Source organism: Nonomuraea sp. NPDC050227, assembly GCF_044459705.1.
GTDB lineage: Bacteria > Actinomycetota > Actinomycetes > Streptosporangiales > Streptosporangiaceae > Nonomuraea.
Window position 1 is genome coordinate 551,167 of the sequence record NZ_JBITJF010000005.1, and the last position, 109,732, is coordinate 660,898.

111 protein-coding genes and 1 pseudogene (2 of these 112 running past the window's edge) are annotated in these 109,732 nt (G+C 72.9%); 58 read left to right on the plus strand and 54 right to left on the minus strand.

Annotated features, from left to right (window positions below; genetic code table 11):
- The 8 genes from truB to rimP form a co-directional block, all read right to left on the minus strand.
- Nucleotides 1–187 carry the 5' portion of a tRNA pseudouridine(55) synthase TruB gene (truB, locus tag ACIBK9_RS22815; protein ID WP_397160880.1) on the minus strand. Its footprint begins 686 nt before the window's first position, so the window shows 187 of its 873 coding nt (coding positions 1–187); its start codon is at nucleotides 185–187; its stop codon lies beyond the left edge, outside the window.
- The gene (locus tag ACIBK9_RS22820; protein ID WP_364340294.1) at nucleotides 169–1,206 is read right to left on the minus strand and encodes a bifunctional oligoribonuclease/PAP phosphatase NrnA; all 1,038 of its coding nucleotides are present in this window, start codon (nucleotides 1,204–1,206) and stop codon (nucleotides 169–171) included. Before ACIBK9_RS22820 ends, truB begins: the two co-directional genes overlap by 19 nt.
- Entirely contained in the window at nucleotides 1,203–1,643 is a 441-nt protein-coding gene (gene rbfA, locus ACIBK9_RS22825; protein WP_358298430.1) for a 30S ribosome-binding factor RbfA, read from the minus strand. Before rbfA ends, ACIBK9_RS22820 begins: the two co-directional genes overlap by 4 nt.
- A gap of 39 nt (nucleotides 1,644–1,682) precedes the next feature.
- Complete coding sequence (locus ACIBK9_RS22830; protein WP_352320823.1) at nucleotides 1,683–1,979, minus strand: DUF503 domain-containing protein; 297 nt, start codon at nucleotides 1,977–1,979, stop codon at nucleotides 1,683–1,685.
- Between the two features lie 120 nt (nucleotides 1,980–2,099).
- Nucleotides 2,100–5,222, minus strand: coding sequence for a translation initiation factor IF-2 (infB, locus tag ACIBK9_RS22835; protein ID WP_397160883.1), 3,123 nt, complete (start codon nucleotides 5,220–5,222; stop codon nucleotides 2,100–2,102).
- Between the two features lie 125 nt (nucleotides 5,223–5,347).
- Nucleotides 5,348–5,647 (minus strand): YlxR family protein, encoded by a 300-nt coding sequence (locus ACIBK9_RS22840; protein WP_352365338.1) that lies wholly within the window; start codon nucleotides 5,645–5,647, stop codon nucleotides 5,348–5,350.
- A complete protein-coding gene (gene nusA / locus ACIBK9_RS22845; RefSeq protein ID WP_397160885.1) occupies nucleotides 5,631–6,635 on the minus strand; it encodes a transcription termination factor NusA in 1,005 nt (334 codons plus the stop codon). The genes ACIBK9_RS22840 and nusA overlap by 17 nt, the downstream gene beginning before the upstream one ends.
- 12 nt (nucleotides 6,636–6,647) lie before the next feature.
- Complete coding sequence (rimP, locus tag ACIBK9_RS22850; protein WP_358298436.1) at nucleotides 6,648–7,142, minus strand: ribosome maturation factor RimP; 495 nt, start codon at nucleotides 7,140–7,142, stop codon at nucleotides 6,648–6,650.
- A 284-nt stretch (nucleotides 7,143–7,426) separates the two neighbouring features.
- Between rimP and ACIBK9_RS22855 the strand changes: the two genes are divergently transcribed.
- Nucleotides 7,427–7,942 carry a hypothetical protein gene (locus tag ACIBK9_RS22855; RefSeq protein ID WP_397160887.1) on the plus strand — a complete coding sequence of 172 codons (516 nt, stop codon included), beginning with the start codon at nucleotides 7,427–7,429 and terminating at the stop codon, nucleotides 7,940–7,942.
- Nucleotides 7,943–7,982: 40 nt separating this feature from the next.
- Nucleotides 7,983–8,456, plus strand: coding sequence for a ferritin-like domain-containing protein (locus ACIBK9_RS22860; protein WP_397160889.1), 474 nt, complete (start codon nucleotides 7,983–7,985; stop codon nucleotides 8,454–8,456).
- A 104-nt stretch (nucleotides 8,457–8,560) separates the two neighbouring features.
- On the opposite strand, the gene ACIBK9_RS22865 is transcribed toward ACIBK9_RS22860, so the two are convergent.
- Both ACIBK9_RS22865 and ACIBK9_RS22870 read right to left on the minus strand, forming a co-directional pair.
- On the minus strand, nucleotides 8,561–10,303 hold the full coding sequence (locus ACIBK9_RS22865) for a proline--tRNA ligase (protein WP_397160891.1): 1,743 nt from the start codon (nucleotides 10,301–10,303) through the stop codon (nucleotides 8,561–8,563).
- A gap of 158 nt (nucleotides 10,304–10,461) precedes the next feature.
- A complete protein-coding gene (locus ACIBK9_RS22870; protein WP_397160893.1) occupies nucleotides 10,462–11,133 on the minus strand; it encodes a hypothetical protein in 672 nt (223 codons plus the stop codon).
- A 133-nt stretch (nucleotides 11,134–11,266) separates the two neighbouring features.
- Here ACIBK9_RS22870 and ACIBK9_RS22875 point away from each other — a divergent pair, with 133 nt between their 5' ends.
- A complete protein-coding gene (locus ACIBK9_RS22875) occupies nucleotides 11,267–12,235 on the plus strand; it encodes an acyl-CoA dehydrogenase family protein (RefSeq protein WP_397160895.1) in 969 nt (322 codons plus the stop codon).
- 6 nt (nucleotides 12,236–12,241) lie between these two features.
- On the opposite strand, the gene ACIBK9_RS22880 is transcribed toward ACIBK9_RS22875, so the two are convergent.
- Nucleotides 12,242–12,715, minus strand: a complete 474-nt coding sequence (locus ACIBK9_RS22880; protein ID WP_352365354.1) for a hypothetical protein — start codon at nucleotides 12,713–12,715, stop codon at nucleotides 12,242–12,244.
- Nucleotides 12,716–12,816: 101 nt separating this feature from the next.
- Between ACIBK9_RS22880 and ACIBK9_RS22885 the strand changes: the two genes are divergently transcribed.
- The 5 genes from ACIBK9_RS22885 to ACIBK9_RS22905 all read left to right on the plus strand — a co-directional run bounded on the left by ACIBK9_RS22885 (nucleotide 12,817) and on the right by ACIBK9_RS22905 (nucleotide 19,102).
- Nucleotides 12,817–13,884: an LLM class flavin-dependent oxidoreductase gene (locus tag ACIBK9_RS22885; RefSeq protein ID WP_397160897.1), complete on the plus strand. Its 1,068-nt coding sequence runs from the start codon at nucleotides 12,817–12,819 to the stop codon at nucleotides 13,882–13,884.
- A complete protein-coding gene (locus ACIBK9_RS22890) occupies nucleotides 13,881–14,957 on the plus strand; it encodes a hypothetical protein (RefSeq protein ID WP_397160899.1) in 1,077 nt (358 codons plus the stop codon). Before ACIBK9_RS22885 ends, ACIBK9_RS22890 begins: the two co-directional genes overlap by 4 nt.
- Nucleotides 14,958–14,973: 16 nt before the next feature.
- Nucleotides 14,974–16,491 (plus strand): AMP-binding protein, encoded by a 1,518-nt coding sequence (locus tag ACIBK9_RS22895; protein ID WP_397160901.1) that lies wholly within the window; start codon nucleotides 14,974–14,976, stop codon nucleotides 16,489–16,491.
- Nucleotides 16,492–16,664: 173 nt separating this feature from the next.
- Nucleotides 16,665–17,981, plus strand: a complete 1,317-nt coding sequence (locus ACIBK9_RS22900; RefSeq protein ID WP_387682017.1) for an FAD-dependent oxidoreductase — start codon at nucleotides 16,665–16,667, stop codon at nucleotides 17,979–17,981.
- 8 nt (nucleotides 17,982–17,989) lie between these two features.
- Complete coding sequence (locus ACIBK9_RS22905; protein WP_397160903.1) at nucleotides 17,990–19,102, plus strand: DUF6986 family protein; 1,113 nt, start codon at nucleotides 17,990–17,992, stop codon at nucleotides 19,100–19,102.
- Nucleotides 19,103–19,120: 18 nt separating this feature from the next.
- Here the strand turns inward: ACIBK9_RS22905 and ACIBK9_RS22910 are convergent, their stop codons facing one another.
- The 3 genes from ACIBK9_RS22910 to ACIBK9_RS22920 form a co-directional block, all read right to left on the minus strand.
- The gene (locus tag ACIBK9_RS22910; protein WP_358298459.1) at nucleotides 19,121–19,801 is read right to left on the minus strand and encodes a copper homeostasis protein CutC; all 681 of its coding nucleotides are present in this window, start codon (nucleotides 19,799–19,801) and stop codon (nucleotides 19,121–19,123) included.
- Between the two features lie 168 nt (nucleotides 19,802–19,969).
- Complete coding sequence (locus tag ACIBK9_RS22915; RefSeq protein WP_358298461.1) at nucleotides 19,970–20,506, minus strand: GNAT family N-acetyltransferase; 537 nt, start codon at nucleotides 20,504–20,506, stop codon at nucleotides 19,970–19,972.
- A 265-nt stretch (nucleotides 20,507–20,771) separates the two neighbouring features.
- Nucleotides 20,772–21,524, minus strand: coding sequence for a GntR family transcriptional regulator (locus tag ACIBK9_RS22920; RefSeq protein ID WP_352319883.1), 753 nt, complete (start codon nucleotides 21,522–21,524; stop codon nucleotides 20,772–20,774).
- Between the two features lie 138 nt (nucleotides 21,525–21,662).
- On the opposite strand from ACIBK9_RS22920, the gene ACIBK9_RS22925 reads away from it, so the two are divergent.
- Complete coding sequence (locus ACIBK9_RS22925; RefSeq protein WP_397160906.1) at nucleotides 21,663–21,986, plus strand: hypothetical protein; 324 nt, start codon at nucleotides 21,663–21,665, stop codon at nucleotides 21,984–21,986.
- Between the two features lie 376 nt (nucleotides 21,987–22,362).
- Here the strand turns inward: ACIBK9_RS22925 and ACIBK9_RS22930 are convergent, their stop codons facing one another.
- Both ACIBK9_RS22930 and ACIBK9_RS22935 read right to left on the minus strand, forming a co-directional pair.
- The gene (locus tag ACIBK9_RS22930; RefSeq protein WP_387682006.1) at nucleotides 22,363–22,806 is read right to left on the minus strand and encodes a Zn-ribbon domain-containing OB-fold protein; all 444 of its coding nucleotides are present in this window, start codon (nucleotides 22,804–22,806) and stop codon (nucleotides 22,363–22,365) included.
- A 3-nt stretch (nucleotides 22,807–22,809) separates the two neighbouring features.
- Nucleotides 22,810–23,970, minus strand: a complete 1,161-nt coding sequence (locus ACIBK9_RS22935; protein ID WP_397161079.1) for a thiolase C-terminal domain-containing protein — start codon at nucleotides 23,968–23,970, stop codon at nucleotides 22,810–22,812.
- Between the two features lie 283 nt (nucleotides 23,971–24,253).
- Between ACIBK9_RS22935 and ACIBK9_RS22940 the strand changes: the two genes are divergently transcribed.
- From ACIBK9_RS22940 to ACIBK9_RS22965, 6 genes are all read left to right on the plus strand, one after another.
- A complete protein-coding gene (locus ACIBK9_RS22940; protein ID WP_358298689.1) occupies nucleotides 24,254–24,775 on the plus strand; it encodes a flavin reductase family protein in 522 nt (173 codons plus the stop codon).
- Nucleotides 24,762–25,883 carry an acyl-CoA dehydrogenase family protein gene (locus ACIBK9_RS22945; RefSeq protein WP_397160908.1) on the plus strand — a complete coding sequence of 374 codons (1,122 nt, stop codon included), beginning with the start codon at nucleotides 24,762–24,764 and terminating at the stop codon, nucleotides 25,881–25,883. The genes ACIBK9_RS22940 and ACIBK9_RS22945 overlap by 14 nt, the downstream gene beginning before the upstream one ends.
- An 11-nt stretch (nucleotides 25,884–25,894) precedes the next feature.
- On the plus strand, nucleotides 25,895–26,668 hold the full coding sequence (locus ACIBK9_RS22950) for an SDR family oxidoreductase (protein ID WP_397160910.1): 774 nt from the start codon (nucleotides 25,895–25,897) through the stop codon (nucleotides 26,666–26,668).
- Between the two features lie 63 nt (nucleotides 26,669–26,731).
- On the plus strand, nucleotides 26,732–28,027 hold the full coding sequence (locus ACIBK9_RS22955; RefSeq protein ID WP_397160912.1) for a DUF2252 domain-containing protein: 1,296 nt from the start codon (nucleotides 26,732–26,734) through the stop codon (nucleotides 28,025–28,027).
- Between the two features lie 28 nt (nucleotides 28,028–28,055).
- On the plus strand, nucleotides 28,056–29,261 hold the full coding sequence (locus ACIBK9_RS22960; protein WP_397160914.1) for a hypothetical protein: 1,206 nt from the start codon (nucleotides 28,056–28,058) through the stop codon (nucleotides 29,259–29,261).
- A 34-nt stretch (nucleotides 29,262–29,295) separates the two neighbouring features.
- Complete coding sequence (locus ACIBK9_RS22965; protein WP_358298473.1) at nucleotides 29,296–30,042, plus strand: SDR family oxidoreductase; 747 nt, start codon at nucleotides 29,296–29,298, stop codon at nucleotides 30,040–30,042.
- On the opposite strand, the gene ACIBK9_RS22970 is transcribed toward ACIBK9_RS22965, so the two are convergent.
- The 3 genes from ACIBK9_RS22970 to ACIBK9_RS22980 form a co-directional block, all read right to left on the minus strand.
- Nucleotides 30,043–30,858, minus strand: a complete 816-nt coding sequence (locus tag ACIBK9_RS22970; RefSeq protein WP_397160916.1) for a RimK family alpha-L-glutamate ligase — start codon at nucleotides 30,856–30,858, stop codon at nucleotides 30,043–30,045. It abuts the gene before it with no gap.
- Nucleotides 30,859–30,948: 90 nt separating this feature from the next.
- On the minus strand, nucleotides 30,949–31,206 hold the full coding sequence (locus ACIBK9_RS22975) for a hypothetical protein (RefSeq protein ID WP_397160918.1): 258 nt from the start codon (nucleotides 31,204–31,206) through the stop codon (nucleotides 30,949–30,951).
- A gap of 32 nt (nucleotides 31,207–31,238) precedes the next feature.
- Entirely contained in the window at nucleotides 31,239–31,496 is a 258-nt protein-coding gene (locus ACIBK9_RS22980) for a hypothetical protein (RefSeq protein ID WP_397160920.1), read from the minus strand.
- Between the two features lie 215 nt (nucleotides 31,497–31,711).
- On the opposite strand from ACIBK9_RS22980, the gene ACIBK9_RS22985 reads away from it, so the two are divergent.
- The 3 genes from ACIBK9_RS22985 to ACIBK9_RS22995 are packed head-to-tail and all read left to right on the plus strand — an operon-like array spanning nucleotide 31,712 to nucleotide 33,966.
- Nucleotides 31,712–32,365 carry an NIPSNAP family protein gene (locus tag ACIBK9_RS22985; protein ID WP_397160922.1) on the plus strand — a complete coding sequence of 218 codons (654 nt, stop codon included), beginning with the start codon at nucleotides 31,712–31,714 and terminating at the stop codon, nucleotides 32,363–32,365.
- A gap of 45 nt (nucleotides 32,366–32,410) precedes the next feature.
- The gene (locus ACIBK9_RS22990) at nucleotides 32,411–32,899 is read left to right on the plus strand and encodes a SigE family RNA polymerase sigma factor (protein WP_397160924.1); all 489 of its coding nucleotides are present in this window, start codon (nucleotides 32,411–32,413) and stop codon (nucleotides 32,897–32,899) included.
- Nucleotides 32,896–33,966, plus strand: coding sequence for a hypothetical protein (locus ACIBK9_RS22995; protein ID WP_397160926.1), 1,071 nt, complete (start codon nucleotides 32,896–32,898; stop codon nucleotides 33,964–33,966). Before ACIBK9_RS22990 ends, ACIBK9_RS22995 begins: the two co-directional genes overlap by 4 nt.
- Before the next feature lie 10 nt (nucleotides 33,967–33,976).
- Here ACIBK9_RS22995 and ACIBK9_RS23000 read toward each other — a convergent pair whose 3' ends face one another.
- A complete protein-coding gene (locus ACIBK9_RS23000; protein WP_397160928.1) occupies nucleotides 33,977–34,906 on the minus strand; it encodes an SDR family oxidoreductase in 930 nt (309 codons plus the stop codon).
- Between the two features lie 9 nt (nucleotides 34,907–34,915).
- Nucleotides 34,916–35,644: an SDR family oxidoreductase gene (locus ACIBK9_RS23005; RefSeq protein ID WP_397160930.1), complete on the minus strand. Its 729-nt coding sequence runs from the start codon at nucleotides 35,642–35,644 to the stop codon at nucleotides 34,916–34,918.
- A gap of 46 nt (nucleotides 35,645–35,690) precedes the next feature.
- On the opposite strand from ACIBK9_RS23005, the gene ACIBK9_RS23010 reads away from it, so the two are divergent.
- The 4 genes from ACIBK9_RS23010 to ACIBK9_RS23025 are packed head-to-tail and all read left to right on the plus strand — an operon-like array spanning nucleotide 35,691 to nucleotide 38,932.
- On the plus strand, nucleotides 35,691–36,419 hold the full coding sequence (locus ACIBK9_RS23010; protein WP_397160932.1) for an enoyl-CoA hydratase family protein: 729 nt from the start codon (nucleotides 35,691–35,693) through the stop codon (nucleotides 36,417–36,419).
- The gene (locus ACIBK9_RS23015) at nucleotides 36,416–37,192 is read left to right on the plus strand and encodes a CoA transferase subunit A (protein ID WP_397160934.1); all 777 of its coding nucleotides are present in this window, start codon (nucleotides 36,416–36,418) and stop codon (nucleotides 37,190–37,192) included. Before ACIBK9_RS23010 ends, ACIBK9_RS23015 begins: the two co-directional genes overlap by 4 nt.
- The gene (locus tag ACIBK9_RS23020; protein WP_397160936.1) at nucleotides 37,179–37,913 is read left to right on the plus strand and encodes a CoA-transferase subunit beta; all 735 of its coding nucleotides are present in this window, start codon (nucleotides 37,179–37,181) and stop codon (nucleotides 37,911–37,913) included. Before ACIBK9_RS23015 ends, ACIBK9_RS23020 begins: the two co-directional genes overlap by 14 nt.
- Nucleotides 37,910–38,932, plus strand: coding sequence for a nitronate monooxygenase (locus ACIBK9_RS23025; protein WP_358298495.1), 1,023 nt, complete (start codon nucleotides 37,910–37,912; stop codon nucleotides 38,930–38,932). The genes ACIBK9_RS23020 and ACIBK9_RS23025 overlap by 4 nt, the downstream gene beginning before the upstream one ends.
- A 109-nt stretch (nucleotides 38,933–39,041) precedes the next feature.
- On the opposite strand, the gene ACIBK9_RS23030 is transcribed toward ACIBK9_RS23025, so the two are convergent.
- The 3 genes from ACIBK9_RS23030 to ACIBK9_RS23040 all read right to left on the minus strand — a co-directional run bounded on the left by ACIBK9_RS23030 (nucleotide 39,042) and on the right by ACIBK9_RS23040 (nucleotide 42,469).
- Nucleotides 39,042–39,707 carry a pentapeptide repeat-containing protein gene (locus ACIBK9_RS23030; protein ID WP_364340348.1) on the minus strand — a complete coding sequence of 222 codons (666 nt, stop codon included), beginning with the start codon at nucleotides 39,705–39,707 and terminating at the stop codon, nucleotides 39,042–39,044.
- A 4-nt stretch (nucleotides 39,708–39,711) separates the two neighbouring features.
- Nucleotides 39,712–41,190, minus strand: a complete 1,479-nt coding sequence (locus ACIBK9_RS23035) for a glycoside hydrolase family 3 protein (protein WP_397160939.1) — start codon at nucleotides 41,188–41,190, stop codon at nucleotides 39,712–39,714.
- Nucleotides 41,191–41,314: 124 nt separating this feature from the next.
- On the minus strand, nucleotides 41,315–42,469 hold the full coding sequence (locus tag ACIBK9_RS23040; protein WP_397160941.1) for an acetyl-CoA C-acetyltransferase: 1,155 nt from the start codon (nucleotides 42,467–42,469) through the stop codon (nucleotides 41,315–41,317).
- A 98-nt stretch (nucleotides 42,470–42,567) separates the two neighbouring features.
- Here ACIBK9_RS23040 and ACIBK9_RS23045 point away from each other — a divergent pair, with 98 nt between their 5' ends.
- Nucleotides 42,568–43,239, plus strand: a complete 672-nt coding sequence (locus ACIBK9_RS23045) for a TetR family transcriptional regulator (RefSeq protein WP_352363105.1) — start codon at nucleotides 42,568–42,570, stop codon at nucleotides 43,237–43,239.
- On the plus strand, nucleotides 43,236–43,916 hold the full coding sequence (locus ACIBK9_RS23050) for a DNA alkylation repair protein (RefSeq protein ID WP_352363103.1): 681 nt from the start codon (nucleotides 43,236–43,238) through the stop codon (nucleotides 43,914–43,916). The genes ACIBK9_RS23045 and ACIBK9_RS23050 overlap by 4 nt, the downstream gene beginning before the upstream one ends.
- A 6-nt stretch (nucleotides 43,917–43,922) precedes the next feature.
- Here ACIBK9_RS23050 and ACIBK9_RS23055 read toward each other — a convergent pair whose 3' ends face one another.
- Nucleotides 43,923–44,762, minus strand: coding sequence for a LysR family transcriptional regulator (locus tag ACIBK9_RS23055; protein ID WP_397161082.1), 840 nt, complete (start codon nucleotides 44,760–44,762; stop codon nucleotides 43,923–43,925).
- Between the two features lie 82 nt (nucleotides 44,763–44,844).
- Between ACIBK9_RS23055 and metE the strand changes: the two genes are divergently transcribed.
- On the plus strand, nucleotides 44,845–47,004 hold the full coding sequence (gene metE / locus ACIBK9_RS23060) for a 5-methyltetrahydropteroyltriglutamate--homocysteine S-methyltransferase (protein WP_397160944.1): 2,160 nt from the start codon (nucleotides 44,845–44,847) through the stop codon (nucleotides 47,002–47,004).
- Here metE and ACIBK9_RS23065 read toward each other — a convergent pair.
- The 3 genes from ACIBK9_RS23065 to ACIBK9_RS23075 all read right to left on the minus strand — a co-directional run bounded on the left by ACIBK9_RS23065 (nucleotide 46,995) and on the right by ACIBK9_RS23075 (nucleotide 49,455).
- A complete protein-coding gene (locus tag ACIBK9_RS23065; RefSeq protein WP_387681951.1) occupies nucleotides 46,995–47,546 on the minus strand; it encodes a GNAT family N-acetyltransferase in 552 nt (183 codons plus the stop codon). The genes metE and ACIBK9_RS23065 overlap by 10 nt on opposite strands.
- 52 nt (nucleotides 47,547–47,598) lie before the next feature.
- On the minus strand, nucleotides 47,599–48,513 hold the full coding sequence (locus tag ACIBK9_RS23070; RefSeq protein WP_397160946.1) for an ABC transporter permease: 915 nt from the start codon (nucleotides 48,511–48,513) through the stop codon (nucleotides 47,599–47,601).
- Between the two features lie 99 nt (nucleotides 48,514–48,612).
- Complete coding sequence (locus ACIBK9_RS23075; RefSeq protein WP_397160948.1) at nucleotides 48,613–49,455, minus strand: alpha/beta fold hydrolase; 843 nt, start codon at nucleotides 49,453–49,455, stop codon at nucleotides 48,613–48,615.
- 67 nt (nucleotides 49,456–49,522) lie between these two features.
- Here ACIBK9_RS23075 and ACIBK9_RS23080 point away from each other — a divergent pair, with 67 nt between their 5' ends.
- The 3 genes from ACIBK9_RS23080 to ACIBK9_RS23090 all read left to right on the plus strand — a co-directional run bounded on the left by ACIBK9_RS23080 (nucleotide 49,523) and on the right by ACIBK9_RS23090 (nucleotide 50,763).
- Nucleotides 49,523–49,999: a MarR family winged helix-turn-helix transcriptional regulator gene (locus ACIBK9_RS23080; RefSeq protein WP_397160950.1), complete on the plus strand. Its 477-nt coding sequence runs from the start codon at nucleotides 49,523–49,525 to the stop codon at nucleotides 49,997–49,999.
- A 144-nt stretch (nucleotides 50,000–50,143) separates the two neighbouring features.
- Nucleotides 50,144–50,350, plus strand: a complete 207-nt coding sequence (locus tag ACIBK9_RS23085; RefSeq protein WP_397160952.1) for a hypothetical protein — start codon at nucleotides 50,144–50,146, stop codon at nucleotides 50,348–50,350.
- On the plus strand, nucleotides 50,347–50,763 hold the full coding sequence (locus tag ACIBK9_RS23090) for a type II toxin-antitoxin system VapC family toxin (RefSeq protein WP_397160954.1): 417 nt from the start codon (nucleotides 50,347–50,349) through the stop codon (nucleotides 50,761–50,763). The genes ACIBK9_RS23085 and ACIBK9_RS23090 overlap by 4 nt, the downstream gene beginning before the upstream one ends.
- 59 nt (nucleotides 50,764–50,822) lie before the next feature.
- Here the strand turns inward: ACIBK9_RS23090 and ACIBK9_RS23095 are convergent, their stop codons facing one another.
- Entirely contained in the window at nucleotides 50,823–51,035 is a 213-nt protein-coding gene (locus tag ACIBK9_RS23095; protein WP_397160956.1) for a hypothetical protein, read from the minus strand.
- Nucleotides 51,036–51,322: 287 nt separating this feature from the next.
- On the opposite strand from ACIBK9_RS23095, the gene ACIBK9_RS23100 reads away from it, so the two are divergent.
- From ACIBK9_RS23100 to ACIBK9_RS23110, 3 genes and pseudogenes are all read left to right on the plus strand, one after another.
- Nucleotides 51,323–52,078, plus strand: a complete 756-nt coding sequence (locus ACIBK9_RS23100) for an XRE family transcriptional regulator (protein ID WP_397160958.1) — start codon at nucleotides 51,323–51,325, stop codon at nucleotides 52,076–52,078.
- Nucleotides 52,079–52,091: 13 nt separating this feature from the next.
- Nucleotides 52,092–52,559, plus strand: a complete 468-nt coding sequence (locus ACIBK9_RS23105) for an NUDIX domain-containing protein (protein ID WP_397160960.1) — start codon at nucleotides 52,092–52,094, stop codon at nucleotides 52,557–52,559.
- Between the two features lie 134 nt (nucleotides 52,560–52,693).
- Nucleotides 52,694–52,819: pseudogene (locus ACIBK9_RS23110) on the plus strand (IS630 family transposase); the annotation flags it as partial.
- 23 nt (nucleotides 52,820–52,842) lie between these two features.
- On the opposite strand, the gene ACIBK9_RS23115 reads toward ACIBK9_RS23110, so the two are convergent.
- The 6 genes from ACIBK9_RS23115 to ACIBK9_RS23140 form a co-directional block, all read right to left on the minus strand.
- A complete protein-coding gene (locus ACIBK9_RS23115; RefSeq protein WP_397160962.1) occupies nucleotides 52,843–53,382 on the minus strand; it encodes a GNAT family N-acetyltransferase in 540 nt (179 codons plus the stop codon).
- Nucleotides 53,383–53,660: 278 nt separating this feature from the next.
- Complete coding sequence (locus tag ACIBK9_RS23120) at nucleotides 53,661–54,578, minus strand: carbohydrate ABC transporter permease (RefSeq protein WP_397160964.1); 918 nt, start codon at nucleotides 54,576–54,578, stop codon at nucleotides 53,661–53,663.
- The gene (locus ACIBK9_RS23125; RefSeq protein ID WP_352319946.1) at nucleotides 54,579–55,490 is read right to left on the minus strand and encodes a sugar ABC transporter permease; all 912 of its coding nucleotides are present in this window, start codon (nucleotides 55,488–55,490) and stop codon (nucleotides 54,579–54,581) included.
- Nucleotides 55,490–56,902 (minus strand): N-acetylglucosamine/diacetylchitobiose ABC transporter substrate-binding protein, encoded by a 1,413-nt coding sequence (ngcE, locus tag ACIBK9_RS23130; RefSeq protein WP_397160967.1) that lies wholly within the window; start codon nucleotides 56,900–56,902, stop codon nucleotides 55,490–55,492. Before ngcE ends, ACIBK9_RS23125 begins: the two co-directional genes overlap by 1 nt.
- A gap of 17 nt (nucleotides 56,903–56,919) precedes the next feature.
- Nucleotides 56,920–57,654: an SIS domain-containing protein gene (locus ACIBK9_RS23135; protein ID WP_352363078.1), complete on the minus strand. Its 735-nt coding sequence runs from the start codon at nucleotides 57,652–57,654 to the stop codon at nucleotides 56,920–56,922.
- Nucleotide 57,655: 1 nt separating this feature from the next.
- Complete coding sequence (locus tag ACIBK9_RS23140; RefSeq protein WP_358298526.1) at nucleotides 57,656–58,525, minus strand: MurR/RpiR family transcriptional regulator; 870 nt, start codon at nucleotides 58,523–58,525, stop codon at nucleotides 57,656–57,658.
- Between the two features lie 79 nt (nucleotides 58,526–58,604).
- On the opposite strand from ACIBK9_RS23140, the gene ACIBK9_RS23145 reads away from it, so the two are divergent.
- Complete coding sequence (locus ACIBK9_RS23145) at nucleotides 58,605–59,555, plus strand: N-acetylglucosamine kinase (RefSeq protein WP_397160970.1); 951 nt, start codon at nucleotides 58,605–58,607, stop codon at nucleotides 59,553–59,555.
- Between the two features lie 31 nt (nucleotides 59,556–59,586).
- On the opposite strand, the gene ACIBK9_RS23150 is transcribed toward ACIBK9_RS23145, so the two are convergent.
- Entirely contained in the window at nucleotides 59,587–60,657 is a 1,071-nt protein-coding gene (locus tag ACIBK9_RS23150; RefSeq protein ID WP_397160972.1) for a thiolase C-terminal domain-containing protein, read from the minus strand.
- 257 nt (nucleotides 60,658–60,914) lie between these two features.
- Here ACIBK9_RS23150 and ACIBK9_RS23155 point away from each other — a divergent pair, with 257 nt between their 5' ends.
- Together ACIBK9_RS23155 and ACIBK9_RS23160 are read left to right on the plus strand one after the other, a co-directional pair.
- The gene (locus ACIBK9_RS23155; protein ID WP_397160974.1) at nucleotides 60,915–61,763 is read left to right on the plus strand and encodes a LysR substrate-binding domain-containing protein; all 849 of its coding nucleotides are present in this window, start codon (nucleotides 60,915–60,917) and stop codon (nucleotides 61,761–61,763) included.
- Between the two features lie 15 nt (nucleotides 61,764–61,778).
- Nucleotides 61,779–62,408 (plus strand): MerR family transcriptional regulator, encoded by a 630-nt coding sequence (locus ACIBK9_RS23160; RefSeq protein WP_397160976.1) that lies wholly within the window; start codon nucleotides 61,779–61,781, stop codon nucleotides 62,406–62,408.
- A gap of 17 nt (nucleotides 62,409–62,425) precedes the next feature.
- Here ACIBK9_RS23160 and ACIBK9_RS23165 read toward each other — a convergent pair whose 3' ends face one another.
- The gene (locus ACIBK9_RS23165; RefSeq protein WP_397160978.1) at nucleotides 62,426–63,313 is read right to left on the minus strand and encodes a hypothetical protein; all 888 of its coding nucleotides are present in this window, start codon (nucleotides 63,311–63,313) and stop codon (nucleotides 62,426–62,428) included.
- A gap of 51 nt (nucleotides 63,314–63,364) precedes the next feature.
- On the minus strand, nucleotides 63,365–64,042 hold the full coding sequence (locus tag ACIBK9_RS23170; RefSeq protein WP_397160980.1) for a ThuA domain-containing protein: 678 nt from the start codon (nucleotides 64,040–64,042) through the stop codon (nucleotides 63,365–63,367).
- 117 nt (nucleotides 64,043–64,159) lie between these two features.
- Here ACIBK9_RS23170 and ACIBK9_RS23175 point away from each other — a divergent pair, with 117 nt between their 5' ends.
- Nucleotides 64,160–65,014: an RNA polymerase sigma-70 factor gene (locus tag ACIBK9_RS23175; protein ID WP_397161084.1), complete on the plus strand. Its 855-nt coding sequence runs from the start codon at nucleotides 64,160–64,162 to the stop codon at nucleotides 65,012–65,014.
- Nucleotides 65,015–65,038: 24 nt separating this feature from the next.
- Nucleotides 65,039–65,800, plus strand: coding sequence for an SDR family oxidoreductase (locus ACIBK9_RS23180; protein ID WP_387681901.1), 762 nt, complete (start codon nucleotides 65,039–65,041; stop codon nucleotides 65,798–65,800).
- Here ACIBK9_RS23180 and ACIBK9_RS23185 read toward each other — a convergent pair.
- Nucleotides 65,790–66,362 (minus strand): TetR/AcrR family transcriptional regulator, encoded by a 573-nt coding sequence (locus ACIBK9_RS23185; RefSeq protein WP_397160983.1) that lies wholly within the window; start codon nucleotides 66,360–66,362, stop codon nucleotides 65,790–65,792. The two genes, ACIBK9_RS23180 and ACIBK9_RS23185, sit on opposite strands and share 11 nt — an antisense overlap.
- An 84-nt stretch (nucleotides 66,363–66,446) precedes the next feature.
- On the opposite strand from ACIBK9_RS23185, the gene ACIBK9_RS23190 reads away from it, so the two are divergent.
- Nucleotides 66,447–68,096, plus strand: a complete 1,650-nt coding sequence (locus ACIBK9_RS23190) for an FAD-dependent oxidoreductase (protein WP_352319969.1) — start codon at nucleotides 66,447–66,449, stop codon at nucleotides 68,094–68,096.
- Complete coding sequence (locus ACIBK9_RS23195; protein ID WP_387681895.1) at nucleotides 68,093–69,523, plus strand: ATP-binding protein; 1,431 nt, start codon at nucleotides 68,093–68,095, stop codon at nucleotides 69,521–69,523. The genes ACIBK9_RS23190 and ACIBK9_RS23195 overlap by 4 nt, the downstream gene beginning before the upstream one ends.
- A 39-nt stretch (nucleotides 69,524–69,562) precedes the next feature.
- Here ACIBK9_RS23195 and ACIBK9_RS23200 read toward each other — a convergent pair whose 3' ends face one another.
- Nucleotides 69,563–70,564, minus strand: coding sequence for an ROK family protein (locus ACIBK9_RS23200; RefSeq protein ID WP_397160986.1), 1,002 nt, complete (start codon nucleotides 70,562–70,564; stop codon nucleotides 69,563–69,565).
- A 74-nt stretch (nucleotides 70,565–70,638) separates the two neighbouring features.
- Here ACIBK9_RS23200 and ACIBK9_RS23205 point away from each other — a divergent pair, with 74 nt between their 5' ends.
- From ACIBK9_RS23205 to ACIBK9_RS23220, 4 genes are all read left to right on the plus strand, one after another.
- Nucleotides 70,639–71,802 carry an MFS transporter gene (locus ACIBK9_RS23205; protein ID WP_397160988.1) on the plus strand — a complete coding sequence of 388 codons (1,164 nt, stop codon included), beginning with the start codon at nucleotides 70,639–70,641 and terminating at the stop codon, nucleotides 71,800–71,802.
- A gap of 46 nt (nucleotides 71,803–71,848) precedes the next feature.
- A complete protein-coding gene (locus ACIBK9_RS23210) occupies nucleotides 71,849–72,916 on the plus strand; it encodes an LLM class flavin-dependent oxidoreductase (RefSeq protein WP_397160990.1) in 1,068 nt (355 codons plus the stop codon).
- A 2-nt stretch (nucleotides 72,917–72,918) separates the two neighbouring features.
- Complete coding sequence (locus ACIBK9_RS23215; RefSeq protein WP_397160991.1) at nucleotides 72,919–74,406, plus strand: AMP-binding protein; 1,488 nt, start codon at nucleotides 72,919–72,921, stop codon at nucleotides 74,404–74,406.
- Nucleotides 74,407–74,468: 62 nt separating this feature from the next.
- The gene (locus ACIBK9_RS23220; RefSeq protein WP_397160993.1) at nucleotides 74,469–75,530 is read left to right on the plus strand and encodes a cytochrome P450; all 1,062 of its coding nucleotides are present in this window, start codon (nucleotides 74,469–74,471) and stop codon (nucleotides 75,528–75,530) included.
- Between the two features lie 10 nt (nucleotides 75,531–75,540).
- Here ACIBK9_RS23220 and ACIBK9_RS23225 read toward each other — a convergent pair whose 3' ends face one another.
- The gene (locus ACIBK9_RS23225) at nucleotides 75,541–76,449 is read right to left on the minus strand and encodes a cyclase family protein (protein ID WP_358298551.1); all 909 of its coding nucleotides are present in this window, start codon (nucleotides 76,447–76,449) and stop codon (nucleotides 75,541–75,543) included.
- Nucleotides 76,450–76,478: 29 nt separating this feature from the next.
- Between ACIBK9_RS23225 and ACIBK9_RS23230 the strand changes: the two genes are divergently transcribed.
- Nucleotides 76,479–77,681 carry a serine hydrolase domain-containing protein gene (locus ACIBK9_RS23230; RefSeq protein ID WP_397160995.1) on the plus strand — a complete coding sequence of 401 codons (1,203 nt, stop codon included), beginning with the start codon at nucleotides 76,479–76,481 and terminating at the stop codon, nucleotides 77,679–77,681.
- Between the two features lie 14 nt (nucleotides 77,682–77,695).
- Here the strand turns inward: ACIBK9_RS23230 and ACIBK9_RS23235 are convergent, their stop codons facing one another.
- Both ACIBK9_RS23235 and ACIBK9_RS23240 read right to left on the minus strand, forming a co-directional pair.
- Nucleotides 77,696–78,433 carry an SDR family NAD(P)-dependent oxidoreductase gene (locus ACIBK9_RS23235; RefSeq protein ID WP_397161086.1) on the minus strand — a complete coding sequence of 246 codons (738 nt, stop codon included), beginning with the start codon at nucleotides 78,431–78,433 and terminating at the stop codon, nucleotides 77,696–77,698.
- Complete coding sequence (locus ACIBK9_RS23240; RefSeq protein WP_352363040.1) at nucleotides 78,433–79,023, minus strand: isochorismatase family cysteine hydrolase; 591 nt, start codon at nucleotides 79,021–79,023, stop codon at nucleotides 78,433–78,435. The genes ACIBK9_RS23235 and ACIBK9_RS23240 overlap by 1 nt, the downstream gene beginning before the upstream one ends.
- Nucleotides 79,024–79,201: 178 nt before the next feature.
- Between ACIBK9_RS23240 and ACIBK9_RS23245 the strand changes: the two genes are divergently transcribed.
- The 7 genes from ACIBK9_RS23245 to ACIBK9_RS23275 all read left to right on the plus strand — a co-directional run bounded on the left by ACIBK9_RS23245 (nucleotide 79,202) and on the right by ACIBK9_RS23275 (nucleotide 88,674).
- Complete coding sequence (locus ACIBK9_RS23245; RefSeq protein WP_397160997.1) at nucleotides 79,202–81,046, plus strand: protein kinase; 1,845 nt, start codon at nucleotides 79,202–79,204, stop codon at nucleotides 81,044–81,046.
- A 113-nt stretch (nucleotides 81,047–81,159) separates the two neighbouring features.
- The gene (locus tag ACIBK9_RS23250; RefSeq protein WP_397160999.1) at nucleotides 81,160–81,522 is read left to right on the plus strand and encodes a Zn-ribbon domain-containing OB-fold protein; all 363 of its coding nucleotides are present in this window, start codon (nucleotides 81,160–81,162) and stop codon (nucleotides 81,520–81,522) included.
- An 11-nt stretch (nucleotides 81,523–81,533) separates the two neighbouring features.
- Entirely contained in the window at nucleotides 81,534–81,842 is a 309-nt protein-coding gene (locus ACIBK9_RS23255; protein WP_358298560.1) for a VOC family protein, read from the plus strand.
- Nucleotides 81,843–81,858: 16 nt separating this feature from the next.
- Nucleotides 81,859–83,373, plus strand: a complete 1,515-nt coding sequence (locus tag ACIBK9_RS23260) for a class I adenylate-forming enzyme family protein (protein WP_397161001.1) — start codon at nucleotides 81,859–81,861, stop codon at nucleotides 83,371–83,373.
- Nucleotides 83,370–85,505: an acetate--CoA ligase family protein gene (locus tag ACIBK9_RS23265; RefSeq protein WP_397161003.1), complete on the plus strand. Its 2,136-nt coding sequence runs from the start codon at nucleotides 83,370–83,372 to the stop codon at nucleotides 85,503–85,505. Before ACIBK9_RS23260 ends, ACIBK9_RS23265 begins: the two co-directional genes overlap by 4 nt.
- Nucleotides 85,492–86,241, plus strand: coding sequence for a glucose 1-dehydrogenase (locus tag ACIBK9_RS23270; protein WP_364340411.1), 750 nt, complete (start codon nucleotides 85,492–85,494; stop codon nucleotides 86,239–86,241). The genes ACIBK9_RS23265 and ACIBK9_RS23270 overlap by 14 nt, the downstream gene beginning before the upstream one ends.
- 267 nt (nucleotides 86,242–86,508) lie before the next feature.
- Nucleotides 86,509–88,674, plus strand: a complete 2,166-nt coding sequence (locus ACIBK9_RS23275; protein ID WP_397161005.1) for a CHAP domain-containing protein — start codon at nucleotides 86,509–86,511, stop codon at nucleotides 88,672–88,674.
- A 64-nt stretch (nucleotides 88,675–88,738) separates the two neighbouring features.
- On the opposite strand, the gene ACIBK9_RS23280 is transcribed toward ACIBK9_RS23275, so the two are convergent.
- Genes ACIBK9_RS23280 through ACIBK9_RS23290 form a run of 3 tightly spaced genes read right to left on the minus strand, consistent with a single transcriptional unit; the run spans nucleotide 88,739 to nucleotide 91,654 of the window.
- Nucleotides 88,739–89,551: a TIGR03619 family F420-dependent LLM class oxidoreductase gene (locus tag ACIBK9_RS23280; protein WP_397161006.1), complete on the minus strand. Its 813-nt coding sequence runs from the start codon at nucleotides 89,549–89,551 to the stop codon at nucleotides 88,739–88,741.
- Nucleotides 89,548–90,534: an acyl-CoA dehydrogenase family protein gene (locus tag ACIBK9_RS23285; RefSeq protein ID WP_387681849.1), complete on the minus strand. Its 987-nt coding sequence runs from the start codon at nucleotides 90,532–90,534 to the stop codon at nucleotides 89,548–89,550. The genes ACIBK9_RS23280 and ACIBK9_RS23285 overlap by 4 nt, the downstream gene beginning before the upstream one ends.
- 19 nt (nucleotides 90,535–90,553) lie before the next feature.
- Complete coding sequence (locus ACIBK9_RS23290) at nucleotides 90,554–91,654, minus strand: acyl-CoA dehydrogenase family protein (protein ID WP_397161008.1); 1,101 nt, start codon at nucleotides 91,652–91,654, stop codon at nucleotides 90,554–90,556.
- 66 nt (nucleotides 91,655–91,720) lie between these two features.
- Here ACIBK9_RS23290 and ACIBK9_RS23295 point away from each other — a divergent pair, with 66 nt between their 5' ends.
- Nucleotides 91,721–92,893 (plus strand): helix-turn-helix domain-containing protein, encoded by a 1,173-nt coding sequence (locus ACIBK9_RS23295; protein WP_397161010.1) that lies wholly within the window; start codon nucleotides 91,721–91,723, stop codon nucleotides 92,891–92,893.
- Here ACIBK9_RS23295 and ACIBK9_RS23300 read toward each other — a convergent pair.
- Nucleotides 92,871–93,836, minus strand: a complete 966-nt coding sequence (locus ACIBK9_RS23300; RefSeq protein ID WP_358298575.1) for an alpha/beta hydrolase — start codon at nucleotides 93,834–93,836, stop codon at nucleotides 92,871–92,873. The two genes, ACIBK9_RS23295 and ACIBK9_RS23300, sit on opposite strands and share 23 nt — an antisense overlap.
- Before the next feature lie 157 nt (nucleotides 93,837–93,993).
- On the minus strand, nucleotides 93,994–94,650 hold the full coding sequence (locus ACIBK9_RS23305; RefSeq protein WP_387681840.1) for a type 1 glutamine amidotransferase domain-containing protein: 657 nt from the start codon (nucleotides 94,648–94,650) through the stop codon (nucleotides 93,994–93,996).
- Between the two features lie 73 nt (nucleotides 94,651–94,723).
- On the opposite strand from ACIBK9_RS23305, the gene ACIBK9_RS23310 reads away from it, so the two are divergent.
- Entirely contained in the window at nucleotides 94,724–95,617 is an 894-nt protein-coding gene (locus ACIBK9_RS23310; protein WP_397161011.1) for a LysR family transcriptional regulator, read from the plus strand.
- 45 nt (nucleotides 95,618–95,662) lie between these two features.
- A complete protein-coding gene (locus ACIBK9_RS23315) occupies nucleotides 95,663–96,391 on the plus strand; it encodes a dienelactone hydrolase family protein (RefSeq protein ID WP_397161013.1) in 729 nt (242 codons plus the stop codon).
- Here the strand turns inward: ACIBK9_RS23315 and ACIBK9_RS23320 are convergent.
- The 3 genes from ACIBK9_RS23320 to ACIBK9_RS23330 are packed head-to-tail and all read right to left on the minus strand — an operon-like array spanning nucleotide 96,383 to nucleotide 101,052.
- The gene (locus ACIBK9_RS23320; RefSeq protein WP_397161015.1) at nucleotides 96,383–97,123 is read right to left on the minus strand and encodes an ABC transporter ATP-binding protein; all 741 of its coding nucleotides are present in this window, start codon (nucleotides 97,121–97,123) and stop codon (nucleotides 96,383–96,385) included. The genes ACIBK9_RS23315 and ACIBK9_RS23320 overlap by 9 nt on opposite strands.
- The gene (locus tag ACIBK9_RS23325; protein WP_397161017.1) at nucleotides 97,124–99,823 is read right to left on the minus strand and encodes an ATP-binding cassette domain-containing protein; all 2,700 of its coding nucleotides are present in this window, start codon (nucleotides 99,821–99,823) and stop codon (nucleotides 97,124–97,126) included.
- Nucleotides 99,820–101,052 carry an ABC transporter substrate-binding protein gene (locus ACIBK9_RS23330; protein ID WP_358298587.1) on the minus strand — a complete coding sequence of 411 codons (1,233 nt, stop codon included), beginning with the start codon at nucleotides 101,050–101,052 and terminating at the stop codon, nucleotides 99,820–99,822. The genes ACIBK9_RS23325 and ACIBK9_RS23330 overlap by 4 nt, the downstream gene beginning before the upstream one ends.
- Nucleotides 101,053–101,181: 129 nt before the next feature.
- On the opposite strand from ACIBK9_RS23330, the gene ACIBK9_RS23335 reads away from it, so the two are divergent.
- The 4 genes from ACIBK9_RS23335 to ACIBK9_RS23350 are packed head-to-tail and all read left to right on the plus strand — an operon-like array spanning nucleotide 101,182 to nucleotide 103,804.
- Nucleotides 101,182–102,270, plus strand: a complete 1,089-nt coding sequence (locus ACIBK9_RS23335; protein WP_397161019.1) for an alcohol dehydrogenase catalytic domain-containing protein — start codon at nucleotides 101,182–101,184, stop codon at nucleotides 102,268–102,270.
- A gap of 41 nt (nucleotides 102,271–102,311) precedes the next feature.
- Complete coding sequence (locus tag ACIBK9_RS23340; protein WP_358298591.1) at nucleotides 102,312–102,803, plus strand: cupin domain-containing protein; 492 nt, start codon at nucleotides 102,312–102,314, stop codon at nucleotides 102,801–102,803.
- Nucleotides 102,803–103,468: an ArsR/SmtB family transcription factor gene (locus ACIBK9_RS23345; protein ID WP_397161021.1), complete on the plus strand. Its 666-nt coding sequence runs from the start codon at nucleotides 102,803–102,805 to the stop codon at nucleotides 103,466–103,468. Before ACIBK9_RS23340 ends, ACIBK9_RS23345 begins: the two co-directional genes overlap by 1 nt.
- A 24-nt stretch (nucleotides 103,469–103,492) precedes the next feature.
- Nucleotides 103,493–103,804 carry a hypothetical protein gene (locus tag ACIBK9_RS23350; protein ID WP_397161022.1) on the plus strand — a complete coding sequence of 104 codons (312 nt, stop codon included), beginning with the start codon at nucleotides 103,493–103,495 and terminating at the stop codon, nucleotides 103,802–103,804.
- 45 nt (nucleotides 103,805–103,849) lie between these two features.
- On the opposite strand, the gene ACIBK9_RS23355 is transcribed toward ACIBK9_RS23350, so the two are convergent.
- The gene (locus ACIBK9_RS23355; RefSeq protein WP_397161024.1) at nucleotides 103,850–106,081 is read right to left on the minus strand and encodes an MMPL family transporter; all 2,232 of its coding nucleotides are present in this window, start codon (nucleotides 106,079–106,081) and stop codon (nucleotides 103,850–103,852) included.
- A gap of 97 nt (nucleotides 106,082–106,178) precedes the next feature.
- Between ACIBK9_RS23355 and ACIBK9_RS23360 the strand changes: the two genes are divergently transcribed.
- The gene (locus ACIBK9_RS23360; RefSeq protein WP_352362996.1) at nucleotides 106,179–106,700 is read left to right on the plus strand and encodes a TetR family transcriptional regulator; all 522 of its coding nucleotides are present in this window, start codon (nucleotides 106,179–106,181) and stop codon (nucleotides 106,698–106,700) included.
- Nucleotides 106,701–106,780: 80 nt separating this feature from the next.
- Here ACIBK9_RS23360 and ACIBK9_RS23365 read toward each other — a convergent pair whose 3' ends face one another.
- On the minus strand, nucleotides 106,781–108,868 hold the full coding sequence (locus ACIBK9_RS23365) for a PASTA domain-containing protein (protein ID WP_397161026.1): 2,088 nt from the start codon (nucleotides 108,866–108,868) through the stop codon (nucleotides 106,781–106,783).
- Nucleotides 108,869–108,976: 108 nt separating this feature from the next.
- Nucleotides 108,977–109,732 carry the 3' end of a protein kinase gene (locus tag ACIBK9_RS23370; protein ID WP_397161028.1) on the minus strand. Its footprint extends 873 nt past the window's final position, so only the last 756 of its 1,629 coding nucleotides appear in the window; its start codon lies off the right edge, out of view; its stop codon occupies nucleotides 108,977–108,979.

A 109,732-nucleotide genomic window follows, 5' to 3' on the forward strand; every position in this document is an offset into this window, starting at 1 on the left:
GCGCCAGGTGCCCGAGCAGCCTGGTCGCCTTCTCCACCCCGATCACCAGCACGCCCGTGGCCATCGGGTCGAGCGTGCCGGCGTGCCCGACGCGGCGGGTGCCCGCGATGCGCCGCATCTTGGCCACCACGTCGTGCGAGGTCCACTCGCCCGGCTTGTCGACGATGATCAGACCGCTCTCGGCCATCCAGCCTTCCCCAGCTCTCGTCTGAACTTGGCCATGGTCTCCTCCACGCTGTCGTAGGAGGTGAACCCGGCCGCGTTGTGATGCCCGCCGCCGCCCAGCGCGGCGCACACGGCCGCCACGTCGACCCCGCCCTTGGACCTGGTCGACACCTGCCAGTCGCCGTGGTCGTCCTCCTTGAGCACGACCGCGATCTCGGCCTCGTCGGTACGGCGGACGATGTCGATCATGCCCTCGATCTCCGAGTACGGCAGCCCGTACGCGGCCCGGTCGACCCGCGGCACGTACGTCCAGACCATCGAGCCCTCCAGCTGCACCCGGTCGAGCGCCCTGGCCAGCACCTTGAGGTAGCCGAACGGCGAGCGGTCCCACAGCTCGCGGGCGATCTCGTCGGTGTGCAGGCCCGTGGCCACCAGCCGGGACGCCATCCGGTGCACGGCCGGCGTGGTGGAGGCGTAGCGGAAGGAGCCCGTGTCGGTCACCAGGCCGGTGTACAGGCAGGTGGCGATGTCCCGGTCGAGGCTGCCGCCGAGCCGGTAGATGAGCTGCTCGGCCAGCATGGCCGTGGCCGCCGCCCGCGGGTCGATGAGGCTGTGCGTGCCGAACCCGGCGTTGGACGGGTGGTGGTCGATCACGATGACCTCCTCCGCCCTGGCCGCGTTGGGGCTGAGCAGGCCCAGCCGCTCGAACGTGGAGGAGTCGAAGGTGATCATCAACGCCGGGGCCTCGGGATAGTCGGCCGGCGGGCACAACATCTCCTGCCCCGGCAGGAACCGCAGGATCCGCGGCACCGCGAAGTACTGGTCACCGAAGGAGGCCACGACCCGCTTGCCGATCGAGCGCAGCACGTAACCGACGGCCAGCATCGAGCCGAGCGCGTCGCCGTCGGGCGACACGTGACAGGCCAGGGCGACCTCGTCGACCTGGCCGATGAGCTGGACCGCGCGCTCCCAGGCGGCCTCGGGGATGTCCGTGGCCTCCTGGGAGGGCTGCTCGGCTCGGGCGCGCACGTGCGACGTCACGCCTGGTCGTCCTCACCCTCATCGGGCTTCTTGTAGGGGTCGGCCTCGCCGGCGTAGGCCGCGCCCTCGGCCCGGCGCGCCACCTCGGCGTCCCGCGCCCTGGCGGCGTTGATCAGGTCGTCGAGCTGGCGGGCGCTGTCGGGCAGCGGGTCGTGCCGGAACGTCAGCGTCGGGGTGAAGCGCACGCCGGTCTGGCGGCCCACCTCGGCGCGGATGATGCCCTTGGCACTCTCCAGGGCGGCCGCGGTGTCGGACCGCTCCGCGTCGGAGCCGAACACTGTGTAGAACACCGTCGCGTCACGCAGGTCAGCCGTGATCCGCGTGTCGGTCACGGTGACGAAGCCCAGGCGCGGGTCCTTGATCCGGCGCTCCAGCATCTCGGCGACGATCTGCTGGATGCGGTCGGCGAGCTTGCTCGCTCGTGCGGCATCCACCATGTTCGCTCCCCCTCACGCACGACCTGGCCGTGCTGTCGTTCAATCTTCGTCGTTGTAGAGGCGCTGTCTGGCTGACAGCAACTCGATCTCAGGGCGGAAGGCCACCATCCGCTCGCAGGCGTCCATCACCTCTTTGCAGTTACCCGCGGAGGCGGAGATCACCGCGACGCCCACCTCGCACCTGCGATGCAGGTCAAGATGGCCGGTCTCGGCCACCGCGATGGACGGGTAACGTCGCTGCAGCTCGGCGATCAGAGGCCGGACGACAGAGCGCTTCTGCTTCAGCGAACGCACGTCGCCGAGCAGGATGTCCAGGGTCAGAGCACCCACATACATCGTGTGAAACCACCGCTTGGCCTGGTGGGGTGGAAGCACGCCCGGCCCGCTGCGGTGGGAAGGGGGCCCGGGCGTGCGAGAGGCGCCCGGCGGAGGTTCCGCCGGGCGCCCGGCCGCGGGTCAGACCCGCGGCTTCTCCCGCATCTCGAACGTCTCGATCGTGTCGTCGATCCGGATGTCGTTGTAACCGACACCGATGCCGCACTCGAAGCCCTCGCGGACCTCGGTGGCGTCATCCTTGAAGCGACGCAGGGACGAGACGGTCAGGTTGTCGGCGATGACGACGCCATCGCGGATCACCCTGGCCTTGCTGTTGCGGACGATCGTGCCGGAGCGGACCAGCGAACCGGCGACGTTGCCGATCTTCGGCACCTTGAAGACCTCGCGGACTTCTGCGGTGCCCATCTGGACCTCTTCGAACTCGGGCTTGAGCATGCCCTTGAGCGCCGCTTCGATCTCCTCGATCGCCTGGTAGATGACCGAGTAGTAGCGGATGTCGACGCCCTCGCGCTCGGCCAGGTCGCGCGCCCGAGGCTCGGGGCGGACGTTGAAGCCGATGATGACCGCGTTGTCGTCGGCGACGGCCAGGTTGACGTCGTACTCGGTGATGGCGCCGACCGCGCGGTGCAGGACACGGAGCCTGACCTCGTCGCCGACGTCGATCTTGAGCAGGGCGTCTTCCAGGGCCTCCACCGAACCGGACACGTCACCCTTGATGATGAGCTTGAGCTCGTCGACGCGACCCTTCTCAAGGTCGCTGAACAGCTCTTCGAGGGTGCGGCGACGGCTCGACTTCGCCATGTCGGCGCTGCGCTTGCGCGCCGCGCGCTGCTGGGCGATCTGGCGGGCCATCCGGTCGTCGGTGACGACGATGAAGTTGTCACCGGCGCTCGGCACGGCCGTCAGACCCATGACCAGGACCGGACGGGACGGCGTGGCCTCCTCGACCGGGTCGCCGTTGTCGTCGAGCATCGCGCGGACGCGGCCGAAGGCCTCGCCACACACGATCGAGTCGCCCACGCGCAGCGTGCCGCGCTGGACCAGGACGGTCGCGACGGGGCCGCGGCCCTTGTCGAGGTGCGCCTCGATCGCGATGCCCTGGGCGTCCATCGTCGGGTTGGCCCGCAGGTCGAGCTCGGCGTCGGCGGTGAGCAGGATCGCCTCGAGGAGGTTGTCGATGCCCGTGCCGTTCTTCGCCGAGATGTCGACGAACAGGGTCGAGCCGCCGTACTCCTCGGCGACCAGGCCGTACTCGGTGAGCTGGGCGCGGACCTTGTTGGGGTCGGCGCCCTCCTTGTCGACCTTGTTCACCGCGACCACGACCGGAACGTCGGCCGCCTGGGCGTGGTTGAGCGCCTCGATCGTCTGCGGCTTCACGCCGTCGTCGGCCGCGACCACCAGCACCGCGATGTCGGTGGACTTGGCGCCTCGGGCACGCATGGCGGTGAACGCCTCGTGACCCGGGGTGTCGATGAAGGTGACCTTGCGGTCTTCGCCCTCGTGCGTCGTGGCGACCTGGTAGGCACCGATGTGCTGGGTGATGCCACCGGCCTCGCGCGCCACCACGTTGGTCTTGCGGATGGCGTCGAGCAGCTTGGTCTTACCGTGGTCGACGTGACCCATGACGGTCACGACCGGCGGACGCGCGGCGAGGTCGCCCTCGTCGCCCTCGTCCTCGCCGAACTCGATGTCGAAGGCCTCGAGAAGCTCGCGGTCCTCCTCCTCCGGGCTGACGACCTGGATGTTGTAGTCGAGCTCCGCGCCGAGGAGCTGCAACGTCTCCTCGTTGACCGACTGGGTCGCGGTCACCATCTCGCCGAGGTGCAGCATGATCTGCACGAGCGAGGCGGGGTTCGCGCCGATACGGTCGGCGAAGTCGGACAGCGACGCACCGCGCGGCAGGCGGATCGTCGCGCCGTTGCCGCGAGCGACCTGCACACCGCCGATCGCCGGCGCCGACATGTTGTCGAACTCCTGGCGCCTCTGACGCTTGCTCTTACGACCACGCGCGGGACGGCCGCCGGGACGCCCGAACGCGCCCGCCGTGCCACCGCCGCGACCACGGCCGCCGCCACCCGGACGACCGCCGAAGCCACCGCCGCCGCCACCGGGACCACCGGTGCCGGTACGGGGACCTGCGCCGCCGCCACCGGGACGACCGGCGAAGCCGCCGCCGCCACCGGGACGACCGCCGCCACCGCCGGGACGGCCACCGCCGCCACCGCCGCCGGGACGACCGCCACCGCCGCCGCCACCGGGACGTGGGCCACCGCCCGGACCGGCAGGACGACCCTGCGGCATCATCATCGGGTTGGGACGCGGCCCACCCGGACGCGGACCACCGGCGCCGGGACCCGGACGCGGACCGGCCGCACCGGGCGGACCGGGACGCGGACCCGCGGGACGCGGACCGGCCTCGCCGCCGCCACCGGGACGCGGCGGACGCGGCATCGCGCCGTCACGCGGCGGACCCTCACGACGCTCGCGCTGGCCGGGGCCACCGCCGTCGCGGTTGCCGCCGGGACGCGGCGGACGCGACTGGCCCATGCCGCTGGCGTTGGACGAGAACGGGTTGTTACCCGGACGCGGGCCACGCGGACCCGGCTTGGGACCGGGACCAGGACGCGGGCCGCCGCCTGCGGGCGCACCCGGACGCGGGGCCTGCTGCTGACCGCCGCCGCCACCACCGGAAGGCTGCCCGGGACGAGGCGCCGGACCGGGCTTGGGACCCGGACGGGCGGCGGGACCCGGACGCGGCCCCGGAGTCGGACGGGCGGGCGCGCCGGAACCGGCCGCGCTCTCGAAGCGGGCCTGCGGAGCCCCGGAGGTCTCGCCGCGCGCAGCCTCGGGCTGCTGCTGCGGCTGGTGGGGCATCGGCACCGGCGGACGCGGCTGCGCGCCGCCCGCGGGACCCGCGGGGCCGGGACGCGGCCCTGGCCGCGGAGCCGGACCCGGACGCGGAGGAGTAGGGGTCGGCGCCTCCGCGGCGCCGTTGCCGGCCTGGTGTTCTGCCGGACGGGGCGCAGCCTTGGGCGGCTGCGGCCTGTTGGACGACGAACCGCCGCCCCTGGAGGGCCCACCCTTCGATGCGCCCAGAGCTTCGGTGAGCCTGCGGACCACCGGCGCCTCGATGGTCGAGGACGCCGAACGGACGAACTCCCCCATCTCTTGGAGCTTGGCCATGACGACCTTGCTCTCTACGCCGAACTCCTTAGCGAGCTCGTATACCCGGACCTTCGCCACTGCACTCCCTTACTCGGCCCGGGAGGCTGGCTGTGCCGTCCGGACCGTCGTTAACTTGACGTCTTCATCGCCGCGTGCTCATCAGGCGCTCATAGCAATCTGACTCCGCCCATCAACTCGGCGTCCTACATGACATTTCGTGATTCCTCCTCCAGGTGTGCCCGCACTCGCGAGACGTCAAGCGGTCCCGGCACGCGGAACGCGCGCGGGAACGCTCGGCGACGCTCGGCGAGCTCCAGACAGCTCAAGGACGGATGCAGCGATGCACCGCGGCCAGAAAGCCGTCCTCGCAGATCAGGGACCAGATGGTCCTCGATCCGCACCAGGCGGAGCAGCTCGGACTTAGCCGTGCGAACCCTGCAGCCCACACAGGTGCGCTGTGGGGCCGCGTGGCCACCATATTCCAGCTTACCGTGTTGACGCATCTACGGAACCGGCAGCATCCTCGGCTTGTGTGTCAGGCCGGATGTCAATGCGCCATCCGGTGAGCCTGGCGGCAAGCCGGGCGTTCTGCCCTTCCTTGCCGATGGCCAGCGAAAGCTGGTAGTCGGGGACCGTCACCCGTGCGACCCGTCCTTCGAGATCGAGAACCTCGACATGGGAAACACGGGCCGGCGACAGCGCATTCCCGACGAACTCGCCCGGATCCTCGGACCAGTCGATGATGTCGATCTTCTCGCCGTGCAGCTCGGCCATCACGCTGCGGACGCGCGAGCCCATCGGGCCGATGCAGGCGCCCTTGGCGTTGACGCCCGGCTTGCGCGACCGGACCGCGATCTTCGTGCGGTGGCCGGCCTCGCGGGCCACCGCGGTGATCTCCACGGTGCCGTCGGCGATCTCGGGCACCTCCAGCGCGAAGAGCTTCTTGACCAGGCCGGGGTGGGTGCGCGACAGCGTCACCGACGGCCCCTTGTGGCCCTTCTTCACCTGCACCACGTAGGCGCGGATGCGCTCGCCGTGCACGTAGTCCTCGCCCGGGACCTGCTCGGCGTGCGGCAGCACGGCCTCGATCTTGCCGAGGTCGACCAGCACCACGCGCGGGTCCTTGCCCTGCTGGATCACGCCCGAGACCAGCTCGCCCTCGCGGCTGGCGAACTCGCCGAAGTTGATCTCGTCCTCGGCGTCGCGGAGCTGCTGCAGGATGACCTGCTTGGCGGTGGTCGCGGCGATCCGGCTGAAGTTGCCCGGAGTGTCGTCGAACTCCCTGACGACGTCGCCCTCGTCGTCGAGCTCGGCCGCCCAGATCGTGACGTGGCCGCTGCCGCGGTCGAGCTGGGCGCGCGCCTTGGGCGCCGCGCCCTCGGTGCGGAAGTAGGCGATCAGCAGCGCGTCCTCGATCGCCTTGACGACCAGGTCGAAGGAGATGTCCTTCTCCCGCTCCAGGCTGCGCAGGACGCTCATGTCGATGTCCACGAGGCTTCCCCCTTAGCCTTCGTCGCCGTCGACGTCGTCGGTGTCGTCGATCCGGCGGAACTCCACCTGCACCCGGCCTCGGGTCAGGTCCTGGTAATCGAGCCGGCGGGCGGAGCCGGCGACGTCGAGGTCGACGCCGCTCTCGTCCGCCGCCAGAACGCGGCCCTCCACCACGGTGCCGTCTCTCATCTCGGCCTTCACCAGCCGCTTGGCGGCACGGCGCCAGTGGCGCGGCTCGGTGAGCGGGCGGTCGACGCCCGGAGAGGAGACCTCAAGGGTGTACGCGGCCTGCCCCATCACGTCGTCCTCGTCGAGCGCCGTGGAGACGGCCTGGCTCACGTCGGCGATGTCGTCGAGGCTCACGCCGCCGTCGCGATCGACGATCACGCGCAGCAACCGCCTCTTGCCCGCCTGGGTGACGGTGACGTCCTCCAGATCGAGGCCCTCCGCGCCGACCACGGGCTCCAGGAGCTTCATCAGGTGGTCGCGGGATGATGCGCTGCCCATATCGACCTCCCCTATTGTCATGTCTCAGCCGGGCGGACCTCGCCACTGGCTCTCCGCCGTCTGGCTGCGCAGCCAGCGACGACAGTTGACACCCTATCTGTACGGAGGCACGGAGAGAGCGCCACTCGTCGTGGTCGAGTGGCGGAGCGTCGCCTGACGGCGTTCCCGGGCACCAGCCCGTACGATGCTATCTGCGTCCGCAGTCACCTGGAGCCGTCGCCGTCGGCGCCCCGGTCACTGAGGTCCCTCGTCACCGGGTCCGTAGTCACCGGAGGTCCAAGCCCGTGCGCCCGCGTCACCTCTCCAGGCGAGCCGTGCTGGCGGGCGGAGCGGCCGCCCTGACGGCCTGCAGCGCCTCGGGTCCCGCCGGGCCCGCGACCCCGGCGCCCGACTCGCCCGAGACCGTCCTGCTGCGGCAGGTGGTCGCCGACAAGGAGCGCACGGTCGCCCTCTACTCGGCGCTGATCGCGGGCGGCGCCGACTCCCTGGAGCCCTTCCGCGCCCGGCACCAGGCGCACCTGGCGGAGCTGCGCAAATACCTGCCCGCGGGCCCGCCGCCCGCCTCCCCGCCCGTCTCCTCGCCCGCCGGGTCCGCGCCCGCCTCGCCGGGCGCGGCGCCCAGTGCCACGCCGTCGAAGTCTCCCAAGCCCACGCTGTCACGGCTGCGGGACGTGGAGCGCCGGGCGGCGGCGCAGCGGCCCCGTCAGCTCGCCGGCCTGTCCCCCGGCGTGGCCCAGCTCCTCGCCAGCATCGGGGCGTGCGAGGCGGTCCACGCCGTGTCGCTGCCCAAGTCGTCGTGAACGGGATCGTGATGAACAGGATCGTGGTGGCAGCGTCGTGATGGCCGGGGACGACGTCGAGAAGCTGCGCAAGGCTCTGGCCGCCGAGCACGCCGCCGTGTTCGCCTACGGGCTCCTGGGGGCGCGTACGACCGGCTCCCTGCGGGACCTGACCGGCGCCGCGTACGAGGCCCACCGGGCCCGCCGCGACCAGCTCCGCAATCTGATCATCGGCCGTGGGGGCCGCCCGAACGAGTCGGAGCCCTCCTACGCGCTGCCGTACGTGCCCACGGGCGCCGCGCAGGCCGCCCGGCTGGCCGTGCAGCTGGAGAACGGCATCACGGCCGCCTATCTGGAGCTGGCCGCCGCCGCGGACCCGGCGCTGCGCAAGTACGCCGCCCTGGCCATGCAGGAGTCGGCGACCCGCGCCTACACCTTCCAACCGGCACCGCCCGCGGCCTTCCCCGGCATGCCGGGCAGCACCCTGCCCGCGACGCCGCCTCCCACGCCGGCACCGTCCCGCTCCGGCAGCTGACGACACCACGGACGGACCGGAACGACGGCCCCCATCACGGGCCCGGGCAGCGGACCGGCCCCATCACCGGAGCCGGGACAGCTACCCGGCCCGTGGGGTGTGGGTCAGCGGCAGGCGGCCAGGATGCGGGTGGCGGCCTCGGCGAGGGGGATCTCCTCCTTGACGCCGGTCACCCGGTCGCGCAGCTCGATGACGCCCTGCGACAACCCGCGCCCGATCACCACGATCGTGGGCACGCCCAGCAGCTCGGCGTCCTTGAACTTGACGCCCGGCGAGACCTGGGCGCGGTCGTCGACGAGCACCCGCAGCCCCTGCGCCTCCAGCTCGCCGGCCAGCTCAAGGGCGGCCTCGACCTGGTTCTCCTTGCCGGTGCCGACGATGTGCACGTCGGCGGGCGCGACCTCGCGCGGCCACACCAGGCCGAGCTGGTCGTGGGCCTGCTCGGCGATGACGGCCACGGCCCGCGAGACGCCGATGCCGTAGGAGCCCATGGTGATGCGGACGGGCTTGCCGTCGGGGCCGAGGGCGTCGAGGCCGGCGGCGTCGGCGTACTTGCGGCCGAGCTGGAAGATGTGGCCGATCTCGATGCCGCGGTCGATGGACAGCGGGGAGCCGCAGCGGGGGCAGGGGTCGCCGGCGCGCACCTCGGCGGCCTCGATCGTGCCGTCGGGGACGAAGTCGCGCCCGGCGACCACGTCGGCGGCGTGCTTGCCGGGCTCGTTGGCGCCGGTGACCCAGGAGCTGCCGGTGACGACGCGGGGGTCGACGAGGTACCGGATGCCGAGCTCGCGCAGGATCTGCGGGCCGATGTAGCCGCGGACGAGCCCGGGGTGGGCGGCGAAGTCGGCGGCCTCGAAGATGGCGGGCTCGCCGGGCGCGAGCGCGGCCTCCAGGCGCTTGAAGTCGACCTCGCGGTCGCCGGGCACGCCGATGATCAGCGTCTCGACCTTGTCGGAGCCGGGGGTGGTGACCTTGACGACGACGTTCTTCAGCGTGTCGGCGGCGGTGACGGACAGGCCGTGGCGCTCGTTGACGTAGGACACCAGGGACTCGATGGTCGGGGTGTCGGGCGTGTCGAGGACCCGCATCGGCGCGGCGCCGTCGAGGTCGCGGGCGGGCGGCGCGCTGGTGGTGACGGCCTCGGCGTTGGCCGCGTAGCCGCAGGAGTGGCAGGCCACGAACGTGTCCTCGCCGGTGGGGGTGGAGGCCAGGAACTCCTCGGAGGCCGAGCCGCCCATCGCGCCCGAGGTGGCGAACACGATCTTGTACTCGATGCCGAGCCGCTCGAACGTGCGGATGTAGGTCTCGCGGTGCTGCTCGTAGGAGCGCTTGAGACCGTCGTCGTCGAGGTCGAAGGAGTAGGAGTCCTTCATGAGGAACTCGCGGCCGCGCAGGATGCCGGCCCTGGGCCTGGCTTCGTCGCGGTACTTGGTCTGGATCTGGTAGAGCGTGACCGGGTAGTCCTTGTACGAGGAGTATTCGCCCTTGACCATGTCGGTGAAGAGCTCCTCGTGCGTGGGGCCGAGGAGGTAGTCGGCGCCCTTGCGGTCCTGGAGCCGGAACAGGGTGTCGCCGTATTCGGTCCAGCGGCCGGTGGCCTCGTAGTACTCGCGGGGCAGCAGGGCGGGGAAGAGCACCTCCTGGCCGCCCATCCGGTTCATCTCCTCGCGGACGATCCTGGTGACGTTCTCCAGCACCAGCTTGCCGAGGGGCAGCCACGAGTAGATGCCGGGGGCCACGCGGCGGACGTAGCCGGCGCGGACGAGGAGCTTGTGGCTCGGCACTTCCGCGTCTGCCGGGTCGTCCCGCAGGGTGCGAAGAAACAACGACGACATGCGCAGCAACACGGCTACTCCTTGCTCGGGCCTGGATCTGAAGGATTACAGGCTATCGACTCGGGGAGCCGCGCCGCGCGAGGTTAATCGGGCGCGAGTCCGGATCGGCCCGGATCGCCGGGCTCGCGGCCGGTACGCCCGCTCAGACCGAGAGGGGCCGGTACGCGGGCTCAGGCCGAGAGGGGCAGCCAGCCGCCCACGAAGACGCCCAGACAGACGGTGAACAGTCCGGCGAAGACGGCCGAGACCGCCAGGGCGCGCACGCGGGCCCGCCGGTTCCTGCGCAGCACCACGACCAGGGCCACGGCCAGCAGCGCGACCACCGTGGCGGGTCCGGGCCAGAACGACTGCTCGCTGTCGATGAAGCCGGGGGTCGCCCGGTCGACGACGTCGGCGATCAGCAGCGCGCCGATCGCGCCCGCGGCCAGGTCGCCCCAGCGGTCCCGCCTGCGGGTGACGTAGGCGAGCAGGCCGAGGCCGACGAGCAGGCCGACCGTCCAGTTCAGCCCGGCGACGCCGCCGCCGATGACGTCGAAGCCGTCCACTCCGCGCAGCGCGCTCGCGCCCATGGCCGCGACCACGGTGGACACGGCCGCGAGGAACGTGGTCAGCAGCGCCCAGCCGAACCCCGACGCGGTGGCGCCCACGACCAGCGCGAGGGTCAGGTAGGCGTACGGGTCGTAGAGCTGGCCGAACCATTCGGGGCCCTTGCCGGCGGTGAGCATGCCGACGAGGCCGACGGCCAGTCCTGCCAGGAAGGCCGCCAGCACATGGCGTTCCATGCGGCGCAGACGCCGGTCGCATTCGGCGAAGTCGGCGTACTCGATTGCGGTGTGGTTCATCTTCATTCCCTGGTCAATCCCTCCCCCGGAAATGTCTAGGGATGACCGCATCCAGATTATGTATCCATCCAAAAAAGGCAAATTTCGGTCATCCGTATCTAAGGCAAGCAATCGCTTGGTTTACCATGCTCGGGTGACCCTCTCCGATGAGCTCGGCGCCGTCGTCCGTGCCTACCTCGCCGACCGACCGGACGCGACCTGGCAGGCGTTCGCGCGGGACGTGGGCGCGGCGGGGCTGCTCGTGCCCGAGCGGTACGGCGGCGCGGGCTGCGGCCCGGCCGAGGCGGCGGCCGTGGCCGAGGAGCTGGGACGCGCGCTGTCACCCCACCCGTTCCTGCAGTCGGCCGTGCTGGCCGTCGGCGCGCTCATGGCCGACGGGGACGAGGACGCACGGGCCCGGCTGCTGCCGGAGCTGGCCTCGGGGGCGGCGACGGCGACCGTCGTGCTGCCGGGCGACGGGGACCTGGCGCTGGCGGACGACCGGCTCTCGGGCTCGGCGCCGTACGCGCTGGACGGCGAGATCGTGCTCGTCTACACCGGCGGGCACCTGGTCGAGGCCGAGCCGACGCGGCGGACGGCGTACCCGACCATGGACGAGACCCGCCCCCTGGTCTCCCTGACCTTCGACCGCGCACCCGTACGAAGGCTGGGCCCGGGGACGTCGTGGGCCCGCGTACGCGACCTAGGGATCGCGGCCCTGGCGGCCGAGCAGACCGGCGGCGCGGCGCGCTGCCTGGAGATGGCCACCGAGTACGCCCGCTCGCGCCGGCAGTTCGACCGGCCGATCGGCTCCTTCCAGGCGATCAAACACAAGCTGGCCGACGTCCTGCTGCTCGTGGAGTCCGCCCGCTCGGCGGCACGGGCGGCGGCGGAGGCGGCGGACACAGAGGCGGAGGTCTTCGCGGCCGTCGCGGGGTCGTACTGCGCGGAGGCCTACCTGACGGCGGCGGGCGAGAACATCCAGGTGCACGGCGGGATCGGGGTGACCTGGGAGCATCCGGCGCACCGGTATCTCAAGCGGGCCACGTCCGACGCCCAGCTCCTGTGCCCGCCGCGGACGCATCGCGCCCGCCTGGCCGCGCACGTCTTCGGCGAGGCGTGAGGCGGCTCAGCCGCCGAGCAGCTCCTCCCACGGATGGCGGGTGTTGGTGCGGCGGGTGGTGTCGAGCGCCTCGGCCAGCCGCCACAACCCCGGCCGCGCGCGCACCCGCGCCCGGCCCATGGGGTCGATCGCGCGCAGCTCGAAGCGCACCCCCAGCACCTCCAGCACCGCCGAGCCCGCGCCCGCGGGGCCGGCGGCCGTGAGCGGCGCGCCGCCGGCGTCGCCGACCTGGCCGGCGAGCAGCGCGGCCACCTCCGAGGCGTACGGCCCGTCGCGCCACTCGATGTGCCAGCTCCGGTCGGCGCCGCGCCACCACGTCAGGTCGCGGCACGACTCGATGACGTCGGCCTCGGTCGCGAGAGCGGCCATGACCCGGCCGAATGCCTCGTAACCGCGCGCGTCGGGGAGCGAGGGATCGTCGTCGCCATGGTCGTGGAACGTGCCGTCCTTCGACCGCCGCAGCGCGTGCTTTCGCCTCACGAGCAACCACTCTGATCGGCGGCGCGCCCTTCCCGCAAGTGTTCGGCCCTGATACGCTCTACCAAGCGAGCGCTTGGTTTACTACTTTCGCCGGAGGCGCGATGACGTCCCTACGGATCAGCCTGGGGTACGAACTGGAGGTCCGCGGCCGCACCCGCGGGGTCGAACGACAGGCGTTCCAGAACGTGATCGAGCAGGTCGTCCTCGGCGATCGGCTGGGGTTCGACACGGCCTGGTTCGTCGAGCACCACTTCACCAGGGGCTTCTCCCACTCCTCCGCCCCCGACCTGGTCCTCGCGGCCATCTCGCAGCGCACCGAGCGCATCCACCTCGGGCTCGGCGTGGTGCTGCTGCCGTTCCAGTCGCCCATCCGCACCGCCGAGCGGGTCGCCACCCTCGACGTGCTGAGCGGCGGCAGGGTCGAGTTCGGCACCGGACGCGGCGCCTCCCCCCTGGAGTACCAGGCCTTCCAGCGGCCGTTCGAGAAGTCGCGGCAGATCTGGGAGGACTCGCTGGAGGCCACCCTCGCCATCTGGCGCGCCGACGGCGAGCCGATCAGCAGGTCGAACGAGTTCTTCGAGATCCCCGACGTGGCCGTCTACCCCCGTCCGGTCCAGGAGCCGCACCCGCCCGTGTGGGTGGCCTCCACCTCGCTGGAGGGCTACCTGGCCGCCGCCCGGCACGGCTACAACCTGCTGGGCATGACGATGCTCAAGGGCATCGACGACGTCGCCGCCGACATCGCGAAATACCGGGAGTGCCTGGCCGAGAGCGGTTTCGACCCCGCCTCCCGGCGCGTGGCGCTGATGATCCCCTGGTTCGCCGCCCCCACCCGGGACGAGGCCACCGCCACCGCCGCCGACGCCGTCCTGTGGTACATCCGCCGCCAGGTCAACCTGGTCACCCCGCCCGACTACTACGACGCCCGGCACGCCACCCACCGCGTGCTGGGCCAGCTCGCCGCCGGGATGCCGCCGGAGGAGGCGATGGCCACCCTGCGCGAGCACCTCATGGTCGTGGTGGACGACGTCGAGGGCTCGCGCAAGGCCCTGGCCAGGATCGCCGAGGCCGGCGCCACGGACCTGATCATCCAGGCGCAGGTCGGCGGGCTGGCCCACGAGAAGGTGTGCGAGTCGATGACGCTGTTCATGAACGAGGTGGCCCGTTGACCGCCGCCCGCTGGCTGACCCGCGACGACCTCGCCTCGTCCGCACGCACCGCCGAAGGGCTGCTGCTCGTCGCGCCCGACCTGTCCAGCGTGTTCCCGCTCGGCCCCGAGGACGCCGCCGCCGCGACCGGGCTCACCGCGGCGGCGCTGCGCGCGGCCGGCGTCGGCGGGCGCGACCGGGTCGTGGTGGCGCTCGCCGAGCCCGCGGGCGCGCTGTGGACCGCCGCCGCCGCGCAGGTCACGCGGGCCGCCGCCGCCGTCGGGCCGCGCGGCCGCCTGCGCCTGCACCACGCGCTGACCGCGCTCGGCGCGACCACGCTGGTCAGCACCCCGACGGGCGCGATGGACCTGCTGGCCCGCCTGCACCTGGAGTTCCTGCTCGACCCGCTCGACCTCGGGCTCGACCACATCGTCCTGACCGGCGAGATCGCCTCCAGACGGACGATGGGACATCTGGCCGGCGAGTTCGGCTGCGCGGTCACCGACGTGCTCGCCAGCCCGTTCGGCGGGGCCGCGCTCGCGTTCAGGGCCGCCGAGGACGCGCCGCTCACCCCGCTCGCGGACGGCGTGCTGGGCCTCGCCTCGCTGACCAAGGACGACCTGGCCGGCCCGCAGGACGCGCTCGCCGAGCTGGTCCTCACGCCGTCCGGGCACTCCACGCTGGGCGACGCCGTGCTCAGGACCGGCCTGGTGTCCAGGGCCGACGGCTCCGGCGGCTCCGGGCTGCCCGCGCCCGCGCACACCGTCGGCGACCACGTGCTGGTCAGGGGCGTGTGGCTGGCGTTGCCGCGAGTCGAGAAGGCGCTGTCGAAGATCGACGGCGTGACCGGCTGGGAGCTGTCGGTCGAACGCCAGGGCACCCTGGACGCCGCCGCCCTGACCGTCTCCTTCGGCCGGGAGAGCCTGGTCAGGAGCCCGATGTGGCGGTCGAGGATCGAGCAGGCCGTGCGCGCCCTGACCCCGATCTCGATCGACGTCCGCATCGCCCAGGACGTCCTGGAGACCCCCGTGCCCGGCACGGTGGACGACCGGCGCGGCCACCATCTCGGCCGGGACAGGGCCCTCGTCAGCTAGCGCGACGGAGTAGCCGATGGCATCGATGCCCGACTGGGGGACGCTCCCCCGCATGCTGCGCGACCAGGCCGCACGCCATCCGGACGCCGTCGCGGTCGTCGAGGGCGGCGCGCGCGTCACGCTGTCGGAGCTCAGGACGGGAGCCGCCGAGGTGGCCCGCGGGCTGATCGCCCTCGGCGTGGAGCCCGGCGACCGGGTGGCGATCTGGGGCCCGAACTCGGCGTCCTGGGTGCGGCACGCGTTCGGCGTCTGGGACGCGGGGGCCGTCCTCGTGCCGTTGTCGTCGCGGTACAAGGGCATCGAGGCGGCCGGGCTGATCGGCCGGACCGGGGTGAAGGTCGTCATCGTCGGCGATCCGCCGCTCGCCGGCCTGCTGCCGCCCATGGACGCCCGGGTGGCCGTGCGCGCGGCCGGCGACCTGGAGGCGGGCGGGGTGAGCGCACGGGCGGTCGAGGAACGGGCGCTGGCGGTCGGGCCCGGCGACCTGTGCGAGATCATGGCCACGTCCGGCACCACGGGCACGCCGAAGGGCGTGATGCTCGACCACGCCCAGGTCCTGCGCGGCTACTGGGACTGGGCGGAGATCGTCACGCTGGACGAGCACGACCGCTATCCGGTGATCGCGCCGTTCAACCACGGGTTCGGGCTGAACGCCGGGCTCGTCGCGTGCGTGCTGCGGCGGGCCACGATGTTGCCGATCCCGGTGTTCTCGCCGGACGCCCTGATGTCGCTGATCTCCTCCGAGAAGGTGACGATCCTGGCCGGGCCGCCCACCCTGTTCGCCCGGATCCTGGACGAGCTGGACCGCGCCGACTGGGACGTCTCCTCGCTGCGGGTGGCCATCTGCGGGGCCGCCTCCGTGCCCGCCACGCTGATCACCCGGCTGGCCGAGCGGGTCGGCCTGGAACGGATGATCAACGCGTACGGGCTGATGGAGGGCACGGTCGTGTCCATGACCCGGGCCGGCGACCCCATCGACGTGATCGCGAACACCACCGGCAGGGCCGTCCCGGGCATCGAGGTCAGGATCGTGGACGACGACGGCAAGGAGGTCGCGCCCGGCCGGCGCGGCGAGATCCTGCAACGCGGCTACGGCGTCATGCGCGGCTACTGGGACGAGCCCGCCAGGACGGCCGAGGTGATCGACGCCGACGGCTGGCTGCACACCGGCGACGTCGGCGTGCTGGACGAGGCGGGCAACCTCGCCATCGTGGACAGGAAGAAGGAGCTCTACATCGTCAACGGGTTCAACGTCTCCCCCGCCGAGGTCGAGTCGCTCCTGCTGCGCGAGGGCTCGCTGGCCCAGGCCGCCGTGGTCGGCGTGCCCGACCCGGTCTCCGGCGAGGCCGGCGTGGCGTACGTGGTGCCCCGGCCGGACGCCCGCGTCACCGCCGACGCGCTGCTGGCCTGGGCGAAGGCCAACATGTCCAACTACAAGGTGCCCAAGCGCGTCGAGGTGGTGGACGCGCTGCCCGTCAACGTCAACGGCAAGGTCGACAAGCTCGCCCTGCGCTCGCGGGCCGTCCCCGGATAGCGGCGTTTCAGGGGCTGCCATGAGGGGCCCCGTGAGCGAGAATCCGGTTGGACGGGTATTCACGGGAGACGGGTTCACCTGCGGGCGACCGGGGATACATCGAGCACACGGGCCGGTTGCACCTCTTGGGACGCGTCCTCCGCGTCGCACCTTCACCGGCATGAGGAGGCAGCGTGGCGTTGCACGTGGCGGTCATCGGGTCCGGCCCGGCCGGGATCTACACGGCCGAGGCGCTGGTCAAGCAGTCGGCGGAGCCTGTGCTGGTCGACGTCCTGGAACGGCTGCCCACGCCGTACGGGCTGGTCAGGTACGGCGTGGCGCCCGACCACACCTCGATCAAGTCGATCGCGAACTACCTGCGCAGGGTCCTCGAACTGCCCCAGGTGCGCTTCCTCGGCGGCGTCACGCTGGGCGCCCATGTCTCGGTCGCGGACCTGCTTCGCGTCTACGACGCGGTCGTCTACTGCACGGGCGCGATGGTCGACCGGCGGCTCGGCATCCCCGGCGAGGACCTGCCGGGGAGCGTCGCGGCCACCGACTTCGTCAACTGGTACTGCGGCCACCCCGACGTCGATCCCGGCCGCTTCACGCTGGACAGCTCCGAGGTCGCGGTGATCGGGGTCGGCAACGTGGCCGTCGACGTCGTCCGCGTGCTGGCCAAGACCGCCGACGAGCTGCGGCACACCGACGTGCCCCACGACGTCCTCGACCGGCTGAGCCAGAGCCAGGTCAAGGCGATCCACATGGTCGGCAGGCGGGGGCCCGAGCACGCCAAGTTCACCCTGAAGGAGCTGCGCGAGCTCGGCGAGCTGGCCAACGCCGACGTCTGCGTGCGCCCCGACGAGGCGGCCGTTCTCGGCGCCGACTTCCCGCGCCAGGTCCAGGGCAACATCAAGGTCCTGCAGTCGTGGGCCGGCCGCGAGCCCGTGGGCCGGCCGCGCCGCCTCGACGTGCGCTTCTGGCTGCGGCCGGTGGAGATCCTGGGCGCCGACCGGGTCGAGGGGCTCCGGCTCGAACGCACCCGCCTGTCGGAGGAGGGCCGCGTCGTCGGCACCGGCGAGTACGAGACGCTGCCCGTCGGCATGGTGCTGCGCTCGGTCGGCTACCAGAGCGTCCCGCTGCCCGGCGTGCCGTTCTCCGAGCGGACCATGACCGTGCCCAACGAGGCGGGCCGGGTGCGTCCGCGCGAGTACGTGGCGGGCTGGCTCAAACGCGGGCCGACCGGCGTCATCGGCACCAACAAGTCCGACGCCGCCGAGACGGTCCGCACGCTGCTGGCCGACCTGGAGGGCGAGTCCGGCGGCGCGCGGGCGTCGCGGCCGACGGTCGAGTCGCTGCTGGCCGAGCGGGGCGTGCGGCCGGTGACCTACGACGACTGGCTGGCCATCGAACGGGCCGAGGGCGAGCTGGCCAGGTCGCTCGGCCGGGGCGAACGCGTCAAGCTGGTCGGCGTCGACACCATGCTCCGCGCCTGCGCCCATCCGGAATGAGCCCGTACGTGCACGACGAGCCCGTGCCCGGCTTCGCCGAGGTTTACGCGGCGCAGCAGGCCCGCTACCCCATGGCCGAGCCGGGCCGGCAGCCGGTCCACACCGTCTACGTGCCGGCCGACCGTTTCTCCGCCTCGACCGTCGCCGAGTGGGGAGGGCGGGCGCTGTCGCTGGCCGAGGCGCATCTGGAGGCGTTCGCACCCGGCGTGCGCGACCGGGTGCTCGGCAAGCTGGCCCGCGAGCCGGTCGAGGACCTGCGGATCGACTTCGAGGACGGCTACGGCGTGCGCCCGCACGAGGAGGAGGACGGGCACGCCGAACAGGCCGCGCGGGCCGTGGCCGGCCTGCACGCCGCCGGGACCCTGCCGCGGCGGTGGGGGCTGCGGGTGAAGTCGTTCGCCGACGGCGACCCGGCGAGGTCGGTGCGCACGCTCGGCGGCTTTCTGACCGGGGTGCTGGAGCGGGCGGGCGAGCTGCCGTCGGGGTTCACGGTGACGTTCCCGAAGGTGCTGATGGAGGCGTACCTCGGGCAGTTCGCGGGCGTGCTGGAACGGCTGGAGGCGCGGCTCGGCCTGTCCGGGCTGCGCTTCGAGATGCAGGTGGAGGCTCCCCAGACGCTGCCCTTCCTGCGGGCCGACCTGCCCGGGACGCTCGGCGGGCGGCTGGCCGCGGCGCACTTCGGCGTGTTCGACTACACCGCCGCCATCGGCCTGCCGCCGCACGAGCAGCGGCTCGACCATCCGGCCTGCGACCACGCCAGGCACGTGATGCAGACCGCGTTCGCGGGCACGGGCGTCGAGCTGTCCGACGGCTCGCTGGCCGCCGGGCCCGCCTCCGACCGGGCGGACGACGTCCACGCCCTGTGGGGCAGGCATGCACAGCTGGTGGGCCATTCCCTGGCCCACGGCTTCCACCAGGGCTGGGACATGCATCCGGCGCAGCTCGTCAGCAGGTTCGCCACCGTCTACGCCTTCCACCTCGCCCACTACGACTCCTACCGGGAGCGCGTACGGGCCTGGGAGGAGCGGCGGGCGGCCGGGGGCGGCGTCATGGACGAGCCGGCCACCGTCAGGACGCTGGCCGCCGCCCTCCGCCGCGCCGACGCGGTCCTGGGCCCCTGAGGGCCCTGGAAGGAGGGTTCAGTCGCGCTCGACCAGGGAGCGCCACTGCCGGACCAGCCGCCACTCGACGGGGTCCGTCCAGCTCGCCCGCACGGCCGAGCCCACGTGGAAGGCGCGGATGCCGTAGTCCAGCAGGTCGGGCACGTGCGCGGGCTTGAGCCCGCCGCCGGCCAGGATGATCGACCCGTCGCCGGCCTCGGCCCTGGACCTGAGCGTGGACAGCCCCGCGCCGACGCCCTGGGGGGAGCCGGAGGTGAGCACGGTGGCCAGGTTGGGCAGCAGCCGCACGGCCCGCCAGGACGCCTGCACGTCGGCGGCGTGGTCGACCGCGCGGTGGAAGGTCCACGGGAGCGGCGAGACGGCGTGGATGAGCGCCTCGGTGGCCGCCAGGTCGACCACGCCCGCGTCGTCGAGGAAGCCGAACACGAACCCGGCCGCGCCGGCCTGCGCGAGCGCCTTGGCGTCGCGGCGCAGCCGGTCCAGGACGTCGGGGTCGGCGGTGAAGTTGGCCTCGCAGCGCAGCATCACCATCTGGGGAAGGGGGCACTCCGCGGCGATCGCGGCGACCGTCTCCGGTGCAGGGGTGAGCCCGTCGGCCGCCATGTCGGCGACGACCTCCAGGCGGTCGGCGCCGCCCTGCTCGGCGGCCACGGCGTCGCGCACATTGAGCGCGATCACCTCAAGGAGGGATCCGGTCATGGCAAAGAGGTTATATGGCGCTCTGTCCACTTGCGCCGGAAACGCACGTGCCCATCGGGGCCGCTGCGGTACATGCCGACGAGGTGACCTGCCGCCTGACGTGAGGTGGCGCGCGACCACCGGCCGGGCCCGGCCTCCTTCCGGACCGGGTCCGGCCAGAGGGGTTCGCTAGGCGCTGATCAGCTCCGCGACCGTCAGGTCACGGAAGGCCGTCGTGGACAGGTCGCGCGACGGCCGCTGGAACAGGGCCCCGGACGAGCGGTGCGGCAGGTCCACCGTACGGACGTGCCGGAAGCCGCGCATGCGGTAGTACTCCTGCAGCCGCGGGTTGGCCTTGGCGCAGTCGAGCCGGAGCCAGGGCAGCCCGGCGGAACGGGCCGCCGAGCAGGCCCAGTCGAGGAGCGCGTCGCCGAGGCCGCTGCCGGACCACGGCCTGGCCACGGCCAGCTTGTGGACGTAGAGCGCGGCCCCCGGGTCGTCGGCCGGGGTCCAGAACTCCGGGTCGGCGTTGCCGTCGAGGGCGATGGTCGCCACGGGCGGAGCCTGGACGTCGGGGTCGAGATAGCGCAGCTCGTCGTCGAGCAGGTACAGGACCCGCTCCTCGATGAGCGGCTCGATCCGCTCGGGGCCGAATCCCTGCCGCGGCCACTGCCGCACTCCCTGGGTGTGCAGCCACTCGGCGGTGTCCGCGAGAAGCCTGAGCACGCCGGGAAGGTCCGCGGGCTCCGCGCGCCGGAGTGCGAGCGGGTGAAGGAGGGTGTTTGTGTGCATAATACAGCCCTTCGATGCGTTGGGTGCCCATGCCGACACACAGCGTGATGACGCAATGTCGCGCAGGGGCGATATGGGTCCTCAACCCGATATATATGGATAAATGGCGATTTAGGGGAGTATGCACGACTCCCCTAGGCCAGCGAGGCGGCTTTCTCGCTGCGCCCGGCCGGCGGGATCACCCCTTCAACCGAGCCCGTCAGCGGCGACGATCGAGCTCGTATCTGATCAGATGTTTGTCGGCGGGCAGCACCGACACAGCGACACGCACTGGCATGTCGGCCCCGTCGTATCCGACTCGGACGTAGACCATGACTGGCGTGCCGAGTTCGAGTTGGAGGCGCTCGGCCTCCTCCTGGTTGGGCATACGGGCCCAGATGTCGTCGACGACGCGTATCTGCGCGTGCCCGAGTTCTTCCAGAACCCTGTTCGCCCCGCGCGCGATGTCTCCGGGCCTGGCGATCTCGGAGTCGGCGACCAGATCACGGGGGAAGTAGGAGTCGTTGGTGTTGTACGGCTGGCCGTCGACGAACCGCAGGCGGCGACGCACGACCGCCAGCTCTCCGTCGGCCAGTTCCAGCCTGCTGGCGATCTCCTCGACGGGAGAAACCGTCAGCACTTCAATGTACTGGCTCGGGGCCCGGCCTTCCTGCGCAACGGCGTAGGCGAAGGCCTCCTTCAGTTCTCCGGTGGGCTGCGGCTCCAGCTCGCGCTGCGGGTAGATGAGCAGCGGCCTGCGGTCGCGGACCACCGTGCCGCGCCTCGGCGTGCGCGTGACCAGCCCCTCGTTGACGAGCTCCCCGAGAGCCAGCCTGACGGTGTTCCTGCTCACCCCGTGGTCTTCCATGAGCTGTGCCTCGGTCGGCAGCTGCGCCCCGGGGCCGAGGACACCCGAGTAGATGGCCCGACGCAATTCCGCCGCCACCTGCTGATACAGCACCGACCTTGCCACTTTCACCCCTTTTGTTCCAACAATTTAGACGATCTGGTTCTAGCAGGCCACAACCCCTTGACCGAAGCCCCTCGACCGGCCCATCATCCATTCGTTGGTACAAATCCATCTAAAGGCCGGTGAGGGGGTGGAGGCCAAGTGTTGCCGGTTCACTCGGACACGCCGTTCCTGCCCTGGCAGGACCCCCGCGAAGCAACTCGTTTACTGCGTTACGCGTTGCGGCGCGACGGGTTCTCCCACAAGCACCAGAGCAAGGAAAAGGCGATGTCCGTGCTCTCGGTGTCGACCGAACCGACCGTGTGGTGCATAGACGGATCCTTTGTCTGGAACGAGGAGGGTGGCGCCCCCGTCACGCACCCCATCGATGACCCTGTCGGCGCGGCTCGACGCAGCACCGTTCGTCACCGGCGGCACGTGCCTTCGCACACCCCCACCGACTCCGTGCGCGAACTCGCGGCCTAGGACTCCATCCCTCGCCGGAGTCCTGGCGTCGCCGCGCACGGGGCAGGAAGCGCGTCCTGGCGGGTCCCCCACGCCCGCCAGGACGCGCCTTCCTCCGAGAGGGACCCTCTTGCGCCGCCGTACCGCCCCCGTGCCCGGAGGGCTGCGCGCCGTCCGAGCCAGGCCCGGGCCGGCGGCAGGAGTCAGCGGTCGTGACCTCGGTGTCACGTCTGTCGCCGAGTCGCTACCGCACACGTACGCCGCCACGTCCGGGTCGCCTCCATGGTTGACGCCTCAGCTTCATCATCAACCCTCACGGGCCAACCTGTAGGCACCTTCGCAATGGTGGGACTGGTGGGAATTTCCGGTACGAATCGAATGTCCGGTTCTGGACCGATCAGCGGGAGGATGTGCGCTCGGGCGAATGGGCATCCGCGTCCCCGTCCAGGGGCTCCCAGTCGAGCAGGGTCAGCCGGTCGTCGATGCGCGTGCGCACCCCTCGTACGCGCTGGCCGGGCAGCGGCTCGGGAGCGGCGCCGCGCCAGTTCCCGTGCACCAGGCAGCCGGGGACGGCGTCCAGCCGGACCATCACCACGACGTACGGCTCCTCCGAGCCCGGCAGGAAGGCCCGGCGGTTGACGATCCAGCTCTCGACCACGCCCTCGGCCGGCACCGGGAGCCACCGCCACGCCTCGCCCCGGCAGGACGGGCAGAAGGCCCGCGCCGGGAAGCGCGCGGTGCCGCAGCCGTCGCAGCGCTGCACCGCGAACCCCTCCCGCGCCAGGCGCTCCCACCACTCGGCGGAGTCGCGGTCGGGCTCGGGACGGGGACCGTGGGTCATGGGTCACGACCTCCTGAGGATCAGCGCGGAGGTGGCGGGCAGGATGTAGCCGGGCTGGGCCGTCGAGAGCGCCACCTCGGCGCCGGGCACCTGGCGGTCGCCGGCCTCGCCCCGGAGCTGGGCGACCGCCTCGGCGACGTGGTTGAGGCCGTGCACGTACCCCTCCGACAGGAAACCGCCGTGGGTGTTCACGGGCAGCTCTCCGTCCGGAGCCGTGGCGCCCGACTCCACGTACGGGCCGCCCTCGCCCTTGGCGCAGAAGCCGTAGTCCTCCAGTTGCACGATCACCGAGTACGTGAAGCAGTCGTAGATCTCGGCCACGTCCACGTCGCCGGGGCCGAGGCCGGCCTGCGCGTACAGGCGCGGGGCCAGGGCGGCGGCCGCGGTCACCGTGGGATCGGCCGGACCCGTGCCCGACAGGTGGGACGTGCCGCCGCCCCAGGCCGCCGCCGAGATCAGGACGGGGTGGCGGCGCAGGTCGCGGGCTCGTTCCGCGGTGGTGACGACGAGGGCGCAGGCGCCGTCGGTCTCCAGGCAGCAGTCCAGCAGGCGGAACGGCTCGGCGATCCACCTGCCGGCCAGGTAGTCCGCCAGCGTGATCGGGGTGCGCATGAGGGCCCGCGGGTTCTTGACCGCGTTGGCGCGCTGGGTGACGGCGACGCGGCCGAAGTGCTCGGGCCTGGTGCCGTACCGGAGCATGTGGGCGCGGGCGTACATGGCGTACTGCTGCGGCGGGGCGAAGTAGCCGTACGGGGCCTGGTACTGGACCTCGGGGCTGACCGGCACGCCGCGCCCGGTGCCGCCCATGCGGAACTCGGAACGGGCGTTGATCGCGCGGTAGCAGACGACGGTCTCGGCCATCCCCGTCGCCACGGCCAGGGCGGCCTGGCCGACGACGGCGTGCGAGACGCTGCCGCCGCCGAACTGGTCGAGGTGCCAGGCGAGGTCGGGCAGGCCGAGGGCGGGGGCCACCAGGGAGGGCGCGGCCGAGTCGCCGACGCGGTGGGTGGCCAGTCCGTCCACGGCGTCCGGGGGCAGGCCGGCGTCGTCGAGGGCGGCCAGGACGGCACGGCAGGCCAGGGTGAGGGTGCTGACGCCCGAGTTCTTGGTGAAGGGGGTGTAGCCGATCCCCGCTATGGCGGTCACATCCCGGAAATCAAGCAAGCGCTTGGGCACACCGAGCACGCTATGCCGACCTTTTTCACCATGTCAACCGGCGACCCGGCCACCGGACCGCGAGCGGCAACCGTGGCGGGCTCCGGGCGGGTTGACAGGGTCTCCGGAACGAGCCTAGTGTCCAAGCAAGCGCTTGGTATGTATGATGGGCGCAGTCGGTGACGAGGAGGCGGACCCCATGAGCACACACGCTGCCCGGCTCATCGCGCCGGACGGCTGTCGCGGCCTTCCGACGCCCTACCAGCGCAGCAGGACTCGTAACGGAGCCGCCATGCCGCCCGGCCCTACACAGCACAACGGCAACGGCCGCATCGACGGCCGCCGGTTCCGTCAGGTCCTCGGCAGGTTCGCGACCGGCGTGGTGGCGATCACCGCCCTCGACCCGGCGAACGACCAGCCGTGCGGCCTGGCGGCCAACTCCTTCACCTCCGTCTCGCTCGACCCGCCGCTGGTGGCCTTCTGCGTGGCCCACACCAGCACGAGCTGGCCCCGGGTGCGCGGCGCGAAGGTCGTCACCGTGAACGTGCTGGCCGAGCACCAGCAGCCGGTCTGCGCGCAGATGGCGGCCAAGGGCGGCGACAAGTTCGCCGGCCTGGCCTGGACCGGCTCCCCCGGCGGCAACCCGGTGCTCGAAGGCGCGCTGGCCTGGCTCGACTGCGTGATCGAGGCCGAGCACCCGGCCGGCGACCACATGATCGTGGTGGCCCGGGTGCTGCAGCTCGACACGCACGCCGACGGCGGCCCCCTGGTCTTCTTCCAGGGCGGCTACGGGGGATTTGTTGAGCCTTCGTGAGCAGGCCCGCGCCTGGCTGGAGGAGAGCCTGTCCGGCGAGTTCGCGCACGTCCGCGGTCTCGGCGGCCCCGGCAGGGAGCACGAGGGGCACGACCTGCGCCTGGCCTGGGAACGCCGGCTCGGCCAGGCGGGCTGGACCTGCCTGAGCTGGCCCGAGCGGTACGGCGGCCGGGCCGCCTCCCTCGACGACCAGGTCGCCTTCTACGAGGAGTACGCCAGGGCCGACGCCCCCGCCCGGGTCGGCCTGATCGGCGAGGGGCTGATCGGCCCGACCATCCTGGAGTTCGGCACCGAGGAGCAGAAGGACCGGTTCCTGCCGCCGATCCAGCGCGGCGAGGAGCTGTGGTGCCAGGGCTACTCCGAGCCCGAGGCCGGGTCCGACCTGGCGAACGTCCGGACCAGGGCGCGGCTCGAAGGCGACGAGTGGGTGATCACCGGGCAGAAGGTGTGGACGTCGCTGGCCCACGTCGCCGACTGGTGTTTCGTCCTGTGCCGTACCGAGGAGGGCTCGCAGCGGCATCGCGGGCTGTCGTACCTGCTGGTGCCGATGGGCGGGCCGGGCGTCACCGTACGCCCGATCAGGCAGCTCACCGGCACCTCCGAGTTCAACGAGGTGTTCTTCGACGGCGCGCGCACGGCTGCGGGGAACCTGCTGGGGGCGCCGGGCGAGGGCTGGCGGGTGGCCATGGCCACGCTGGGCCACGAGCGCGGCGCGTCCACGCTGGGGCAGCAGATCGGGTTCCGGCGGGAGCTGGCCGAGGTGATCGCGACCGCCCGGCGGACCGGGGCGGCCGAGGACCCGGTGCTGCGCGACCGGCTCGTCCGGTCGTGGCTGGAGCTGGAGATCATGCGGCTGAACGCGCTGCGGATGCTGGGGCCCGACCCGGGCCCGGAGGTGTCGATCGCCAAGCTCTACTGGTCGGAGTGGCATCGCCGGCTGGGCGAGCTGGCGCAGGAGGTGCAGGGCAAGGCCGGGCTCGTGGCGGCGGACGGCCTGAACGACCTGCAGCGCTTGTATTTGTTCAGCCGGGCGGACACGATCTATGCCGGGTCGAGTGAGATCCAGCGGAACATCATCGCCGAGCGCACTCTTGGTCTCCCCCGCTGATTGGAGCACGGATGGCACCGCCCTATCCGAAGTCGCACGGTCTGCTCGACGGCAAGGTCACGCTGGTGACCGCCGCCGCGGGCGCGGGCATCGGCTACGCCACCGCCAGGCGCTGCGCGGAGGAGGGGGCGACGATCGTCCTGTCCGACCGGCACGAGCGCCGCCTGGCCGCCGCCGCCGAGGCGCTGACCGAGCTGACCGGCGTCAAGCCGCTGGCGGTCCCGTGCGACGTGACGTCGGAGCCGCAGGTGCTGGCGCTGTTCGACGCGGTGGTGGAGGCGCACGGCCGGCTCGACGTGGTGATCAACAACGCCGGGCTCGGCGGTACGGCCCCGCTGGCCGAGATGACCGACGAGCAGTGGCACGCGGTGCTCGACGTCACCCTCAACGGCACCATGCGCTGCACCAGGGCGGCGGTCCGGCACATGATCGGCCAGGGCTCCGGCGTGATCGTGAACAACGCCTCGGTGGCCGGCTGGCGGGCGCAGCGCGGGCAGGCGCACTACGCGGCGGCCAAGGCCGGGGTGATGGCGCTGACGAGGTGCGTCGCGCTGGAGGTCGCCGAGCACGGCGTCCGGGTGAACGCGGTGGCGCCGTCACTGGCCGTGCACTTCTTCCTGGCGAAGGTGACGAGCGAGGAGCTGCTGGCGGAGCTGGCCGCCAAGGAGGCGTTCGGGCGGTCGGCCGAGCCGTGGGAGGTGGCCAACGTGATCGTCTTCCTGGCCAGCGACTACTCCTCGTACATGACGGGCGAGACCGTCTCGGTGTCCTCGCAACATCCCTGACCTGGCCCTGTCAGGGAGAATTCGGGGTAGGCGGCGGGCATCGGGCGGGCTACCGTCCGTTGCATGGGCACACGCTCCTCCTTCCTGCTCGACGTCCTGATCAGCGAGTTCGGCGAGTCGATCAAACGGGACCCGGCCGCCTTCCGGCGCAAGTTCCGCAAGATGGCTGCCTCCCCCTTCGCCTTCTACCGGGGCAGCGCCGGCCTGTTCTACGCCGACCTGACCGGCGACTTCGCCGACGGCTCCTACCTCGACGAGCCCACGGGCCGGGTCTGGATCCACGGCGACCTGCACGCCGAGAACTTCGGCACGTACATGAACGCCTCCGGGGTGCTGGTCTTCAACGTCAACGACTTCGACGAGGCCTACGTCGGCCCCTACGTCTGGGACCTCAAGCGCTTCGCCGCCAGCGTGGCGCTGATCGGCTACGCCAAGGCGCTGTCGGACGAGACGATCAGCGCGCTGGTGACCGAGTTCGCGCGGGCGTACCTGGCCGAGCTGCACGGCATCGCGACCGGCGGCGACGACGCCATCGGCTCGCTCACCCTGGAGACCACCGGCGGCGTGCTGCACCGGGTGCTGCAGACGGCGCGGCTCAGCACGCGGGTGGCGATGCTCGACGTGGAGACCGTGATCGAGGACTACGACCGGCGCTTCGCCCTCATGGACGGCCGGGAGGCGGTCGACGCGGCGACCCGGGAGCGGGTGCTGGCGGCGTTCGAGGGCTACCTGGGGACGCTGCCCACGCCGTCCAGCCCGGTCGAGCACGTCGTCAAGGACGTGGCGCTCCGCAAGGGCGTGGGCATCGGGTCGGCGGGGCTGCCGTCGTACAACCTGCTGCTGGAGGGGCGTTCGCAGGCGCTGGAGAACGATGTCATCCTCTACATGAAGCAGGCCCAGGCGCCGGCCGTGGCCCGGTACGTCGACAACGAGAAGGCTGCCTCCTACTTCCTGCACCAGGGCCACCGCACGGCCGAGTCGCAGCGGGCGCTGCAGGCCTACGCCGACCCCTGGCTCGGGTACGCCTCGCTCGACGGGGTGGGCCAGCTCGTGGCCGAGGTGTCGCCGTACTCGGCCGACCTCGACTGGGACGACGTCAACGAGCCCGACGAGCTGCGTTCCATCATGCGCGACCTGGGACGGGCGGTGGCGCGCATGCACTCGGTGGCCGACGACGAGTCCAGCCACGACCTGGTGGACTTCTCGACGGAGGAGGCGATCGTCGCGGTCATCAACGGCGATCAATCCGGATTCATCGGCATGTTGGTGGATTTCGCCCACCGATATGGGGCACAGGCTCGTGAAGACCATCAACGGTTCGTCGACCTGTTCAGGAACGGTCGCCTGCCCGGCCTGTGAGCCCTCGCGGCGGCCGCGGAGGAGCATCGTGCGTCATCTCATTGGGCTGCTGCTGGGGACCGAGGAGGACTGGCCGGCGGCGTTCGAGACCGTGTTACGCCGGTTGGGGCCGATCAAGGGGGTGGGCGAGTTCGACGTCGAGCGCATCACGATCGAGCCGTTCGACCTGCGCGCCAAGCCACGTCACGAGCTGGTGATCGACCGGCTGGCGTACTGGTACTACCACCCCCGCGAGTGGCTGAAGAAGATCGCCATGATGGACGACGTCTATCTGCTGAACAGCCCGTTCACGTTCCAGTCGATGGAGAAGCACGCGGCCTACTGCGCGATGATGCGGCTCGGGCTCAAGGTGCCGGAGACGGTGCTGGTGCCGTACAAGAACCCGCTGGACAACTCCCGCTACGCCTACACCGCCGAGCGCTACAACCGGGCCTTCGACCTCGACGCGGTCGCCGAGCGCATCGGCTATCCGCTGTTCATGAAGCCGTACGACGGCGGCGCCTGGCGGGGCGTCTCCCGCGTCCGCGACCGCGACGAGCTGCACCGCGCCTACGACCAGAGCGGCGAGATGCTCATGCACCTCCAGCAGTCCGTCGAGGGGTACGACGCCTTCGCCAGGTCGTTGTCGATCGGCGCGGAGACCATGGTCATGCGCTTCCGCCCCGACGAGCCGATGCACGCCCGGTACGCCGTGGACCACGAGTTCCTCTCGCCGTCCGTGGGCGAGGAGGTCGTCACCGTCGGGCGGCTGGTGAACGCGTTCTTCCGCTGGGAGTTCAACTCCTGCGAGACGCTGGTCAAGGGCGCCGACGTGCACCCGATCGACTACGCCAACGCCTGCCCCGACGTGGCCCTGACCAGCCTGCACTACTACTTCCCCTGGGCGATCAAGGCGCTGGTGAAGTGGAGCGTGTTCTGCGTGGCCACCCGCCGCCGGCCGCGCATCGACCTGGAGACGCACGACTACTTCGAGGTCACCGGCGACTACGGGGAACGGCTGGCCCAGTACCGGAAGCTGGCCGACCGGTACTTCGAGGTGGACCGGTACGAGGAGTTCTGCCGTACGCATCTGGGGCACATCGACGAGATCGTGCTGGATTGGGTGGCCGGGCCGGAGTTCGACCGGTTACTGGTCGACACGGTCGCCGCCACGTACCCGGCGGCCGAGCGCGAGCGGTTCACCGAGCACTTCCGGGGGCTGCTGCGACTCTGGGTGAAGGACGAGGGCAGCTAGTAACCGACCAGTCGGTATGGCATGCTTCCGGAACATGAGTCTGTTCTCGGTGGAAGGCAAGACGGTCGTCGTCACCGGCGGTTCGCGCGGCATCGGCCGCATGATCGCCGCCGGGTTCGTGGCGGCCGGCGCGACCGTCGTCATATCGGCACGCAAGGCGGCGGAGGTCGACAAGACCGCCGCCGAGCTGGGCTGCACGGCCGTCCAGGCCGACCTGTCCACGCCCGAGGGGGTGGACACGCTGGTCACGGCGGTGGGCGGCCCGCTGCACGTGCTGGTCAACAACGCCGGCGCCACCTGGGGCGCGCCTCTGGAGGAGTATCCGGAGCACGCCTTCGACAAGCTCTGGGACATCAACGTCAAGGGCGTCTTCTACCTGACCCAGAAGTTCCTGCCGAACCTGCGCCAGGCGGCCGGCCCGGACGACCCGGCCCGGGTGATCAACGTGGGCTCGATCGACGGCATCCGGGTGCCCGCCCTGGAGAGCTACGCCTACTCCTCCACCAAGGCGGCCGTGCACATGCTGACCCGCCACCTGGCCAGGCAGCTGGCCAAGGAGCACATCACGGTCAACGCCATCGCCCCCGGCCCGTTCGACTCCAAGATGATGGCCTTCGCCCTGGACGACCCCTCCACCCGCGCCGCCATCGCCTCGACCGTGCCCCTGGGACGGATCGGCCGGCCCGACGACATGGCGGGCGCGGCCGTCTTCCTGTCCTCGCGGGCGGGGTCGTACCTGACGGGCACGGTCATCCCGGTGGACGGCGGGATCTCCTGCTGATCAGACCAGCTCCCCCAGGGCCCTGGCGAAGTTCGCCGGGGCGTCCGGCGCGTAGCGCAGGAACAGGTACGGCTCGGTCAGCTCCAGCTCGATGACCACCGGCGTGCCGTCGGACAGCCGGACCAGGTCGATCCTGGCGTAGAGAAGGGCGTGGGGAATGGCTGCTAGCACCTTCTCGGCCAGGTCGACCTGGTCCGGGGCCGGGGTGCGGAGCTCGGCCCGCGCGTTGTGGTCGAGGGTGGCCCCCGCCGCCAGCATCGGATGGCGGCGGACGGCGTGGCTGAGGCGGCCGTTGAAGTACAGCAGGGAGGTCTCGCCCTCCGACTCCACCATGTCGAGGTAGGGCTGGACCATCGGCTGCCGCCCCGCGGCCTGGAGCGCGGCGGCCAGCTCCGCCGCCTTGTCACGGTCGGTGGTCCTGGTCGTGTCGCGGGCTCCGGCGGAGATCGCGGGCTTGACGACGTACTCGGGCCAGTCGGGCAGGTCGTGGGCGGACCAATGGGTCGGCACGGTCGGCACGCCCAGGTCTCTCAGGTACGTCTTGTCGGTGTTGCCCTCCAGGACGACGGCCGGGTTGAGCAGCTTGGTGACGGACTCGACGCGGCGGGCCCAGGCCAGGAACTCCGCGCGCCGGTCGATGTAGTCCCAGGCCGATCGCACCACGACGGCGTCGTAGGCGCTCCAGTCGGCCGCGGGGTCGTCCCAGCGTTCGGCGCGGCCCTCGATGCCGTTGGCGTGCCAGTGGGAGAGCGCGAGGTCACGCTCGTCGTCCTGGCCGGTTGGGTCATCAAAGGTGACATATGCACAGTTCGTCATCCAGGGATGGTAGTGGGGGCGGGCCGGGCCGCCTCGACCCGGCCCGCACGGGGACGCCCTCTCCGCGCCGGAGGGCGCCCCCGGGCCTGGCTAGGAGTCGACGCTGGTGCCGGCGTGGCTGGCGTCGGTGGCGGTCGTGGCGTTGCCGTTGACGTTGTTGACGCTGGTGGCGTCGGTGCCGCTCACGTTGACGTTCACGACGTTGCCGAAGTTGTTGCCCGACTGGGAGGTGTCGTGGTTGGAGCTGGAGTTGCCCGCGGTGACGTCGGCGTGGGCCGGGGCGGACAGGAGCGTCAGGGCGGCGGCCGCGGCGACGGCGCCGGTGGTCACGCAGAGCTTCTTCATCATGTCGATGTCCCTTCCTCGGAGCTGTACGGAGGTCAGTAGAAGATGTAGGTCACCGCGATGCCGCCGTCGGTGGCGGTGGTCGCGACGCCGTTGATGTTGTTGACGTTGGTCGAGTCCCAGCCACCACGGTTGGCCGCGGAGACGTCGCCGAAGTTGTTGCCCGACTGCGACGAGTCGCTGTTGCTGCTCCAGTTGTCGGACCAGGTGTCAGCGTGGGCGGGAACGGCCGCCAGGGCGACGCCGGCGGCCGCGGCCAGCACGGCACCTGCGGCGCACAGCCTTTTGATCACTTCTGCTCCTTCACCGGTGTGGACCCCTGCGAGGCGGCGGACGCCAGGGCCCTGGGCAGCCGCCGCCCCCTTTTTGACCTTCTGTGACCCATTGGGATCAAGGTCAATGCGACTATATAACTCTGCGTTGCCATTCGGTAGCACAGAGTTATCAGAACATTGTTCGCCGCCGACGCTGACATGAGGTGGCAGTGATCCAGCCCTAACGTCCGGCCATGATCTACGAGCTACGGCGGTACACCCTTCACCCCGGACGGCGCGACACCCTGATCACGCTGTTCGAGCGCGAGTTCGTCGAGCCGCAGGAGGCGCTCGGCATGCGCGTCGCGGGCACCTTCCGCGATCCCGACGCGCCCGACACCTTCACCTGGCTGCGCGCCTTCCCCGACATGGAGGCGCGCCGGGCGGCGCTGGAGGGCTTCTACGACGGCCCCGTCTGGCGGGCGCACCGCGACGCCGCCAACGCCACGATGATCGACTCCGACGACGTGCTGCTGCTCCGCCCGTCCGGTCCGGAGCTGCCCTCCTGGGAACGGCCGCCCGCGGGCGCCGCCGAGCCGCCCGCCGCCCTGTACGTCGCGACGATCTGCCACGTCGGGGAGGGCTTCGCCGAGTTCTTCGCAGGTCAGGTCGCGCCCGCGCTGGCCGAGGCCGGGACGCCGCCGGTCGGCTGCCTGGACAGCGAGCACGCCGAGAACACCTTCCCCCGCCTGCCGGTCCGGACCGGGGAGAACGTGTTCGTGTGGTTCACCCGGTTCGCCCGGCCCGAGGACGAGCGCCCGGCGGACCTCTCCATGCTGGACCCCCTCCTGACCGCGCCGCCGGTGCGGCTGCGCCTGCGTCCCACCGCCCGGTCGTCGATGCGCTGACGACCATTTCCAACTTTCGGGCCCGCGGCGGAGTTGATGTCCTACATGGACCGCTACGAGGGGTTCCACGAGTTCGTACGCGCCCGTCAGCAGTCGCTGATGCGGACCGCGTACCTGCTCACCGGAGACCCCCATCTCGCCGAGGACCTGTTGCAGACGGTCCTCACCCGTGTCGCCTCGCATTGGGGCAAGCTCGCCGGGGACGGCAACCCCGAGGCGTACGCGCGCCGGGCCCTGGTGAACCAGACCATCTCCTGGCGCCGGCGCAGGCGGCCCGAGGTGCCCGCCGCCGAGCTGCCGGAGACCGGCGGGCACGCGCACGACGAGGCGACCGTGCGCCGCCTGACCCTGCTCAAGGCGCTGGCCCGGCTCACCCCGAAACAGCGCGCGGTGATCGTGCTGCGCTTCTACGAGGACCGCACCGAGCACGAGACCGCCCGGCTCATGGGCGTCTCGCTCGGCACGGTCAAGAGCCAGACGCACTACGCGCTGTCCAAGCTGCGCGCCCTCACCCCCGCGGAGGTGTACCGATGAAGACGCTGCGCGAGGACCTGCACGCGCTGGCCGAGCAGGCGCCGGTCGTCGACCTGGGGGCGCGGGCCGTCCTGCGCGCCCGGCGCAGGCGCGCGACCCGCCTGGCCGTGGGCGTCGCGGCGGCGGTCTGCGTGATCGGGGGCGGCGGCGCCGTGCTCCTGCAGCAGGCGCGTCCGGCGCCGCCGATCGTGCTCACCCCGCCGGCGGCCACCGCCCTTCCGCTGCCCGCCAAGGGGGTCGCGCCGGTCGAGCAGTTCTACCGGCCGATGTGCCGCACCGACGGCCCGGCGTGCCCGTGGCGGCTGGTGACCCGGGACGGCGCCACGTACGAGCTGACCGACGGGCCGCGGAACGGGCCGGTCGAGGCGACGGCCGACGGGCGCCGGATCGCCTACTACAGCCCCGGCAGGCGCGCGATCGTCGTCCGGGACCTGGCCGGCGGCCAGCTGTGGACGTCGCCGCTGCGGCAGGACGACCTGGACTTCGCCGCCGAGTACGCGCTGCGGCTCTCCCCCGGCGGCCTGCGGTTCGTGGTGTCGGCGACGGGCGCGCCCCGGCTCGTGGACGTGCTGGGCGGCACGTCGGCCTCCCTGCCGAAGGGCTCGTGGCCGGTGAGCGTGGCCGACGGGACGGGCCCGGTCGTGCTGGCCAGGGCCAAGGGGGACACCACGGCGTTGTGGGTGCTCGGCCGCGACCCGGTGACGGTCCCGGAGCACACCTACGACTTCAGCGCCCTGGCCCCGGACGGGCGCACGATCGCCCGCGTCGGCACGACCCTCGACCGGAACCGCGAGCCCATGGTGCAGCGTGACGGCACGATCGTCGTCTTCGACGTCAAGGGAGGCGCGGAGCGCCGGGTCAGGCCGTCCGGGCTCGCCGAGGGGCTGCGGCCGGCCAAGCTGGGCGGCTGGACGTCCCCCCGCGAGGTGACGTTGCTGGCCTATCCGGACGACGACCCCCGCGCCGTCGCCGTGGTCTATGCGGTGGACGTGACCTCGGGGCGCGCCACCGAGCTGTTCGCGCTGCGGGGGGACGGCCAGACGTCCGTGCCCGGGCTGGTCCGCTAGTGGGCGGGGGTCAGGGGGCCGCGCCGTAGACGGGCTCGGGGGCGGGCGCGGCCTCCAGGAGCGTGGCGACGGCCTCGCCCACCTCCTCCGGCGACCAGCGGCCGCCCCGGTCCGCGGCGGGGCCGTGCCGCCAGCCGGTGGCCAGCGCGATCGTGCCGCCCTCGACCTCGAAGACCCGGCCCGTCACGTGCGCGGAGGCCGCCGAGCCGAGCCAGACCACGAGCGGGGCGACGTTCGCCGGGTCCATGGGGTCGAACCCGGCCTGCGGCCTGGCCATGGTCGCCGCGAACACCTCCTCGGTCATCCGGGTGCGGGCGGCCGGCGCGATGGCGTTGACGGTGACGCCGTAGCGGGCCAGCTCGGCGGCGGCGACCTGGGTGAGCGCGGCGATCCCGGCCTTGGCCGCCGAATAGCCGGCCTGGCCGACGCTGCCCAGCAGGCCCGCGCCCGAGGAGGTGTTGACCACCCTGCCGGACACCTCCTCGCCCGCCTTCGACCGCTCCCGCCAGTACGCGGCCGCGTGCCGCAGCGGCAGGAAGTGGCCTTTGAGGTGCACGCGGACGACGTCGTCCCAGTCCTGCTCGGTCATCGAGACCAGCATGCGGTCGCGCAGGAAGCCGGCGTTGTTGACCAGGACATCCAGCCGGCCGTACGCGCTGACGGCGGTCTTCACCAGGCGGGCGGCGCCGGCCCAGTCGGACACGTCGTCGCAGTTGGCCACCGCCCGGCCGCCGAGGGCCTCGATCTCGGCGACGACCTCGTGGGCCGGGCCGGACGACGCGCCGCCGCCGTCGCGGGCGGTGCCGAGGTCGTTCACCACGACGCGGGCGCCCTGCCGGGCGAACTCCAGGGCGTGCTGCCTGCCGATGCCGCGTCCGGCGCCTGTCACGATCACCACGCGGCCAGCGCAAATGCCCACAAGACCTCCCAAGGGGATCATGCACAGATATCAAGAAATATCGCCAGAAGCTAGGTGTTGCCAGGCGGGGATCTCGCCGCCGCCGTCCACCCGCACCTCGGCGCCGGTCACGTAGCCGGGGGCGGCCAGCCACAGGCAGGCCGCGGCCACGTCGGCGGGCGTGGCCGGGCGGCCCGCGGGGATGGTGGCATCCGCCCGGCCCTGGCCGGTGTACCGCTCGGCCGCCGTGGTGTCGGCCAGGCCGACCACGACCGAGTTGACCCTGACCTCGGGGGCCCATTCGGCGGCCAGGCAGCGGGCCAGGTGGTGCAGGCCCGCCTTGGCGGCGCCGTACGCGGCGGTGCCGGGCGAGGGACGGGCGCCGCTGACGCTGCCGATCATCACGATCGCCCCGCGGACGGCGGCCAGCAGCGGGTGGGCCCGCTGGGAGACCAGCAAGGGGGCGGTCAGGTTGAGCTCGATGACGCGGGCGTGCAGGCGCGGCGAGGTGCCCGACACGGGGGCGGGCGGCGAGCCGCCGGCGTTGTTGACCAGCACGTCCAGCCGGTCGAACCCGGCGACCAGCCGTTCGACGTCCGCCGGGACGCGCACGTCGGCCTGGACGAAGCGCAGGCCGTCCAGGGGGCCGGGGTCCTTCCTGGCGCAGACCGTCACGTCGGCGCCGGCCGCGCGGAAGGCCCTGGCGATGCCCGCGCCGATGCCCTGGGTGCCGCCCGTCACCAGCACGGACCTGCCCGTGTAGTCGTAAGTGACCGTCACGGGTGCTACCGTACCAAGCAAGCGTTAGGTGCGACCAGGGAGCGCGATGGGGATCACACTGCGGGACGGGCCGGTCGCCGAGGTCGTGGTGGACGTGCCGCCGGTGAACGCGTTGACCGTCCAGGGCTGGGCCGACCTGGCGGCGGCGGTGCGCGCGGCCGGGCGTGACCCGGCGACCAGGGTGGTGGTGCTGCGGGCCGAGGGCCGCGGGTTCAACGCCGGCGTGGACATCAAGGAGATGCAGGCCGATCCCGGGCACACGGCGCTCGTCGGCGCGAACCGGCAGTGTTTCGAGGCGTTCGCGGCCGTCTACGAGTGCGAGGTGCCGGTGCTCGCCGCCGTGCACGGACACTGCCTGGGCGGCGGCGTCGGCCTGGCCGGCAACGCGGACGTGGTGGTGGCCAGCGAGGACGCCTACTTCGGGCTGCCCGAGGTGGACCGCGGCGCGCTCGGGGCGGCCACGCACCTGGCCCGGCTGGTGCCCCAGCACCTCATGCGGGCCATGGTCTACACGTGCCGGAACGTCACGGCGGCCGAGCTGCACGTGTTCGGGTCGGTGCTGGAGGTGGTGCCGCGCGACAAGCTGCGCGCGGCGGCGATGGAGGTGGCCGGGCAGATCGCGGCCAAGGACCCGTACGTCATCCGCCGCGCCAAGGAGTCGCTGAACGGCATCGACCCGGTGGACGTGCGGCGCAGCTACCGCTTCGAGCAGGGCTTCACCTTCGAGCTGAACCTCATGGGCATGGGCGACGAGCACAGGGAGCGGTTCCGATGAGCAAGGTGATGTCCGTCGAGGAGGTCGCGGCCTCGGTGGAGAGCGGGATGACGGTCGGGATCGGCGGCTGGGGCTCGCGGCGCAAGCCCATGGCCCTGGTGGGCGGCCTGTTGCGGACGTCCGTCCGGGATCTGACGGTCGTCTCCTACGGCGGCCCGGACGTCGGCATGTTGTGCGCGGCGGGCAAGGTGCGCCGGGTCGTGGCGCCGTTCGTCACGCTCGACTCCATCCCCCTCGAACCGCACTTCCGGGCGGCCAGGCAGGCCGGCACGGTCGAGTTCACCGAGTACGACGAGGGCATGTTCATGTTCGGGCTGCTGGCGGCGGCGCACCGGCTGCCGTTCCTGCCGACGCGGGCGGGGCTGGGGTCCGGCGTGCTGCGGGTGAACCCGGAGCTGCGGACCGTGCGCTCGCCGTACGGGGACGGGGAGGAACTGGTCGCGGTGCCCGCCCTGACCATGGACGTGGCGCTGGTGCACCTGAACCGGGCCGACGCCCGCGGGAACGCCCAGTATCTGGGCCCTGACCCGTACTTCGACGACCTGTACGCCAAGGCGGCCGGGCGCTGCTACGTGTCCTGCGAGCGGCTGGTGGACACCGCCGACCTGCTGAAGGAGGGGCCGGTGCAGTCGTTGCTGATCAGCCGGTCGATGGTGACCGGCGTGGTCGAGGCGCCCGGCGGGGCCGGGTTCACCTCGTGCGAGCCGGACTACGGGCGCGACGAGGAGCGGCAGCGGCGGTACGTGGAGGGCGGCGTCGATGAGTGGAAGTGAGACGAGCAGGGCTGACGTGTGCGTGCTGGCCTGCGCGGAGGCGTTCAGGGGCGACGGGGAGATCCTGGCGGCCGGGATCGGCGGGGCCATCACGGTGCTGGCCGCGCGGCTGGCCCGGCTGACGTTCGAGCCCGATCTGCTCACCTCCGACGGCGTCTGCCTGCTCACCGGCGACGTGCCCGCGCTGGGGGCGGCGCCCGGGGTGGTGGAGGGGTGGCTGCCGTTCCGGGAGCACCTGTGGCTGGTGCTGAACGGCCGCCGGCACGTGATGCTCGGCGCGAGCCAGATCGACCGGCACGGGAACAGCAACATCTCCTGCATCGGCGACTGGGCCCGTCCCAAGGCGCAGCTCCTCGGGGTGCGCGGGGCGCCGGGGAACACGCGGTGCGACCCGACGAGCTACTGGATCCCGCGGCACTCGCGGCGGGTGTTCGTGCCCGAGGTGGACATGGTGAGCGGGCTGGGCACCGACCGGGGGGCGTACGAGCTGCGGCGGGTGGTGACGGACCTGGCGGTGCTCGACTTCGGCACGCCCGACGGCTCGATGCGCCTGGTGTCCACGCATCCGGGGGTGAGCGTGGCCGACGTGCTGGCCGCCACCGGCTTCGACCTGGTCGTCCCGCCGGAGGTGCCCACGACGCGGGAGCCGGACGCCGGGGAGCTGGCCGTCCTGGACCGGCTGGACCCCGGCCGGGCGCGCGACCGCGAGGTGGCCCGGTGAGGACGGCGCTGACCGAGCTCACCGGCTGCCGCCATCCCGTCGTCCAGACCGGCATGGGGTACGTCGCGGGCGCCCGGCTGGCCGCGGCCGTCTCGGCGGCGGGCGGGCTGGGCGTGATCGGCGCCGCCACCATGTCGGTGCCCGAGATGACGGCGGCGGTCAGGCGGGTCAAGGAGCGGACCGACGCCCCCTTCGGGGTGAACATCCGCTCCGACGCCGACGACGCGGCCGAGCGGGTGGCGGTGATGATCAGGGAGGGCGTGCGGGTGGCGTCGTTCGCCCAGGCGCCCCGGCGCGAGCTGATCGCCCGGCTCAAGGACGCGGGGGTCGTCACCATCCCGTCGGTGGGGGCGCGCAGGCACGCCGAGAAGGTGGCCGCGTGGGGTGTGGACGCGGTGATCGTGCAGGGCGGCGAGGGCGGCGGGCACACCGGCCCGCTGGCCACCACGCTGCTGCTGCCGCAGGTCGTGGACGCGGTGGACATCCCGGTGATCGCGGCGGGCGGCTTCTTCGACGGCCGGGGCCTGGTCGCCGCGCTGGCCTACGGCGCGTGCGGGATCGCCATGGGCACCCGGTTCCTGCTGACCCGCGAGTCCCCGGTGCCCGGCGCGGTCAAGGACGTCTACCTGGCCGCCCGCGAGACCGTCGTGACGACCAGGGTGGACGGCGTGCCGCACCGCGTGCTCAGCACCCCGTTCGTGGCCTCGCTGGAACGGTCGCGGCTGCTGCGCGCGGTGCTGAACGGCGCCCGGTTCCGGCGGCTGTCCGGCCTGTCGTGGGGCGCGCTGGTCCGCGAGGGACGGCGGATGCGCCGCGGCCGGGAGCTGACCTGGGCGCAGGTGCTCCAGGCGGCCAACACGCCGGTGCTGCTGCGCGCGGCGATGGTGGACGGCCGGGCCGATCTCGGGGTGATGGCCTCGGGGCAGGTGGTGGGCGTGATCGAGGACCTGCCGTCGTGCGCCGAGCTGATCGGCCGGGTGATGGCCGAGGCCGAGGAGGCGCGCAAACGCCTGGCCTGACCCACGCGGCGCCCGACCCGTGACGCCTGACCCACTCGGAGCCCCACCCGCGACGCCTGACCCACGCGACGCGTGACCCGCACGACGCCTGGCTCGCGCGGAGCCTGGCTCACAGGACGGTGATGCCGCGGGCCAGCAGGATGGCGTTGGCCTGGGTCTGGTTGATGATCGCGCCGGCGAAGGCGCGCAGCTTGGCGTCGTCGGGCTGCCCGAGGTCGGCGCCGCGCAGGTCGGCCTTGGCGAACGTGGTGTTGAGCAGCCGCGTGCCGATGAGCCGGCAGTCGCTGAAGGTGGCCTCGGTGAAGTCGCAGCCCGACAGGTCGGCGTCGTCGAAGCGCACGCCCTCGATGAACTCGCCGCGCAGCGAGCAGCCGCCGAGGTTGGCCAGCGTCAGGTTGCACCGCGCGACCTTGAAGCCGGTGCCGCGCGAGGCCGTGAGCGCGGCGCCGATCATGCGGCAGCCCTGGAAGGAGGCGTCGGTGAGCAGGGCGCCGCCGAACTGGGCCGAGGACAGGTCGACGTCGGTGAACGTGGCGTCGATCAGGTCGGCGTCGTTGAACCTCGGGCGCATGCCTCCGCCGCCCGCGAAGACCGCGCCGTCGAGGTCGGCCTTGCGCAGGTCGGCGCCGTCGAGCACGCAGGACTCGAAGCGGGCGCCGGCCAGCGCGGCTCCGGACAGGTCGGCCTCGGTCAGGTCGCAGCCGCGGAAGACGTGCGGCCCGTCGTCGTGGAGGGCGGGGCGGCTGTGGGAGAGGTCTTCGCCGTCGAGGATCACGGTGTCACAGCGTACCGGTGAGCACCTCCGCCGCCGCCTGGCCGCAGACCCGCGCCGACCCGTACGTGGCGATGTGCACGGCGCCGAGGTCGGAGCGGGCGGGCAGGCCCATCTCCACGACGACGGCGTCCGGCCGGGCGCTGAGCAGGTGCCGCAGCGCCTCGCCCTGCCAGGCGTAGCGGTGGGCGTCGCGGACCACGATCACCAGCGGGCGCTGCGCCGCCTCGCCGATCAGCCGCTCCAGCCTGGCCCCGGTGGTGTCCCCGGCCGCCAGCCGGGTGACGGCGGTGCCGGGCAGCAGCCGTCCGAGCGGCTCGCCGACGCCCCACGGGGTGCCCTTGTCGATGGCCAGGTTCATCTCGGGCGTCAGCTCGACCACGTGCGCCGCCCCGGTGAGCGGCAGCACGGGGGCCGTGGACCTGCGGGTGACGCGGACGGCCCGGCGGGCGGCGGAGAGCCCTAGGTAGCCGTCCTCCGGTACGGGGCTGCCCGAGGAGGTGGTCCAGGCGGCCAGCTCGCGGACCCTGCGTGCGGCGTCGGCCAGTCGCTCCTCGGGCAGCAGTCCTTCGGTCACGGCGGCGGCGATGGCGTCGCGGACCTCGACGGCGGTGGCCTCGTCGGCCCGCTCGCCGCCCACGCAGATCGCGTCGGCCCCCGCGGCTATGGCGCGGGCGGAGGCGCCCCCGATCCCGTACGCCCCCGACACCGCGGCCATTTCTATGCCGTCCGTGATGATCATTCCCTGGAAGCCCAGCTCCTCGCGCAGCAGGCCCGTGAGGACCTTGGGGCTGAGCGTGGCGGGCAGCTCGGCGTCGTAGGAGGGCACCAGCAGGTGGCCGGTCATGATCGACCTGACCCCCTCCTTGATCGCCTCCCGGAACGGGAAGAGCGCCTCCTCGATGCCGGCGTCGGCCACCACGGGCACGCCGTGGTGGGAGTCGACGGTGGTGTCCCCGTGGCCGGGGAAGTGCTTGGCGCAGGCGGCCACCCCGGCCGACTGCATGCCGCGGACGAACGCCCTGGTGTGCCGGGCGACGAGCGCGGGGTCGGCTCCGAAGGAGCGCAGGCCGATGACCGGGTTGTCGGGGTTGGAGTTGACGTCGGCGGACGGGGCGAAGTCGATCGTGATGCCCGCGGCCGCCAGTTCGCCGCCCATGTCCCTGGCCAGCGCCTCGGTGAGGCCGACGTCGTCCACGACGCCGAGCGCGTACCCGCCGGGACGGCTGCTGCCGGTGCTCACCTCCAGCCGGGTGACCTCGCCGGACTCCTCGTCGGTGCCGACGAGCACCGCGGGGTTCTCCGCGCGCAGCGCGGCGGTGAGCCGGGCGACCTGCGCGGGGTCGGCGATGTTGCGGGAGAACAGCACCACGCCGGCCAGTCCCTCGCCGAGTCGGCGGCGGATCCAGTCCGGAGGCATCTGTCCCGCGAAACCAGGGAGGAGGACGGCGTCGGCGAGGCGAAGAAGGTCACCGCTGAGGGGCATGACCCGAAATCTAATAGGAAAGTTTCCTATTTGCTAGAGGCATTTTCTGATGTCAGCCCGGCTCCTTCCGTGTCTTATTCAACCATTGCTGCAAATGCTCACTTCAGTTGCGCGGCGCGGCCTTTCAGCCGAGGCGTTCGATGACGGTGACGTTCGCCTGTCCCCCGCCTTCGCACATCGTCTGCAGGCCGTACCGGCCGCCGGTGCGTTCGAGTTCGTGCAGCAGCTTCACGGTCAGGACCGCGCCGGTCGCGCCGAGCGGATGGCCGAGCGCGATGGCGCCGCCGTTGGGGTTCACCCGGGCCGGGTCGGCGCCGGTCTCCTTGGTCCAGGCCAGCACGACGGAGGCGAACGCCTCGTTGATCTCGATCGCGTCGAAGTCGTCGATGGCCAGACCGGTCCGGGACAGGGCGTGGGCCGTGGCGGGGATGGGCGCGGAGAGCATCATGATCGGGTCCGCGCCGCGCGCCGAGAGGTGGTGCACGCGGGCGCGCGGGGTCAGCCCGTGGTCGCGTACGGCCCGGGGCGAGGCGACCAGCAGCGCCGCCGCGCCGTCGGAGATCTGGGACGCCAGCGCCGCCGTGAGCCGCCCCCCTTCGGTCAGCGGCCGGAGCGCGGCCATCTTCTCCGGCGTGGTGTCCCGGCGGGGCGCCTCGTCGTCGGCGACGTCCTCATAGGGGACGATCTCGCGCCGGAAGCGCCCCTCGTCCACGGCCCGCAGCGCGCGGCGGTGGGACTCGTAGGCATAACGCTCCATGTCCTCGCGCGACAGGTCCCAGGCCACCGCCATCTGCTCGGCACCGGCGAACTGGGAGACCTCCGCCGTGCCGTAGCGGGCGGACCAGCCCTTGGACCCGGCGTACGGGGTCTCGTGCCCGAGCGGCCGGCCCGCCAGCATGGCCGAGGAGATCGGGATCATGCTCATGTTCTGCACGCCGCCCGCCACCACCAGGTCGCTGGTGCCCGACAGCACGGCCTGGGCGGCGAAGTGCAGTGCCTGCTGCGAGGAGCCGCACTGGCGGTCGACGGTGACGCCCGGCACCTCCTCGGGCAGCCCGGCGGCCAGCCAGCAGGTACGCGCGACGTCCCCGGCCTGCGGCCCGATCGTGTCCACGCAGCCGAAGATCACGTCCTCGACGGCGGCGGGATCGGCGTCCGCGCGGTCCATCAGCTCGCGGAGCACGTGCGCGCCGAGGTCGGCGGGGTGGGCCGCGGCCAGCCCGCCGTTCCTGCGCCCGACGGGGGTACGGACGGCGGCGACGATGTAAGCCTCGTTCATCCCCGCATCCTAACAAGCGCTTGGTAAGCAAGATAATGCCCCACGAGCTGGGCCTGACGTGTGAACAAGCGATTGTCTGAGGGCTCATAATGGGAAACGTGACCACGCGAAAGAACTCCGGCACCACCACGTCACCGGCGAAGCGCCAGCGCGCCTCCTCCACTGGGGCGGCCTCAGAGCGGCGCGACCACCTCGTCAAACTCGCCGCGGAGCTCTTCGCGCGCAAGGGCTTCCAGGCCACGACCGTACGCGAGATCGCCGACGAGGCGGGCATCCTGTCCGGCAGCCTCTACCACCACTTCGACTCCAAGGAGACGATCGTCGACGAGGTGCTGTCCACCTTCCTCGACGACCTCATCGCCCGCTACCGCGCCGCCGTCGACACCAGCTCCGACGCCCGCACGGTCCTGTCGGAGATGGTCCGCATCGGCTTCGGCACGCTGGAGCCCCACCGCGCCGCGATCACCGTCATGCAGAACGACTGGAACTACCTGCGCCAGTTCGAGCGCTTCAACTACCTGGTCAAGGCCGAGGACGAGGTCGAGCAGATCTGGGTGACCCAGATCAAGGCCGGTCAGGCGGCCGGGCTGTTCAGGGCCGACGTCGATCCCAAGCTGACCTACCGGATGATCCGCGACACCATCTGGGTGGCCGTGCGCTGGTTCCGTCCCGGCGGCAGGCTCAACACCACCGCGCTGGCCGAGCACTACATCACGGTGCTGTTCGACGGGCTCGCCACCGGCGAGCGCACGACCCAGCGTCAGGGATGAGCCTGGGCAAGGCGGTGCGGCTGGCCCTTGAGGAGGTCGCCGAGCCGGACAAGGCCGAGCCGATGCGCGCGTACATGAAGTCGGAGATGCCCTTCCTCGGCGTGCAGGCCACGCCGAGGCGGGCGGCGCTGCGGCGGGTGTTCGCCCGCCACCGCATCGACTCCGCGCCCGAGTGGCGGCGCGCGGTGCTCTCGCTGTGGCGGGAGGCCGAATACCGCGAGGAGCGTTACGCCGCCGTCGAGCTGACCGGCCACCACTACTACCGCGACTTCCAGACCCTCTACACCGTGCCGATGTACGAGGAGATGATCGTCACCGGCGCCTGGTGGGACCTGGTCGACGAGCTGGCCACCCACCGCGTCGGCGACCTGCTGGCGGCCTTCCCCGACACCATGCGCCCGCTCATGCTGGAGTGGGCGGCCGACGCCGACCTGTGGAAGCGCCGCACGGCGATCCTGTGCCAGAACCGCTTCAAGTCCCGTACCGACACGGCCCTGTTGTACGCCTGCATCGAGCCCAGCCTGTCCGACACCGACTTCTTCGCCCGCAAGGCCATCGGCTGGTCCTTACGCGAGTACGCCAAGACCAACCCCGACGAGGTCATCCGGTACGTCCGCGCCAAGGGCATCTCCGGCCTGAGCCGCCGCGAGGCCCTGAAGAACCTGCCTGTGAGTTAGCCGTCCTCATCTGGTCCAGAGCGCGTCCTGCACCGCCTGCACCAGCGCCATCAGCTCCGGCGTCACCCGCTCCCGCGCCCAGGCCAGCGCGTAGGTGATGCGCAGCTCCCCCGCCTCCAGCGGCACGAACCGCACGTCGTCCCGTCTGACGGACCTGACCAGGAGCTGCGGGATCGGCAGCACCCCCGCCCCGGCGGCCACGAGATCGAGCGCGGCGGCGAAGTCGTCGTCGGCCACCATCCGCGCACGCCCCGGCAGCCCCGCCCACGGCCGGTTCCCCGGCGTCAGCAGCACCTGGCCGCCCAGGTCGTCCGGCGTGACCCTGCCGTGCCCGGCCAGCCGGTGCCCGAGCGGGACGGCCAGATGGTCCACGGACACGTGGAAGCGGGCCGCCGTGACGAACTGCGCGGGCGCCGGCGTGGCCAGGATCGCGGCCGAGACCTCCCCGCTGCCCAGGGCCTGGGCCGCGACGCCCCGTCCGGCCACGACGAGTTCCACGCCGATCGCCGGGGCGCGCCCGGCCAGCCGTCTGGCGATGCGCGCGGCGAGCGCGCCCACCAGCGGTGGATAAGCCAGGTGAATGGTCGGCCGGGCCAGTCTGGCGGCTTCCGCGGTGAACGCCTGGGCCGATTCGAGCACCTGCCGGGCGTACGGCAGCAGCCCCTTCCCTTCGGCGGTCAACCGCACCTCGCGGGCGTTGCGCTCGAAGAGCCTGACCCCGGCGGCGCGTTCGAGCCGGGTGATGGCCTGGCTCACGGCGGGCTGCGACATGCCCAGGTCGGCGGCGGCGGCCGAGAAGCCGAGCCGCTCGGCGACCAGGAGGAAGCAGTGGATCTCCTTGAGCATAAGCAGCACTTATCGATGATGCACCACCTAGGCCCCGCCGGACACGATTCCCGCATCTGACCGACGTGATCGAGGAGCTGAGATGTCGCCATTCCCCACGTCCACGGTGCTCGGGTACCCGAGGATCGGGCCGCGACGGGAGCTGAAGCGGGCCCTGGAGTCGTACTGGGACGGGCGGTCCGGCCGCGCGGAGCTGGAGCGGACGGGCGCGGAGATCAGGGAGCGGACCTGGCGGCGGCTGGCCGAGCTGGGCCTGGGCGGGCTGCCGTCCAACACCTTCTCCCTGTACGACCACGTGCTGGACACGGCGGTGCTGCTGGGCGCGGTGCCCGAGCGTTACCGCGCGGCCGAGGACCCCTACTTCGCGATGGCCAGGGGCACCGAGGGGCTGGCGCCGCTGCGGATGACGAAGTGGTTCGACACCAACTACCACTACATCGTGCCGGAGATCGGCCCGGAGACCGTCTTCAAGCTGGACGCCGCCAAGCCGCTCGCCGAGGTGCGCGAGGCCCGCGCGCTCGGCTACGAGACGCGGCCCGTCGTGGTCGGGCCGGTGACCTTCCTGCTGCTGGCCGGGGCGCCCGAGCGGCTGGAGGACGTGCTCGGCTGCTACGAGGAGCTGCTCGCGGCGCTGGCCGCCGAGGGCGTCGAGTGGGTGCAGCTCGACGAGCCGGCGCTGGTCGGCGACCGCACGCCCGAGGAGCTGGCGGCCGTGCGGCTCGCCTACGACCGGCTGGGGTCGGCGGCCGTCCGCCCGGCGCTGTTCGTGGCCTCCTACTTCGGCGACCTCGGGCCCGCGCTGCCGGTGCTGGCCGGCACGCCCGTCGAGGCGGTCGGCGTGGACCTGGTGCGCGGCGGCGCCGTGCCCGACCTGCCGGGCAAGACCGTGGTCGCGGGCGTGGTGTCGGGCCGCGACGTGTGGCGCACCTCGCCGGAACGCGCCCTGGCCGCCCTCGGCGGCGTGCGCGCGGACCGGGTGACGGTGAGCACGTCCTGCTCGCTGCTGCACGTGCCCTACGACGTGGACGCCGAGCCCGACCTCGATCCGGCGCTGCGGGAACGGCTGGCGTTCGCCGAGCAGAAGGTGGCCGAGGTGGTGGCACTGGCCCTCACCCTCGCCGAGGGGCCGGACTTCCGGGGGCCGGTCCCGGCCGCGCCCTCGGTGCCGCTGACCGCGCCGGCCGCGCCGCAGGAGCGGGCGCCGTACCCGGTGCGGGCCGCCGCCCAGGCCGCCCACCTGGGCCTGCCCGTGCTGCCGATCACCACCATCGGCTCGTTCCCGCAGACCGGCGAGCTGCGCGCGGCGCGGGCGGCCGTGGCGGCCGGGACGCTGCCGGAGGAGGACTACGAGCGGCGCGTCGAGGCCGAGATCGAGCACGTCGTCAGGGTGCAGGAACGCCTCGGCCTGGACGTGCTCGTGCACGGCGAGCCCGAGCGCAACGACATGGTGCAGTACTTCGCCGAGCACCTGGACGGGTTCACGGTCACCAGGAACGGCTGGGTCCAGTCGTACGGGTCGCGCTGCACCCGGCCGCCGATCCTGCACGGCGACGTCGGCCGTCCCGGGCCCGTCACCGTGCGCTGGGCCTCCTACGCGCAGTCGCTCACCGCCAAGCCGGTCAAGGGCATGCTCACCGGGCCGGTGACGATCGTGGCCTGGTCGTTCGTCCGCGACGACCTGCCGCTGCGGGACGTGGTGTTCCAGGTGGCCGACGCGGTGCGCGAGGAGGTGCGCGACCTGGAGGCGGCCGGGGTGTCGATCATCCAGGTGGACGAGCCCGCCCTGCGCGAGCTGCTGCCGCTGCGGCGGGCCGCGCAGGCCGACTACCTGGAGTGGGCGGTGGCGGCGTACCGGCGGGCCACCTCGGGCGCGGCCGACCGCACCCAGATCCACACCCACCTGTGCTATTCGGACGCCGACCAGATCCTGGCCGCCATCGACGGCCTGGACGCCGACGTCACCACGATCGAGTCGGCCCGTTCGGGGGCGCGCATCCTGGGCGCGGTGCGCGCGTTCGGCCGCGGCCTCGGCCCCGGCGTGTACGACATCCACTCCCCGCGCGTGCCCGGCGCGGACGAGGTCGAGGACCTGCTGCGCAGGACGCTGGCGGCGCTGCCGGCCGAGCGGGTCTGGGTCAACCCCGACTGCGGGCTGAAGACGCGCACGTACGAGCAGGTGGAAGCCTCGCTGGCGCACGTCGTCGAGGCCACCGGGCGGCTGCGGGCCGAGCTTCAGCCGTAGCGCTCGGTGAACTCCTCGACCGTCATCCCGAACAGGATCCCGTCGTCGTAACGCCCGGCGGCGAAGCGGCTCCTGCGCCGGCGGCCCTCCTCGACGAAGCCGAGCCGCCGGTGCAGGGCCTGCGACGGTTCGTTGGAGCTGTAGACCCACGCCTCGGCCTTCTGGAAGCGGCGCTCGGCGAACATGTAGCGCAGCAGCAGGACGATCGCCTCGCTGGCGTAGCCCTTGCGATGGTGGGGCGTGCCGATGGAGATGCCGTAGCAGAACGTGCCGTGCACGCGCTCGACCTCGTGCGTGTTGAGCATGCCGACCGGGCGGCCGTCGGCCGCGTCGGCGATCACCAGGCGGAGCTCGTCCATGTCGGGCTCCTGCTCGGCCAGCTCCCTGGCCCACTTCTGGGCCTGGGCGGCCGAGCGGGGCGGAGGCAGCCGCCAGCCGTTCCTGGCCGCGTCGGTGTCCTCCTCGAAGGCGAAGAGCGCCGCCCAGTCCTCCGGTTCGATGGCCCTCAGGCGCACGCGCTCGCCGACCCACGCAGACGTCATGACGTGGAGCAAACCAGAGCACGCCCCCCGCGCGCGAACCCTTTTCCGGCCCTCACCCGCGCCCGTACGCGTCCTCGGCCCGCCAGAAGTACCAGAGCCCGAGGGCCAGTCCGGCGACCGCCCAGAACCCGCAGCTCAGCCAGACGAGCGGGCGAGGGCTGGCGGCGTGGATCAGGATGTCGCGCATGAACTCGATGGTGGAGGCGGCGGGGTTGAGATACATGACGTCGGCCACCCACTGCGGCAGCCCGACCCCGCCGACCGGCTCGCCGGTGACCGGGTCCGGATATCCCACGATCTTGTACTGGATCGAGAAGAAGACCCCGGAGGCGTACAGCCAGGTCCGCAGGACGAACGGCAGGAGCTGGTTCACGTCGCGCAGCGAGGCCCCCAGCCGCGCCAGGACCAGGCTCAGCCCGATGTTGAACATCGTCTGCAGGAGCAGGGCGACCGGGACCAGCAGCCAGAACCAGGTGGGGAACTCCCCCATGACGACCACGAGGACGAGCAGCACGCCCATGGAGACGGCCGCCTGCCGCAGTTCCTGAAGGGTGTAGGCCAGGGGCAGCGCGGCGCGGGGGAAGTGCAGGGCGCGGATGAGCGAGAGGTTCCCCGAGACGGACTTGGCCCCCGCCGAGGCCGACCGCTGGCTGTAGGTGAAGACGAACATCCCCGTGACGAGGAAGGCCGCATAGTTCTCGATGTGCTCGTGTCCGCCCAGGACGAGGCCGAACATGACCCAGTAGATGCCGGCGTTCAGCAGCGGCGTCACCACTTGCCACAGTTGACCGAGCGCGGAGGCGGAGTACTTCGAGGCGGTGCGCGAGGTCGCGTACACCAGGATGAAGTGCCGGCGTTCCCATAATCGGCGCAGGTAGACGTGCATGTCCGGGCGGGCCATGGATCGCCGCAACCCGTGCCGGGTCGCGAGGGCGGCGAGTGATTCCTGTTCGGGCGCGGATGGCATGGGAGTCTCCTCACGGCCTGCTGCGTCGCGGAATGCCCAGGAGTCTAGGTTCCCGGGCGGCGAGACGGGCGTCCTGGCGCGCCTTCGAGGGGCGTCGGGTCAGGTGGCTCGTCCGTCGAGGAAGTCGACGACGCGGGCGTTGAGGTCGGCGGGCTCGTGCCATGGCATCGCGTGATGGGACAGGCGCGGCAGCACCGCGGTCCGCGCGCCCGGCAGCAGGCGGGCGGCGGCCGACGCGACGCGGTGCGGGGAGTGCGCCTTGCCGCGCCCGGCGACGAGCACGAGAGCGGGCGTGGTGAGCGCGCGCAGCGATCCGGGCTCGGGCCGTTTCCCGGTGACGACCTTCGTGTCCGGGAACTCCGCGGCCAGGCCGTAGAGCCGCAGCCAGGCGGGGTCGGCGGGCGCGCCGCCGGTCTCCCACTCCAGGAAGGCCCGCGCGCGCGAGGCCGTCGGCCGCAGCAGGGTGGGCAGCGCGCGGGCCAGGTATCCGGCCCGGAACCCGCCGAAGCACTGCGTCGGGTCGAGCAGGACGAGCCGCTCGACCCGCCGGGGTGCGTGGAGTGCGTACGTCAGGGCGATCCACCCGCCGTAGGAGTGTCCGCACACCGCGGCGCCGTCGATGCCGAGGCCGTCTAGCACGCCGTCCAGCCAGTCGAGCAGGTCGCGAGCGCTGCGCGGGGGGCGTTCGCCGCGGACGCTCCGTCCCGGCTCGCCGATGCGGTCGACGGCGTACACGCGATGACGGCGGGCGAACGCGGCGACGTTGGCGTACCACATCGCCGCCGTGGTGCCGCCGCCGTGCAGCAGGACCAGCGGCGGGCCGTCGGCGGGGCCGCACGCGTTCACCCGGGTCGTGCCGTACGCCGAGACCAGGTCGATGGGCTCGACAGGAACCGGCCAGCGTTCGAGGACCGCGTCGTAGGCGGAGAGGAAGTCCGACATGCCGCACCTCACTGAATAGCTTGCTGAGCAATAATCTCGCCGAGCGAGATAATGCCATACTGGTGGCATGACGACGCCGCCGGAGCATGCCGGGAACGTGCACGATCAGGACGCCGGGATGCGGCTGGTCCATCTGCTGCGCGCCGTCACAGTGGAACTCGACCGCATGGGCGAGCGGTTCGCCGCCGCGCACGCCCTGCACCCGACCGACGTACGCGCCCTCATCTGCCTCCTCGACGCCGCCCGCACCGGCACCCCCGCCACCCCCGGAACGCTGGGCACACACCTCGGCCTCAACTCCGCGGGCACCACGGCGGTGGTGGACCGTCTGGAACGGCTCGGTCACGTCCGCCGGGAACGCGACACCCGGGACCGGCGGCGGGTGCTGCTGAAGGTCGACGAGAGCGCCGTCACGCTCGGCTGGAGCTTCTTCGGCCCGCTCATCCAGGAGATCGTCACCCTCATGGGCCGGTACGACACCACGGAACAGGCCACCATCGAACGCTTCCTCAGCGACGTCCACAAGGCCGTCACCCGGGGTTAGGCCGGCGGCGCAGGCGAGTCTCGCTGTTGCCGCCTGCCCGGTCGGCCTCACCTCCAGCGAGCCCGAGCTCGACGGGACGACCTTCCCCTGCCAGGACAAGGGTGTCCCAGGCTCAGGACGCTCATGTCTCGTAGACTGGATGGCATGAGCGTGATGCGCGATGAACTTCATCACCTGGTGGACCGGCTGCCCGAAGAGAAGGTCGCGCCTCTGCTCCGTCTGGTCCGGGATCAGCTCGACGAGCAGCAGGCGGTAAGGGACTTGCCGTTCATCGGAATGCTCGATGCGGAGCCGGATTTCGCGGAACGCGCCGAGGAGATCCTGCGGGCGGAGGACGATCACCCTTTGTGATCGTCCTTGACACAGGCCCGTTGGTCGCGGCGCTCAACAGCAAAGACAGGCACCATGAGGTGTGTGCACGCCTTCTGCGTACGCATCCGGGTCCGTTGCTCGTCCCGTCCACGGTGGTCCCCGAGGTGTGTCAGCTGGTGGAGAGGCGGCAGGGCAGTGCAGCGGAGGCTTCGTTCTTGCGAACCTTCGGGGCAGGTCTGAACCTGGTCGATCTCACTGAGCAGGACCTTCGGCGTATGAGCAGGTTGGTCGCCGCCTATGCGAGCCTGCCTCTGGGCGCGGTCGACGCCTCCGTCATAGCGATCGCCGAACGGCTCAACACTCCAGAGGTGGCCACGCTCGATCGCCGGCACTTCACGGTGGTGCGCCCGCACCACACCCATTCACTGCTCCTCCTGCCAGAAAGACTCTGAGAACGACTGCTTCGGGGGCGGCGGGACAGGCATGGCGTGCCCAGTCGGCCTCCGTCTGATCAGTTGCTCGTCGTGGGTGAGCGCGACTCGTGGAGGCTGCTCTCGGCCTGGAGGTTCCCGACCAGTTCCGCCAGGGTCGCCCCGCAGCGGACGTTGGAGAGCCCGCTGTCCCTGGACACGAGGGGGACGCGGAACGCGACCCAGCCGCCGGTCACGTCGATGATCCGCCACCCGGGAAACCTGCCGAGAACTTCCTGGACTGTCAGGCTCATGCCCGTGCTCCCACGGCGAGCGCGCCGCTCTGATGCGACCTGCACGGTTCCGCGCAGCGGAGAGCGACTCGCCGTGCCGCTCTTCCCGGCCCCGGAAGTGGGTGCCTCGACTCCTGCTGTGGGTTCATCCACCTGCCTCCAGTGATGCCGGTCCCGGTACGCCAAGTGAAGCCAGATGGAGGGGACCTTTGAACCTCGCCGCAGCCCGTTGCCGGGACGTGTCGCGGCGCTGGGAAACGTCCCGGGACGGCCTTGAAACGTCCCGGACGTTCGCGTCCACTGGATGCGTGAACGAGCGCCTACGCACAGCGATGCTCCGTCATGGTGTGGCCCTGGAGGACCTGGCCGAGACCTGCGGCGTCGAACCCAAGACAGTCGAACGCTGGATCAACACCGGCCGTGTTCCGCACCGTCGGCACAGGTGGGCGGCGGCGAGACTGCTGACAGCTGACGAGACCTACCTGTGGCCCGACGTGCTGGAAAGCAGCGGGGCTCGCCGGGGCAGGGCGAACCGGTCGGAGCTCGTGGAGGTCTTTCCCGACCGTGTCAGCGTGCCTCGTGAGCTCTGGCTACGGCTTCTCACCGATGTTCAGGAGCGGGTGGACGTCCTCGTCTTCTCAGGGACGTTCTACGCCCAGACGCAACCCAGGATCGCCCGCCTGCTCACCGAGAGCGCAAAGCGCGGCGTCACAATCAGGTTGTGCTTCGGCGATCCCGACGCGCAGTCGGTGGAGACGCGCGACCGCGAGGAAGGGCTGGGCGGAACGCTGCAGGCCAAGATCCGCTCATCCTTGACCTACTACCGGACGCTGCCGGACCTGGATGGCTGCGAGATTCGTCTGCACGCGACCACCCTGTACGCGTCGCTGTTCCGTTACGACGACGACATCTTGGTCAACCCGCACGCGTACGGAGAACCAGCCTCCGCCAACCCGACCTTCCACTTCCATCGCCTCGACGGAGGGACCATGGCCGAGCACTACATGTCATCGTTCGAGCGCGTCTGGGCCGAAGCCGTTCCGTGGTCCGGCGCGGAAGTCTGAGGAGGCATTGCTCATGGGACGAGTCGAGTACTGGAACGACCCGGACGCCCCGAAGGCGAACACCCTGGTGCCGGCCTGCGGCACGGTGACCGTGGACGACGCCGGCCGCATCCTCATGCAGCGCCGGCGCGACACCGGCCAGTGGGCGTTGCCGATGGGCAAGATGGAGATCGGCGAGACCCCCTCACAGTGCGCCGTACGGGAGACGGAGGAGGAGACCGGCGTCCGCGTCGAGCCCACCGGCCTCCTCGGCGTCTACTCCGACCCGAGCCACATCGTCGCCTACACCGACGGCGAGGTCCGCCAGGAGTACGAGGTGATGTTGATCGCCCGCCCGGTCGGCGGCCGTCCGGAAGCCAACGACGAGGCGAGCGACGTGCGTTGGGTTGAGCCGGGCGAACTGCACACGCTCGACATCCATCCGACCCAGTGGCGACAGCTCAACGACTATCTGGGGCAGAGGCATCCGCACGTCGATTGAGGTCGGCGGGTTACGGCGGCAGCGTCTAGTGGATCATTCCTGACGGATGGTGCAGGCGCCGGAGGTCGGCGTAGCGGGAGGCAATCCGGCGCGCGGCCAGTGATGGCTCGACGGCCGGATGGCGGGCGTACAACATGCGCCGGCGCAGCGCCGACACCCGTCACCCCGACGTACTCACCGCCCAACGCAAGGAACGCATCCGCATCCGCAGCGAGAAGGGCATCCGATGGGGCGGACGCCCCGTCTCCGCCGCAGCCTGATCAAACGACCCTGGTGGAGAACGTCAGATGCTCGCACTACGGGCGATGCGGTACAGCACGTTCGGACGCAGTGGCCCTTCGGGCTCGGTGGGGTCGTCGAAGTCGTCGGCCGGGTCCCGGGTCATGCCGATCCGGCGCATCACCGCCTGGGAACGAAGGTTGGTGGCCGTTGTGACAGCGAGGATCTCAGGAAGCTCAAGAGCGTCGAAGCCGTGGGCCAGGATTGTCAGCGCAGCCTCGGTGGCGTAGCCCTGGCCCCAGGCCGAGCGGGCGAGCCGCCAGCCGATCTCCACTCCTGTGAACGGCATGTGGTCGTCCACTTCGTCCAAGCCTGCGAAGCCGATGAACTGGCCCGTGGCCTCCACCTCAACCGCCCACCACCCGTAGCCTCGCTGGTCGAACTCGGCCTGAAAGAGCGACACGGAGGCGTCGCTCTGTTCGCGGGTAAGCAGGTCGCCCAAGTGCTCCCGGACCTCGGGATCGGCGTTCATGGCCGCCCACGGTTCAAGGTCGGAGTCACGCCATCGGCGCAGGATGAGGCGCTCGGTACGCAGTTCAGCCATGCTGACCAGCCAACATGAGCCTTGGCCCCCAGGCAATCAGTTTTCTTGCGTGACACCGCCTCCCAGAAACACGGGCCGCTCCTAGGGCCAACGAAGCGACCACCGATCCGGCGAACGTATCCGGTCAGAGCACTGGCGCCTGGCGGCGCCATGGCGCCGCCAGGCGCGGGGGTTGCGCCGCCAGGCGCCCCAAGAAGGACCGCCTGAGTCTCCAGGCGCGAAGCGCCCCCGGCGAAGCCCGCTGTGCTCTGGGGCGAAGCCCCCTTAGGCGAAGCTGTTCATTTGAGAGCTCCCGAGGTCAGCCCCGACTGGATCTGGCGCTGGAACACCGTGTAGACCACCAGCATCGGCAGGATCGCCAACGTCAGCGCGGCGAACAGCGCCGACCAGTCCTGGTCGTACCCCGCGGACGTGGAGATGTCAGCGATCCCCTGCGTGAGCACCCATTTGTCCCGGTCCTGGAGCAACACCAGCGGCAGCTGGTACTGGTTCCACTGCCCGAGCACGTTGAAGATCGTGATGCTGATGATGCCCGGCCTGGCCATCGGCAACATGATCTGGAAGAACACGCGGGTGTGCGAGGCGCCGTCCACCATGGCCGCCTCCCCCACCGCCGTGGGCAGCGTACGGAAGAACGCGGTCAGGAAGAACACCGTGAACGGCATCGAGTACGCGATGTAGACCAGCACCAGCCCCGCATGCGTGTTCAACCCGATGTACGGCCCCACCAGCGGCACCGCCCCCATGTTCTGCACGACGAAGAACAGCGGCGTCAGCTTCAGGTACACCGGAAAGGCCAGCCCGGACACGAACAGGAAGTAGATCGGCCGGTTGGCGCGGAAGGGGTACCGGGCCAGCACGTACGCGGCCATCGAGCCGAGCAGCATCGTCCCGGTCACGCTGAAGGTGACGACGATGACGCTGTTGAGCATGTACTGCCCGATGTGCGCCTGCTCCCAGGCGCGGGCGAAGTTGTCCCAGTTGAGCTTGGCCGGCAGCCCCCACGCCTCGCCGAAGATCTCGTCCTCGCTCTTCACCGAGGCCAGGAAGGTCCACAGGATCGGCACCACGACGAGCACCGTCCACACCAGGAGCGCGACGTGGGAGAGCACGGCCATCGGCCCGAGCCGCCGCCGGCGCTCCTGACGGGCCAGTTTGCGGGAGTTCGCCACCGTCCACGTGGTCGTCGTTGTCATCTAGTACTCGATTCGTTCGCGGCGTGACAGGCGCAGCGAGAGGATGGCGAAGCCGACGGTGAAGAAGAACATCATGACGCCGAGGGCCGAGGCGTAGCCGAAGCGGAAGTACTGGAAGGCGTTGCGGTAGATCTCGGCGGCCATGACGGTGGTCGACCAGTCGGGGCCGCCGTGCTGGTCGGTCATCACCCACACGATCGCGAACGCGTCGAGCGCCAGGATCCCGAGGTAGACCCAGGCCACCTGGATCGTGTCCCACAGCAGCGGCAGCGTGATGCGGAAGAACAGGCTGAACCGGCCCGCGCCGTCGATCTGCGCCGCCTCGAACATGTCGCGCGGGATGGAGGCCAGCCCGGCCGAGAACAGCACGACGTAGAAGCCGACCGCCTGCCAGACCAGCACGCCGAGCACCGACCAGAAGGCCACGCCGGGGTCGGACAGGAAGCCGACCGGCTTGGCGCCGAGCGCGATCAGCGGCCCGTTCAGCATGCCGCTGCCGTCGGGCCGGAACACCTGCTGGAACAGCACGCCCACCACGGCCACGGCCAGGACCTGCGGGAAGAAGAACACCACCCGGTAGAACTTCGAGCCCGCGATGCCCGAGGAGCCCTTGCGCCCGCCCACGTTGAGCAGGAAGGCGAAGAACAGCGCGATGACGATCGTGAGCAGCGGCAGCAGCACGAGCAGCATGGCGTTGTGGCTGACGGCCTTCCAGAAGACGCCGTCCTTGAACAGCCGGACGAAGTTGTCCAGCCCGATGAAGTCCGGCGTGGCCGTCACGCCGCGCCAGTCGGTCATCGCGATGCGGAACGCCTGGATCAGCGGCGAGATGACGTAGGCGAGGTAGAGGATCACCGGGGCTGCCAGGAACGCGGTGATGAACAGCCCGCGGCGATACCTGTTGAACAACATCAGCGCTTGTACTTCTTGATCGAGGAGTCGTTCTTGATCTCGTCGGCCTTCTTCTGCATGCGCTCCAGGTACTTCTCCGGCGTCAGACCGCCGGACATCAGCTCGCCGGTGGCGGCGATGCCCTCGTCCTTGAGCTGGCCGTACCAGGTGTACCAGCGGTAGTAGACGGTGTTGGCGCCCGCGTCGGCGACGGCCTTGGAGGCGCTGGTGACGCCGGGCGAGATCGTGCGGCCCTCGGTCGCGCCCTTGACCGCGGTCACCGTCTTGACCATCTCGCTGAAGTCGCCGGCCGCCTTCTTCGACAACATGCCGCGCAGGTACTCGATGCCGCCCTGCGGGTTGGCGCTCCTGGCCGCGACCATGAAGTTCTCGCCGGGCTGGGTGTGCAGGGTGCCGTACGGCATCTTGTCGGAGCCGGTGACGTCGGGGATGGGGAACATGCCGTACTCGAAGTCGGGCGGGGTGGTGCTCTTCTGCTCGTTCTCCAGCCACGACCCGGACGGCAGCATCGCCACCTTGTACTTGTTCTGGGCCGTCTGGGTCTGCACGTGGTCGAGGCCGGTCGTGCCCTCCATAAGGTACTTGGCGCCCACCTCGGCCCAGGCCGCGGCGGCGGTCTTCATGGCCTCGGTGGTCCAGGCGCCGTCCTCCAGGTTGTCGATGTTGACCAGCACCTCGTTGCCGCCGATCTTGGCGGCCATGGTCAGCAGCGGCTCGTACAGGTACTGGGGGAACTTGCCGGCGTACGTGAAGGGCGCCATCTTGCCGGACTTCTTGATCGTCTCGCAGAGCTTGACGAACTCGTCCCAGGTCTTGGGGATCTCCCAGCCGTTGTCCCTGAACACCTTCTGTGAGTACCAGATGCCGTGGATGTAGTTCACGTAACCGAGCACGCTGAACTTGCCGTCGTAGGTGCCGATGTCGATGACCGACTGGTCGATGGTGTCCCTGACCTTGACGGCGGGGTCGTCCCAGCTCGGCGCGTCGAGCAGGGCGGTGAGGTCCTGGAGCTGGCCGTCCTGGGACAGGGCGCCGAAGTCCATGAAGTTGGCGCCGGAGTTGTCGATCACCTCCGGCGGGTTGCCGCCGGCGAACCGCGGCTGGAGGACCTTGGTGATCTCCTTGGTGGCGTTGTGCTTGATCTCGCTCTTCGGGTACTTCGTCGTGAACAGCGGCTCGTGGATGTTCTTGGCGTAGTCCTGGCCGAAGCCGCCGTCGAAGATCCACACCTCCAGCGGCTTGCCGTCCGCGACGCCGAACGGGTTGGCCGCGCTGGTCGCCACCGGCGCGGACGAGGCGGTGGCCGTGGGCTTGGCGGCCGGGGTGGCGCAGGCGGCCAGCGCCCCCGCGACGGGGACGAGGGCCGCGCCGCGCAGGAGTTGACGACGGCTGATATGGGGGGTGTCAGGCATTGATGGCTCCTAGCTGTTCATGATCCTCGTCGTATTCGCCCTGCGTACCGGCTCTCCAGGGCCTTGTTGTGCTCGTCGCCGCCGGTCACGTTGACCGACAGGTAGACGGGGGGCCGCTCGCCCAGGGCGACGAGCTCCTCCACCGCCTCGGTGACCACCATCTGCGCGAGCAGCGCCGAGGTGATCGTGGAGACCGCGCCGTACGTGCCGCCGTCCGGCAGATCGAGGACGGCGTCCCCGTACGGGGAGCCGTTGTCGAGCACGACGTCGGCCAGGTCCATGAGCTTGCCGCCCGAGGGATGGCGCGAGGTCATGCGCGTGCTGTGCGCGACCGAGGTGATCGCGACGAGCGGGTGGCCGCGCTCCTTGACCAGCGTGGCCAGCTCCACGACCGTGCCGTTCACGCCGGAGCTGGAGACCAGGACGAACACGTCCTGCGGCGCTACGGGGGCCAGGTCGTAGATCTCGTGGGCGACGGCCGGGTCGCGTTCCAGCTCCGGGGTGAGCACGCTCGGCGGCCGGCCGCCGTACAGGACGAGGTCGCGCGGGGAGAGGCGGTTGCTGGGCACCAGTCCGCCGGCCCGTCCGGCGATCTCCATGGCGATGGCCTCGGAGTGCCCGGACCCGAACGCGTTGACCACCCCGCCGGCGCGCAGCGCGGCGACGATCAGGGCGGCGGCCCGGCGCACCGGCTCCGCCTGGCTCTCGGCGACCTGTCCGGCGAGGGCGAGGGCCTTGGACGCGTACCGCATGTCAGCCTCTCTCCACGCGGTGGCTCTCCACCGCGCTGATCGTCAGCTCGAACGCCTCGTTGGTGCGCTCGTACGTGCGCTGCGCGACCGCCACGTAGACGGCGTCGAGCACGAAGATCTGCGAGTGCACGGCCGCCAGCCCGCCCAGCCGGAACGTGGTCTCCCTGCTGGCCGTCGTCAGCACCAGGCCGGCCAGCTCGGCCAGCGGCGAGCGGGCGAAGGAGGTGACGGCGACCGTGGTCGCGCCGTGGCTGCCCGCCTCGGCCAGCGCCTCCATGACCTCGCGGGTGCGGCCCCGGTGGCTGATGCCGATGGCGACGTCGTCCGCGCCGAGCAGCGCCGCCTCCGACAGCGCCACGTGCGCGTCGCCGGCGCTCCAGCACGGGATGCCGATGCGGCGCAGCCTGCCTTCGAGCATGGTGGCGACGTTCCCGCTGGTGGAGACGCCGATCAGGAGCACCCGGCGGGCCCTGACGACGGCGTCGGCGACCTGGGCGACCATCGCGAGGTCGAGCTGGGCGGCGGTGTCCTGGATGAGCCTGGCGTCGGCGGCGGCCATCACCTCGATGGCCGAGTCGAGCGGGTCGTCGGGGCCGATCTCGTGCCCGACGCCCGCGCCCCAGCCGGCCTGCGCGGCCCTGCCGGTCTCCGTGGCGAGGGCGACCCGCAGCTCGGCGTAGCCGGAGAAGCCGAACGCCCGGCAGAACCTCGTCACGGTGGCGGGCGAGCTGCCCGCCCGTTCGGCCAGCGCGATGATGGTCGACCGCGCGGCCTCGGCGGGGTCGCCGAGGATCACCTCGCCGACCCGGCGCAACGCCTCCGGCAGGCCGGGCAGTTCTGTCTCGACGCGCCCGAGGGCTCCTGAAGTCACGAATATTCCTTCCGAATACTCGGTCTTCTGGCGAAAATTATTCTTGCTTCCCGGTCACGTCAACCCCCAGAATTCGACCGTGACCAAATCGCTGGTGGTCGGTGTCGACGCGGGAGCCACCTCGACGCGCGTCTCCGTCCACACCCTCGACGGCACCCGGGTCGGCTACGCGCGGGCGGGCGCCGGCAACCCCTCGGCACACGGCCTGGACAAGGCGGTGGCGGCGATCGGCACGGCGCTCGGGCAGGCGCTGGGGTCGCACGATGGCGGCCGGGTCGTGGCCTCGCTGGCCGGGGTCGCGGGCCAGGTCGACACGCTGGTTCCGGAGCTGGCCCGGGTGTGGGCCGGCCACGGCATCGAGGCGGGCCCGCTGATCGAGCGCGACGTGGCGGTGGCCTACGCCGCCGGCACCGCCGAGCCCGACGGCTCGCTGCTGCTGTCGGGCACGGGCGCGGTCGCGGCCAGGGTCGCCGGCCACCGCATCGACACGATCGCCGACGGGCTCGGCTGGCTGCTGGGCGACGAGGGCTCGGGCTTCTGGATCGGCCGCGCCGCCGCCAAGGCCGTGGTCTCCGCCCTCGACCGGGGTGCGACGGGCGAGCCGGGCAGCCTGGTCGCGCTCGTCGTCGAGCAGATCCTGGGCGAGGAGCGTCCGGGGTCGCCGCGGGCGGTCGCCGACCGGTTCGTCCGGCTCGCGCAGGCCGACCACATGCGCCTGGCCGCGCTGTCCGCCCTAGTCAGCCGGGCGGCCGAGGCCGGTGACCCGATGGCGCTCAAGGTCGCCGAGGAGGCCGCCGACCGTCTGGTGGCCACCCTGCGCAGGGTGCACGTCTCGGGCGACATCGTGCTCGCGGGCAGCGTGCTGACCAGCGAGGGGCCGGTGCGCCGGGCCGTGCTGGCGCGGCTGTCAGGCGAGCGGGTGCGCACGGCGCGCGACGCGGCGGGCGCGGCGGCCTGGCTGGCGGCCCGCGGCGTGCTGCCCGGCGACGACGGCCGGAGCTCGCACGCCGCGTTCACGCTCACTCCCTGACGTTCACTCCCTGACGCTTACTCTCTGACGTTCACCGGGTGAGGAGGGCCGCGCTGCCGTAGCTGCCGCCGAACCCGGTCACCAGGGCGGTCTCGCGCCCGGCGCGCAGTTCCCGCACCGCCTGGGCCACGTTGTTGAGCCCGTGCACGTACCCCTCCGACAGCAGGCCGCCGTGCGGGTTCACCCACGCGTGCCGCCGCTCCAGCAGGTACGCCCCCAGGTCCTCCCGCGCCACCAGCCCGAAGTCCTCCAGTTGCCGGGGCACCAGCCAGGAGTAGGCGTCGTAGAGCAGCGCCGCCCGGACGTCCGCGGGCCGCATCCCGGAGGCCGCCCACAACAGCGGCGCGACGTGCGCGGAGAAGACGGCCGTCACGTCCGGCGAGCGGTCCATGGAGGAGCAGCCGGGCCCGCCGCCGCGGACGACCGCCCGGATGCGCGGGCCGTCCAGGACGCCGCTCACCAGCAGCGCGCACGCGCCGTCGGTCTCCAGGCAGCAGTCGGCGGTGCGCAGCGGCGTGCAGACGTACGGTTTGGCCAGGTAGGCGGCCAGGTCGAGGGGCTCGCGGCGCAGGGCGCGCGGGTTGGCGGCGGCGTTGCGCCTGGACTGGGCGACCACGGCGTGCAGGTGCTCGGCGGTGAGCCCGGTGTCGTGCAGGTAGCGGGTCGCGGCCATGGCGAACAGCGGGATCGGCCCCGCCAGGCCGTAGGTGTGGCGTTCCAGGGGGCCGGTGGAGGCGGTGTTCATCCGCGTGCCGGACCGCCCGTTGAGCGCCCGGAAGACCAGGACGTTCCTGGCCACGCCGGCGTGGATCAGCATGGCCGCGTCCCCCAGCATCGACGCCGCCTGTGTCCCGCCGCCGGCGATGTCGTTGTGCCAGCGCAGCCGCTCGATCCCCAGCGCGCGGGCCACCTGGACGACCGGCGCGGAGTCGTTCATGTGGTAGCTGAGCAGCCCGTCGACCTCGCCGGGGACGATCCCGGCGTCCGCGCAGGCGGCCCGGCACGCCTCGGTGGCCAACTCCAGCTCGGTGCGCCCGGACTGCCTGCTCAGCGCGGTCATCCCGATCCCGGCCACGGCCGCGCACCCGGCGAAGGACTGCATCCCGCACGATAACACGTACAGACAAGCGCTTGCTTGGCAGGCGGACGGCCGAGGCGCCAGAGGTGCCGTACGCGGAGTTTCCGGGTGGCCACAACGGCGGCGTCCCGCGTCCGAAGGCCGTCGCCGCCAGGTTGGGCGAGGTTCTGAGCAGCGGGAAGGCACAAGCCGTGACTGGATGTCTTCACGCGGGCTGCCCCGTCTTGTAATACGGAGATGTGATCAGCCGATAGCCCATCATCATCACCCCGAGGTGAGAGATGGATCTGCGCTACGTCAGATACGCGATGGCGATCGCGCGCGCCGGCAGCCTCCGCCGCGCCGCGACCGCGCTGCACATCGCGCAGCCCACGCTGTCGGAGCAGCTCAGGGCGCTGGAGAAGGAGATAGGCGTCGAGCTGTTCAGCCGTTCGTCCAGCGGCGTGCGGCTCACCGAGGCGGGCGAGGCGTTCCTGGCCCAGGCCACGGTCGCGCTCGACGCCTACGAACGGGCCGTGGCCGCCGCGCGCGGCACGGGCCGCACCGCCCGGCTGGGCGTGGCCGACGGGCTGGCCGACGTGGCCGCCCGGCTGCTCGCGCAGCTCCAGAACGTGCCGGTGCGGATCGCGCCGATGAGCACGGCCGAGCAGTTGGTCTCCATCGCCGACGGCACGTTGCAGGCCGGCCTCGGCTACGCCCCCGGCTCTTTGCCGAGGGGCGTGGCCCGGATGCTCGTCCACCGCTTCCCGGTCCGCGCGCTGCTCCCCCGCGACCACCCCCTGGCCGGGCAGGAGGCGCTGTCGCTGGCGGACCTGGCCGGCGAGCCGCTGATCATGCCCGAGTCGGACGCGGTCGCCGGGGCCCGGCGGTTCCTGGAGGGGTTCGTCCGGCATCGGCTGCATCCCCGGCTGGGCCCGGCCGCCGCCACCCATGACCTGGTGATCGACATGGTGGGCGCGGGGGCCGGCTACAGCCTGTGCGTCCACGAGGGCAGCGCGGTGCCCGACGCGCTCACCTTCGTGCCCATCAAGGAGGACGTGCCGCCGCTGGAGGCGGTCTTCCTGTGGAACCGGCAGGCCGACGTCCACGAGGTGGTGAGCGCGGCCCGCCACGTCGCCCGCTCTGGATAGCGCTATTATCTATCGATGCGCATCTCAGAACTGAGCGCCCGATCCGGTGTCGCCATCCCCACGATCAAGTACTACCTGCGTGAGGGCATGCTGCACCAGGGCGAGCAGACCGCCGCGACCCGCGCGGAGTACGACGACTCCCACCTGCGCAGGCTGCGCCTGATCCGGGCCCTGCTGGAGGTGGGCAGGCTCCCCGTGGCCGCCATCAAGCAGGTCATCGCCGCCGTCGACGACGAGACGCTGCCCATCCACCACATGCTGGGGATCGCGCACTACGCGCTCGGCCCGGTCGTCGAGCCCGAGCAGGACGAGGAGTGGCGAACCGCCAGGGCCGACGTCGACCGGCTGATCGACGAGCTCGGCTGGACCGTCGTCGAGGACGCCCCCACCCGCGACGAGCTGGCGCAGACGATGGTCCGCATGCGCCAGCTCGGCCTGCGCGTCGACCTCGCGCCGTACGTCGAGGCCGCCAGGAAGCTGGTGACCGAGGTCGAGATGGACACCATCCCCTTCGACGGGCCGCGCGACGCCGCCGTGGAGGCCCTGGTGCTGGGCACCGTCCTGTACGGCAAGGCGTTCGACACGCTGCGCCGCATGGCCCAGGAGTCGGAGTCGGCCCGCCGGGTGGGGCAGCGCCAGCGGTAGGAGCCTGTCGGGGCCGGTCAGAGCACGCCGTTGCGGCGCAGGATCTCGACAGCCCGCACGGTGGCCGCGCCCCGCCATTCGAGCGCGCCGGCGGGCGAGATCCGCGCGTAGTCCACGACCCAGCCGCCGTCCTCCTGCTGCGTCCCGGCCAGCCGGTCGAGGTCGGCGGCGATCACCTCGGGCGCGAACAGCTCGCGCGCCGGCCGTCCGGGGTAGGGGGCGAAGTCGAGGGGGTGCAGCCGCTCCTCCGCGGTGCCGCCCTCCACGGGGACCCGGCCGTCCTCGGGGATGTGCGCGGCCAGCCGCTTGAGCAGCCCGGCCGCCTCGGGCCGCGTCCCGTGGACGGCGTCCAGGAAGCGCACGGCGAAGGAGAGCACGTAGGCGTGCGGCCGTTCGTCCAGCGCCTGGATCGCGTCGAGGCAGTAGCGGGTGGCCCGCTCCAGCCACGGGTGCGCGGCCACGGCCGGGTCGTGGGCGGCCACGCCGTGGGCCGCCGCCGCGGAGACGGCCGTGATCTGCAACGACGAGGTGCTCGTGTCCGCGCCCGCCCACCAGGGCGCGGTGCCCTCGGCCAGGGTGAGCGGCAGCGCGAACGGCAGCCCGCCGTCGGGCATCGTCACCGACTCCAGCCAGTCGCACAGCGCGACGGCCTGCGGCGCGGTGTCGGGGCCGATCTCCTCGAACACCTCGAAGGCGTGCAGCGCCGCGCCCGGCTGGCTCTCCGGCGAGCGCAGGTCGGGCTCCAGGCCCCAGCCATAGCCGCCGTCGGGGTTGCGGTAGGCGTCGAGGGCGCCGAGCACGGAGGCCGGGCCGGTCTCCTCCATGAGCAAGTGGAAGCGCCGCCGGTCCAGGACCCGCGCGTGCGTGGCCAGGAACCCGGCGACCGCCGAGAGATTGACGTTCATACGGCCATCGTGCCCGTCGCGCGAGCTCGGGTCTTGTCCGAACCGGACATGTCAGCCGGTGTCGTCCACCGGCCGTTTCAGCAGCCACGACGCGGCCCGCTGGAGCAGGGTCCGGTGGATCTCGTTGTCGTAGGACCTGGTGTCGTGCCCCAGCGCGTCGTAGACCACCCGGCCGCGGCGCACCGGTCGCGCCCACACCAGCGGCTGGCCGTGCGCGGAGGCCAGGGGACGCACGTCCGGCAGCACGTCGAGGTCGCTGTAGACCTCGTCGACCAGGTCGAAGTCGCGCAGGCCCGCCACGATGGGGTGGGCGGCGCCGTGCACCCGCACGCCGGTCCAGCCCAGGGGCGGGTGGTGCGACTTGGGCCAGTTCCAGCTGCCGCCGAGCACCCGCGGCCAGCCCTGCCAGTCGTCGAAGCAGACCGCGGCCGTGTGCATGCACAGCAGGCCGCCGCCCCGGTCGAGGTGGTCGAGGAGCGTGGTGCGGGCCTGGGCGGGCAGCTCGAAGCGCCATTCGCCGCGCAGGTCGGCGAAGCGGTCCTGGCCCATCTGCCAGCGCAGCGCGTTGACCGTGATGAGCTGCACCTCCGGCGGCTCGCTCAGCGCGCCCGCGATGTCCTCGGTGATCTCGGACTCGACGCCCACCTCGCCCAGCACGTCGGCGAGCGCGGCCGACGTGGCGGCGAAGTCGTGGAAGAGCCCTCCTGACAGGATCAGATTTCTCGCCACGCCCCCCAGCCCATCACGCCCGGCCCGCCTTGGCCACCCACAGTGCCGCCCCACAGTGCCGCCCCACAGTGCCGCCACCGGCCCCCACCGAGCCGCCCGGCCGGGCGACAGGGCATGATGCCGGACGTGGACTTCGAGGAATACCGCCCGATGTTGCTGGGCCTGGCCTACCGCCTGCTCGGCAGCATGTGGGACGCCGAGGACGTCGTGCAGGAGGCCTGGCTGCGGTGGGAGGGCGCCGACCGGAGCCAGATCAGGGAGCCCCGCGCGTTCCTGCTGACCGTGGTCTCGCGGCTGGCCCTCGACCAGCTGCGCTCGGCCCGGGTGCGGCGGGAGGCGTACACCGGGCCGTGGCTGCCCGAGCCGGTCGCGACGGGCGAGGCCGGGCCGCTGGACACGGCCGAGCTGCGCGACACCGTCTCCTTCGCGACCCTGCACCTGATGGAGAAGCTGTCGCCGCCGGAGCGGGCGGTGTTCGTGCTGCGGGAGGCGTTCGAGCTGCCGTACGACGAGATCGCCGAGATCGTCGGCTCGTCGGTGGCCAACGCCCGGCAGATGCACCACCGCGCCTCGGTCCGGGTGTCGCAGGGCCGCGACCGGTTCACGCCGACGAACGAGGACCACGCCAGACTGCTGACGAAGTTCATGGAGGCGGCCGGCGGCGGCGACCTCGACGCGCTGACCGAGCTGCTGCACGAGGACGTCGTCATGTGGAACGACGGCGGCGGCAAGGTCCGGGCCGCCCTGCGCCCGATCCTGGGTCGGCGCAAGGTCAGCGGCTTCATCGGCGGCCTGCTGGCCCGCTACGACTTCAGCCGGGCGCGCCTCGTCGAGGCCAACGGCCGCCCCGCCCTGTGGACGCACGTGGCAGGAAGCGACCAGCTCATCGCCATCGACGTGCGCGACGGCCGTATCCAGGGGCTCTACGGCGTGCTCAACCCGGACAAGCTGACCCGGGTGCGGCCGGACTGATCGGCCCGTCACTATAGTCGGCTTATGGATCTCGGCATCTCGGGCAAGGTCGCCCTGGTCACCGGCGGCAGCGCGGGCATCGGCCTGGCCGCCGCCAAGAGCCTCGCGCGCGAGGGCTGCGACGTGTGCGTCAGCTCGCGCAACCCGGAACGGCTCGCGGACGCGGTGGTGGAGCTGCAGCAGTTCGGCCACGTGGTGCACGCCGTGCTGGCCGACGTGGAGGACCCGGCGGCGGCTCAGCGGGTGGCCGACGAGACGCGCGACGTGCTCGGCCCGGTCGACATCCTGGTGGCCAACGCGGGCGGCCCGCCCACCGGCCGCTCCGACGAGGTCGGCCTCAAGGACTGGGACGTCGCGGTGCAGCGCAACCTGCTCGGCACCGTCCGGCTGATCCAGGCGGTGCTGCCGGAGATGCGGTCGCGGGGGTGGGGCCGGATCGTCACCGTCACCAGCTCGTCCGTCCGCGAGGCGATCGACGGGCTGGCGCTGTCCAACGCCATGCGGCCGGCCGTCGCCGGGCTCGTGCGCACGCTGGCCCGCGAGGTGGGCGGCGACGGCGTGCTGGTCAACAACGTGCTGCCGGGGGCGATCGACACCGAACGGCTGCGCGGCATGTCGGGCGGCGACGACGTGATCGAGGAGCGCGGCCGGGCCGTGCCGGTCGGGCGGGTCGGTCAGGCCGAGGAGGTGGGGGACGTGATCGCGTTCCTGGCCAGCGAACGGGCCTCGTACGTGAACGGCGTCTCGATGCTGGTCGACGGCGGCGCCAGCCGGGTCATCGCCTGAGCAACGCGGCGACGACGCCGGCCGCCCACTCCTCGTCCTTGTCGGCCGGGTCGACGAAGTAGGACAGGTTGGCCCGGTGGAAGCAGGCGCCCATCAGCAGGGCGGCCGCCGCGCCGGGGTCGAGACCGGGGTCGGCGCGGCCCGCGGCCCGCTCGGCGTCGAGGATCTCGGCCAGCGCCCTGATCGGCAGGTGGGGACCGGTATGGGTGGTGGCCAGCATGTGCTTGAACCGGGCCAGCAGCGAGGGGTCGGCCAGCATGCCGGAGGCGATGGTGGCGGCCTCGGTGTAGAACTCCAGCGCCGCCAGGGTGAAGCGGGTGAGGTTGTCGGCCAGGTCGCCCTCGCCCGTGCTCAGCCGCAGCCGGGCCAGCGCGGGGGCGAGCGCGGGCAGCCGTTCGAGCAGGACCGCGAGGAAGATCTGCTCCTTGCCGGCGAAGTGCTTGTAGAGCAGCGCCTCGGAGCAGCCGGCCGCCTGGGCGATGCGCCGCGTGGTCGCGCCCGAGATGCCGAACTCCCGAATGGCCTGCTCGGCGGCGTCGAGGATGCGCTCGCGGGTGCTCATCCGCCCATGATATGAGCGAGTGCTCACCAACCCACGCGTGCATGACATCCTTCCCTTAGGGACCATTGGGGAGAAGGTAGGGGAATGGACAAGCCGGTCATCGTGACGGTCGACGACGACCCGGGGGTGTCGCGGGCGGTGGCTCGTGACCTCAGGCGCCGGTACGGCCATGAGTACAGGATTGTCCGCGCCGAGGCGGCCCACGACGGCATCGAGGCGGTCAAGGAGATGCGGCTGCGCGGCGACGAGGTGGCGGCGATCCTGGCCGACTACCGGATGCCGCAGATGAACGGCGTGCAGTTCCTGGAGGCCGCCATGGACATGTACCCGTACGCGCGCCGGGTGTTGCTGACCGCCTATGCCGACACCGACGCCGCGATCCAGGCGATCAACGTGGTCGACCTCGACCACTACCTGCTCAAGCCGTGGGACCCGCCGGAGGAGAAGTTCTACCCGGTGATCGACGGCCAGCTCGACGCCTGGATGCGGACCGACCGGACGGCGCGTCCCGAGCTGCGCGTGGTGGGCGACCGCTGGTCGGCGCGCTCGTACCAGGTGCGGGACTTCCTGGCCCGCAACCACGTGCCCTACCAGTGGATGCTGGCCGAGGACCCCGAGGGCGCGCAGCTCGTCAAGGCGGCGGGCGAGGGTTGTCACCTGCCGCTGGTGGTCACCGAGGACGGCACCACGCTGGAGTCCCCCGACCAGGCCACGCTGGCCACCGCGGTCGGGCTGTCCACCACGCCGGCCACCGACTTCTACGACCTGATCGTGGTCGGCGGCGGGCCCGCGGGCCTCGGCGCGGCGGTCTACGGCGCCTCGGAGGGCCTGAACACGGTGCTGGTCGAGGCGCACGCCTCGGGCGGCCAGGCGGGCCAGAGCTCCAGGATCGAGAACTACCTGGGCTTCCCCGACGGCGTGTCCGGGCAGCAGCTCGCCGACCGGGCGCGCCGGCAGGCGCTGAAGTTCGGGGCCGAGCTGCTGAGCGCGCGCAAGGTCACCCATCTGGAGCCGCGCGGGCAGGCCCGGGTGATCGGGTTCAAGGACGGCGGGGAGATCGCCGCCCACGCGGTCATCCTGGCCACCGGCGTCACCTACCGGCGGCTGGAGGCGCCCGGCCTGGACGAGTTCGTCGGCCGGGGCGTCTTCTACGGCGCCGCGCTGACCGAGGCGCCGGCGTGCAAGGACAACGAGGTCTACATCGTCGGCGCGGCCAACTCGGCCGGGCAGGCGGCCGTCTACCTGGCGGGATTCGCGCGCAAGGTCCATTTGTTGGTGAGGAGTGATGGTTTGGAGAAGTCCATGTCCCACTACCTCATCGAGCAGATCAACGCGATCGACAACATCGAGGTCAGCCTCCTGACCGAGGTCGTCGCCGGCGCCGGTGACGACCACCTCGAACGGCTCACGCTGTCGACCAAGGGCGAGGAGCGCACGGTCGACGCCCAGTACCTGTTCGTGTTCATCGGGGCCGAGCCGTACACGTCGTGGCTGGGCGAGACGATCGAGCGGGACGCCAAGGGGTTCGTGCTGACCGGGCCCGACCTGGTGCAGGGCGGCAGGCGGCCGCGCAACTGGGCGCTGCGCCGCGAGCCCTACTACCTGGAGACCAACGTGCCGGGCGTGTTCGCCGCGGGGGACGTGCGGGCCGAGTCGATCAAGAGGGTGGCCTCCGCCGTCGGTGAGGGCGCGATGGCCGTCGCGCTGGTGCATCGTTATCTGGAGAAGCAATGACCGACACCGTCGACATCGACGAACTGCGCAAGCTCTTCCTGTTCGAGCGGCTGACCGACGAGCAGCTCGGCAAGCTGGCCGCCAGCGGCCGGGTGCGCTCGTTCGCCCAGGACGAGGACATCGTCCGGCAGGGCGAGCCGGCCGAGTGCTTCGCCGTGCTGCTGGAGGGCGAGGTGCAGATGATCAACGAGACGGTCAGCGCCGGCACCGTCGCCATGCCGCGCGCCTCCCAGCCCGGCGTGTACGGCGGCGCGACCTCGGCCTACCTGGGCGACCGGGCTCCGGAGACCTACCAGCACACGCTGCGCGCGACCGCGCCCTCGCGGATCTTCCTGCTGCCCGCCAAGAAGTTCGCCTACATCGTGGCCGAGTGGTTCCCGATGGCGATGCACCTGCTCGACGGCATGATGTCGGGCGGGCGCATGCAGCGGGAGATCATCGACCGGCGGCAGCGGCTGACCGCGCTCGGCACGATCACGGCCGGGCTCACGCACGAGCTGAACAACCCGGCGGCGGCGGCCGTGCGCGCGGTGAGCGAGCTGCGTTCGCTGATCAAGGCGTCCCGCATCCAGCTCGCCCAGCTCGCCGAGGCCGGCATCCCGCCGGAGAAGCTGCGCACGCTGATCGAGGCCCAGGAGGCGTGCACGAGCAACCTGGGCAACCAGCCGCAACGCTCCCCGCTGGAGATCTCCGACGCCGAGGACGAGCTGGGCGAGGCGCTGGAGGACGTCGGCGTCGAGGACGCGTGGGAGCTGGCTCCCGCGCTGGTCAACGCCGGTTTCACCGCCGAGTACCTGCAGAAGATCCGCGGCAAGGTGGGCGAGGAGCACACTCCGGCCGCCCTCCACTGGCTGGCCGAGGCCGTCGAGATCTCCCAGATGCTGAACGAGGTCACCGAGGCCACCGAGCGCATCACCTCGCTGATCCGCTCGGCCAAGCAGTACTCGCAGATGGACCGGGCGCCGTTCCAGATGATCGACGTGCACGACCTGCTCGACAGCACGATCGCCATCTTCCGCGGCAAGACCCCGCCGGGCGTCAGCGTGGTCACCGACTACGACCGCACGCTGCCGCTCATCCCCTGCTACGCGGGCGAGCTGAACCAGGTGTGGACGAACCTGATCCACAACGCGCTCGACGCCATGGGCGAGGAGGGCACGCTGACCGTCCGCACGGCCCACGACGAGGACGAGGCGATCGTCGAGATCGGCGACACCGGCCCCGGCGTGCCCGATGCGATCAAGGACCGGATCTTCGAGCCGTTCTTCACCACCAAGAGCGTGGGCGAGGGCACCGGGCTCGGCCTGGACATCTCCTACCGCATCGTGGCCGGGCGGCACGGCGGCGAGATCAAGGTGCGCTCGGTGCCGGGCGAGACCTGGTTCGAGGTGCGCCTGCCGCTGCGCGAGCCGGCCGCCGTCCAGTGAGCCGGACCGTCTGAGGCGGGCCTTCCGGCGCGGCGCGGGTCACCAGACGTTGTCCCGCGCCGTGTCGAGGGCCGTCAGCACGGCGCCCTCCAGCACCGCATTGCCCCCGACCCGGGTGGCCCTGACCTCGGTGGGCGCGGGCGACAGCTCGCCCAGCCGGGCGGCGACCTGCCCGGCCAGCTCGTCGCCGCCGTCCTGGCCGGTGGCCCCGCCGAGCACCACCAGGCCGGGGTCGAGCAGGGTGACGAAGGCGAAGACGCCCTTGGCCACCCGGCGCGCCAGCTCCTCGGGCCGGGTGGTGTTCTGGAGCAGGATGCACAACGGCGTGCCCTCCACGTCGAGGAAGCCGACCTCCCCCGCGCCCCCTGACGCGCCGCGCCGCACCCGCCCGCCGAGCACGACCGCGGCGCCGATGCCGTCGTCCAGCCAGAGCAGCACGAAGTCGTCGCTGCCCTGGGCGGCGCCGGTGCGCAGCTCGGCGACCGCGGCCAGGTTCACCTCGTTCTCCAGGACGACGGGCACGCCCAGCCGCTCGCGCACGGCGCCCACCAGGCCGGGCCGCCACCCGGGCACGTCGTTGGCCACCGCCAGCTCGCCGTCCATGGGTTTGACCAGGCCGGGGGCGCCGATGACCACGTTGTCGAGCGCGCGGCCCCCGGCGGCCTCGGCGACCGTGGCCGCGACGAGGGCGACCAGGTCGCCGGAGATCTCGCGGACGGCCGAGCCGACCACGTGGCCGGTGAGGTCGGCGACCGTGACCTTGATCGCCGTGCGGCGCAGGTCGACCCCGGCGACGTGGGCGCGGCCGGCGACCAGCGCGTAGAGGCGGGCGTTGGGGCCGCGACGGTCCTCGCCGCGCTCGCCGGCCTCCTCGATGAGGCCGCCACCCTTGAGCCGTTCGATCAGGTCGGAGACGGTGGGCCGGGACAGGCCGGTCAGCTCACGAAGCTGCGGAGCGGTCAGCGGACCGTGCTCCAGCAGCAGGTCGAGGGCGAGCCGGTCGTTGATCGCACGGGCCATGGACGGGGTCGCGGTCTTCACGCCGCCCATATTAGTCAGGAAGCCTCCCTGATAGCTCTTTTCATCAGGAAGGTTGCCTGATAGTTTCTGTGGCCATGAGCCCTCATCGCGCCATCGCGGCCGTCTTCGCCGCGCACGGAGCCGTCGCCGGCAGTTTCGCCACCCGCATCCCGTGGCTCCAGGAGCACGTCCACCTGAGCGCGGCGATGCTCGGGTTCGCGCTGCTCTGCCCCTCGATCGGGGCCTTCGCGGCGATGCCGCTGGCCAGTCGCCTGGCCCACCGGTTCGGCAGCCGCGCCACCACGCGCGCGCTGCTCGCGCTGTGGTGCGGCGGCCTGGCCCTGCCCGCCTTCGCCCCCGCCCCCGTCTGGCTGTTCGTCATCTTCCTGCTGTACGGCGCGTCGGCGGGCATGTGCGACGTCGTCATGAACGCCCACGGGGTCACGCTCGAACGGCATCTGAAGAAGCCGGTGATCTCCGGCCTGCACGGCATGTGGGCCGTCGGCAGCCTGGCCGCGGGCGGCCTCGGCACCCTGGCCGCGCACGCCGGCATCGACGCCCGCCTGCACCTGGGGATCGTCGCCGCCGTCCTGGTGGTCGCGGGCGGGATCGCCGGGCGCGGGCTGCTGCCCGACGGGCCGCGGGCCGCCGCCGGGCCCGCGCCGCGCCGGTTCGCCCTGCCCTCGCGGGCCATCGCGGCCATCGGCGTGGTCGGCTTCTGCGGCACGTTCGCCGAGGGCGCCAGCTCCAACTGGGCCGCGGTCTACCTCACCAACGTCGCCGACGCCGGGCCCGGCGTGGCCGCCGCGGGTTACACGATCTTCATGCTCTGCATGGCCGGCGCCCGGCTGCTGGGCGACCGCGCGGTGCGCCTGACCGGTCCGGTGCGGGCGGTCCGGACGGGCGGGATCGTCGCGGTCGCGGGTGGCGTGCTGGTGGTCCTGGCCCGCACGCCCGCGCTGGGCATCGTCGGGTTCGCGCTGGTCGGGCTGGGGGTCGCGGTCATCGTGCCGCTGGTGTTCGCGGCGGCGGGGAACGCGGGGCCCACGCCGGGCGAGGGGGTCGCCGGGGTCGCGACGATCACGTACCTGTCGGGGCTGACCGCGCCGGCGGTGACGGGATGGGTGGCCGACGGCGTGTCGTACCCGGCGGCGTTCGCGCTGATCACGGGGATCCTGGTGGCGCTCACGCTGCTCGCGCCGGTGCTGCGGCCGCGCGAGACGGCCCCGGAGGTGGCCCTGGAGCGGCAGCCGGCGTGATACGCTCCCAAGCGAGCGCTTGGTTTACATACGGAGAGGCCGCCGCATGAAGTTCTCGACCTTCCACCTCTTCCACCGCTTCGACGGGCAGAGCTTCAAGGACGTCTACGACTACCATCTGGAGCTCATCGAGCTGGCCGAGGAGCTGGGCTTCGACGGGGTGCGGCTGGCCGAGCACCACTTCCGCGACTACGGCGTGGCCCCCAACCTGTTCACCATGCTGGCCCACGCCGCCGCCCGCACCTCCCGGCTCCGGCTCGGCACCGGCATCGTGGTGCTGCCGCTGCACAACCCCGTCCACGTGGCCGAGGAGGCCGCGCAGGTGGACGTGCTCTCCGGCGGGCGGCTCGACCTGGGGATCGGGCGGGGGTACCAGAGCTTCGAGTTCGAGGGCTTCGGGATCGACCTGGCCGAGGCGCGCGACCGGTTCAACGAGGCGCTGGAGGTGATCCTCGGGCTGTGGACGCGGGAGTCGTACCGGCACGAGGGCAAGTTCTACCGGACCGGCGCCGAGGTCTCGCTCGTGCCGCGTCCGCTGCAGTCGCCGCACCCGCCGCTGCACGTGGCCGCGGTCTCCCCCGAGACCGTCACCATGTACGCCGAGCGCGGCCTGCCCGTCCTGGCCGACCCGGCGGCGACGTTCCGCAAGGTCGTCAAGGCGGCCGAGACCTGGCGGGAGACGGCCGCGCGGGCCGGCCACCCGGGGGGCGCGGACCTGGTGGTGGCCCGCAGCGTCTATGTCGCCCCCACCCTGGAGCGGGCCCGCGAGGACCAGGCCAGGTTCGAGGCGTCCTTCGACCGCTCGCGCATCTTCAACGAGCGCAGCGCGCCCATCGACCCCAGGACCGGCAAGGCCGCCGAGGGCTTCGAGTACTACCAGGACCGCTACCTCAAGGGCGGCTCGGTCTCGCCGGACTTCCGCTGGGAGCAGCTTGAGGTCATCGGCGACCCCGCCCGCGTGATCGAGCAGATCTCGCTGCTCAGGGACGCCGGCTTCAGCAACCTCCTGTGCGACTTCGGCAGCACCAGGCCCATGCCGCTGGAGGACATGAAGCGGGTCATGCGCTTCTTCGCCGCCGAGGTCATGCCGGCCTTCGCCCCCGCAGGAGGATGACGATGATCCACAGCCTCACCCTGTCCGACGTCCTGGCCGACCACGCCCGCAGCCGCCCCCGGGTCACCGCCGTGGTGGACGGGGACGTGCGGCTCACCTACCCCGAGCTGGACGCCCGCGTGACGCGGCTGGCCGACGCCCTGGCCGGGCGCGGCGTGGCCGCCGGCGACCGGGTGATGTGGCTCGGCCAGAACTCGCACGCCGTGCTGGAGCTGCTGCTGGCCTGCTCTCGCCTGGGCGCGGTGCTCTGCCCGGCCAACTGGCGGCAGTCCGGGGACGAGCTGCGGTTCGTCCTGGCCGACCTGGCGCCGCGGGTCGTCGTCTGGGAGCACTCCGACACCGCCGCCGAGCTGGCGGACGAGGCGACGTGGGTGCGCGCGGGCGAGGCGTACGAGGAGCTGGTCGCCGGAGGCTCGCCGCGCGAGTTCCCGCAGGTGGACGACGCCGAGCCGGTGCTCGCCCTGTACACCGCCGCCTTCGGCGGCCGGCCGGCCGCCGCCCTGCTCAGCAGCGCCGCCCTGGTGGCCCACAGCGCCACGCTGCTCGTCGTACGGCAGATGGAGCCGGGGTTCACCTTCCTCAACGACGGGCCGCTCTTCCACGTCGGGACGATGATGTTCTGCCTGGCCACCCTCCAGATCGGCGGCACGAACGTGTTCACGCCCGCCTTCGACGCCGAGGAGGTCTGCCGGCTGGTCGACGCCGAGCGGGTGACGCAGGCGTTCCTGTTCGGGCCGATGATCGACGCGGTCGCGGCGGCGAACGCGGGCGGCAAGTACGACCTGTCCTCGCTGCGCTTCGTCGCCCACTCCGCCGAGTGGGACGACATGATCACCGTGGACGACTCGCCCTGGTGCCGCTCGAAGATGGGCGGGTACGGGCAGACGGAGGTGGGCGGCATGCTCACCTTCCTCGGGCTGGCCGAGGGCGGCGCGGGGTTCGCGGGACGGCCGTCGCCGCTGGTCCAGGTGCGCATCCTGGATCCGGAGGGCGTGGAGGTGCCGGCGGGTGAGGTGGGCGAGATCTGCGCGAGGGGCAAGACCCTCTTTTCCGGATATTTCGCCCGGCCAGACTTAAATGCAGAGAAGTCGCGGTATGGCTGGCATCACACCGGCGACCTCGGCCGCCGCGAACCCGACGGCACCATCACCTTCATCGGCCCCCGGCTCCGCATGATCAAGTCGGGTGCCGAGAACATCTACCCGGCCGAGGTCGAGCGCGCGCTCAGGACCCACCCGGCCGTCGCCGACGCCGCGGTGATCGGCGTGCCCGACCCGCGCTGGCACCAGGCGGTCAAGGCGGTGGTCGTGCTGAAGCCGGACGCCACCGCCGCGCAGGAGGACCTGGTCGCGCACGTCAGGGGTGAGCTGGCGGCGTACAAGAGGCCGCGGGAGGTGGTGTTCGCCGACGCCATCCCCAAGCAGGGTTTCACCCCCGACTACGACGCCCTCGACGCCGCGTACGGCGGCGGCAACTACCCGGGCGCCTGACCCCCGAGCCCGGCCTCCAGGCGCGGAGCCGGGCCGCGGCCGGGCTGGCGGGCCTTGCGGCGATGAGCCGTCTGGAGTTCGCCGACGGCCATCTCGGCTGGCTGGCCACCACCGCCGAGGCCGCCCGCGCGGTGCTGGGCGATCCCCGGTTCAGCGCCCGGCAGGAGCTCAAGCACCGGGCCTCGCCCAGGGCCCCCGCCGGGCTGGGCGCCCCCGCGCCGCCGGGCTTCTTCGCGGCCATGGACCCGCCGGAGCACACCCGCTACCGCCGGCTGCTCACCGGCCGGTTCACGCTGCGCAGGATGCGCCTGCTCGAACCGCGGATCGAGCGCATCGCCGCCGACCACCTCGACGCCATGGCCGCCGCCGGGCCGCCGGCCGACCTCGTGACGGCGTACGCGCTGCCGATCCCGTCGCTGGTCATCTGCGAGCTGCTCGGCGTCCCGTACGCCGATCACGACTGGTTCCAGGAGCTCAGCGCCCGGCTGGTCACCTTCGGCGCGGACGGCGCGGGGGCGCTCGCCGAGCTGACCGGCTACCTGCGCGACCTGGCCCGCCGCAGGCGCGTGGCGCCGGACGACGGCCTGATCGGCGACCTGACCGGCGAGCTCGGCGACGACGAGCTCGCCGGGCTCGCGGTGATCCTGCTGGTGGCGGGCCACGAGACCACGGCGAACATGCTGGCGCTGGGCGTGTTCGCGCTGCTGGAGCACGGACGCCCGGACGAGGACGGCGCAGTCGAGGAACTGCTGCGCTGGTTGTCGATCCTGCATCTCGGCGCGCCGTCCAGGGCCGCGCTGGAGGACGTGGAGGTGGCCGGCGTGACGGTCAGGGCGGGTGAGACCGTGGCCCTGTCCCTGCCCGTGATCAACCGCGACCCCGCCGTGTACGCCGACCCCGACCGGCTGCTTCCGGACCGCCCGGAGGCGCGCCGCCACCTGGCCTTCGGGCACGGCGTGCACCAGTGTCTCGGCCAGCAGCTCGCCAGGATCGAGCTGCGGATCGGCTACCGGGCGCTGTTCGAGCGCTTCCCGGGCCTGCGGCTGGCCGTGCCGGCGGCCGAGGTGCCGGTCAAGCACGACGCCTCGGTGTACGGCGTCCGGAGCCTGCCCGTCACCTGGTGACCCGTTGCGCTCACAGGACGGCGAGCGGGGTGATCGGGCTGCCGGTGCCTCCCTCGATGCGCAGCGGCGCGGCCACGAAGACGAACTCCGTCCGCCCGGCCGCGCCCAGCTCCTCCAGCCACAACATCTCGACCAGGTGCACGCCGTGCCGGTGGAGCAGGATGAGGTGCAGGTCGTCGGCGGCGCACTCGTCGGCGAGCTGGTGTTCGTTCAGGCCGCCCACGGCGGCGTTGTCGCAGGCCACCGCCGACACGTCGTGGGCGGCCAGCCAGGCGCCGGCCTCCGCCGACAGCCCCGGCTGCCCCGCCCAGTACTCCTCGCGCGACCGCTGCCACACCAGCGGCCATCCCGTACGGACCACCGCGACGTCGCCGGGGCGCGGCGTGGCGATCTCCTGGAGCAGCCCGGCCGGGATCCGGAAGTCCGCCGGCAGGTGGTCGAGCCCCAGCCGCCGCGGCACGTCGAACAGCACGCCCCTGGCCACCACGCCGCCGACGTGCTCGATCCCGCACCTGGTGGCGCCGTAGGAGCGGACGCGGGCGGCCGGGTGGCCGTTGTAGAGCCGGTCGCCGGTCCACATGTGGCACAGCGCGTCCATGTGGGTGGTGGTGCCGTGGTGGCTGACCAGCAGGGCGTCGTCGGCCACCCGCAGGCCGTCGCCGACCGGGCGCGCGCCCGCGGCGTAGTCGCCGCCGTCCACGGACATGAAGTGCTGCGGCAGCGGGCGGCCCCGCAGGTGGGGGACGGTCGTGGGGGCCGCCGAGGAGGTGGCTCCCCTGATCGGCATGGCCAGGCTCAGCACCTCGCCCGTGACGGCGCTGCGCAGGGCCTCCAGGACGACGGCGGGGGTCAGCAGGTTGAGGGTGCCCCGCTGATCGTCTGGGCCGAATCGTCCCCAGTTGTTAGGCTCGTGCACCAAGTAAGCGCTTCCTTTCCTGCGGAGGTCTGATGTACTGCGATCCCCGGTTCTCCCGCGTGCGCGAGGCGTTCGAGCGGAACTTCGCCGAGGGCGAGGAGCTGGGCGCGGCGGTGGCCGTCCACCTCGACGGCGAGCTGGTCGTGGACCTGTGGGACGGCGTCGCCGACCGGCACACGGGACGCGCCTGGGAGGCGGACACCCCGGCCTTCGCGTACTCGTGCACGAAGGCGGTGGCGGCCACCGTGCTGCTCCGGCTCGCCGAGCGGGGGCTGGTGGACGTGCGGGCGCCGGTCGCCGACGTGTGGCCGGAGTTCGCCGCCGGGGGCAAGGAGGCGGTCACGGTCGAGCACGTGCTGACGCACTCCTGCGGGCTGCCGGTGATCGAGACGCCGGTGCCGGTGGCGGAGTTCGAGGACCTGCCGGCCATCGCGGCCCGGCTCGCCGGTCAGACGCCCCTGTGGGAGCCGGGGACTGCGCACGGGTACCACGCGCTGACGTACGGCTTCCTGGTCGGGGAGGTGGTGCGGCGGGTCAGCGGGAAGTCGGTGGGCGAGTTGGTGGCGGCGGAGATCGCCGGGCCGCTGGGGCTGGACCTGTGGGTCGGCGCGCCCGACGACGTGATCCCCCGCGCCGCCCGCCTCAAGGCCCCCACCCGCCCCCGCCCCGCCCCCGAGAACGCCGCGGTCGCCCCGGAGACCTCCGCTCCCGCCGGCGGAGGGACCGGGCCGGGGGCCGGTGGGGGGCGGGATCTGCTGGGTGAGATGGGCCGGGCGGTGCTCGATCCGGGCAGCCTGATGAACCGGGCGCTCGGCAACCCGGCCATCCGCCTGCTCGAAGGCGGCGCGAACAACCCGGTGATCCTGCGCGCCGGATGGCCCGCCGCCGGGGTCGTCACCACCGCCAAGGGCCTGGCCGGGTTCTACCGCGCGCTGGTCGGCGGCGACCTGCTGAGCTCCGCGACCCTCCAGGACGCCCTGCGCCCCCGCGTCAGCGGCCCCGACCGCGTGCTGTTCATGGACACCGCGTTCGGGCTCGGCTACATGCGCCCGTCGTTCACGTTCCCGATGCCGTCGGCGACCGCGTTCGGCCACTCGGGGATGGGCGGCTCGCTCGGCATGGGCGACCCCGACCGCAGGCTCGCCTTCGGGTACGTGATGAACCGGATGGCCGACAGCCTCACCGGCAACCTGCGCGGCCTGCGCCTGATCGAGGCGGTCTACCGCTCCCTGTGACCTCACGGCGCGCGTCACTGCATGGTCACGCCGCCGCTCACCGACAGCGTCTGGCCGGTGATGTAGGCGGCGCGGTCGGTGCACAGGTAGGCGATCAGCCCCGCGACGTCGGCGGGCGTGCCCAGCCGGCGCAGCGGGATCCCTTTGGCGATCTTGTCCACGAGCCCCGGCTCGGCCTCGGAGATCCGCCGGAGCATCGGGGTGTCGGTCGGCCCGGGGCAGACGACGTTCGAGGTCACGCCGCCCCTCGCGGCCTCCCGGGCGAGCGTCTTGGCCAGGCCGAACAGGCCCGCCTTGGTGGCCGCGTACGCGCCCTCGCCGCCCGACCCGGCCCTGGCGCCGTCGGAGGAGACGAACACCAGCCGTCCCCAGCCCCTGGCCGTCATGCCGGGCAGGAGCAGCTTGGTCATGAGCATCGGGCCGCGCAGGTTGACCTGCCACATGAGGTCCCAGTCCGCCGGGTCGCTCGCCGTGAACGGCTGCACGACCGACACCCCGGCGTTGTGCACGAGCACGTCCACGGGCCCGGCCTCGGCGCAGAACGCCTCGACGGAGGCGGGCGAGGCCAGGTCCACGGCCAGCGCCCGCGCCCCGGGCAGCGCCGCGGCCGTCCGGCGGGCGCCCGGCAGGTCCACGTCGGCGACGCTGACGTGGGCCCCGAGCGCGGCGAGGTCGGTCGCGACGGCCGTGCCGATCGCGCCCGCTCCCCCGGTGACGACGGCGACGCGGCCGTCGAGGCGCAGGCCGTCCATCACGTCCACGCCCGGACGAGGTCGGCCGCGGCGACGCGGGTGGCCAGCAGGCCGATCGTGTTGCGCAGGACGGCCTTCGCGTAGTCCTCGGGGATCCCGGCCACCGCGTCCCGCACCACCGTCACCCGGTAGCCGAGATTGACCGCCTCCAGCGCCAGCCCCGGGATGCCCAGGTTGAGCGAGACCCCCATCGCGACCACGGACGAGACGCCGAGGGAGCGCAGCGTCATGTCCAGCGAGGTGCCGGTGAACGGCGAGAACCCGTGGTGCCGCCGGCTCTCCAGGTCGCCGTCCTCGCGCAGTTCGGGCAGCACCTCCACGGCGGGCGTGCCCTCCAGCATGTGCGCGGGGTCCTTGAGCAGGGAGACGATGAAGGGGCAGTTGCCGGTGTGCGAGCCCGCCCGGTCCGGCCGGAAGGCGGCCGTGCAGTGGATCACCGGGAGCCCGGCCGCTCGGGCCGTGCGCAGGACGCGGGCGGCGTTGGGGACGACGTCGTGACGGGCGCAGGCCGCCACCAAATCCGGAAATTTCGTGAGGTCACCGACGACCCCCCGCTGCATCTCCATCACCAGCACGGCCGACCGCTCCACCCGCACCCTCCGTCATTTAGCCGAGCGCTTGCTTGGGTTCGCCACAGCATAACACCGCCCCCACGGCCTCACCGGACGTCACCTTTCATCACAAAGGGCGAAATTTCTCCAGACGTGACAACCCACACCCCGGGTGAGACCGTCGAATGCACGACGGCATGGCTGATGGGGGTTGGACTTGGTCCCTGGTTACCGTGAAGTTCGTCAGCTCGGCGCGGGCCGCACCGGCCGCGTGTTCCTCGCCACCTACCAGTCCACCGGCGCCTACGTCGCGATCAAGTACCTGAACGCCACCCTGCGCAGGGACTCCGAGTTCATGGACCGCTTCAGGGCCGACGCCCATCAGCTCGTCGAGCTCGACGACCCCAACGTGGTCCGCCTCTACGAGTACGTCGAGACCCCGGACCGGGCCGCCGTCGTCATGGAGCTGGTGGACGGCGTCTCGCTGCGCACACTGCTGGCCGAGCACGGCCGGACGGCCCCGGAGGCGGCCCTGGTGCTGCTCAAGGGCATCCTCGCCGCCCTGGCCGCCGCGCACGAGAAGGGCGTGCCGCACCGGGACGTCAAGCCGGAGAACGTCCTGGTCCAGGCGGACGGCACGAGCAAGCTGGCCGACTTCGGGGTGGTCGTGCACGCCGAGGAGCCGGGGGTGCCGGCGGGGAGCCCGGCGTACATGTCGCCGGAGCTGTGGACGCAGGGACGGGCCGGGCCGCCGGCCGACCTGTACGCGGCGGCCTGCGTGCTGTTCGAGGCGGTCAGGGGGCGGCCGCCCTACCGCGCGCACAAGGAGGGCGGGGACGGCGGGGGCGGCGAGCTGGACGTCGCGGCCCTGCGGGAGCTGCACCTGGCGGCGCCGGTGCCGCTGGAGGTCGTCCCGGACGCCCTGCGTGACCTGCTCAGGCGCGGGCTGGCGAAGGACCCGGCGGCCCGGTACGCCTCGGCCCGGCAGTTCGCGGCCGAGCTGGAGGAGGACGCCGTCGCAGGATACGGGCCCGACTGGGAGCAGCGCGGCCGCCGCCGGCTCGCCGAGCTGGCCACGCTGCTGGCCCTGCGCTTCCCGCTGGCGGCCAGGACCGATCAGGACGCCCGCGCCCCGGGCCGGCCGCGCGCCGGGATCCGCAGCCGGGCGGTCCGGCTGCCCGCGCTGCCGCCGCACCTGTGGGTGGCGGGCGCGACGGTGGTCGCCGTGGCGATCGCCCTCGTAATCTCCGGCGGACGGCTGTCGCCGGGGGCGGGCACGATCCTGATGCCGCAGCCGAAGCCGCCGGGCGAGCTGAACCCGGCGCCGGTCGACGCGCACACGCCGACGCCTCGCAGGAGCACGCCCGTCACGGCCCGCGGCAGCGCGTCCCCGCCCGCCGCCACCGGCGGGCCGCACGTCTCGACCGGCCCGCCCGCGCCCACGAGTGCCGCACCGCCGACAGCGCCCCCGCCAGCGCCACCGACAGCGCCTCCGACAGGGCCTCCGACGGTGCCGACGCGGGCGCAGAGCGGGACCGCCCTGCCGCCGCCCGCCGTACGGGAGGCGAGCATCGCGCGGTGGAGCGGTTCGGCGGGCGCGATCAGGGTGTCCGCGGACGGCACGGGGCCGGTGCGGCTGCGGATCACGTACACGCGGCGGCTCGGCGACGGGCCGGTCACCACCGTGCGGCGGGAGACCCTCACGTTGCGCGGCAGCACCGCCTACACCAGCGGGGTCCGGCACGATCCCGGGAGCGTGGACTGCGGGGTGCGGGCCTACCTCGGGATCGTCGTCATGACCGAGCCGGCGGCGGTCAACGGGCCGCAGGTGAGCGAGGTCGCGGTGGACGGCCCCGCCTGCACCGCCCCACCGCCGACCCGCTCCGGCCCGGCCACCCCGACCGGCACCGCGTCCCCGACCGGCGGGCAGCCCGTGGCGCATCCCACGCCGGCGGCGACCTACCCGGCGACCGCGCATCCCACGGAGGCCGCCTCCCCGGCGGACGCCCACTCGGGGGAGGGCGGGCTGGTGCCCGGCGGTCAGGAGCAGGAAGGGCAGTAGGAGCAGGGCCACGAGGAGGGCGCGGCGCGGGCGGCGGGCCGCCCGGGCGGGGGGCCGGTTTCGTGAAGCAGGGGCTCTTGTTCGGTAACCAAGCGTGCGCTAGCTTGGCAGCGATGAGCGGTGACACCTCCCCCACCGGCGCCGCAGGGGCGCGCGGCGAGCTGGTGATCCGGCGCTGCGTGTCCTGCGGCCGCCGCGGCTGCCTGCCCGAGCCGTCGTGCCCGTCGTGCGGCGGCGCCGAGCTGGCCGCCGAGCCCGCCAGGGGCACGGGGACGGTCCACACGTTCACCGTCGTGCACCGGTCGTTCGCGCCCGGCTACCGGGGGCGGGAGCCGTACGTGCCGGCGTGGGTGGACCTGGACGAGGGCGTGCGCGCGTTCGGGCACGTCGTGGGGTGCGCGCCGGAGGAGGTCCGCGTCGGGATGCCGGTGCGGGTGACGTTCATGGACGATCTGCCGCATTGGAGGCCCGTGTGAAACTCGGCAACGTGCTCATCCCCGTAGCCGACCTGGACGAGGCGATCGCCTTCTACGGCCTGCCGGTGAAGTTCAGGGACGGCGACCGGTTCGCCGCGCTGGACGGCGGCGGCGTCACCGTGGCGCTGGCCGGTCCGGCCGAGCACGTCACCGCGTCGGCGGCGCCGTCGTACAAGGTGGACGACGTGGCGGTCACGGTGCGCGAGATGGCGGCGCGCGGGGCCGAGGTGGTGCGCGCGCCCGAGGACGGGCCGCACGAGAGGCGGGCCGTGCTGCGCGACCCCTCAGGAAACACGTTCGTGCTCTACTCGCCCCTCTGACCTGGAGGCACCCCCCATGGCGCGATCACCCTACGGCAACTACGGCCACGCGATCCTGACCGCGGGAGCGCTGCGCACGCCCGACCGGGTGGCGCTGACGTACTGCGGCGAGCGCAGCTTCACCTACGACGAGCTGAACCGGGCCGTCAACCGCCGGGCGAACGCGCTGCTGGCGGCCGGGATCATCGCCGGGCAGCGGGTGGCGGCGCTGCTCAACGAGACGCTGCTGGTCGCCGAGGTCTACCTGGCCCAGGCCAAGATCGGCGCGGTGACGGCGGCGCTCAACCCGTACTGGCCGGCCGAGACGCTGCGGGCCGTGGTGGCCGCCTCCGGCTGCACGGCCTTGGTGTACGACTCCACGGTCGCCGACCTGGTCGGCGGCATCAAGGACGCCCTCCCGCAGGTCACCACCTGGATCGACGCCGGTGAGCTGACCGGCGGCCTGGAGGAGGAACCGCCGCTGGGCGGCTTCCACGACGACCCGCTGGCCCTCTACTACACCTCCGGCACGACCGGCCTGCCGAAGGCCGTCGTGCACACCCACGCCTCCTCCCTGGCGACCGCCCAGATCTGGCTGGACGTGCCGCGCGGCCCCGACTCGGTGTTCGGCACCGGCGCGATCATCTGGGGCATCGGCTTCCCCGCCATCGTCGGCCCCGCCCTGTACGCGGGCATGCGCCTGGTTCTGGAGCAGGACTGGGGGCCGGCGAACTTCCTGCGCGTGGTGCCGCGCGAACGGGTCACCCACGTCTCGCAGATCCCGTCGTTCTACGCGGCGCTGCTGGGGACGTCCGAGCACGAGGGGGTGGACCTGTCGTCGATCCAGGTGATCATGCTGGGCGGCGAGCCGCTGACCGCGACCATGCTCGACCGGATCAAGGCCAGGCTGCCCGGGGCCGGGGTCTACTCCTACTACGGGCAGACCGAGGCGCCGTACACGTGCATGGGCCGCGTGGACGACGGCTCGACGCCGCTCGGGTCGTCCGGGCGGGCGCGCACGGGCAACGCCGTACGGATCACCGGCCCGTCCGGCGCCGCGGTGACCGGCGAGGTCGGCGAGATCAACCTGGCCGGGCCGCACCGCATGGCGGGCTACGACGGCACGGACGACCACGGCGTCCTGCGCGGCGAGTGGTACGTGGGCGGCGACCTCGGGACGTTGTCGGCCGACGGCGTGCTGCGCGTCCTCGGCCGCCGCGAGGACTCCATACTCAAGCACGGCCAGTGGACGCAGCCCGCCACGATCGAGGAGGCCGTCTCGGCGCTGGACGGCGTGGCGGAGGCCGGCGCGGTGGGCGTCCCCGAGGGGGCGGACGAGCAGCGGGTGCTGCTGGCGGTCGTGCCGCGCGCCGGGCAGTCGCTGGACGCCGCCAAGCTGTCGCTCGCCCTGGCCGACACGCTGCCCCCGCACCAGCGGCCCGACCACATCGTGGTGACCGGCGAGCTGCCGCACTCCCAGGACGCCTCCGGCGGGCCCGGCAAGCTGCTGCGCCGCCGGATCCGCGAGCAGCACGGGCACCTGCTCGGGTGAGCGCCCAGGACCACGGGAGCCGGGACCTCCCCCGCGACCCTCACGAGCACGACACCCAGGACGCCCCCCGCGACCGCGACGCCCAGGACATCCCCCGCGACCCCCGCGAGCACGACACTCGGGACATCCCCCGCGAGCACGAGGTCAAGGAGCTGGTCGCGGCGGCCGGGGTGCCGGTGCCGCGTGGGGTGGTGGTGCGCGACCTGGACTTCGCGGCGGCCGGGGAGCTGGCCGAGCCGCTGGTGCTGAAGGCGTTCGGCCCGGGGCTGGTGCACAAGTCGGAGGCGGGGGCCGTACGGCTCGGCCTGCGGGCGGACGGCCTCGCCGCGGCGGCCGCGGAGATGCGCTCCCGGCTCGACGTGGAGGGGTTCCTGGTCGAGGAGCAGGCGCCCGCCGGGGTGGAGCTGATCGTCGGGCTGGTCGGCGACCCGGGGTTCGGCCCGGTGCTGCTGGCCGGGCTGGGCGGCGTCTGGACGGAGGCGATGCGCGACACGGCGCTGCGCCTCTGCCCGATCTCCGAGCCGGACGCGCGCCTCATGCTGGACGAACTGCGCGGCGCGGCCCTCCTGCACGGCCACCGCGGCCACCCGCCCGTGGACGTGGACGCCGTCGTCAAGCTGCTCATGACGGTCGGCGGCCCCGGCGGCCTGTGGGAACGGCTGGAACTGGGCGAGTTCGAGCTGAACCCGGTCATCGCCACCCCTTCCGGCGTGACCGCGGTGGACGCGCGCCACCTGCCCGGCCGGCCGCCGCGCCCGTCCGCCACCCGCGAGCCGGCCGACTTCCTGCCGCTCTTCGAGCCCCGCGCGGTGGCCGTCGTCGGCGCCTCGGCGAGCAGGCCGAACTTCGGGAACATGTTCCTCGACTTCTACCGGGCGGCCGGGGTGCCGCTGGTGGCCGTGCACCCGTCGGCCGCCGAGGTGGCGGGGGTGCCCGCGGTGCCGTCGCTGGCCGCCGCCGACGTGGACTACGCGCTGGTGGCGGTGCCCGCCGAGCGGTGCGCCGAGGTCGTGCGGCAGGCGTCGGGCATTCCGTACGTGCAGGTGATGAGCGGCGGGTTCGGCGAGGCCGGACGCGCGGACCTGGAACGCGACCTGGCCGCGGCCGCCCGCGCGGCGGGCACCCGGCTGCTCGGCCCCAACTGCATGGGCGTGTACTGCCCGCGCGGCCGGCAGACGTTCGTCGGCGGCGGCGTCGGACCGGCGGGGACGGTCGCGCTGATCTCGCAGAGCGGCGGCCTCGCGGGCGAGGTGATCAAAGTCGGGGAGCGGCGCGGGCTGGCGTTCAGCCGGGTCGTCACCGTGGGGAACGCGGCCGACGTGACCCCAGCCGAGCTGCTGTCCTGGCTGGCCCGCGACCCCGAGACGCGGGCCGTCGGGCTCTACCTGGAGGACCCGCGCGGCGGCCGGGAGCTGCACGAGGCGCTGCGCGCGGCGGGGCTGCCGGTGGCGCTGCTGGTCGGCGGGCGCAGCTCGCAGGGACAGCGGGCGGCGCTCTCGCACACCGGCGGCATGGTGAGCGACCTGCGGGTGTGGGCGGCGGTCGCGGCCCAGACCGGCACGGCGCTGGTCTCCTCCCAGGACGACCTGATCGGCGTGCTGGCCTTCTTCCAGGCGCACGGCTCCCGCGTGACGGACGGCGACCGGGTGCTGGTGATCGGGCCGAGCGGCGGCGCGGGCGTGCTGGCGGCCGACGCGTTCGACCGGGCCGGCGTGCGGCTCGCCCCGCTGCCGGACGGCGTGCTGCACGGGCTCGGCCTGGCCGCCGCGGGCAACCCGCTGGAGGTGCCGGTGGGGCCGCGCGGGCGTCCCGGGCTGGTGCCGGAGGTGATCGGGGCGATCGTCCGGCGGGAGCCGTACGCGGACGTGGTCGCCCACGTGAACGTGCAGAGCTTCTTCACCTACGGCGACGCGGCCGAGCCCCTGTACGCCTACGCGCGGGCCCTGGCCGCCGCGCAGGAGGCGCTGCCGCGGGTCAGGATCACGCTCGTCACCAGGAACGGCGAGTGCGCGCCCGCGGGCGTGGAGGACGAGGTACGGCGGATCGCGGCGGCGGCGGGCGTCCCCGTCTACCGCTCCATGGAGGCGGCCGCGGCGGCCGTCGCGGCAGGAGGTAGTCGTGGGACTGCTTGACGGCAAGGTCGCGCTGATCACGGGCGGGGCCAGGGGCATGGGCGAGTCGCACGTGCGCCTGTTCCTCGAAGAGGGCGCGCGGGTGGTCTTCGGCGACGTGCTGGAGGAGGAGGGCAAGGCGCTGGCCGCCGAGACCGGGGCCGCGTACGTGCGGCACGACGTGCGCAGCCCGGACGAATGGCGGCGGGCCGTCGGCACGGCCACGGAGCTGCACGGCCGGCTCGACGTCCTGGTGAACAACGCCGGCATCCTCACCTACGGCCGCATCCAGGACATGGCGCCCGAGGACTTCGACCGGGTGATCGACGTGAACCTCAAGGGCACCTGGCTGGGGGTCAAGTCGGTGATCGAGCCCATGAAGGCGGCCGGGCGCGGCGCCATCGTGAACATCTCCTCGATCGAGGGGTTCGTCGGGGCGGAGGGGTTGTCGGCGTACGCGGCCTCGAAGTTCGCGGTGCGCGGGCTGACCAAGTCGGCCGCGCGGGAGCTGGCCCGGTTCAGGATCCGGGTGAACTCGGTGCATCCCGGGGCGATCAACACGGCGATGGCGGTGAACCCGGACCTGATGGCCGAGGTGGACGCGGAGGCGTTCGTGAAGTCCATGGTCATCAAGCGGTTCGCGAAGCCGGTGGAGGTCTCGCACGTGGTCGCGTTCCTGGCCTCGGACCGGGCCAGCTACTGCACGGGGAGCGAGTTCACGGTGGACGGAGGGCTGCTCACCGGGGCCGGTTACTAGGCCCGCTGGGCGCGACACGCGAGCCTTTTCCTGTTAAATCACCCACCCTGGACACGTCCGGCAGCTTGGTTGAGCTGCGGTTATGCGCCCGGTGATGTCTTTGCCTTCTCTTGGGGCGTGCTTGACCTTGGTCACGAAGCGGTAACCTCGCACCGCACGGAAGACTACAGGTTTCCGGTTTTGCCACACATGTCCCGGGTTACCCCCGTGTACCCGAGTATGTGCGGATAAATCCGGATCTTGACCGGAAGGTTCCCCCATACTTCCATGACGCCCGAGATGCAGAAGTACATCGACCTGCTGGAGAGCCAGCTCGGCTACGCCGAGAAGGCCGGTGCGTACACCAAGTTCGGCGACTGGTACGGCAAGACCGTCGAGTTCGACGCCGACTACTCCGCCGCACCCTGGTGTGACATGTACCTCTCCTGGGCCGCGCACAAGCTCGGCTACCAGGAGTGGATCGGGCAGTTCGCCTGGACCGTACGGCACGCCGAATGGTTCAAGGCTCAGGGCGCCTGGGGGAAGACGCCCAAGCCCGGCGCGCTCGTCTTCTACGACTGGAGCGGCACCGGCAAGATCGACAACATCGACCACGTCGGCATCGTCACACGGGTCGAGGGCGACACGATCTTCACCATCGAGGGCAACATCGACGGCGGCGTCGCCAAGCGCAAGGAGCGCGACACCAGCAAGGTCGTCGGCTACGGCTACCCCGAGCGCATCAAGGCCCGTCTCGACGAGGAGGCGGCCCAGAAGCGGGCCGACGAGCAGGCGGCGACGCCCGCCAGGCCCGGCACCGACGTGGGAACGCTCCAGCTCCCCGCCGACTCGCTCAGCTCCCTGATCCCGCACGTCGAGCAGGAGCGCGCCGTCGAGGCCCCGCTCGCCGCGCGTCCGAAGGCCGAGTCCGACAAGCCCGCCAGGACCACGGCGTCCTCGCCTCCGGCGTCCCCCGCCGCGCCGTCCGCGTCCGCCTCGCCGGCGACGGGGGCGGCTCCCGTGCCGACGGCGGCGGCCGGGAAGTCGGGACAGAAGTCCAAGCACGCCAAGGCGACGACCGCCGACACCACGTCCGCCACCGCCGAGCCCCTTCCCGCGCTCGTGGACGCCTCCTCGACCGGCTCGATGCCCGCGATCGGCTCACCGTCGCTGGTCGGGTCCGCGCTGATCGCCGCGCTGGCGCTCGTCGCCCTGGCGAAGACCCGCCAGAGCCGCCTCCGCCCGGCGACCGCCTCGGCGAAGGCCGCCCGCGTACGCGCCGCCGCGACCCTCTCCGCGAGGGAAGGTGCCACTCTGAGCACCGCCGCTCTGAGCGTCACCTCGACAGAGAGCACCTCCACGGGCGTCACTGCCGGTGTCACCACGGGCGTCACTGCCGGTATCGCCGTGCCCGTCGCTCTGCCTGTTCCCGTGCCCGTCGCCGTGCCCCTTCCCGGGACGCGTTCCAGGCGCGGCACCCACGCCGCCCCCTCACGCCACCGGCGTCGCCGCCGTCCCGCGGAGACGCGCCACGAGCACACCCGCCCCTCCTCGCTGCGGACCACCGCCGAGCCCGCCGACCCCTTCGAACTCACCACCGCCCCTTCCGGCACGAGCTTCGAACGCGCGGCCGCCTCGGCCGAGACCGGCCGGAGGCACCGCTTCGAACTCGCCGCAGGCTCCCCCGACACCGGCCGGGAAGGCGGCTCCGAAACCGGTCGGGAAGGCGGCTTCGAGTTCGCGGCCGTCTCTCCCGAGACCGGTCTGGGGGGCCGCTCCGGGCTTGGCGCGGGCTCTTTCGAGGCCGGCCGGAACCGTACCTTCGAGTTCGCCGCCCCCGTCCCCGAGTTCGGCCCCGCGGGCGGCGCCGAGGTCGCGGCCGGTGTGGACGCGTTCGAGCCGTTCACCGACCGCATGGCCCCGCCGCGGCGGCTGGACAGCGCCTCGTTCCGGCCCGCCCCCGACACGGCGCCCTTCGAGCCCATGTTCGACACCGGCCCGATGGTGCCGATCTCGCTCCCCCCGGCGACGAGCACGTTCAGCGCCTTCTCCCCCAGCCCCCGACCGGGCGCCGAGGTGGCCGCCCGGACGAGGACGACGCCGCGGGCCGCCCAGGCGTCCGGGATCGGCGCGACGTACCAGGGCCGTCGCCGCCGCAGCGAGCCGCTCCTGGACGCGCACGCCTCCGAGCACCCCTTCTTCATGGACGAGTTCACCGCCGATTCCGTCCCGCGCGGCCGCCGCCACCGTCGCGCCGCGACCGCCGGAACCGCCGCGACTGCCGGGACCGCCGGGACCGCGGTCTCGCAGCACCCGCGAGGCCCGCGCCAGCAGTCCGGCGGCACGAGCACCATCGACGCCTTCGTCCAGGACGCCCCTCTGCGCGGCCGCCGTCACCGCACCCCCACCCGCGAGATCGTCAGCACCCCCGACTGGGGACGTCAGCCCGCCTGAGGACGGCCCGCCGGCGACCGAGCGACCGAGCGGCGGGGGCCGGGTGAGCGGCGGCCCGGCGGGGTCAGGTCACGTCGTACTCGGCGGCGAAGGCGGCCAGGCGGGTGACCGCGTCCCGGCTGCGCGTCCATGGCCGGACGATCAGCCGTTCCACCCCCAGCTCCGCCCAGGCGGCCACCTCGCCAGGAGAGCCCAGCGCGTACGCGTGCGCCGTCACCGGCACCCCCGCCCCCAGCCGCGCCAGCTGCGGCCTGATGGACTCGACCGTGTGCGGCATGCTGATCCACCCGTCGCACAGCCGGGACGCCCGGCGCAGCGCCGCCGCCGACTCCCCGCCGGCCAGCACCGGCAGCCGTCCCTGCACGGGCTTGGGCTCGAAGGCGACCTCCGGGAACCGGTAGAACCGTCCGGAATGGGCGACCACGGGTTCGGTCCAGAGCCGCCGGACGATCTCGATGACCTCGTCCAGGCGGGCGCCGCGGGTCTCGAAGGGCAGCCCGGCCGCCGCCCACTCCCCGCGGTACCAGCCCGCGCCCACGCCGCAGATCGCCCGTCCGTCCGACACCACGTCCAGGGTGGCGAAGGCGCGGGCCGAGACGAACGGGTGGCGCAGGGCCAGCAGGTGCACGGCGGTGCCGAGCCGGACGCGGGTGGTGAGCCCGGCCAGCCAGCACAGGTAGGCCGGGGCGTCGAACAGCGGCGTCGTCGGCTTGATGCCGGGATCCTCGGTGCCCGGGTAGACGGCGAGCGACAGGTCGGTGGCGAACACCAGGTGCTCGGGCAGCCACACCGACTCGAACCCCAGCTCGTCGGCGGCCACGGCCACGTCCTTCCAGGCGTCCGGGTGCAGCAGGCCCAGCGGCACGCCGTACTTCACGGATACCTCCGCAGGTCGCGAGTGCCCAGGCAGGCGCGGACGTGTTCGCGGTGGGCGGCGGCGGTGCCGTGCGCGGCCGACAGGGACCAGGCCCGCGCGAGCCAGAACCGCAGGTCCAGCTCCTCGGTGTAGCCGATCGCGCCGTGGGTCTGCAGGGCGACGCGGGCGGCCAGCGTCGCCGCCTCGCCCGCCGCGGCCTTGGCGGCGCCGGCGTCCCGTCCGGCCGTGGGCGCGTCCCGGTCGACGGACAGCGCCGCGCGGTGCACCAGCGGCGCGGCGAACTCGACGGCGACCGCCACGTCGGCGAGCCGGTGCCGGACGGCCTGGAAGGACCCGATCGCCGCGCCGAACTGCCTCCTGACCCCCGCGTACGACACCGAGACCGCGAGCAGCTCCCGCGCGACCCCGATCAGCTGGGCGGCGGTCGCCACCGCGACGGCCCGCGCCGCGAGCGCCACCCGGTCCGCGCCGGGATCAGCACGTCCGGACGCTTCGAAGGCGACGTCGAACAACGGCCGGCACGGATCCACCCCCGGCACGGCGGTGAGCCGCGCCTCGTGCCCCGCCAGCACCCGCACCCCCTCCCCCGTACGCGCCACGACCAGCACGTCGGCGAGATCGGCGTCGGCCATGTACGCCTCCCCCGGCAGCAGCACCCCGACGCACACCCCGCCCGAGGCCAGCTTGGCCGCCTCGGGTGCCAGGAAGGGCGTCAGGAACGCCGCCGCCACCGCCGTCTCGACCACCGGCCCCGGCAGGCAGGCCCGCCCGGTCTCCTCGACCGCGGGCAGCACGTCGGTCAGCCCGAGCCCGAGCCCGTCGAGCTCCGGCGGCAGCAGCAGCCCGAAGAACCCCAGCTCGGCCAGCCGGTCCCAGGCGGGACGGCGTTCGGTCCGCAGCGCGCCGGGCGGGCAGTGCGCCCGCAGCACGTCGCGGACGGTCGCCCCCAGGGCGAGTTGCTCGTCGGTGAAGGCGAAGTGCATGAGGGCGACTCCAGAGGGGTCATCGGGGCAGGCCCAGGACACGCTCGGCGATGATGTTGCGCTGGATCTCGTTGGTGCCCGCGTAGATGGGCCCGGCCAGCGAGAACAGGAAGCCGTCCAGCCAGGCCGTCCCGCCGGCGCGGTCGCCGAGCAGTTCCATGGCCAGCTCGTGCATGCGCAGGTCCAGCTCCGACCAGAAGACCTTGCCCATGCTGGCCGCCGCCCCGATCTCGGCCCCGGCCATGATCCGGCGGGCGGTGGCGAAGGTGTGCAGCCGGTACGCCTCGGCCGCCGTCCAGCAGCGCGCGGCCCGGTCGGCGAGGGCGGGATCGGCGTCCAGGGCCAGGTCGAGGAGGCGGTCGGCGGTGGCGAGGAAGCGGCCGGGGCTGCGCAGGGTCAGGCCGCGTTCGGAGGAGGTGGTGGACATCGCGATCCGCCAGCCGTCGCCCGGCTCGCCGAGCACCATGGAGTCGGGCGCGAACACCCCGTCGAAGTGCAGCTCGGCGAACCCGGGCAGGCCGTCGAGCTGGACGATCGGCCGGACGGCGACGTCGTCCAGGGGGAACAGGAAGTACGTCAGGCCCTTGTGCCGCGCGCCGGAGGTGCGGAAGAGGCCGAAGCCGTGGGAGGCGTGGGCGGCCCGGGAGCTCCAGGTCTTGTGCCCGTACAGGAGCCAGCCGCCGTCGGCGCGTTCGGCGCGGGCGCTGAGCGCGGCGAGGTCGCTGCCGGCCTCGGGCTCGGACCAGGCCTGCGCCCACACGTCCTCGGCCGTCGCCATCCGGGGCAGCCAGCGCCGCCGCTGCTCGGGGGTGCCGAAGCGCATGAGGCTGGGGGCCAGGAGGAAGATGCCGTTCTGGCTGACCCGGGCCGGGGCGCCGGCGGCCCAGTACTCCTCCTCGAAGATCAGCCACTCGATCAGGGACGCGGCGCGGCCGCCGTACTCGCGCGGCCAGGAGACGACCGACAGCCGCTCGCCGGCCAGCAGCGCCTCCCAGGCACGGTGGGCCAGGAAGCCTTCGGCGGTGTCCATCGGCGGGAGCCGCTCGGGCACGTGGGCGGCCAGCCAGTCGCGAACCTCGGCGCGGAAGTCCAGCTCGGCCGGGGAGAAGTCGAGATCCACGAAACCAAACTAGCGCACGCTTGGTCCGCTGGCCAGGCCGCCGTCCGTCGGCCTAGTGTGGACGTCGTGCAGGGTCTTCTGCTCCGGCTTTCCACGCTCGACACCGACGCCGAGAGCGCGGTGCGGGTCATCGCCTACTTCGACTCGCTGGTGCGCGACCACGTCACCGTGCCGGTGCTGCTCGCGGCGACCGCGCGGCTGGCGCGATGTCCGGTCGGCCTGCACGACGCCACCGCCGGCCGGCGCCTCCGGACGAGCCCGGACGGCCGGGCCGCCGACGCGCGGACGCCAGGCACGGGGAAGCGGGCCGGGGAAGGGCCCCAGGAAGGGGCGCGGGCGAGGGAGCTGAGCGACGGCCTGGGCAGCGTGTGGATGGAACGCGAGGGCGCCCCGCACGGCCTCGACGACATCGTGCTCGAACGGTTCGCCGCCGCCGCCGAGCTGACCCTGGAACGCGCCGCCGCGCAGGCCCGCGAGGGCCGGGACCCGGCGCTGGTCGAGCTGGTGCTGTCGGCCGAGACCGGCGAGGCGGAACGCGCGCGGGCGCTCCGCCTGCTCGGCTTCGCACCATCCACCCCGCTCCAGGCCCTGGCCTTCGCCCTCCCCGGCGACCCGCTCGCGGCCGGGTTGCGGGCGATGGGGCACCGCGTGCGTACGGCCAGGATCGGCGACACCCAGGCCGCGCTGGTGGCCACCACCGTCGAGGGCGAGCTGCCCGAGGGCGCCCGCGTGGGCATCGGCCCGGAGCTGCCCGGGTCGCACGCCGCCGAGTCGTGGGCCAAGGCCCGCACGGCGCTGCGCTTCACCGGCCCGCACGACCGGGTGGTGCGCTGGACCGATCTCGGCGCGCTCGCGCTGTTCGCCGACCTGCCCGGCCCGGCCGTCGCGGAGCTGGCCGACGTGCGGGCGATGGCGCGGCTGAGCGATGACCACCTGCTCGCGGTGCGCGCGCTGTGCTCGGCCGGATCGGTCCGCGCCGCCGCCATCGGGGTGCACCTGCACCACAGCTCGATGGCGGCCCGCATCGCGCGGGCGGAGTCGGCGCTGGGCTTCTCCCTCGCCGCCCCGGCCGGACGCCTGCGCGCCCACCTCGCCCTGGCCCTGCTGCGCCTCCTCGCGAACGCCACCGCCGCGAACGCCACCACGGCCGACGCCACCACGGCCGACGCCACCACCGCGAACGCCGCCACCACCGCCGCGAACGCCGCCGCCGCCGCTACAGGCGGTACGCCCGCCTGAGCGCGGCCAGCCGGGTCTCCCGCGCCCGCCTGCTCAGCGGGGTGTCGGGCACCATGACGTCGAACCCGTGGAACGCCCCCGGGTAGAGGTGGAACTCGGTGGACACCCCGGCCCGCGCGAGCCGCTGGGCGTAGTCGATGTCCTCGTCCCTGAACACCTCCAGCTCGCCCACGTCGACGAACGCGGGCGGCAGCCCCGACAGGTCCTCGGCCCGCGCCGGCGCCGCGTACGGCGGGACGTCCGGGCCGCCCGCCCGGTCGCCGAGCAGGGCGGACCAGCCGTAGAGGTTCGCGGCCCGGTCCCAGACCACGGCCTCGGTGAACTCCAGGCTCGACGGGGTGGTGTTGCGGTCGTCGAGCATCGGGCAGATCAGCAGCTGGAGGACCACCTCGGGCCCGCCCCGGTCGCGGGCGAGCAGCACGGTCCCGGCGGCCAGCCCCCCACCCGCGCTGGCCCCGCCGACGGCCAGCCGGGCGGGGTCGATGCCCAGCTCCTCGGCGTTCTTGGCGGTCCACACCAGCCCCGCGTAGCAGTCCTCGACCGGCGCGGGGTGCGGGTGCTCGGGCGCGAGACGGTAGTCCACGGAGACCACGACGACGCCGAGCCGCTCGACGTACTCGATCATCGAGGCCTCGTCCACCTCGGGCATGCCGACGATCATGCCGCCGCCGTGGATCCAGTAGAGGCCGGGCCGGCCGGCGCCGTCCTGCGCGGGGCGGTAGACGCGGACCCGGATGTCCGGTTCGCCGTCGGGGCCGGGGACGCGGCGGTCCTCGATCCGCACCTCGGTCTCGGCGGGCGGCATCGCGGCCAGCATCGCGTGGATCTGGGCCCGGTGCCCGGCCAGCTCCTCCGCGTCGAGCGCCGTCACGTCGAACGCCGGGAAGGGCGCGTTCTCCAGGGCGGCACGCAGGTCCGGATCGAGGTTGGGGTGGAACGCCATGAGGACTTCCTTCCACGGAGGGGGCTTGCCGTACCCCTCGATGGTCGGATTTCGCGCGACGGCGTGGCAACCGCCATCCGGCTGCCGTTGCGCGCGCCCCGCCCGCCGTCCGGCGACCTCGGCCGGGGTCAGCGGGGGTCAGTGAGGTCAGCCGGGGTCAGCTCAGCAGGGTGACGACCTGTTCGGCCAGGGGCGCGGCGCTGGCCGGGTTCTGGCCGGTGACCAGCCGGCCGTCCACGACGACCTGCGGCTGCCAGTCGGGGGCGGGCTCGTGCCGGGCGCCGCGCTCGGTCAGCGCGTCGGCCAGCAGGAACGGCACCACCCCCGCCACGCCCCGCGCGGTCTCCTCGCTGTTGGTGAAGGCGGCCACCCGCCGGCCGTCCACCAGGTGGGAGCCGTCGGACAAGGTCAGGCCGACCAGCGCGGCCGGGCCGTGGCAGACCGCCGCGACCACGCCGCCGCGCTCGTAGACCTCGCGGCCGACCCGGGCGACGTCGGGGTCGGCGGGGAAGTCCCACATGGTGCCGTGGCCGCCGGCGTACAGGACGGCGTCGTAGGCCGAGGCGTCCACGCCGGAGAGGGGGGCGGTGTCCTCGTCCAGGCCGGTGGCGAGGAAGGCGGCCTGCGCCGGGTCGTCCGGGTCGTGGCCGTCGCGGGGCGGGCGGCCGCCGGCGATGCTGGCGACGTCCACCTCGAAGCCGGCCTTGGTGAAGATCTGCCAGGGATGGGCCGCCTCGGGGACGTAGTATCCGGTACGCTCCACGCCGCCGAGGTCGTCGTGGCTGGTCAACACGATCAGGATGCGCTTGCTCATGCCTTCGAGCATGGCCGGGAAAGCCCATCAGCCACAAATAGCGAAATGTCAGTCGTGGCATCAGAATAGTGATGTGTCGTCTCTCTCGCTGGACCTGCTGCGGACCTTTCTCGCCGTCCACAGGACCGGCTCCATCACCGCCGCCGCGCAGACGCTCGGCCTCTCGCAACCCGCGGTGACCGCCCAGGTCAAGACGCTGGAGGCGACGCTCGACCGGCCGCTGTTCGACCGGCTGCCGCGCGGCGTCGCGCCCACCCCCGCCGCCGACGAGCTGGCCCGCCGGCTGGCCCCCGCCCTCGACGCGCTGGAGGAGGTGGCCGGCTCGGAGCTGCCCTCGGACGAGGCCGTGCACCTGGGCGGCCCGGCCGAGTTCCTGTGCGAGGAGGTCATGCCGATGCTCGCCCCGCTCGTCCGCGACGGGCTGCGCCTGCGCACCACCCTCGGCCTGGCCGACGACCTGCTGGCCGACCTCGCCGCCGGACGGCTCGACCTGGTGCTGTCCACGATCCGGCCCCGGGTGCGCGGCGTCCAGGCGGACCCCGTCTACGACGAGGAGTTCGTCCTGGTGGCGGCGCCGTCCGTGGCCCGCGCGCTGCCGCCCGGCCGGGTCGGGCCCAAGGAGCTGGCCGCGGTGCCCGTGGTGGCCTACGCCGAGGACCTGCCCATCGTGCGCCGCTACTGGCGGGCCGTCTTCGGGCGGCGGCCGTCGATGGCCGCGCAGGTCGTCATCCCGGACCTGCGCGGCGTGCTGAGCGCGGTGCGGGCCGGCATGGGCGTCTCCGTCCTGCCCGCGTACCTGTGCCGGCGCGACCTGGCCGAGGGCACGCTGGTCGTGCTGGCCGAGCCGGCGGAGCCGCCGATCAACACCGGCTACCTGGCCGTACGGTCGGGGGCGCCGGCCAGGCCGGCCGTGGGGCGGGTGCGGGCCCACCTGCTGGCGGCGTTCCGGGCGGCGCCGCCGTACTGAGGACGAAGGTGGATGACGGGCGATCACCTTGGGCATGCTGGGCACATGTGTCATTCCACCGACAGCCGGCCGCCCGCCCCGTCGATCCGGGGCGAGGTGGCGGCGCACGAGCAGATCACCCTGACCTCAGCCGACGGCACCCGCTTCATGGCCTACCGGGCCGACCCGGCCGAGCCGAACGGCCGCGGCGTGGTGATCATGCCGGACGTGCGCGGCCTGCACCCGTTCTACCGCGACCTCGCGGTGCGCTTCGCCGAGGCCGGGTTCCGCACGATCGCGATCGACTACTTCGGCCGCACCGCCGGGACCGACGACCGGGGCGACGACTTCGACTACATGCCCCACGTCGACCAGCTCAAGCTCGACCAGGTGCAGGCCGACGCGGCGGCCGCGACCGCCGAGCTGGCCGCCGGCGGCCCGGTGTTCACGGTCGGCTTCTGCATGGGCGGCGCCCTGTCGTGGCGTCAGGGCGCGGAGGGCAACGGCCTGGCCGGGAGCATCGGCTTCTACGGCGCGCTGCGCTTCATCGACGAGCCGACGACCGGCCCCGGCGCGCCGCTGCTGCTGCTCAGGGGCGGCGCCGACAAGGTGTCGAGCCCGGAAGAGTTCGACGCCTACACCGCGGCGCTGGACCGGGTGGGCACCGAGCACGAGACCCACGTCTACGAGGGCGCGCCCCACTCCTTCTTCGACCGCTCGTTCAAGGAGTGGGAGGACATCTGCCAGGACGCCTGGCGCCGCATCCTGTCCTTCACCGAACGGCACTCAGCCTAGGTACGCGGCCCGCACCACCGGATCGTCCCTGACCCGCGCCGGCGTCCCGGACGCGATGACCCTGCCCAGGTCCAGGACGACGATCCGGTCGCAGATCTCCATGACGAAGCCCATGTCGTGCTCGACCAGCAGCACGGTGGTGTCCAGGGCCCTGACGACCTCGCCGAGCCGGGCGGTCTGGGCGGCGTCCAGGCCGGAGGTGGGCTCGTCCAGCAGCAGGAGCCGCGGACGGTCCGCGAGGGCGCGGGCCAGCTCGACCATACGGCGCTGCCCGACCGGCAGCGCGGCGGCGTACGCGTCGCGCAGCGGGGTGAGCCCGCACAGGTCGAGCACCTCGGCCACGCGCGCGCCGCGCTCGCGCTCGATCCGCCGCCGGCCCGGCCACCCGGCCAGGTCGGCGGCCAGTCCGCCGCCACCGCCGTGCCAGTCGAGCGCGGCCAGCACGTTCTGGGCCACGGTGAGCCGGCCGAACACCTGCGTGCGCTGGAACGTCCTGCGCACGCCGGCCCTGGCCCGCCGGAGCGCGGACACGCCGGTCAGGTCGCGCCCGTCCAGCGTGACCCGGCCCGCGACCGGCCTGCGCAGCCCGGACACCACGTCGAACAGCGTGGTCTTGCCCCCGCCGTTCGGCCCGATCACGCCGCAGACCTGGCCGGGCCCGGCCTCGAACGACACGCCGTCCAGCGCCCTGACGCCGCCGAAGGCCACGGACACGCCCTGCACCGCCAGCATTCACCTCACCCCCAGGTAGGCGGCGGTCAGCCGGTCGCCGTCCACCTCCGAGCGGGGGCCCGTCCAGGTGACGGCGCCCAGCCGCATGAACGCGACCCGGTCGGCGACGGCCAGCGCCTCGGTCGCCTTCTCCTCGACCAGCAGCAGCGCCACGCCCCGGTCGCGCAGCTCGGCGAAGACGTCGAACACCTGCCGCACCACGAGCGGGGCCAGGCCGAGCGAGGGCTCGTCGGCGATCAGCACCCGCGGCGGGCGCACCAGGGCCGGGGCCAGCGTGAGGAGCTGCTGCTCGCCGCCCGACAGCGCGCCCGCGGCCACCGTACGGCGGGCCGCCAGCTGCGGCAGGCGCCGGTAGACCGGCTCCGGATCGTCCAGCCAGGTGCGCAGGTTCTCCTCCACGGTGAGCCCGGGGAAGACGCCCCGCCCTTCGGGGGCCAGCAGGACGCCGGCGCGCGCCCGCCGGTGCGCCGGCCAGGCGGTGACGTCCACGCCGTCGAGCAGGATCCGGCCGCCGGTCACCGGCAGGTCCCCGGCGGCGACGGCGCACGCGGTGGACTTGCCCGCGCCGTTCGCGCCGAGCAGCGCCACCACCTCGCCGGGCCGCACCTCCAGCCGCACCCCGCGCAGCACGGTGCAGTCGGCGTAGCCCGCCACGACGTCCTCCAGCACGAACAGCGGCCCGCCGGACCCGCCGCCCCCGGCCGCGGCCCGCCGGGCCACGACCCCGGCGACCACCTCGGCCGGAGGCGCGGAAGGCGCGCCGGAAGAAGCGGTGGAAGAAGCGGTGGGGAAAGCGCCGGAAGGAGCGGCGGGAAGGCGGCGGGCGCGGCGGCGATGGCGGGCCTCGGCGAGCTGGGTGAGCACGCCGTCCGGATGCCGGGCCAGGATCATGCCGCCCGCGCCGAACAGGATCGACCCGACGTGCGCGGACACGTCCCAGGTCGCCAGCAGTTCGGGCACGGCCACCGCGACCAGCCCGCCGAGCACCGCCCCGCCGATCCTGCGCACGCCCTGCAGCACCACCACGGCCAGCCAGACGAACCCGGCGAACGCCGGCAGGTCGGTGGCCGTGACCGACCCCTTGGAGATCGCGAACAGCACCCCGCCGAGCCCGGCGACCGCCGACGCCAGCACGAACAGCACGATCTTGGCCCGCGGCGCGGACAGCCCGGAGGTGACGGCCGCCGCGGGCGCCGACCGCACGGCGAGGACGGCCCGCCCCGACGCCGACCGCTCCAGGTTGCGCACCAGCAGCGCCACCAGCCCGATCAGCGCCAGCAGCACGGCCACCCGCACCCGCGGGTCGGAGGTGTCGGCGAAGCCGAGCCCGAGCGCCGGCAGCGCCCATCCGATGGTCCCGTTGCTGAAGGCGTCCACCTGGAACAGCACCTGGTCGGCCAGCAGCGCCAGGGCCAGCGTGGCCAGCGTCAGCACCCGCCCGCCCAGCCGCAGCGCGGGCAGCGCCACGACCAGCCCGACGGCCCCCGCGGCGGCCACCCCGAGCACGATCGCCACGACGAACGGCAGCCCGGAGGCGAACGCCCACCCGCAGGTCAGCGCCGCCATGGCGGCGAAGGCGGCCTGCGCCAGGTTCACCATGCCGCCGATCCCGGTCACCACCACGAACGAGCAGAAGATCAGCGCCAGCACCAGCCCCTGGGCCGCGACGCCCACGTAGTACTCCGGCCCGAGCAGGGCGAAGACCGCCAGCGCGGCCAGGCCCGCCGCCCACGGCAGCCGCCTGCGCCAGGCCGGCACCCCGGCCAGGTGGTCGGGCGGCGGGACGTCCTCGGCGGCGCTGCCCGCCACCCGCTCCCGCGACCGGTTCAGCAGCAGCAGCCCGGCGAACAGCAGGATCACCGGCACGGCCGTGCGCAGCCCGGTGACCTCCTCCAGGAAGTCGGTGTACCCGGCGACCAGGTTCTGCACGACGCCGAGCGCGAGCCCGGCGGCGAACGTCCAGGGGATCGAGCGCAGCCGCCCGAACACCGCCGCCGTCGCCGAGGCGAACAGCAGCACCGTGTACGCCGTCGCGTCCAGCCCGAGCACCGGTGCCGCCAGCACCCCGGCCAGGCCGGCGAGCCCCGACCCGAGCATCCAGGCCAGCGCCGAGGTGGCGTCCACGTCGATGCCCCGGAGCGTGGCCAGGCGGCGGCGGTCCACGGAGGCGCGCATGCGCAGCCCGTACGGCGTGTGCCGCAGGAACGCCCACAACCCCGCCGCCGCGACGGCCGAGAAGGCGAAGGTGATGAGCTGGTCGGTGTCCAGCCGCACGCCGAGCGGGTCGAACGACACGGCCGGATGGGGTCCGACGCCGCGCGGCAGCGAGGTGGCGTCCGTGGCGGGCAGCCCGGCCAGCTCCACGGCCAGCAGGCCGAGCGCGGGCAGCGCGATCGTGAGCCCGATGGTGGCGACGATCTGCGCGGTCTCCCCCGCCTGGGCGAGCCCGCGGAACATGGCCCGGTGCAGCAGGTAGCCGAGCGCGGGCGCGAACAGCCCGGCCGCCACCACCGCCGACAGCCAGGCGGGCAGCCCGGCGGCGGTGGTGAGCTCGTAGAACACCAGGGCGGCCAGGAAGCCGACGGCGCCGTGGGCGAAGTTGAACACCCCGGTCGCCGCGTACGACAAGGTCAGGCCGGAGCCCATGATCGCGAAGACGGCCCCGGTGACCAGGCCGCTGAGCACGTACTGGAGGATCATTTCAGCGGCACGTTGTCGAAGCAGGCCATCCTCCTGGCCACCTGGAAGGCCCCGCCCTCCAGTTTGACCAGGGCGCCGCAGCCGTTCGGCTCGCTGTGGTCGCGCGGGTAGCGGATGCGGCCGAACCCGGGGTTCTCGTAGACGTAGTCGCCATTGGCGGTGGCCAGGAACTTCTCCCTGGTCAGGTCCTTGCCGGTGCGCTTGAGGACGTCGAGGAAGATGTCGGCGGCCCAGTAGCCGATCGCCAGGTGCTGGGTGAGCGCGGTGCCGGGGGCGACCTGCTCGACGTCCTTCTTGAGCTGGGCGATCTCGGGCGCCGGCGACTCGAACGGCTCGAACATGGGCGCGGCGATCACGCCGTCGAGCGCCTGCGCGCCGGCCGGGTCCTTGAGGATGGCCAGGTCGTAGCTGGTGGCGTCGGTGAGCACGCCCTTGTACCCGGCCCGCTTGAGCGCCGCGTAGAGCCCGACGTTGAACTTGGTGCCGGCGATCACCGAGACGACGACGTCGGGGGCCTTGCCGCCGTCCGAGGTCATGATCTTGTTGACGTACGGGAGCCAGTCGGGGGGCGGGGCGGCGGCCGGCAGGCCGGAGTTCACGCCGGCCAGCTCGAACCCGGCCGCGGTGAACGACTGGGAGATGGTCGTGCCGCCGTACTTGCTGCCGCTGGAGTCGCTGGTCTGCACGTAGACGCTCTTGCCGGCGGCGCCGCCGAGCAGGTCGGCCATCTGCCTGCCCCACCACGTCTGGGAGCCGGCGCCCTGCTTGGGGGCCAGGCAGCCGTTGTAGCCGAACCCGGTCCTGGTGCCGCACCACTGCGGCCCGGTGGCCCAGCCGAACCAGGGGACGCCCTGCTGTTCGAGGAAGGCCGCGCCGCCGAAGTTGGGGGCGTGCACCGGGACCAGGGCGAACACCTGGTCCTTCTGGACGAGTTTCTTGGCCGCCGCGTCGCCCTTGGCCGCGTCCTGGGCGTCGTCCTCGGCGCCGATGAAGTCGATCTTCCGGCCGTGCACGCCGCCCTCGGCGTTGGCGCGGGCGAACCTGGCCTTCGCCCCGATCTCGGCGTCCCTGGTCGAGTAGCCGCTCGCGCTGGTCTTGGTCAGCACGCCGCCGATCTTGATCGTGGTGTCCGTCACTCCCGCGCCCGACTGGGCTGCGCCGGTCTGCTGAGCCGCGCAGCCGGCGACGAGCAGCGTCAGGGTGAGCGCCGCCGCGCCCCGCCGTACCATGTTGTACTCCTCGCGACTCGGCCTAGCGCTCGCTTGGTTTCGCTGAGCGTAGATTTGCCGGAAGGGGGTGTCAACGGCCTACCGAGCAACCGCTTGCTCGCAGACGGCGCGCCGGGCTAGCGTGGGCCCATGCTGATGCGCGCGGCCGTGCTGACCGGGTTCCACGCCCCCATGGAGATCCGCGACGTCGAGATCGACGACCCCGGCCCCGGCGAGGTGCGCGTCCGGATCAGGGCCTCGGGCGTGTGCGGCTCCGACCTCAAGGCCATCGACGGCAAGAGCCCGGTGGTGGGCGCGCCGCCGTTCATCCTGGGGCACGAGAGCGCGGGCGTGGTGGAGAGCGTCGGCGCGGGCGTCACCTCCGTCAGGCCGGACGACCACGTCATCATCGCCATGAGCGGCCCCTGCGGGCGCTGCCGCCACTGCGGCTCCGGCCGCTTCCACCTGTGCTCGGGCCCGCAACGGCTGCCGACCATCATGGGCGGCCCGCCCAGGGTCACCCTCGACGGCCGGGAGACCCGCCGCTTCATCGGCATCGGCTCGTTCGCCGAGTACGCGGTGGTCGCCGAGGCCATGTGCGTCAAGATCGCCAAGGACGCGCCCTTCGCCGCCATGTGCCTGCTGGCCTGCGGCGTGGTCACCGGCGTGGGCGCCGTCCTGAACGTGGCCGAGGTGCCGCCGGGCGCCTCGGTCCTGGTGGTCGGCTGCGGCGGCGTGGGGCTCAACGTCATCCAGGGCGCGGTGCTCGCCGGCGCCACCACGATCATCGCCGCGGACGTGGCCGAGGGGAAGCTCAAGCTGGCCGAGCGCTTCGGGGCCACCCACCTGCTCACCGCCGGGGACCTGCCCCGCCAGGTGAGCGCGCTGGTCCGCGGCGGCGTCGACTACGCCTTCGACGCGACCGGCGTCCCCGGCGTGCTGGCGGACGCCTTCGCCGCCACCCAGCCGGGCGGGACCACGGTCATGGTCGGCAGCCCGCCCCAGGGCCACCCCATGGCGCTGGACACCGGCCTGCTGTTCTCCTCCCGCCGCCTCATGGGCACCCAGGGCGGCGACGCCGCGCCGCACCGCGACCTGCCCATGCTGGCCGCCCAGTACCTCCGCGGCCGCCTCGACCTCGACGGCCTGATCACCGAACGCCTCCCCCTCGACCAGATCAACGAGGCCGTCGCCCACGTCCGCCAGGGGACGGTCGCCCGCACGGTCATCACGCTCTGAGGCGCTATTCTCATTTTCTTTGGAATAGTGGAGGTTGTCCCATGTCGTACCCCCAGCAGCGCTACCTCGGCGAGACCGGCGAGATCAGCGCCACCCTGCGCCCGGCGGACAACGGCCCCGACCTGTCGATGGCGACCGGCACCCGCGTCCACTACCTGGGCACGGGCGGCTCGACGAACGGCGCCTACGGCCTTTACCGCTGGGAGATGGGCCCGCGTCCCGGCGGCGCGTCCCCGCACTTCCACCGCACCATCACCGAGTCGTTCTACGTGCTGACCGGCACCGTCCAGCTCTACGACGGCGACAAGTGGGCCGACGGCCGCCCCGGCGACTTCCTGCACGTGCCCGAGGGCGGCGTGCACGCCTTCCGCAACGCCTCCGGCGAGCCGGCCTCGATGCTGGTGCTCTTCACGCCGGGCGCGCCGCGCGAGGCGTACTTCGAGGAGCTGGCCGAGATCACCCACAGCGGCCGCGAGCTCACCCCCGAGGAGTGGACCGAACTCTGGCTGCGCCACGACCAGTACGCGGTCTGATGGCGGATTTCCCCGAAGAGCCCGTCTACCGGCACCTGGCCCGCGTCGGCAAGGCGCTGGCCAGCCCGGTGCGGCTGCGCCTGCTCGACGTGCTCGACCAGGGCGAGCGCACGGTCGAGGAGCTGGCGCGGGCGGCGGGCGTGCCGGTCAAGAACACCTCGGCCCAGCTCCAGCACCTGCACGCGGCCCACCTGGTGACCAGCCGCCGGGACGGCACGCGGGTCCGCTACCGGCTGGCCGACGAGCAGGTCTCGCGTTTCCTGGGCGACCTCCAGCGTTTCGCCCACGACCGGCTGTCCGGCCTGCGCGAGGCGGTGCGGGAGCACCTGGGCGACCTGTCCGGCGTCACGGCCGACGAGCTGGCCGCCAGGCTGGCCGACCCCGGCACGGTGGTCGTCGACGTCCGGCCGGCCGCCGCCTACGCCAAGGGGCACGTGCCGGGCGCGATCTCGGTGCCCCTGGACGACCTGGCGGGCCGCCTGGCGGAACTGCCCGCGGACGCCCGGGTCGTGGCCTACTGCGGCGGGCCGTACTGCGTGCTCTCCCCGCAGGCCGCCCGCCTGCTGCGCGAGCGCGGTCTCGACGCCCGCCCGCTGGACGGCGGCCTGATCGGCTGGCGGCGTGCCGGGCACGAGGTCGCGCGGGAGCGTACTGTGAGCGGGTAATCGCCCACAGTGAGGGAGGTCCGCATGCTCGCCAGAGGAGCCGTCGCGGCCGGCCTGCTCGCGGTCGTGACCGTGGGCGGCGCCGGCCCCGCGCAGGCCCGCTACCGCTACGACTTCCGCAGCCGCGAGGTGGTCATCTGGAGCGAGCCGAAGGGCGGCGCGGCCCAGCTCGGCGTGGGCCGTCCCGGCGACGGCTTCGACTCCGACCGGTCGGAGGAGCACGAGCCGTTCCGCTGCGACGACGCCTTCGACAGCACCCTGTGGCACCACGGCACCGACGCGGCCACCGGCGTCGTCGGGTGGGTGCCGGCCTGCCACCTCGACGACCCCGACTGACCGGCCTGCCACCTCGACGCCCCGGCTTACCGGTCGCCGGCGGGGTCAGCGCCCGGCGCCCACCGGCTCCTGCGCGCGCTCGCGGCGCGGCTCCGGCTCGTCCTCCTCGTGGCCCTCGACCGACAGGTTCGGCAGCAGCCGGTCCAGCCAGCGCGGGCACCACCAGTTCGCCCGGCCGAGCAGCACCATCGTGGCCGGCACGAGGAAGCCGCGGATGACGGTCGCGTCCACCGCGATGGCCACGGCCAGCCCGACGCCGAACGTCTTGACCATCGCGTCCGGGTAGGCGATGAACGCCACGAACACCGCCACCATGATCAGGGCGGCCGAGGTGATGACCCGGCCGGTCGAGCCGAGGCCCTCGGCCACCGCCCGGCTGTTGTCGCCGTGCCGGGCGTGGGCCTGGCGCACCGCCGTCAGCAGGAACACCTCGTAGTCCATCGACAGGCCGAACAGCACCGCGAACAGCATCAGCGGCACGTAGCTCTCGATCGGCACGGAGAAGAACAGCGTCTGGAGGTAGGAGGCGTCCATCGGGGCGTCCATGCCGACCAGGCCGCTGCCGAGGCCGATCGAGAACACCAGCGCCAGCGCGCCGAACGCGGCGCCCAGCGACACCAGGTTCATCACGGCGGCCTTGACCGCGACGACGGGCGCGCGGAAGGCGAACAGCAGGAGCAGCGCGCTGAGCAGCACGACCACGCCGATGACCAGCGGGGTGCGCTCGTTCATGCGGTCCCCGGCGTCGGTCAGCCCGGCCACCTTGCCGCCGACGTGCACCTGGACGCCCGGGATCGAGATGGCCCTGACCTCCCTGACCACCTCGGCGGCCTTAGGGTCGCTCGGCGCGTAGTCGCTGATCGTCTGGAGCAGCACCGAGCGGCCGGAGGCGTTGACCTTCGGGTCCGACACGTGGGCGACCCCGTCGACGCGGGCGACCTCGTCGGCGAGCCGCTTGACGGTGGCGTCCCCGGCGCCGGAGACCTTCTCCGGCAGCTCGGCGACCACGATCAGCGGGCCGTTGCTGCCGGGGCCGAAGGCCGTGGCCATCAGCTCGTACGCGCGCCGCCCGGCCGAGTCCTTGGCCGCGTACCCCTCGTCCAGGGGTCCCAGCTGCAGCGCGAGCGCGGGCGCGGCCAGCGCGCCGAGCACGAGGACGCTGCCGATCAGCACCCGCCACGGCCGGCGCGCCACCCACGCGCCGAGCCCGGCCCAGCCGGCGCCACCGCCGCGGGTGGACGACCGCCCGCGCACCAGCGGCACCTTGAGCGCGTTGACGCGGTGGCCGAGCAGCCCGAGCAGGGCGGGCACGAGGGTGACCGAGGTCAGCACGGCGAAGACGACGGAGATGCCGGTCACCCAGCCGAGCGTGCTCAGCAGCGGGAACCCGGCCAGCATCAGCGCGCTCAACGCGATGATCACCGTGCCGCCGGCGAACACGACGGCCCCGCCCGAGCTGGAAACCGTCCGGCGTACGGACTCCACGACCGGCACGCCGTCGGCCAGCAGCTTGCGGTGGCGCGACAGCAGGAACAGCGCGTAGTCGATGCCGACGCCGAGCCCGATCATCGTGGACATGATCCCGGCCTGCTTGGGCATGTCCACGACGTAGCCGAGCAGGCCGATCACGCCGAGCCCGGTCGCGACGCTGACCAGCGCGGCGAAGATCGGCACCATCGCGGCGACCAGCGTCCCGAAGGCGAAGACCAGCACGAGCAGCGCGCAGACCACGCCGATGATCTCGCTCGGCCCGGTCTTGATCTCCTTGCTCGCCGGGTTGGAGTCGGCGGCGGGCACCACTTCCAGCCCGGCGTCCCTGGCCGGGCCCGCGGCGTCGGACAGGGCCTGGGTGTCCTCGCCCACCTTGTCGGGGTCGTTGCCCTGCATCTTGACGGTGATCACGCCGATCTGCAGGTTCGAGGCGATGCCGCCCATCCGGTAGGGCGTGTCCACCTGGACGACGTGCGGCATCGTGCGCATCGCGGCCACCGAGCGCTCGACGGCCTGCTTATGCGGTTCGTCGGTGAGCTTCCCGTCCGCGGAGTACAGGAGGAGTTGCACGGTTCCGCCGGCGGCGTAGCCGGGGCCGAAGCCCTCCTTCATCAGGTCGTGCGCGCGCTGCGCGTCTGTGCCCGGGATGGAGGCGTCGTTGCTGACCGGGCTGCCGAGCGCGAGGCTCGCGCCCATCAGGCCCGCGGCCAGGACCACCCATAAAGCCAGCACGATCCGCCCGTGCCGCGCGCACCAGCCACCCAGCCGACCAAGAAACCGCGTCATCGTCTCGCCCCTGCCCGACGGCCGTCCTGTACGGTCGTACAGGACTACGATAAAACGGAGGACATCGGAAATTCCGGATCCCGTGGGAAATGAGACGATGACCACACCCGACGACACCCGCTCCCGGATCCTGGCGGCCGCGCGCGAGCTGTTCGCCGAGCGCGGCTACGCGGGCACCTCGCTGGCCGACATCGCCGCCGCGGTCGGGCTGACCAAGACCGCCGTCGCCTACCACTTCCATCCCAAGGACCGGCTGGCCTCCGAACTGCTCTCCCCCGCCGCGGCCGAGATGATCACGCTGCTCGACACCGAGCACCCCGACCGCAAGGCGTTCGTCGAGGCCCTGGCCGTCTTCGCGGTGCGGCACCGCGCGGTGATCCGCCTGTTCATGGAGGACCTGGCGGCCGACGACAGCCAGCCGCCCGGCTCCGAGCGCGCGGTCGTCGGCACGTTCAGGGACGAGATCTTCGCCAAGCTCGCCGGCGAGAACCCGGGCCCCGAGGCCAGGGTCAGGTGCTGGGCGCTGCTCGGGGCGCTGCAGTGGGGCGTGGTCAAGACCATGGACCTGCCGGAGGACCAGGTCACGGCGGTCATGCTGGAGTCCGCGCTGGCCTTCTGACGGCTTCCCCACCGCTTCTCCACTACCTCCCCGCCGCCTCCCCGCCGCCTCCCCGGCGCTTGCGGGCGCGCCGGCGGCGGCTACAGGCCGGTCGAGGGGTCGGTGGCGGGGCCGGTCGGGGTCTGCGTGGGCTCCTCGGGGCCGGGGCCGCCGGACTGGCCGGCGACGCCGACCGTGATCACCACCACGTCGCCGGGCGCGGCACAGGTGCCCGGGGTCAGGCTCTGGCTCAGGACGGTGTCCGCCTTGGCGTCGTCGTCCACGACCTGGGCGCGGGACCGTACCGTGAAGCCGGCCGCGACCAGGTCGGCCCGGCCGTCGGCGCGGGGCCGACCCACCACCGACGGCACCTCCACGCCCTGGCGGGCCACCGTGAGCGCCACCGTCGCGCCGCCCGGCAGGCGCGCGCCGGCCTCCGGCCGCGTCGCGAGGACCTGGCCGTCCGGCTGGTCGGAGCAGGCCCGGGTGACCGTCCCCGCCGCGAGCCCGGCGGCGGTGAGCGCCGCCTCGGCCGCCTTGCGCTGCCGTCCGATCACGGACGGCACCGGCACCCCCGCCGACACCTCCAGCGCGACCGCGCCGCCCCGGCCCACCACCGTGCCGGCCGCCGGACGGCTGCCCAGCACCCGGCCGATCTCCCGCGGCGAGTCGGTTCTGGTGACCGTGCCGACGGTCAGCCCGGCCTGCTTGAGCGCCTTGACCGCGTCGGCCCGGCCCAGGCCGGTCAGCGGCGGGACCACGACCGTCACCGGCCGCCCGGCTGTCGGCTCACCGGTCGGTTCGCCCGTGGGTTCGACAGTGGGCTCGACGGCGGGCGCGACGGTGGGCACGCGCTGCCGCTCCGCCGGCTTCCCGCCCGGACGCGAGGAGGCGTGCGCCGAGCGCGCCGGGGTGGGCGGGTTCGGCGGCAGCACGGACGCCTGGCCGGAGCGATGGCCGTTGAGCGCGGGCACGATCACGGTGAGGACGACCGCGGTCACCAGCAGCGCCGCGCACACCGCCACGACCGCCTGCACCCACCCGGCCCCGCGTCCCCGGCCCTGCCGGTCCGGCCCGCCCGTCCCGGCCCGCGTCAGCAGGCCGTCCGACGTCCTCGGGCTGTCCGGCGTCCTCGGGCCGTCCGGCGGGCCGGCCTCGTCCGGCGTCCTCGGGCCTCGCGGGGGCGCCTCGGCCGGCGCCGTCGGGTCCGGCGGGGTCGTCGGGGTCGTCGGGGTCGTCGGGGTCGTCGGGCCGGTGGACGTGGGGGGTTCCGGGCCGGCGCCCGTGCGGGAGCGCAGGTGGTAGGCGCCGGCCACGCCGGTGACCTCGGGCTCGGCCAGCGGCACCGGCGGACGTTGCCCGGGGACCAGCGGCACGTCGCCGTACCCAGAGTCCGGCTCGCCGAGCAGCGCGAGCAGCAGTTCCCTGCTGGAGGGCCGGTTCCTGACGTCCTTGTCCAGGCAGGCGGCGACCAGCACCCGCAGCCGCCCGTCCAGCCGGCCCAACTCGGGCGGCGCGGTCAGGATGCGGTGCAGCACCGGCGCCACCGAGTCCTGCCCGAACGGCGCGCTCGCGTTGGCCGCGAAGCACATCGTCGCGCCCCAGGAGAAGACGTCGGCCGCCCCCGTCACGGCCGAGGCGGTGATCTGCTCGGGAGCCATGTACGCCGGCGTGCCCACGCCCCTGTTCGTCACCGTGGCCGCCGCGTCCAGCGCCCTGGCCAGGCCGAAGTCGATCACCCGCGGCCCGTCCGGCCCGAGCAGCACGTTCTGCGGCTTGAAGTCCCGGTGCACGATGCCCGCCCGGTGGATCGCGGCCAGCGCGGTCGCGGTGCCGACCGCCAGCCGCTCCAGCGCGCCGCCGTGCCGCGGCCCGGTCAGCGAGACCTCCCGGTGCAGCGAGGGCCCGTCGACGTACTCGCTCACGATGTACGGCCGGCCCTCGTCGAACCCGGCGTCGATCACCTGGGCCGTGCAGAACCTCGCCACATGCTTGGCCAGCTCCACCTCCCGCAGGAACGCCCCTTGCTCGTCCCCCACGGGCCCGTGCAGCAGCTTGACCGCGTACCTCTCGCCGCTTCGCGAACCGAGGAACACCGCGCCCTGTCCGCCTTCACCCAGCCGCCCGGCGAGCTCGTACTCGCCGAGCCTGTGCGGGTCCCCCGTTCTCAGCGGCTGCGCCGTCGGCACGGGGCGCCTCCCCTCGCCGCCACCCCTTCTTGCTCTCCACTGAAGGCAACGGGCGGCGTTCAGTCAACAGTGTGCACGGCAATCGCCGCCTGACCGTGACACAGCCGGTCAGGAGGCGCGGGAGAGCCGGCCCGAGTACATGACGGCGCCGGTGTCGGACCGGGTCACCTTGACCTGGAACCGGTTGGGGTCGTCCGAGGGGACGATGCGGACCGTCCCGGCGTGGCACGCCTGGCCCTTGACCTGGCCGAGAGCGAACACGACGGCGCTCCTGGTGGGGGTGAGCCGGCCGGAACAGTGCAGGTCGGCGCCCCAGCGCATGGTGGATGCGCCGCCGGCGCGCAGGCGCAGCTCGACCGGGAAGACCCGGCCGGCCGTGGGGTGCTCGGCCGATCCCGTCCAGGTGCCGTCCAGGGGGGCGCGCGTCGCGTCCGGTTTCCCGGTGGTGGGGGTGGGGCTGTGCTGGGACGTCCCCTTCCCGGGGCCGTCCAGGCCGGGTCCTTGGGACGCGCGCAACCAGAACACGAGACCGGCGACCCCCATCGCGACCCCGGCCACCGCCACGACCACCTGCCACCTCCGCCACGACCTGCGCCCCGCGCCGGCGGGCGTCCCTTCGGGGGGAGTGAAGGAGGGTCCCCCGGCCGCGACGGCGGGCGTCCCTTCGAGAGGTGCAGTGGGCGCTCTCCCGGGCGCGCGGGCGGAGGGCCTTTCGGGGGAGGGCCAGGGGGTTGTGGGGGGCGTCGCTTCCGGAGAGAGGCGGGGCGCGCGGGATCCCCCGGGAGAGTGCCAGGGGACTGTGGCGGGCGCGTCTTCCGGAGAGGGGCGGGGCGCGGTGGTGGGGGTTCTGTCGAGGGTGGGGGT

Bases quoted from the DNA above. Each gene is read 5' to 3' on its own strand.
- ACIBK9_RS23125 (WP_352319946.1), bottom strand. From the start codon at position 55,490: ATGTTGTTCAACAGGTATCGCCGCGGGCTGTTCATCACCGCGTTCCTG.
- ACIBK9_RS23160 (WP_397160976.1), top strand. From the start codon at position 61,779: ATGCGCATCTCAGAACTGAGCGCCCGATCCGGTGTCGCCATCCCCACG.
- metE (WP_397160944.1), top strand. From the start codon at position 44,845: ATGTCGCCATTCCCCACGTCCACGGTGCTCGGGTACCCGAGGATCGGG.
- ACIBK9_RS23195 (WP_387681895.1), top strand. From the start codon at position 68,093: ATGACCGACACCGTCGACATCGACGAACTGCGCAAGCTCTTCCTGTTC.
- ACIBK9_RS22995 (WP_397160926.1), top strand. From the start codon at position 32,896: ATGAAGACGCTGCGCGAGGACCTGCACGCGCTGGCCGAGCAGGCGCCG.
- ACIBK9_RS23175 (WP_397161084.1), top strand. From the start codon at position 64,160: ATGCCGGACGTGGACTTCGAGGAATACCGCCCGATGTTGCTGGGCCTG.
- ACIBK9_RS22990 (WP_397160924.1), top strand. From the start codon at position 32,411: ATGGACCGCTACGAGGGGTTCCACGAGTTCGTACGCGCCCGTCAGCAG.
- ACIBK9_RS22930 (WP_387682006.1), bottom strand. From the start codon at position 22,806: ATGACCCACGGTCCCCGTCCCGAGCCCGACCGCGACTCCGCCGAGTGG.
- ACIBK9_RS22965 (WP_358298473.1), top strand. From the start codon at position 29,296: ATGAGTCTGTTCTCGGTGGAAGGCAAGACGGTCGTCGTCACCGGCGGT.
- ACIBK9_RS23010 (WP_397160932.1), top strand. From the start codon at position 35,691: ATGGGGATCACACTGCGGGACGGGCCGGTCGCCGAGGTCGTGGTGGAC.
- ACIBK9_RS23150 (WP_397160972.1), bottom strand. From the start codon at position 60,657: ATGCAGTCCTTCGCCGGGTGCGCGGCCGTGGCCGGGATCGGGATGACC.
- ACIBK9_RS22970 (WP_397160916.1), bottom strand. From the start codon at position 30,858: ATGACGAACTGTGCATATGTCACCTTTGATGACCCAACCGGCCAGGAC.
- ACIBK9_RS22950 (WP_397160910.1), top strand. From the start codon at position 25,895: ATGGCACCGCCCTATCCGAAGTCGCACGGTCTGCTCGACGGCAAGGTC.
- ACIBK9_RS23340 (WP_358298591.1), top strand. From the start codon at position 102,312: ATGTCGTACCCCCAGCAGCGCTACCTCGGCGAGACCGGCGAGATCAGC.
- ACIBK9_RS23355 (WP_397161024.1), bottom strand. From the start codon at position 106,081: ATGACGCGGTTTCTTGGTCGGCTGGGTGGCTGGTGCGCGCGGCACGGG.
- ACIBK9_RS23315 (WP_397161013.1), top strand. From the start codon at position 95,663: ATGTGTCATTCCACCGACAGCCGGCCGCCCGCCCCGTCGATCCGGGGC.
- ACIBK9_RS23080 (WP_397160950.1), top strand. From the start codon at position 49,523: ATGACGACGCCGCCGGAGCATGCCGGGAACGTGCACGATCAGGACGCC.
- ACIBK9_RS23320 (WP_397161015.1), bottom strand. From the start codon at position 97,123: ATGCTGGCGGTGCAGGGCGTGTCCGTGGCCTTCGGCGGCGTCAGGGCG.
- ACIBK9_RS22830 (WP_352320823.1), bottom strand. From the start codon at position 1,979: ATGTATGTGGGTGCTCTGACCCTGGACATCCTGCTCGGCGACGTGCGT.
- ACIBK9_RS23215 (WP_397160991.1), top strand. From the start codon at position 72,919: ATGATCCACAGCCTCACCCTGTCCGACGTCCTGGCCGACCACGCCCGC.
- ACIBK9_RS23230 (WP_397160995.1), top strand. From the start codon at position 76,479: ATGTACTGCGATCCCCGGTTCTCCCGCGTGCGCGAGGCGTTCGAGCGG.
- ACIBK9_RS23300 (WP_358298575.1), bottom strand. From the start codon at position 93,836: ATGGCGTTCCACCCCAACCTCGATCCGGACCTGCGTGCCGCCCTGGAG.
- ACIBK9_RS22955 (WP_397160912.1), top strand. From the start codon at position 26,732: ATGGGCACACGCTCCTCCTTCCTGCTCGACGTCCTGATCAGCGAGTTC.
- ACIBK9_RS22860 (WP_397160889.1), top strand. From the start codon at position 7,983: ATGGCCGGGGACGACGTCGAGAAGCTGCGCAAGGCTCTGGCCGCCGAG.
- ACIBK9_RS23040 (WP_397160941.1), bottom strand. From the start codon at position 42,469: ATGAACGAGGCTTACATCGTCGCCGCCGTCCGTACCCCCGTCGGGCGC.
- ACIBK9_RS23070 (WP_397160946.1), bottom strand. From the start codon at position 48,513: ATGCCATCCGCGCCCGAACAGGAATCACTCGCCGCCCTCGCGACCCGG.
- ACIBK9_RS23335 (WP_397161019.1), top strand. From the start codon at position 101,182: ATGCTGATGCGCGCGGCCGTGCTGACCGGGTTCCACGCCCCCATGGAG.
- ACIBK9_RS22870 (WP_397160893.1), bottom strand. From the start codon at position 11,133: ATGAACCACACCGCAATCGAGTACGCCGACTTCGCCGAATGCGACCGG.
- ACIBK9_RS23085 (WP_397160952.1), top strand. From the start codon at position 50,144: ATGAGCGTGATGCGCGATGAACTTCATCACCTGGTGGACCGGCTGCCC.
- ACIBK9_RS23190 (WP_352319969.1), top strand. From the start codon at position 66,447: ATGGACAAGCCGGTCATCGTGACGGTCGACGACGACCCGGGGGTGTCG.
- ACIBK9_RS22895 (WP_397160901.1), top strand. From the start codon at position 14,974: ATGGCATCGATGCCCGACTGGGGGACGCTCCCCCGCATGCTGCGCGAC.
- ACIBK9_RS23305 (WP_387681840.1), bottom strand. From the start codon at position 94,650: ATGAGCAAGCGCATCCTGATCGTGTTGACCAGCCACGACGACCTCGGC.
- ngcE (WP_397160967.1), bottom strand. From the start codon at position 56,902: ATGCCTGACACCCCCCATATCAGCCGTCGTCAACTCCTGCGCGGCGCG.
- rbfA (WP_358298430.1), bottom strand. From the start codon at position 1,643: ATGGTGGATGCCGCACGAGCGAGCAAGCTCGCCGACCGCATCCAGCAG.
- ACIBK9_RS23155 (WP_397160974.1), top strand. From the start codon at position 60,915: ATGGATCTGCGCTACGTCAGATACGCGATGGCGATCGCGCGCGCCGGC.
- ACIBK9_RS22940 (WP_358298689.1), top strand. From the start codon at position 24,254: ATGCCGCCCGGCCCTACACAGCACAACGGCAACGGCCGCATCGACGGC.
- ACIBK9_RS23325 (WP_397161017.1), bottom strand. From the start codon at position 99,823: ATGATCCTCCAGTACGTGCTCAGCGGCCTGGTCACCGGGGCCGTCTTC.
- rimP (WP_358298436.1), bottom strand. From the start codon at position 7,142: ATGGGCAGCGCATCATCCCGCGACCACCTGATGAAGCTCCTGGAGCCC.
- ACIBK9_RS23180 (WP_387681901.1), top strand. From the start codon at position 65,039: ATGGATCTCGGCATCTCGGGCAAGGTCGCCCTGGTCACCGGCGGCAGC.
- ACIBK9_RS23275 (WP_397161005.1), top strand. From the start codon at position 86,509: ATGACGCCCGAGATGCAGAAGTACATCGACCTGCTGGAGAGCCAGCTC.
- ACIBK9_RS23260 (WP_397161001.1), top strand. From the start codon at position 81,859: ATGGCGCGATCACCCTACGGCAACTACGGCCACGCGATCCTGACCGCG.
- ACIBK9_RS23220 (WP_397160993.1), top strand. From the start codon at position 74,469: ATGAGCCGTCTGGAGTTCGCCGACGGCCATCTCGGCTGGCTGGCCACC.
- ACIBK9_RS22885 (WP_397160897.1), top strand. From the start codon at position 12,817: ATGACGTCCCTACGGATCAGCCTGGGGTACGAACTGGAGGTCCGCGGC.
- ACIBK9_RS23115 (WP_397160962.1), bottom strand. From the start codon at position 53,382: ATGGCTGAACTGCGTACCGAGCGCCTCATCCTGCGCCGATGGCGTGAC.
- ACIBK9_RS23360 (WP_352362996.1), top strand. From the start codon at position 106,179: ATGACCACACCCGACGACACCCGCTCCCGGATCCTGGCGGCCGCGCGC.
- ACIBK9_RS23035 (WP_397160939.1), bottom strand. From the start codon at position 41,190: ATGCCCCTCAGCGGTGACCTTCTTCGCCTCGCCGACGCCGTCCTCCTC.
- ACIBK9_RS23345 (WP_397161021.1), top strand. From the start codon at position 102,803: ATGGCGGATTTCCCCGAAGAGCCCGTCTACCGGCACCTGGCCCGCGTC.
- ACIBK9_RS23075 (WP_397160948.1), bottom strand. From the start codon at position 49,455: ATGTCGGACTTCCTCTCCGCCTACGACGCGGTCCTCGAACGCTGGCCG.
- ACIBK9_RS23015 (WP_397160934.1), top strand. From the start codon at position 36,416: ATGAGCAAGGTGATGTCCGTCGAGGAGGTCGCGGCCTCGGTGGAGAGC.
- ACIBK9_RS23165 (WP_397160978.1), bottom strand. From the start codon at position 63,313: ATGAACGTCAATCTCTCGGCGGTCGCCGGGTTCCTGGCCACGCACGCG.
- ACIBK9_RS23285 (WP_387681849.1), bottom strand. From the start codon at position 90,534: ATGCACTTCGCCTTCACCGACGAGCAACTCGCCCTGGGGGCGACCGTC.
- ACIBK9_RS23185 (WP_397160983.1), bottom strand. From the start codon at position 66,362: ATGAGCACCCGCGAGCGCATCCTCGACGCCGCCGAGCAGGCCATTCGG.
- ACIBK9_RS23235 (WP_397161086.1), bottom strand. From the start codon at position 78,433: ATGGACGGCCTGCGCCTCGACGGCCGCGTCGCCGTCGTCACCGGGGGA.
- ACIBK9_RS23050 (WP_352363103.1), top strand. From the start codon at position 43,236: ATGAGCCTGGGCAAGGCGGTGCGGCTGGCCCTTGAGGAGGTCGCCGAG.
- ACIBK9_RS23095 (WP_397160956.1), bottom strand. From the start codon at position 51,035: ATGAGCCTGACAGTCCAGGAAGTTCTCGGCAGGTTTCCCGGGTGGCGG.
- ACIBK9_RS23120 (WP_397160964.1), bottom strand. From the start codon at position 54,578: ATGACAACGACGACCACGTGGACGGTGGCGAACTCCCGCAAACTGGCC.
- ACIBK9_RS23135 (WP_352363078.1), bottom strand. From the start codon at position 57,654: ATGCGGTACGCGTCCAAGGCCCTCGCCCTCGCCGGACAGGTCGCCGAG.
- ACIBK9_RS23350 (WP_397161022.1), top strand. From the start codon at position 103,493: ATGCTCGCCAGAGGAGCCGTCGCGGCCGGCCTGCTCGCGGTCGTGACC.
- ACIBK9_RS23330 (WP_358298587.1), bottom strand. From the start codon at position 101,052: ATGGTACGGCGGGGCGCGGCGGCGCTCACCCTGACGCTGCTCGTCGCC.
- ACIBK9_RS23250 (WP_397160999.1), top strand. From the start codon at position 81,160: ATGAGCGGTGACACCTCCCCCACCGGCGCCGCAGGGGCGCGCGGCGAG.
- ACIBK9_RS23020 (WP_397160936.1), top strand. From the start codon at position 37,179: ATGAGTGGAAGTGAGACGAGCAGGGCTGACGTGTGCGTGCTGGCCTGC.
- ACIBK9_RS23000 (WP_397160928.1), bottom strand. From the start codon at position 34,906: ATGATCCCCTTGGGAGGTCTTGTGGGCATTTGCGCTGGCCGCGTGGTG.
- ACIBK9_RS22910 (WP_358298459.1), bottom strand. From the start codon at position 19,801: ATGACCGGATCCCTCCTTGAGGTGATCGCGCTCAATGTGCGCGACGCC.
- ACIBK9_RS22985 (WP_397160922.1), top strand. From the start codon at position 31,712: ATGATCTACGAGCTACGGCGGTACACCCTTCACCCCGGACGGCGCGAC.
- ACIBK9_RS23210 (WP_397160990.1), top strand. From the start codon at position 71,849: ATGAAGTTCTCGACCTTCCACCTCTTCCACCGCTTCGACGGGCAGAGC.
- ACIBK9_RS23105 (WP_397160960.1), top strand. From the start codon at position 52,092: ATGGGACGAGTCGAGTACTGGAACGACCCGGACGCCCCGAAGGCGAAC.
- ACIBK9_RS23065 (WP_387681951.1), bottom strand. From the start codon at position 47,546: ATGACGTCTGCGTGGGTCGGCGAGCGCGTGCGCCTGAGGGCCATCGAA.
- ACIBK9_RS22975 (WP_397160918.1), bottom strand. From the start codon at position 31,206: ATGATGAAGAAGCTCTGCGTGACCACCGGCGCCGTCGCCGCGGCCGCC.
- ACIBK9_RS23205 (WP_397160988.1), top strand. From the start codon at position 70,639: ATGAGCCCTCATCGCGCCATCGCGGCCGTCTTCGCCGCGCACGGAGCC.
- ACIBK9_RS22840 (WP_352365338.1), bottom strand. From the start codon at position 5,647: ATGCGTCAACACGGTAAGCTGGAATATGGTGGCCACGCGGCCCCACAG.
- ACIBK9_RS23055 (WP_397161082.1), bottom strand. From the start codon at position 44,762: ATGCTCAAGGAGATCCACTGCTTCCTCCTGGTCGCCGAGCGGCTCGGC.